Below are 111,997 nucleotides of genomic sequence, written 5' to 3'. Positions count from 1 at the left end.
ATCGACTGCACCGGCCCGATGCTGACCTCGCTGGATCTGATTATCGCCGGCTTCCATGAGCCGGTTTTCGCGCCTCAGGATAAAGAAACCAACACCAGGGCGATGATTGCCACCATTGCCAGCGGCAATGTGCACATTATTAGCCACCCGGGGAACCCAAAGTTCCCGATTGATATTCAGGCGGTCGCTCGGGCGGCAGCGGAGCACCGCGTGGCGCTGGAAATCAACAACTCCTCCTTTGTGCACTCCCGCAAGGGCAGCGAGGCGAACTGTCGCGAAGTGGCTGCCGCCGTGCGCGACGCCGGGGGGATGGTTGCCTTAGGCTCTGACTCGCACACGGCCTTTACGCTGGGTGATTTTGACGAGTGCCTGAAAGTGCTGAAAGACGTGAATTTCCCGGAAGAGAGAGTGCTGAATGTCACGCCACGCCGGATGCTCGATTTCCTGGAATCGCGCGGCGTGCCGCGCATCGAAGAATTTGCTGACCTTTAATTGTGTAATGGAATAAAAAAATGAATGAGTTCTCCATCCTTTGTCGCGTGCTGGGTACGCTGTTTTACCGTCAGCCGCAGGACCCGCTGTTGGTTCCGCTCTTCACGCTGATCCGTGAAGGCAAGCTGGCGCAGAACTGGCCGCTGGAACAGGATGAGCTGCTGGAGCGTCTGCAAAGGAGCTGCGATATGCAGCAGATTTCCGCAGATTACAACGCGCTGTTCGTGGGCGACGAGTGCCGCGTGTCGCCATATCGCTCCGCGTGGCAGGAAGGGGCGACGGAAATTGAAGTCCGCGCTTTCCTGACCGAGCGCGGAATGCCGCTGGCGGACACACCGGCGGATCACATCGGTACGCTGCTTCTCGCGGCGTCCTGGATCGAAGATCAGTCTGCTGAAGACGAAAACGACGCCATCGAAACCCTGTTTGAGACGTATCTCCTGCCGTGGCGCGGCACCTTCCTCGGCAAAGTGGAAGCGCACGCCACCTCTCCGTTCTGGAGAACGCTCGCACCTCTTACCCGTGACGCCATTGCGGCGATGTGGGATGAGCTGCAGGAAGAAGATGAAGAGTGATTTAAGTCACATAATTTCTGCAATGAAATATTTCAACTTGCACATAATGTGCTTCTGATCGCATTTATAAGGCGCGTATCTGCTAAGATGCGCGCCATGAACATACTACTCTGCATTGCAATCACAACGGGCATTCTCTCCGGCATTTGGGGATGGGTGGCGGTGTCTCTCGGACTGCTGAGCTGGGCCGGATTCCTCGGCTGCACGGCCTATTTCGCCTGCCCGCAGGGCGGGTTGAAAGGGCTGTTTATTTCAGCCTGTACGCTGATGAGCGGCGTCGTCTGGGCGCTGGTTATTATTGAGGGCAGCGCGCTGGCTCCTCAGGTTGAGATCCTGAGCTACGTGATGACCGGCGTGGTGGCGTTTTTGATGTGCATCCAGGCTAAACAGATGCTGCTGTCGTTTGTTCCTGGAACCTTCATTGGTGCCTGCGCGACCTTTGCCGGGCAGGCCGACTGGAAGCTGGTCGTGCCGTCGCTGGCGCTGGGATTGCTGTTTGGCTATGCCATGAAGAACAGCGGCCTCTGGCTTGCCGCCCGGCGAGAGCGCGGGCAAAACCCCACGACCGTGAGCGAATAAAAAAAAGGCGAGATATTCATCTCGCCTTTTTTATGCGCCGCGTATCAGGATTCCGGAGGCACCGACATATCGCGGTATTTCACCAGAACCGGATTTTGCAGTTCGGCTTTATTTTGCAGGTCCCACAGGCCGCGGTCGATACCGTCGTTAATCAGGAAAATGACCCCGGTTTCAATCGCTGACATCAGGCACATCATGACCGGCTCGTTAGAGGTGTAGCCAATTTCACCCTCCAGCAGCCGCTGGTAGTCGATGAAGCGGAACACCCCGGCCTGCACCTCATACGACAGGATCGTTTTGCTGGTGTTGACGGAAGAGAGCACTTCACCGGTGCTGACGTTCACCACGCGCAGGTTCACGGCTATCTGATCGAGCTGGTACTGCGTATCCGCGCCGATGCCGAAGTAACGCGCGCCCGCGCCTCCTGATTTCACGTTGCTTTCGTAGCCAATAATCGACCCTTCAATCATCACGTTCGCCGCAGCCAGCGACTGTAGCGGCATGCGGTTGTTCATCGCGACGGTGCCGTTTTCCTGCGCAGCGCGGATGATTTTGCGTTCATTCAGCAGGTTTTGCAGCCCCTGACGTTCCAGCGGGATAAACCAGCGAGAGTCCTTCAGGGCGGTAACCAGCATCGCGGTGGCGCTTTGCGGTACGGCGGTGGAGAAGTTACTTGCCGGGTACGGCTTAAATTGCCCGGTTTCATCCTGAATGTTGTAGACCGAGACAAATATTTTACCCGTCGGCATCGGCAAATGGGTTAAATCGCGATAGCTCTGAGCCCGAGGCATTAATGTCGGTTTTGCAGCTTCTTTAGGTGGAGCAGTTAAACAACCGCTCAATAAGCACACTGCAACAAGTACGAGGAAGCGCTGCATGATCGTTGTCCTTATTTCGTTGTTGTTTAAAAGTCAGTTGAGTTACTTTGCAAACCGGAAACCTGGATAGTCGATGTTTTACCCGTTTTACGGTCGGTAACGTTTAACTGAAGCTGTCCGTCTTTATTGGCGATATCGACAATAAAGTCGTTGGTCACCATACGGCCTGGTTTGCCGGTATTAATATTGGTTAATAAGCCACCTAATATTTGCGACTGAATAGCCTGAGTAAAGTTATCCAGCGCTGACGGCGTGTCGACGGTGAGGTCCTTGTAGCTTGGGTCTTTGTAGGAGTTTTGGGCCTGGGCTTCATTCAGCATGAATGCCCCGTTATTGGGATTACCACCAAAGTTAGGATTACGGAACTGGAAGGTCATATTTCCGGCCCAACTTATTGGCGCAATAAGCATTAATGAAATAACAGCATGTGCAATACGCATGACACAGCCTCCGGATATAGGGTCGCTAGAACTCGTCTTTGGCTAAATCGCTGGTGCTTAATAGCGCTTTATCTATTTGCAGGCGATTTATCGCGTCTTCAGTTTGTGCCAGAGCTAAGGCTACGTTTTTATCGAAGTCTATTTTCGTGGGGAATAAAAACGTTTGATAAATAACGTCCTGATTGGCCGTTATGGTTATCCAACTCCCCCAACGTGCGCTGGGCCGTTCGTTGATTGTTATGTTACCTGGGTAAGTACTTTCCCACTTGTCGCTGAAGGCACGGTAAAAATTGTGGCCGACAGAGGACACCGTATGGTCAGTTAACAATCCGGGAACTTCGACCTCAACGGCCTGCAGGTTCCCGGCAGCAAGCAGAAAGCCCGCTGCGGCAATCCAACTCAACGTGCGTTTCATGTGGTTAACGCCTGAGGTTATCGTTTGCCCATGAAACCGCCTGAGTTCGGTTTTTAACAGCTATCTTCTTGAAAAGATTATAGAGGTGCGTCTTGACCGTATTTTCGCTGATAAATAACGAACGGGCGATTTCAATATTTGAAGCACCGATGCGCAATTTGTTCAGGATCTCTTTCTCGCGATGCGTCAGCAGTGCGGACTCTGAACTGTTGTAGCGGTAATTTCCGGAGTGCGTGATAAGGTAGCTGGCAAGCTTTTGCGAGAAGTAACACTCTCCCCGCAATATACCCTGCAGCCCTTCCACAACGCGGTCTTCTTCTTCAGTGACGTAGAACACGCCATTGATATGCGGCCAGCTTTCAATATCTCTGAATGGATATTCATCCGGCGTATTCAATAACAGCACGCGGATATTATTGTTTTTCCTGCTTAAAGTGTCTTGCCAGTAATGGATAAGCTTTTTATCGGCTTCCATCATATCGAGAAGAATTATGCTGCCAGGTGCAATATCATCAAAAGAACGTTGAATATTATGCAATTTCCCGTTCAGAGATAATGATTGCTTTAAATGTTGTAATAACGCTGTCGCTTGTAAAGAAGGTTTTGTGATCAACAGTAATGTATGACCATGTAAACTATGGACTTCATTAAACATGATGAAACCCCACTTTTTTTATAACACCCGGCAGCTGCCCCTTAATAATATAAGGGGCACCAGAAGTACTGACAGATGTTGCACTGCTGTGTGTAGAATCAGACCATAACCTCCGGGGGGAGGTAAATATAAAACAAATTTCGTACATCTGATTTCAATCTAGCTATTACGAACTTTAAAGCAAGTGTTAATCGTGTAACAAGATGTAAAAATCAATATTAAATTGTGAAAATGAGCGTTTTTAATAGTGCGTTTTTCATAAGAAAGTTGTACAGGGTAATAACCCTGCACAGATTTTAAAAATCATACAAATATTTATAGGGTGATGATTTTTATTGGGATTAAATATTTCGAAACGGTGAGTGCAAGGTATGAGTATCGAAAAAAATCTAAGTCTCGGAATGGGGCGCGTCCCGTCTTAAGAAAACACGCTGCGTGTCACGCCTTGCGTCAACCTCCTCTTTGCCATCCGCGAGCAAGCGCGACGGGACAAGGCTGGACAGGCCCGTCGCTCCCTGTACAACCTGCCGGCAATACATAATTTTAAAAAAACTAAGCTGCGCTGATTCCAGCGTTTTTTTGTATTAATTAATACTTTGAGGTGAAACAGGAAATAAAAATAAGTCTCGCGGGTGAGATATTTAAAATGTTTCGCCGGACATACTCTTCACCGTAACGACGCGTTAACAAGAAATGAACTGCGTTAACGTGAAATTACGTGACGATACGTATATAGCCAGGTCCAGGGTGACAACATGAAAAACACATCGTTATTTATGATGTTTACATTACTGGGTGCGCCTGGGTTTGTAATCGCGGCCGGTCCAGATTTGGCAAATACCGAATATAACCTCGCGGTTAATGAATTAAGTCGTTCCTCATTAAATCAGGCAGCCATTATTGGTCAACAGGGCGCAGGTAATGACGCCCAGGTTCGACAGGGCGGTTCTAAATTACTGTCCGTTGTTTCTCAGGATGGAGGAGGCAACAGAGCGAGAGTTGATCAATCAGGGACTTATAACTTTGCTTATATCGCTCAGAGCGGAAGCGCAAACGATGCGAGTATTACGCAAGGGGCATTTGGTAATACGGCAATGATTATCCAGAAAGGGTCGGGTAATAGGGCAAGTATTACGCAGTACGGTACGCAGAAAACCGCAGTTGTAGTGCAAAAACAGTCGCAAATGGCAATTCGCGTTATTCAACGCTAGTTATTCGCGGCGACTTTAATCAATCCGATGGGGGTTTTACCATGAAATTTATCAAAGTGGCAGCGCTTGCAGCAATCGTCGTTTCTGGTAGTGCTATGGCCGGTCTTATTGATCAAAGTAGTTCTCTGGGTTGGGGTCATGGCGGTCATGACAGCGGTCCAAATTCCACTTTAAGCATTTATCAGTACGGTGGCGGTAACTCCGCGCTTGCATTGCAATCGAATGCGAAAGATTCAACTCTGAGTATTTCCCAGAGCGGTGGCGGTAACGGCGCCGATGTTGGACAAGGCTCCGACGATAGCACAATCACTCTGTCTCAGAATGGTTTCGGCAACAGTGCAACACTTGATCAGTGGAACGGTAAAAACTCCACTATGACCGTTAGCCAGTTCGGTGGTGGCAACGGTGCCGCTGTTGACCAGACTGCGTCCGGGTCTACTGTGACCGTTCAGCAGGTTGGCTTCGGCAACAACGCGACTGCCCATCAGTACTAACGCTGAAATCTGTGCTACAAAAAAACAGGGCATAAGCCCTGTTTTTTTTCGGGGGTTTATCATGAACGCCTTACTCCTTATTGCCGCGCTCTCCAGTCAGATTACCTTTCAAACTATTCAGCAAGGCAATATGACAACCGTTATACCCCAGGTAACCCTGACCGAACCCTGCGAGTGCCAGGTTCAGGTGCTTTCCGTGCGGCAAGGGCAGGGGGGACAAAGCACCTCACGCCAGCGAAATAGCCTCTCTATCCCCGCTAATCAGACGATTGATATCGCAAAACTGCGTTTAACTATTGGCGATGGGGACAATGTGAAAATAACGGTAACGGTTTCTGACGGGAAATCGCTCCATTTATCTCAGCAGTGGTCTCCTCCTGGCGGCGCGATATAAATATTCATGAAATCAATGAATTGAAATAGGTGGCGGGCACTTAAAATTGTAACTATGCTGCTATAAAGAGTGAGTTGATGTTACATGTTCGTTGCTTCGCGCCTTGCCTGTCATTATGGAGCGCTTTTACCCCTCAAGGACGATTTTCATTGAGGAGTACATCTAATGAGCAAATCTGGGATTCAATTCATTATCGGTCTGGGCCTTATCGTTTCTGCTGCATTTACTCCTGCTTTTTCTGCAACCACCGTTGCGGGTGGGGTTATCCATTTTCGCGGTGCGATTGTCTCCGATCCCTGCGATATCTCTGCAAAATCAAACAACCTGGTCATGTCCTGTCCTGAAAACAACCGTATGCAGTCCCGTACCGTAAGTTATTCCGACGCTCTGAATGGCCGCAGCGCTTATCCGCACCTCGCTAACGTCAGCATGAAGTACATCAACCCTGAAAAAACGCTGGCGGTTGTGCAGGTTGATTACCGCTAATCCCGCGTGCTCCCGTCTTACGGCGGGAGCGCTTTTCCCGCAATAGTTTTTTCTCCCCATCCCTCTGCGATACACTTATTAAAAAGGCGGGTAGCAGAGGGTGTTTATGAAACCGCAAATTGAAATTATCCAGGGCGATATCACAACCGTGCACGTTGACGCGATCGTCAACGCAGCGAATTCATCATTAATGGGCGGCGGCGGGGTTGACGGCGCCATCCATCGCGCGGCGGGGCCGGAGCTGCTTGAGGCGTGCAAGGTGGTGCGCCAGCAGCAGGGGGAATGTCCTCCCGGTCACGCGGTGATCACGGTAGCGGGCAATCTCCCTGCCAAAGCGGTGATCCACACCGTCGGGCCGGTCTGGCACGGCGGGGAGCAGCACGAGGCGCGGATCCTGGAAGATGCGTACCGAAACTGCCTGCGCCTGGCGGCGGACAACGGGTATACCACGATGGCGTTTCCGGCAATCAGCACAGGGGTGTACGGCTATCCGAAGGCCGAGGCGGCAGCGATCGCCGTAGATACGGTCTACCGCTACCTCTCATTAAAGCCTCTGCCGGAGAAAGTGATTTTTGTCTGTTTCGATGAAGAAACGGCCGGGCTCTATCGGCAGCGTCTGACCCTGCGCATGAACGAGTTCGACGTCTGAAAACAGCAGCGGCGCACAGGTTGCGCCGCTGAACAGTTATGCCTTCGTCTGTGGCTTACCCGAGAACAGGAAGCGCAGCAGCGGTATCCGCAGGTGAATTTCGTACAGCACGATCGCCAGACCCACCACAAACACCAGCCCGGTGAAGAAGCCCAGGGTGTTCGACGCGATATGCGGAGTGATGTAAGCCCCAAAGAACAGCGTCAGCGGGTGATGCACCAGATAGATAAATAGCGAGGCGTTAACGAAGTAGGTCACGCGGCTGGATTTGAAATTCAGCAGGCGGTGGCCCAGCGCAAACACCACGTTCACCATCCACAGACCCAGCAGCATGGTAATCACGCTTTCGGTTTCGTACATCCACGCGTCGCCGCTGCCGTAGCGCTGGTTAAGCAGGTAAGCAATAAATGCCGCGGCCGCGCCGAGCGTGCACCAGCGGGAAGGGGTAGTGAAGAGATCTTTCAGCTTCGGATAAACGAAGGCCAGCGCCCCGATCATAAAGAAGGGGATGTAGAACAGGGTCTGCATCACCACAAAATTAAACAGCCCGTCGCTCAGTATCGGCGGGTAGACAACAAAGAGCGTGCGGCGGATAGCGGCATACAAAATGCCCAGCGCCAGAAAGAGCAGCGACAGCTTGCCTAAAGTAATGTTGGCGAAGAAGGCGTCGGATTTATGGCTCAGGTGACGGCGCAGGCGGCTAAACAGGAACAGGCTCACCGTCGTCAGCACCACCAGCACCAGCAGGAACCACAGATGGGACACCAGCTCCCACACCAGCGTGTTGTACTTTTCATACAGCGACAGATTCGGCCAGTTCTCCGCTTTTCCTTTTACGTACTGCAGCATGATGAACTGCGGCAGGGTCAGCAGCGGAATGGCCGTCAGCATCGGGATGCCCACGCGCTCGACGCGCACTTTCCACCAGCGTTTAAGCGGGTAGCGCAAAAAAAGCATGTAGGAGAAATAGCCGGAAATGACGAAAAACACCTGCATACGGAAGGCGTGAATAAAGTCATTAAACAGCGTCAGCCACCAGGAGGGCTCAGGGCTATTAACGTGCCAGGTGTGGCTGGAGTAAATCAGTGAAATGTGAAAAGGGATTCCCAATAGCATCAGCCATGCCCGGATCGAGTCGAGGAAATATTCACGTTGTGCGGGTATCGTAGTGCTCATATAACTTTGTGCATTCTCAGACTTTTCGTCTTATCCCTAAGACTCATAATGGTTACATTCGAAGCCAACCCTACACCAAGACCGACACCCTGTCTCCAGGATAAGCACGCAAAGTGAAAAGCGGGTTCTTTCACTTGCTTAATACCTGAGCCAGCGAGCTGAACAAAGCGGTGATTATGTTGTCGGATTGCCTGAGTTTCCATTAAAATGGATCGGATCGATATAAGCACACAAAGGGGGAAGTGCTTACTTATTATGAAACATAAACAACAAATGATGAAAATGCGTTGGTTGGGTGCTGCAGTGTTGTTGTCCCTGTATACCTCATCGGCCTGGTCCTTTACTATCGATGATGTCGCAAAACAGGCGAAATCGATGGCTGGCAAGAGCTACGAAGCGCCGAAAAGTAACCTGCCCTCCGTTTTCCGCGACATGAAATACGCGGACTATCAGCAGATCCAGTTCAATCATGACAAAGCGTACTGGAGCAATATTAAAACCCCATTCAAGCTTGAGTTTTATCATCAGGGTATGTACTTCGATACGCCGGTTGCTATCAACGAAGTGACGGCGAATGCGGTGCGTAAAATTAAGTACAGCCCGGATTACTTCAATTTTGGCGATGTACAGCACGATAAAGACACGGTTAAAGATTTAGGCTTTGCTGGTTTCAAAGTCCTTTACCCGATCAACAGCAAAGACAAAAACGACGAAATCGTCAGCATGCTTGGCGCCAGCTACTTCCGCGTGATCGGGTCGGGCCAGGTTTACGGCCTCTCTGCGCGCGGTCTGGCCATTGATACCGCGCTGCCATCCGGCGAAGAGTTCCCGCGTTTCCGCGAGTTCTGGATTGAACGTCCAAAACCGGCGGACAAACGCCTGACGATTTACGCGCTGCTGGATTCCCCACGTGCGACGGGCGCCTACCGCTTCGTCATCATGCCTGGACGCGACACCGTTGTTGACGTGCAGTCCAAAGTTTACCTGCGCGATAAGGTGGGCAAACTGGGCGTGGCACCGTTGACCAGCATGTTCCTGTTCGGGCCAAACCAGCCGTCACCGGCGACAAACTTCCGTCCGGAACTGCACGATTCCAACGGCCTTTCTATTCATGCCGGGAATGGCGAATGGATCTGGCGTCCGCTGAACAACCCGAAACACCTGGCTGTAAGCAGCTTTGCGATGGAAAACCCGCAGGGCTTCGGCCTGCTGCAGCGTGGCCGCCAGTTCTCTCGCTTTGAGGATCTGGACGACCGCTACGATCTGCGCCCAAGCGCGTGGGTCACGCCAAAAGGCGACTGGGGCAAAGGCAAGGTTGAGCTGGTTGAAATTCCAACCAACGATGAAACCAACGACAACATCGTCGCGTACTGGACGCCGGATCAGCTGCCGGAAGCCGGCAAAGAGATGAACTTCAAGTACACCATCACCTTTAGCCGCGACGAAGACAAACTGCACGCGCCGGATAACGCCTACGTCATGCAGACCCGCCGTTCTACGGGTGACGTGAAGCAGTCCAACCTTATCCGTCAGCCGGACGGCACGCTGGCGTTCGTGGTGGACTTCACCGGTCAGGACATGAAAAAACTGTCCCCGGATACCGCGGTTACCGCACAGGCCAGCATTGGCGATAACGGCGAAATTGTCGAAAACGCCGTGCGCTACAACCCGGTGACCAAAGGGTGGCGTTTAACCCTGCGCGTGAAAGTGAAAGATCCGAAACAGACGACTGAAATGCGCGCTGCGCTGGTCAGTGACGATCAGCCGCTGAGCGAAACCTGGAGCTATCAGCTACCTGCCAATGAATAATACATCTGAATATATCGATGCCATGCCGCTGACGGATATCGAAAAAGCGGCACTGCCAAAGAGCGACATCCGCGCGGTGCAAACCGCGCTGGATGGGGAGCATCGTCATTTTACGCGTGATGATGATACCCCGCTTGGGTCAGTCAAGGCGCGTCTGGAGCGAGCCTGGCCCGACTCCCTGGGGGAAGGTCAGCTGATCAAAGACGATGAAGGGCGCGACCAGCTGCAGGCAATGCCGAAAGCGACGCGTTCCTCGATGTTCCCGGATCCGTGGCGCACCAACCCGGTGGGTCGCTTCTGGGATCGGCTGCGCGGACGCGAAGTGGCGCCACGCTACCTGGCCCGTCTGACGAAAGAGCAGCAGGCGACCGAGCAAAAATGGCGTACCGTCGGGACGATCCGTCGCTATACGCTGCTGCTGCTGACGCTGGCGCAAACCGTAGTGGCAACCTGGTACATGAAGACCATCCTGCCTTATCAGGGCTGGGCGCTGATCAACCCGGCTGATATGGTCGGGCAGGATCTGTGGGTCTCCTTTATGCAGCTGCTGCCGTACATTCTGCAAAGCGGCATCCTGCTTCTGTTCGCCGTGCTTTTCTGCTGGGTCTCGGCCGGTTTCTGGACGGCGCTCATGGGCTTCCTGCAGCTGCTGATGGGGCGTGACAAATACAGCATTTCTGCGTCGACGGTCGGGGATGAACCCCTAAATCCCGAGCACCGTACTGCGCTGATCATGCCGATTTGTAACGAAGACGTTGACCGCGTATTCGCGGGCCTGCGCGCAACCTGGGAGTCCGTTAAGGCGACCGGTAACGCGAAGCATTTTGACGTCTACATCCTCAGCGACAGCTACAACCCGGATATCTGCGTGGCAGAGCAAAAAGCCTGGATGGAGCTGATCGCCGAAGTGCAGGGCGAAGGGCAGATTTTCTATCGCCGCCGCCGCCGTCGCGTGAAGCGCAAGAGCGGTAACATCGATGACTTCTGCCGCCGCTGGGGCAACCAGTACAGCTATATGGTTGTTCTGGACGCCGACTCCGTCATGACCGGCGAGTGTCTGACGGGCCTGGTGCGTCTGATGGAAGCCAACCCGAACGCCGGTATTATTCAGTCTTCCCCGAAAGCGTCCGGTATGGATACGCTGTACGCGCGCTGCCAGCAGTTCGCCACGCGCGTTTACGGGCCGCTGTTTACCGCAGGCCTGCACTTCTGGCAGCTGGGTGAATCCCACTACTGGGGGCACAACGCCATTATCCGCGTTCAGCCGTTCATCGAGCACTGTGCGCTTGCGCCGCTGCCGGGTGAAGGCTCATTCGCGGGGTCCATTCTGTCCCACGACTTCGTGGAAGCCGCGCTGATGCGCCGTGCAGGGTGGGGCGTCTGGATTGCCTACGACCTGCCGGGGTCATACGAAGAGCTGCCGCCGAACCTGCTGGATGAGCTCAAGCGTGACCGCCGCTGGTGTCACGGTAACCTGATGAACTTCCGTCTGTTCCTCGTGAAGGGGATGCACCCGGTTCACCGTGCGGTGTTCCTGACGGGCGTCATGTCATACCTGTCCGCGCCGCTGTGGTTTATGTTCCTGGCCCTGTCGACCGCGCTACAGGTGGTACACGCGCTTACCGAGCCGCAGTACTTCCTGCAGCCGCGCCAGCTGTTCCCGGTGTGGCCACAGTGGCGTCCGGAGCTGGCGATTGCGCTGTTTGCGTCGACCATGGTGCTGCTGTTCCTGCCTAAGCTGCTCAGCATCATTCTGATCTGGTGCAAAGGCTCGAAAGAGTACGGCGGTTTCTGCCGCGTGACCCTTTCACTGCTGCTGGAGGTGCTGTTCTCCGTGCTGCTGGCGCCGGTGCGTATGCTGTTCCACACCGTGTTTGTGGTCAGCGCGTTCCTCGGCTGGGAAGTGGTGTGGAACTCGCCGCAGCGTGACGACGACTCCACGCCGTGGAGCGAAGCCTTCATGCGCCATGGCTCTCAGCTGCTGCTCGGTCTGGTGTGGGCGGCGGGTATGGCGTGGCTGGATCTGCGCTTCCTGTTCTGGCTGGCGCCGATCGTCTTCTCGCTGATCCTGTCGCCGTTTGTGTCCGTGATCTCCAGCCGTTCGACGGTGGGGCTGCGTACCAAGCGCTGGAAGCTGTTCCTGATCCCGGAAGAGTACTCGCCGCCTAAGGTGCTGGTGGATACCGATCGCTTCCTCGAGATGAACCGCAAGCGCTCGCTGGACGATGGCTTCATGCACGCGGTGTTCAACCCGTCCTTCAATGCGCTGGCCACCGCAATGGCAACCGCCCGCCACCGCGCAAGTCAGGTGCTGGAAATTGCCCGCGACCGCCACGTTGAGCAGGCGCTGAACGAAACGCCGGAAAAGCTGAACCGCGACCGTCGTCTGGTGCTGCTAAGCGACCCGGTGACCATGTCCCGACTTCACTACCGCGTGTGGTCTGCACCGGAGAAATACTCTTCGTGGGTGAACTACTATAAAACGCTGAAGCTGAATCCGCTGGCGTTGAAGGCGGAGTAAGCCGTCCGACAAATAAAATACCGGCGATAGCGCCGGTATTTTTTTATCAGAGGTTATTGATGAGAATTATCATTGTGGCGGTGATGGCGTGTCTGCTGAGCGGCTGCGGCAGTATCATCAGCCGCACCATTCCGGGGCAGGGCCACGGTAATCAGTATTACCCGGGCGTCAAATGGGACGTTCGCGATTCCGCATGGCGCTACCTGACGGTGCTCGATTTACCGTTCTCGCTGGTGTTCGACACGCTGCTGCTGCCCATCGACGCGCAGCACGGCCCCTACGAATAACCCTCGGTTACCGCTCGTCCCACTCGTCTGCGGCGGTCTTTCCCTCTTCGGTGTCCAGCGGCGGCTCGAGCTGGAACTCACCTTCATCCCACTCGTGCAGGGTATTTTCCTCCAGCCATTCCTGACGTAGCTCGATTTCGTCATAGTCGCCGTCGAAAACCGCCTGCGCGCCTTCACCGCTCACCACCGGCAAACATTCCCCTTCTTCGCCGTCATCGGCAAAGAATTCGGCCTGCCACATAATGTCGCCGTCCTGCAGAACGTATTTTTGAATATTGAGCTGCTGCACGTCGGCATCCTCTTCCTCTACGCCGGGGTTATCGGCGAGGAACTCTTCCCGAGCGGCATCAATTGCTTCTTCCAGCGTGGCGTACATGGTCATCGTTTGCTCCCTGTTTTCGATAAGGTATTCAGGGAAAGAATAGCTGATTATCCCATTGTGCAAGTATGAATGAGACAAATTGCCGTCACGCATTCGGATTATTCACGAACGTCCCCCACCGTCGCGGCGGCGGGGCGCATCGCCCGGGATAAGCTGAACCAGGAGTAGATGGCGTTAAACAGCACCACGCAGGCCGTTACGATAAACACCGCGCGGAAACCAAAGCTGGCGGACACGCTGGCACCCACCAGCGGCCCGGTGACGTTGCCGATATCGCGGAACGACTGGTTATAGCTAAAAATGCGTCCGGCAATCTGGTTGGTGGAGTTATAGACCAGCAGGGTTTGCACGGCGGGAAGCAGGGCGCCGTCCGCCGCGCCCAGCAGGAAGCGAAGCACGCCGAGCTGCCACGGGGATTGCACCATCGACATCGGGACGAGCAGCAGGACGGAGATCACCAGCGCGCAGATCAAAATCTTCTCCGGGCCAATCCTGTCGCCCAGTTTCCCCAGTCGCGGCGCGCTCAGCAGGGCGGCCACGCCGGGTACGGAGGCGATAAGTCCGCTGATAAAGGCGATATTGTTAACGTTGCCCGCAAGATCGCGCACGTAGAGCGTCAGGATCGGCGCAATTGACCCCGTTGCCACCTGGATAATCATGGTGGTGACGAACAGGCTCAGCACCAGTTTGGGGTTTTTCAGCGACGCCAGCACGTCGCGGGCGTGGAGCATCTCTTTTTTCGCCACCGGGGTGAAGTTTTCCCGAATGCACAGCAGCGTGACGATAAAGCACAGGAACAGAACGCTGGCGGTGATGAAGAACACCGGGCGCAGGCCGTAGCTGTCCGCCATTAATCCTCCCGCAAGCGGCCCCAGCAGCGCGCCGCTGACGGCGCCCGTCGAGAGGGTGCCCAGCGCCCAGCCGCTTTTATGCCGGGGGATCTGCGTGGCGATAAGCGCGTTGGCGTTGGGAACAAAGCCCCCCAGCAGGCCGAGCAGCGCGCGCAGGATCAAAAACTGCCAGACGTTTTGCGCCATCCCCATCAGCACCATGATGATCGACATCCCCAGGGCAGAGCGCAGCAGCATGATTTTTCGCCCCTTGCGATCCGCAAGCCCGCCCCAGAACGGCGACGCAATCGCCGAGAACAGGAAGGTGATGCTGAAGACCAGGCCGGACCACATGTTCAGGGCGCTGTGGCCGGTGACGCCGAGCTGCTCGACGTAGAGCGGGAGGAAGGGCATGACCAGGCTAAAGGCGGCGCCGGTAAGAAAACAGCCGAGCCAGGCGACAGCAAGATTACGTTTCCAGCTTATGGGGGCATCTGAGGGTGACATAACAATCCGCGTAAGAGGCTAAAGGAGGTAATAAGCCTGCTAATTATGCGCCTGGGTTATGATTGCCGCAATGACGGGAGCTTTTAAAGCTAAAAGGCAATGCGGCCCGGGAGGGCCGCAGGGGGATCAGTAGCGGGAAGGTACGCCTTTAGGGCGCGTTTTGAAGCGGCGGTGCAGCCACATGTACTGCTCCGGGGCGAGCATGATGCACTTCTCAACAATGCCGTTCATCCAGCGGGCGGTGGTTTCGGCGTCGTCCAGCGGCGGGTTCATCTCCGGCTCCAGCATGATGAGCTGGTAGCCTGAACCATCTGGCTTGCGGCGCGGCACAAAGGGCACAATGGCCGCTTTGGACATCCGCGCCAGCATCCAGGTCCCGGTCGTCGTCGCGGCTTCATCCACGGCGAAGAAGGGCACAAACACGCTGGCCTGCGGGCCGTAATCGTGATCCGGCGCGTACCAGACCACCTCGCCGGACTTCAGGGCGCGGATCATGCCCTTCAGATCCTTACGGTCAATCATGCTTTTATTGGAGCGCATGCGCCCTTTGGTCTGCACCAGATCGATCACCGGGTTATCGTTCGGACGATATACGCCAATGCCCGGCGCCTGCATCCCGAACATCCGCGCGCCAATTTCCAGCGTCAGGAAGTGAACGCCAATCAGCAGGACGCCGGTTTGATTTTGCTGGAGCGTATTCACCGGCCCCATACCCGTACCGCACACCTCCGTCCAGCGCGCCATGCGCTTATCGGGCCAGAACCACGCCATCCCGGTTTCCATCAGGCCCATACCCACGGACTCGAAGTTTTTCACCACTCTGTCGTGACGCTCTGCGTCGCTCATCTCCGGGAAGCAAAGTTCAAGGTTACGGGAAGCAATCTTTGCGCGGCGCTTCATGAATGCCAGCGCGAGACGACCCAGGCCTTTTCCGAGGCGAAATATTATCGGGTAAGGGAGTTGTACAAGGAGCCACAAAAAGCCAATGCCAAGCCAGGTTAACCAATAACGGGGATGCAAAAGGGCGGCAGTAAATTTTGGTAACTGGGTCATGTCTATCCTGTTTTCTTACGTCCTGAAGGTCTATTGTCTCATTTTTTAAGACATAGCCAAAATGTCTGTCAGCGAAACGCGCAGTAAACCCGCAATTGTTAAGCCGGGTTTAATCAGACCGAATGAAATGTAGCGTAATTTGTGTGGATGTAAATTGTTTATATTTGCTATATGATGCCGACCGATTTTTCATTTACTCAACGATTGCAGGACTTGTACACCATGCCAGTGTTACACAACCTCGTATCGAATGAGATGCTGAAAGCGCGCATGTTGGCTGAAACCGAACCGCGCACGACGATCTCGTTCTACAAATATTTCACCATCGACGATCCGAAAGCTACCCGCGACACACTCTACCAGGCCTTTACTGCGCTGAATGTGTTCGGACGCGTCTATTTAGCACGTGAAGGTATTAACGCCCAGATCAGCATCCCTGAAAGCAAGGTGGACGCCTTCCGCGACTATCTCTACGGGTTTGATCCGGCTCTCGACGGGCTGCGCCTGAACGTGGCGCTGGACGATGACGGTAAATCGTTCTGGGTGCTGCGCATGAAGGTACGCGAGCGCATTGTGGCCGACGGCATTGACGATCCGACCTTCAACGCGGCGGATGTAGGGGAATACCTTAAAGCGGCAGAAGTGAACGCCATGCTGGACGACCCGGACGCGGTGTTCATCGATATGCGTAACCACTACGAATACGAAGTGGGTCATTTCCAGAACGCGATGGAAATCCCGGCGGACACCTTCCGCGAGCAGTTGCCGAAAGCGGTGGAAATGATGCAGGAACATAAGGATAAAAAAATCGTTATGTACTGCACCGGCGGCATTCGCTGTGAAAAAGCCAGCGCGTGGATGAAGCACAACGGCTTCAGTAAAGTGTGGCATATCGAGGGCGGCATCATCGAGTACGCCCGCCGCGCCCGCGAGCAGGGGCTGCCGGTACGCTTTATCGGCAAGAACTTTGTGTTCGACGAGCGCATGGGCGAGCGCATTTCAGACGATGTGATCTCGCAGTGCCACCAGTGCGGCGCGCCGTGCGATACCCACACCAACTGCAAAAACGACGGCTGTCACCTGCTGTTTATCCAGTGTCCGGCGTGCGCCGAGAAGTATCACGGCTGCTGCAGCGAGCTGTGCAGCGAAGAGAGCGTATTGCCTGAAGAAGAGCAGCGCCGCCGTCGCGCCGGTCGTGAAAACGGCAACAAAATCTTTAATAAATCCCGCGGTCGCCTGAATACCAAACTGGGTATTCCTGACCCTGAGTAATACATCGCCCGGCGGGGTTAGCCTCGCCGGGCTGATTATTACGACTTCTGCTGAACGCCTTCCACGGAAATAACCAGCTCGACATCCTGAGAGGCCGGGCCTAAATCGGTGGTGATATTAAAATCTTTCAGATGAATTTTACCCGTCGCTTCGAAGCCTGCGCGTTTACCGCCCCACGGATCGTCACCCTGACCGATTAATTTCGCATCAAGCGTAACCGGTTTAGTCACGCCGTTCAGGGTGAGATTACCGGTAATATCCAGATTGTCTCCGTCCTTTTTCACTTCCGTTGAGGTAAACGTTGCCTGCGGGAATTTCGCCACGTTCAGGAAATCTTTACTGCGCAGATGTTTATCGCGCTCGGCGTGATTAGTATCTACGCTGTTGGTATTAATCGTGACGTTCACTTTATCCGCGGCGGGATTTTTCTCATCAAAGGTGAATGCCCCGTCGAAATCTTTAAAGGTGCCGTAGAGCCAGCTATATCCCAGATGCTGAATACGGAAATTGACGAAGGCGTGCTGACCCTCTTTATCAATTTTATAATCAGCGGCAACCGCAGAGCCGGTAGTGAATAACAGTGAACCTAATGCGATACCAAGCAGGTGTTTCTTCATTTTTATGCTCCAGAGTCAACCGACGAACGACCGAGCATCCGCTTCAGCGTGTCGTCTTTATCAATAAAGTGGTGTTTAAGGGCGGCAAGCCCGTGCAGAACGGAGAAAATCACGACGCTCCAGGCCAGCCACAGGTGTACCACGCCTGCGATATCGGCCTGAGAGCCGGCATCGCTTAGGGTCGCGGGTACCTCGAACAGCCCAAAGACGCTGATGGGTTTTCCGTCCGCCGTGGAAATCAGATACCCGCTGATCAAAATGGCAATCAGCAGGGCGTAGAGCGCAATATGCGCGCTGGTGGCGCTGAGGCGCGTAAATTTACTGTGGCTTTTGGGCGCCGGCGGCGGCGGGGAAATATGCCTCCAGACGATCCGAAATATCAGACCGAGCATGAGCAGAACGCCGATGCTTTTATGCAGCTCAGGTGCCTGGTGATACCAGCCGTCGTAATAGCTGAGCGTCACCATCCACAGCCCGAGGCCAAACATGGCATAGACTGCAAGGGCAAATACCCAGTGAAGCGTTATGGATATTATGCCGTAGCGCGAGGAAGAGTTACGCAATTGCATAAGAGTAACCGTGAATAATTAACCGAGCGGTAAAAATGGCCCGAGCGAAAAAATATTGCAACTGAAATAAATGAATAACGTTTTTTATTTAATTTATTTCAGCGAATTTGAAAGGAAATCGCCGATGTAATTCAGCGTGTTCGAGTAAGTGAATGATTAGCGGAAATAAGCTGGGCGGGAAACATTAAGCTAATATAAATTAATGTCAGTAATTGTCAGCGCCTGTTTTCAATAAAATACAATGTAAATCACGTCGATAATCGCCAGCAGCGCCCATAGCAAAATATAGAGCATCAGATGCTCGCGAATATTATTGATGAGATAGCCGACGATCCTGCGCATAATTCCCCACAAACGTTGTTGATAAAAAAGGCTCCGAGCATGAGGAGCCTGTCGGGTCATTATCCGTTAAAACGCGAGAGCGAGAAGGGGGTCAGATCAAACTGAGGCGGGATCCCCTGGGCAAACTGCGCGGCAATTTCGCCCAGCACGGAGGCAAACTTAAACCCGTGGCCGCTGAGCCCGGTGATGAGCAGCGTATTCGCATGGCCGGGCAGGGTGTCGATAATAAAGTCTTCGTCCGGGGTGTTGTCGTAAGTACAGGCCGCGCCGTACAGCAGCCCGCCAATGCCCGGCAGAATCGTGCGCAGGAAGGTGAACGCCTCTGAGCCATCGTTCGGGTAAGCGCCGAACGGTTTGCGCTCCTCGGGCGAGGCGATAGTCTGCCCGCCGTTGTGTTTGCCGATCTTGAGCGCGTCTTTCTCCGACGGGAAGCCGTAGAACTGATCGCCGTTGGGCAGTTCGCCGGTGAAGGCCGGGAATTTGTTCTGGGTGCTGTATCGACCGTCGGCCTGGAACCAGGAGAAGACCTTGCGCACCGGCTGAACCGGCAGCGCAGGCAGTAATTTTGTCACCCAGGTGCCGGCGGCGATCAGCAGACGCGAGGCTGAAAAATCACCTTCTGAGGTGGTGACGGTAACACCATCGTCGTGATGGGTAATGGCCTCCACCGGGCAGTTGAATAGCTGCGCGCAGCCCGCCCGCTCGGCCAGGTCAACCCAGGTTTTAATCGCGTTTTCACAGTGGAGGACGCCAGAATTGGCTTCGAACAGCCCGATGTAATCGTCCGGCACGCTAATTTCGGGCCAGCGCTGCATGATGGCCGCCGCGTCGAGGCGCTCGACGTCAAGGTTAAACTCCCGCGCGCTGTGCTCAACGGTGGCGAGAAATTCGGAGTGGGCAGGGCCAAGATTCACAATCCCGGTGCGCTCGAAGATGCGTTCTTCGGTGAGCTTAGCCAGCTCGTCCCACAGCGTCTGGGCGCGCAGAACCAGCGGAACATAACGTTCTCCCTCGCCGTAGGCGTGACGAATAAGACGGGTATCTCCGTGATGGCTGCCTTCTGAATGCGGGGGACGATGGGCATCAATCATCAGAACGTTAAGACCTGCCTGCGTCGCATAATAACCGGCGGCAGAGCCAACGGAACCGCTTCCAATAATGATTAAGTCGTATTTCATGAGGATCTCTTAAACCAACGCTTTGTTAGCAGAGTAATTAACATCGAAAGGTTATACAAGGGAGAAATAAATAAGGCACCGCGAAGGTGCCTGTTGAGTGAAAAGTGGGCATAAGGTTAATGCCGTTTATACTCATTTTCCTGGTAGTCGCCAGATTCTATTTTTGCAATTCCTGCTTCTAAAATAGAAATAAACTGACGTGCAACGTCTGTGGTGAGCCACAGCGTCTGTCCAATTTCCGCTTCTTCACGGTTTGGTTGATTTGGGGTCTGGTAGTGCAAACGCAGCATCAGCGCATCGTAGCTATCTACGGTACTGATATCCCAGCCGACAAGCGGGTGGGTCTGGATGACTTCGCTATTCTTTTCCATTATAACCCCCGTAATACGTGTTAGAAGACAACGACTTTGAGGTTCAATGCATGTTTTTCTGAAGCAATTTCAGTATATCAATAAATAAGGGTTGTGAAGGGAAAAATAAAGAGGAAGCAGCACATTTTTCTGCTTTTTAGGATTGTTCGAGTAATAAAACACCAGGTTGTTCACGTTTTTTTAAGAAGAAGCCCAATTAATTTGAACTTAACGAAAAGGCAAAAAAAAAGCCGGGGCGACCCGGCAAAAAAACACAATGAGGGAGCAAGATTTAATCTGTGATGAACCAGTCGTCCGCGCTTTCCCACGTTTCTTGCAGGATTTCGCTGATGCGCTCTTTATCTTCTCTGGCACCGCCAATGACGGACAGATTGTTAGCGGCGGCATAGCGCACCGTTACGGCGCCACCGTTGTCCGGGAAGGTGTTGAGGATACGGCGGGATAACTCACCGGCCAACGCATCAAGCGCGCCGGCAGGCAGAACGGTGGTCCTGGCAATGGTGACTTCAATACGCATAAATGCCCCCTGTGTAATATACTGTTTATTTATACAGGTATATTATGCGTTTGACAACAAGGGGCATTGAATTTTTTAGCGTTTAACCGTCCACTGCACGGTTTCCCCGGCCAGGAACGGGATCAGCGTATCGTCCGTCAGGGCAATAGACTCTTCCACCTGGCTGGTTTTCCGCTCCAGTTCAATGAAGGTTTCATTTACCGGCAGGCCGTAGAAGCGCGGGCCGTTCAGGGAGCAGAAGGCTTCAAAATGCTCCAGCGCGTTCATCTCGTCGAACACGGTCGCGTAGCTGGCAAGCGCCGTCGGGGCGTTAAAGCAGCCTGCGCAGCCGCAGCTTGCCTCTTTACGATGGCGCGCGTGCGGCGCGGAGTCGGTGCCCAGGAAGGCGCGGGTAAAGCCGCTCGCCACCAGCTCGCGCAGCGCCTGCTGGTGAATATTACGCTTGAGGATCGGCAGGCAGTACAGGTGAGGACGCACGCCGCCCACCAGCATGTGGTTGCGGTTAAACATCAGGTGCTGCGGGGTAATGGTGGCGGCGATAAGCTCGTTGCCGTCGCGCACGTATTCGGCGGCGTCTTTGGTGGTGATGTGCTCAAACACCACCTTCAGCGCGGGCAGGCGCTGGCGCAGCGGCTCCATCACAGTTTCGATAAAACGCGCTTCGCGATCGAAAATATCAATCTCGGCGTGGGTTACTTCGCCGTGAACCAGCAGCGGCATCCCCAGCTTCTGCATTCTTTCCAGCACCGGCATGATGGCGTCGATGCTGGTCACGCCGTGGCTCGAGTTGGTGGTGGCGTTAGCAGGGTAGAGTTTGGCGGCGGTGAATACGCCCTCGTTAAACCCGCGCTCAACTTCATTGGGATCGAGCGAGTCGGTTAGGTAGCAGGTCATCAGCGGGGTAAAATCATGCCCGGCCGGAACGGCGTCAAGGATGCGCTGACGATACGCAATGGCGGCATCAGCGGTGGTGACTGGCGGAACCAGGTTAGGCATAACAATCGCGCGGCCGTAAAGTTCGCTGGTATAAGGCACGACGGTTTTCAGCATATCGCCATCGCGCAGATGGATATGCCAGTCGTCAGGGCGGCGGATTTTAAGAACCTGGGGTTGTGCAGTCATGGAAGCTCCGGCTTGTCAGGAATCAGTCATTGGATGGCTGTTTTTGCCGGACACAAATCATAAGCGGAAACGTTTTCGTTTGCACACATTTCCGTAAAAAAAGGCGCCGGAGCGCCTCTGTCATTTTAGTCGGTGAATGGAATAATGATTTCTCCCGGCTTCACCTCGATCCCTTTCGCGTATTTTTTCGCCAGAGACTCGCCTTTGCTCTTGTCTTCGCTCAGGACATACGCCGGCTGCTGGTTAAAGTAGCTGCGCAGGGACTGGTTCAGGTACGGCATCAGGGTTTGCATCACCGGCTTCATTTTGTCCGGCGAAACCTGCGCGTCCACCACTTCCATCTCTTGCAGGAAGATCGCGCCTTTCTCTTTATTAAAGACCGGCAGCGCCTTGAGCTTCAGCTTAATGTTGGCTTTTTGATTGCCAAACAGCGAGGTCATATCCAGGTTTGCGTCCCCGGAGAGGGTGACCTTGTTCGGCTCTTCCCGACCAATCTGGCTGCTCAGATTGCTCAGGACGATATGCGCGTCGGCCAGACCCGGCACGCCAATGTCTTTAGAAAAGTTATTATGCTTTTCCAGCGCCTGATTAATCTCCTGCTCACTGACGGTATATTGCGTAAGCTGGTTACAACCCACCAGCAGGCCGCTCACGATGAGCGCGGCGGCGATGACGATCTTCTTCATGGGGTTCCTCAAAAATATCGGCGCTTCTGTCCTGTTGCGACAGTATGTCAGTGTGAAATGGCGCAGACCAGCAGAAAAAACTGATAATAGCGGCGGGAGAGCGCTCCCGCCGGAGGAAAAGTCAGGCGCCGGGTTCGAGCATCCCGCTGGCGCTGCGCTTCTGGCTAAACTGCCACCACAGCGCGAGGAGCGTAATAAAGCCGACCACGCCGAGCATCATCCACGGCAGCTCGGGCTGATGCAGCGCTTTACCGGCATCGAACAGCCAGCCGCCGCCCGCGTACCCTAACGCGCCGCCGAAGGCCAAACCAAGACGGCTGAACCCCATGTAGCTGCCGCGCGCCCGGGCATCCGCGAGGGAGGCGCTCAGGGTTTCACGGGCAGGCTCGGCGATAATCGAACCGATATAGAAGGTGCAGATCAGCATAAACAGCTGCTGTAGCGTATCCACCAGGCCGATCGGCATCATGCTCAGGGTCATCAGCAGCAGGCCGGCCATTAGCCGGTGCTCCAGGCGAAAACGGCGTTCGCTCCAGCGGGCAATCGGATAGAGCAGCGTTAACGACAGGCAGGCTTCGATGGCGTACATCCACTTCACCGCCGCAGGGGAACCGGCAATATCGTTGACCATGATAGGCAGCATCAGCATCACCTGAACCGCCAGCATGTAATAGCCGGTCAGGGTCAGAACGTAGGTGACAAACCGTTTGTCGTGCACCACTCGCCCAAGCCCTTCACGCACGGGCGCTTTGACCGTCGACAGCTTCCACGCGGGCAGGAACAGGCCGTTAAACAGCGCGCAGAGGATAAACAGCAGCGCACCCGTGGCGCAGACCAGGCGGAAATCATACTGCAGCAGCCAGCTTCCCAGCAGGGCGCCGACCACCGCACCCGCGCTATCCTGCATCATTAATAGGGAGAAGAATCGGCCGCGGTGCTGCGGGCGGATAAGCTTGACCACCAGCGCGGTGCGCGGCGGGTCGAACAGCGTACCGCCGATCCCGGAGAGGAAGCAGGAGAACCACAGCAGCCACGGCTCGTGGGCGATCCCCATCGTCGCGAATCCCGCGGCGCGGAGCAGCATGCCGGTGACAATCATCGGTTTTGCGCCAAAGCGGTCGGCGATGGCGCCGCCGAATACCCCCAACCCCTGCTGCACAAACTGGCGCAGGCCGAGCGCAATACCGACCATTAATGCCGCCCACCCCATTTGATCGACAAAGCGAATCGAGATGAGGGGAAACACGACAAAAAAGCCGAGCACGACCAGCATGTTATCGACTAACAGGAAGTATTTACCCAGGTTCCGGGCCTGCGATACGCGGGACATTTTCCCTCCAGGGAAAATAAGATGGTGAGCACGCTAATATTCTGCGGTGTCGCCACCCGTTTTCCCACCCCGCCAGCGACAATATTTTTTTATCAAAAGGGTGCTTTGATAGAGAGTTCTCATCGAAATATGACAAAAGAGGTGAAAATGGTATGTCACTGTTTTCACAGACGGCAAAGGCGCAGGTATAGTAAAGCTAATGGGTTGAGCAGAAGTGACGGGAAGGAGTGGTATCGATGTTTGGCTATCGCAGTAATGTGCCAAAAGTGCGCCTGACGACGGACAGACTGGTTGTTCGGCTGGTGCACGAGCGTGATGCCTGGCGGCTGGCGGATTATTACGCCGAAAACCGCCAGTTTTTAAAGCCCTGGGAACCCGTTCGGGATGAGAGCCATTGCTATCCGTCAGGCTGGCAGGCGCGGCTCAGCATGATTGCGGAATTTCATAAGCAGGGCAGCGCCTTTTATTTCGCGCTGCTGGATCCGGAAGAGAAAGAGATTATCGGTATCGCCAATTTTTCAAACGTGGTGCGCGGCTCGTTTCACGCCTGCTATCTCGGCTACTCCATCGGTCAGAAGTGGCAGGGGCAGGGGCTGATGTATGAAGCGCTCACCACGGCGATCCGCTATATGCAGCGAACCCAGCACATCCACCGCATTATGGCGAACTACATGCCCCATAATCAGCGCAGCGGCAATTTACTGGCCAAATTAGGGTTCGAGAAAGAGGGATACGCCAAAGATTATCTGCTGATCGATGGTGAATGGCGCGACCACGTGCTGACGGCGTTAACTACCAAAGAGTGGACCGCAGGTCGTTAAGGAGAAAAAAATGAAATATCAGTTAACCGCTACCGAAGCGCGCGTGATTGGCTGCCTGCTGGAAAAACAGGTGACCACTCCGGAACAGTACCCGTTATCCGTTAACGCGGTGACGATGGCCTGCAACCAAAAAACCAACCGCGAGCCGGTGATGAACCTCAGCGAGCACGAGGTGCAGGACGTGCTCGACGAGCTGGTCAAACGCCACTATTTACGCACCGTCAGCGGGTTTGGTAACCGCGTCACCAAGTACGAACAGCGTTTTTGCAACTCCGAGTTCGGCGATTTGAAGCTCAGCTCAGCGGAGGTGGCGGTGATCGCCACGCTGCTGCTGCGCGGGGCGCAAACGCCGGGTGAGCTGCGCTCGCGTGCGTCGCGAATGCACGAGTTCCGCGATATGCAGGAAGTGGAGCAGACGCTGGACGGGCTCGCCGCGCGGGAAGACGGCCCTTACGTATTGCGTCTGGCGCGTGAGCCGGGCAAGCGTGAAAGCCGCTTTATGCACCTGTTCAGCGACGGCAGTGACGCGCTGCCGGCCGGCGCGGACGAACCGGAAAGCGCGGCTGCCGGCGACAGCCTGACGGCGCGCGTAGAGGCGCTGGAGGAAGAAGTTGCCGGGCTGAAGCAGCGTCTGGATGCCTTACTGGCTCATTTGGGGGATTAACCGTGACAACATTACGCGTAGGCGTGGTCGGGCTGGGCGGCATCGCGCAAAAAGCCTGGCTGCCGGTATTAGGCGCAGCGACCGACTGGACGTTGCAGGGGGCGTGGTCGCCCACCCGCGAGAAAGCGCAGCGGATCTGCGACACCTGGCGCATCCCCTATGCCAGCTCGCTACAGGATCTCGCCCGGGAGTGCGACGCGGTGTTTGTGCACACCTCAACCACCACGCACTATCAGGTGGTGAGCGAGCTGCTGAACGCCGGGGTTCACGTTTGCGTTGATAAACCGCTGGCGGAAAACGTTCAGGACGCCGAACGCCTGATTGAGCTGGCCGCCCGTAAAAATCTGGCACTGATGGTGGGCTTTAACCGCCGCTTCGCGCCGCTCTACCAGCAGCTGAAGGCGCAGTCTGGCGGGCTTGCCTCGCTGCGGATGGACAAGCACCGCACCGACAGCATCGGGCCGAACGATTTGCGCTTTACGCTGCTCGACGATTATCTCCACGTGGTGGATACCGCCCTGTGGCTGACCGACGGCAGCGCCCAGCTCAGAAGCGGCACGCTGCTCACCAACGATTGCGGGGAAATGGTCTACGCCGAGCACCACTTCGCCGTCGATCATTTACAGGTGACCACCAGCATGCACCGCCGCGCGGGCAGCCAGCGCGAGTCCGTACAGGCGGTGACCGACGGGGCGCTGTATGACATTACCGACATGCGCGAGTGGCGGGAAGAGAAGGGCAGCGGCGTGGTGACGCTCCCGGCGCCGGGCTGGCAGAGCACGCTCGAGCAGCGCGGTTTTGCGGGCTGCGCGCGGCACTTTATCACCTGCGTGCAAAATCAGACGGTTCCTGAAACCTCCGGCGAGCAGGCGATTCTGGCGCAGCGCATTGTGGAGCGGCTCTGGCGAGAGGCCATGAGCGAATAACGCCCGGTAACATCTGCGGATAGTAATTCGTTGAAATCCGGTTAGACTAAGCGCCGCTTGTTGGCTTTGCCGGGTGGCGCTTATGCCTGCCCGGTCTACAAATCCGTAGGTTGTGGAAATTCACGTTAATGAACTTATTAAAATCGCTGGCGGCAGTCAGCTCGATGACCATGTTTTCTCGCGTGCTGGGCTTTGCGCGCGACGCTATTGTGGCAAGGGTGTTTGGCGCAGGAATGGCAACGGACGCCTTTTTCGTGGCGTTCAAGCTGCCGAACCTGCTGCGTCGTATTTTTGCGGAAGGGGCATTTTCCCAGGCCTTCGTTCCCATCCTGGCGGAGTATAAAAGCAAGCAGGGCGACGATGCGACGCGCGTCTTTGTCTCCTACGTTTCCGGGCTGTTGACCCTCGCGCTGGCGGTGGTGACGGTGGTCGGGATGCTGGCTGCCCCCTGGGTGATTATGGTCACCGCCCCCGGCTTTGCCGATACGGCGGATAAATTTGCTCTGACCTCCCAGCTTCTGCGCATTACCTTTCCCTATATTCTGCTGATCTCGCTGGCCTCGCTGGTGGGGGCGATTCTGAACACCTGGAACCGCTTCTCGGTGCCGGCCTTTGCCCCGACGTTCCTGAACGTCAGCATGATTGGCTTTGCGCTGTTCGCCGCGCCGCACTTCAACCCGCCGGTGCTCGCGCTGGCGTGGGCGGTCACCGTCGGCGGCGTGCTGCAGCTGGCGTACCAACTTCCGCACCTGAAGAAGATCGGGATGCTGGTGCTGCCGCGCATTAACCTGAAGGATGCCGGGGCGATGCGCGTGATCAAGCAGATGGGGCCTGCCATTCTCGGGGTTTCCGTCAGCCAGATCTCGCTGATCATCAACACCATTTTTGCCTCTTTCCTGGTCTCCGGCTCGGTCTCCTGGATGTACTACGCCGACCGCCTGATGGAGTTCCCGTCCGGCGTGCTTGGGGTGGCGCTCGGGACCATTCTGCTGCCGTCCCTGTCGAAAAGCTTTGCCAGCGGTAATCACGACGAATACTGCCGCCTGATGGACTGGGGCCTGCGCCTGTGCTTCCTGCTGGCGCTGCCGAGCGCGGTGGCGCTGGGCATTCTCGCTAAGCCGCTGACGGTGTCTCTGTTCCAGTACGGCAAATTCAGCGCCTTCGATGCGGCCATGACCCAGCGCGCGCTGGTGGCCTACTCCGTGGGCCTGATGGGGCTGATTGTGGTGAAAGTGCTGGCGCCGGGGTTCTACTCCCGCCAGGACATCAAAACCCCGGTGAAGATCGCCATCGTGACGCTGATCATGACCCAGGTGATGAACCTCGCGTTTATCGGCCCGCTGAAGCATGCCGGCCTGTCGCTGTCGATTGGTCTGGCGGCCTGTCTGAACGCCGGGCTGCTCTACTGGCAGCTGCGCAAGCAGGATATCTTCACGCCGCAGCCGGGCTGGACGAGCTTCCTGGTGCGCCTGGTGATTGCGGTGCTGGTGATGTCGGCGGCGCTGCTCGGCATGATGTACGTGATGCCGGAATGGTCGCAGGGCACCATGCCGTTCCGTCTGATGCGCCTGATGGCCGTTGTGCTGGTGGGGATTGTGGCCTACTTCGCGACCCTGGCGGTACTTGGCTTTAAGGTGAAAGAGTTCACCCGCCGGACGGCATAAACGACAAAAGGGGAGTCACCCGACGGTGCTCCCCGCTGCCTGATTTATCGCTTACGCGTTAAATCGAAATCTTTTTCCCGCCGCTGATCCGCGCCGTCGCCGTCTGACCATCCGCGCCGTACAGTCCGGTCTCTTTATGCGGCTTTAACACCTCAAGCGCCTGCTGATTACGCTCGATTTGACCTTCTAACAGCCAGCCGTTGTGCTGGTTGAGATCGCGCAGGTGTCGGGTTTTTTCGGTAATCGTCTGCCAGCGTTCGACAATTTCATCGTTCGCGCTGCGCTTCGGATCTTGTTCATCGCGACGCTGCTGTTCCAGGTAATCCAGCGTCGCCAGTAACGAGCTTTTGTCTTCCGTAATGCGCTGTAGCGCGCTGCCGTTGAGCTGGCCGGAAGAGAGGTGCTGCTGTTCCGCGTCCATCACCGTTTTCAGGTCGTTCAGGACAACCGTCATTTGATCCAGTATTTCTGACAGTCGACTCATACGGTTAGTTACTCTGCAAGAAACTCTGCGCGTCCTGAATCAGCGCATCTGCGATTTTGCTGGTGTCCATTTTCAGCTCGCCGTTACGAATCGCCGTTTTCAGCTGTTCAACACGTTCCATATTGATATCGCTGCTGCCTGGCTGCATCAGCTTGGCCTGGGCATCGCTCAGGGTCACGCTGGTGCTGTTCGCCGTGGTCGGTTTTTCCACACGCGCTTTCTGCGGCGTCGCGTCATTCGTTTCGCGAGGTTGTACAGTGCTAACCGGCTTCAGGGCTGATGTACGATCAATGCTCATAGTGTTGTCCTCATCGAGGGTTCGCGGCGTTTGCGCCTGACTTCATCATTTGTTGAATATTTATCGGCACGCGCCGCGAAATCTTTAAAAAGATTATAGGTTAATCAGAATATTCCCATCAGCACCGACGGTGCCGCTTACCACCTGGCCTGAGGACATCCTGACCCGGGCATTTTGCGCGACGGCGGCGTTGTTCAATGCCTGGCCTTCGCTGTTGACGCTAAACCCGTCGCCGTTAGCAACCACCATCACCCGCTGACCCGCTTTTACCCGCCACGCCTGGCGCAGCATCGAGAGCTGAACCGCCTGGCCCGGCGCGAGATCGCGCAGGCTAACCGCATCCTGGGCCTGATTGATGTCGAGCATGGTGCGCGGCGGAAGCTGATCCAGCCGGCCGCGCTTGAGCGTAACGCTGCTGGACTGCAGCACGCTGCCCCGGGCAATCGGCTGGGCGGCGACAACATAGCTGCCCGTCGCCTGAACGGCAACCTGGAGATAGCGTTTCTCGTTAGCGCAGCGCGCCAGCACGTTCACGTTGCCCCACAGCTTTGCACTGCCGGTGACGCTAAACGAGGGCTGGTCGCAGGAGGGATAAAGATTGGGCGGCGTGCGCACGGTGACGCTAACGTCATCGCTAAAGCCTGCCAGCTGCTGCGCAAAAAACGCCGTGAGTTGTTCCTGCAAGCCTTCCGCCTTCGCCAGAGGGCTCAAAAGCAAGAGGGTTGCCGCCAGGCCACTTTTCAACGTCCGCATCGCACGCTCCACCGTTTTAAGAATTGAAAGGATTCTACCTTCAGTGGTTTTGCATCAACGCAATAAATAGCGACGCATTTTGCGCTTATTCCGTCGATAAGGCAGACGGGTTGAGATTTAAGCTGTGAACTGAAATTTTGCCATCAGCGGAGGAGACATGCTCGATAAACTCGACGCTGCCTTACGTTTTCAGCAGGAAGCGCTCAATCTGCGCGCCCAGCGGCAGGAAGTTCTGGCCGCCAATATCGCTAACGCGGATACCCCCGGGTATCAGGCGCGCGATATTGATTTTTCCAGTGAGCTAAAAAAAGTGATGGAGCGCGGACGTGCCGAAGGGACGGGGGTTGCGCTCGCCATGACATCCTCACGCCATATTCCTGCTCAGGCGATGACGGCGCCATCCACCGATTTACTTTACCGCATCCCTGACCAGCCATCCCTTGACGGAAACACCGTCGACATGGACCGGGAGCGCACGCAGTTTGCCGATAACAGCCTGCAATACCAGACGGGCCTGACCGTGCTCGGCGGACAGATTAAAAGCATGATGAGCGTCCTCCAGGGGGGCAACTAATCCATGGCTTTGCTGAATATTTTTGATATCTCCGGTTCGGCGCTGGCGGCGCAGTCCAAGCGTCTGAACGTGGCGGCCAGTAACCTGGCGAACGCCGACAGCGTGACCGGGCCAGACGGACAGCCCTATCGCGCAAAACAGGTGGTCTTTCAGGTCGACGCTGCGCCGGGCGCGGCGACGGGCGGCGTGAAAGTCGCGGACGTGGTAGAGAGCCAGGCGCCGGACAAGCTGGTCTACGAGCCGGGTAACCCCCTCGCGGACGCCAGCGGCTACGTAAAAATGCCCAACGTGGACGTGGTTGGCGAAATGGTCAACTCCATGTCCGCCTCGCGTAGCTATCAGGCTAACGTCGAAGTGCTTAATACCGTGAAGAGCATGATGCTCAAAACACTCACTCTCGGCCAGTAAAGGAGACACGCATGTCCATCGCCGTCAATGTGAATGATACGACCAACTCGGGCGTGACCAGTACCAGCACAAGCTCCAGCTCCCTGACGGGCAGCAGCGCTTCCGATCTGCAAAGCAGCTTCCTGACGCTGCTGGTGGCTCAGCTGAAAAACCAGGATCCGACCAACCCGATGCAGAACAACGAACTGACCACGCAGCTTGCGCAGATCAGTACCGTTAGCGGCATTGAAAAGCTCAATACCACCCTTGGCTCCGTGTCCGGGCAAATCGACAACAGCCAGTCCTTGCAGGCCGCGAACCTGATTGGTCACGGGGTGATGATCCCGGGCACCACCATTCTGGCCGGTACCAGCACCACCGATGGCACCAGCACCACCTCGACCACGCCGTTTGGCGTTGAGCTGCAGCAGGCTGCCGATAAAGTCACCGCCACCATCAAAGACGCCTCCGGCGTGGTCGTGCGCACGATTGACATCGGCAAGCTGGAAGCGGGCGTTCATACCTTCACCTGGGACGGCAGCCTCACCGACGGCAGCACCGCGCCGAACGGGTCGTATACCGTGTCCATCGCCGCCAGCAACGGCAGCACCCAGCTGGTAGCGCAGCCGCTGCAGTTCGGCCTGGTGCAGGGCGTGATTAAGAGTAGCGACGGCAGCAAACTGGATTTGGGTACAACCGGTACCACCACGCTCGACGAAGTTCGGCAGATTATCTAAGCCTTAATACTTATCAGGAGTAAGTCATGGCCTTTTCTCAAGCGGTCAGCGGCCTGAATGCTGCGGCCACCAACCTGGACGTCATTGGCAACAACATCGCCAACTCCGCGACCTACGGTTTTAAATCCGGTTCTGCTTCTTTCGCAGATATGTTTGCCGGTTCCAAAGTGGGCCTCGGCGTTAAAGTCGCGGGCATCACCCAGGACTTCACCGACGGCACGACCACCAACACCGGTCGCGGCCTGGACGTGGCTATCAGCCAGAACGGTTTCTTCCGCATGGTGGATGCCAACGGTTCCGTGTTTTACAGCCGCAACGGTCAGTTCAAGCTGGACGAAAACCGTAACCTGGTGAACATGCAGGGTCTGCAGCTGACCGGTTACCCGGTTGCGGGTACGCCGCCAACGGTGCAGACCGGCGCAAACCCGCAGGCGATCTCTATCCCGACAACCCTGATGGCGGCGAAATCCACCACCACGGCTTCCCAGCAGATCAACCTGAACTCCACGGACGAAGCGCCGACCACCGCGTTCGATCCGACCAACCCGGACACCTACAACAAGAAAGGGACGGTGACCGTTTTTGACAGCCAGGGTAATGCGCACAACATGAACCTGTTCTACGTCAAAGATGCCTCCCCGGCTAACTCCTGGAAAGTGTACTCCCAGGACGGCAGCGTTGCGGGCAGCACCGCGTCGCTGGCCACCACGCTGACCTTTGACGCTAACGGTATTCTGACCGGCGGCGGCAGCGTAAACATTTCGACTGCGACCATCACCGGCGCAACCCCGGCCACGTTTGCGATGAGCTTTGCTAACTCCATGCAGCAGAACACCGGCGCGAACAACATCGTGGCAACCAACCAGAACGGCTACAAGCCGGGCGACCTGGTGAGCTACCAGATCAACGACGACGGCAGCGTTGTGGGTAACTATTCCAACGAACAAACCCAGGTTCTGGGCCAGATCGTGCTGGCGAACTTCGCCAACAACGAAGGCCTGAAGTCAGAAGGCGATAACGTCTGGTCTGCGACGCAGTCCTCCGGCGTTGCCCTGCTGGGCACGGCGGGCACCGGTAACTTCGGTACGCTGACCAACGGCGCGCTGGAGGCCTCCAACGTTGACCTGAGTAAAGAGCTGGTGAACATGATCGTCGCGCAACGTAACTACCAGTCGAACGCGCAGACCATCAAAACCCAGGATCAGATCCTCAACACGCTGGTTAACCTGCGTTAAGCGGCTGACAGGAACGCGCAATGGATCACGCAATATATACAGCGATGGGCGCGGCAAGCCAGACGCTCAATCAGCAGGCCGTTACCGCCAGCAACCTGGCAAACGCCTCCACGCCGGGCTTTCGTGCGCAGCTGAACGCGCTGCGCGCCGTGCCGGTGGAAGGGCTCTCTTTACCGACGCGCACCCTGGTCACGGCATCGACCCCTGGCGCCGACATGACGCCGGGGCAAATGGATTACACCGCGCGCCCGCTGGACGTTGCGCTGCAGCAGGACGGCTGGCTGGCGGTGCAAACCGCCGACGGCGGCGAGGGGTATACCCGCAACGGTAACATCCAGGTGAGTGCGACCGGGCAACTGACCATTCAGGGTCATCCTGTGATGGGCGAAGCCGGCCCGCTCACCGTGCCGGAAGGCTCTGAGCTGACCATCGCTGCGGACGGTACCATCTCGGCGTTAAACCCGGGTGACCCGGCCAACACCGTTGCGCCCGTTGGACGCCTGAAGCTGGTTAAAGCGGACGGCAAAGAGGTCCAGCGTGGGGATGACGGCATGTTCCGTCTGACCCAGGCTGCACAGGCCACGCGCGGGGCGACCCTGCAGGCTGACCCGACCATCCGCGTGATGTCCGGCGTGCTGGAAGGCAGTAACGTCAAACCGGTTGAAGCCATGACCGATATGATCGCCAGCGCCCGTCGTTTTGAGATGCAGATGAAAGTCATCAGCAGCGTTGACGAGAACGCCAGCAAAGCTAACCAACTTCTGTCTATGAGTTAACAGGACTTCTTATGATCAGTTCTTTATGGATCGCGAAAACGGGCCTGGACGCGCAGCAAACCAATATGGACGTGATTGCCAACAACCTGGCAAACGTCAGCACCAATGGTTTTAAGCGCCAGCGCGCCGTGTTCGAAGATTTGCTTTATCAAACCATTCGCCAGCCGGGCGCTCAGTCTTCTGAGCAAACCACGCTGCCGTCCGGTTTGCAGATTGGTACCGGCGTTCGTCCGGTGGCGACCGAGCGTCTGCACAGCCAGGGCAACCTGTCCCAGACCAACAACAGCAAAGACGTGGCGATCAAGGGCCAGGGCTTCTTCCAGGTGCAGCTGCCTGACGGCACCTCTGCCTATACCCGCGACGGCTCGTTCCAGGTGGATCAAAACGGCCAGCTGGTGACCGCGAGCGGTTACCAGGTTCAGCCTGCTATTACGATCCCGGCGAATGCCCTGAGCATCACCATCGGGCGTGATGGCGTGGTGAGCGTCACCCAGCAGGGACAGGCTGCGCCGGTTCAGGTTGGCCAGCTCAACCTGACCACCTTCATGAACGATACCGGTCTGGAAAGCATTGGTGAGAACCTCTACACCGAAACGCAATCCTCCGGCACGCCGAATGAGAGCACCCCGGGCCTGAACGGTGCCGGTCTGCTGTATCAGGGCTATGTCGAAACCTCGAACGTTAACGTCGCGGAAGAGCTGGTGAATATGATCCAGGTCCAGCGCGCGTATGAAATTAACAGTAAAGCAGTGTCGACGACCGACCAGATGCTGCAAAAACTGACGCAACTCTAAGGGGCAGGCCGGGGCGGTAAACGCCGCGCCGGCTCCCTGTTTTTGAAGATGAAGGCAATGCAAAAACACGCGGCGTTTCGTTATCCGATTATGACTGTCCTGGCGGTTACCCTGAGCGGGTGTGCCTGGATCCCGTCTAAACCATTGGTTGAGGGTGCGACTACCGCCCAACCCGTTCCCGGCCCTGCGCCGGTGGTGAACGGCTCAATTTTCCAGACCGCGCAGCCGATCAACTACGGCTATCAACCGCTGTTTGAAGACCGTCGCCCGCGTAACATCGGCGATACGCTGACCATTGTGCTGCAGGAAAACGTCAGTGCGAGCAAGAGCTCCTCGGCGAACGCCAGCCGCGATGGCAAAACCAATTTTGGCTTCGACACCGTTCCACGCTACCTGCAGGGCCTGTTTGGCAATGCGCGTGCGGATGTGGATGCCTCTGGCGGCAACACCTTTAACGGTAAAGGCGGCGCGAACGCCAGCAACACCTTCAGCGGCACGCTGACGGTGACGGTTGACCAGGTTCTGGTTAACGGCAACTTGCACGTCGTGGGTGAAAAACAGATCGCCATCAACCAGGGCACTGAGTTCATTCGCTTCTCCGGTGTGGTTAACCCTCGCACCATCAGCGGCACCAACACCGTACCGTCCACCCAGGTGGCGGATGCGCGCATCGAGTACGTCGGCAACGGCTACATCAACGAAGCGCAAAATATGGGCTGGCTGCAGCGCTTCTTCCTTAACCTATCGCCGATGTAAGCGAGGTGACCTATGCTTAAATCCCTCTTTGGAATCGCGCTGGCGCTGGTGGCAACCTTTGCCCAGGCCGACCGTATCCGCGATCTCACCAGCGTACAGGGCGTTCGCGAAAACTCGCTGATTGGCTACGGCCTGGTGGTGGGTCTGGATGGTACGGGTGACCAGACCACCCAGACGCCGTTTACCACCCAGAGCCTGAACAACATGCTCTCCCAGCTCGGTATCACCGTGCCGGCGGGCACCAACATGCAGCTGAAAAACGTGGCGGCCGTGATGGTCACCGCCTCCTACCCGGCGTTTGCGCGCCAGGGGCAGACCATCGACGTGGTGGTCTCCTCAATGGGGAACGCCAAGAGCCTGCGCGGCGGTACGCTGCTGATGACGCCGTTAAAGGGCGTCGACAGCCAGGTCTACGCGCTGGCGCAGGGTAACATCCTGGTTGGCGGGGCAGGCGCTTCCGCGGGCGGCAGCAGCGTGCAGGTGAATCAGCTAAACGGCGGGCGCATTACCGGCGGGGCGATCATAGAGCGCGAACTGCCAACCCAGTTCGGCAGCGGTAACACCATCAACCTGCAGCTGAACAACGAAGACTTCACCATGGCGCAGCAAATCGCCGACACCATCAACCGCAGCCGCGGCTACGGCAGCGCGACCGCGCTGGACGCGCGCACCGTGCAAATTCGTACCTCGACGGGCAGCAGCAACCAGGTGCGGATGCTGGCGGACATTCAGAATATGGAAGTGAACGTGCCGCTGCAGGACGCGAAGGTCATTATCAACTCCCGTACCGGCTCGGTGGTGATGAACCGCGAAGTGACGCTGGACAGCTGCGCCGTGGCGCAGGGCAACCTCTCGGTGACGGTGAACCGCTCCGCCAACGTCAGCCAGCCGGACACGCCATTCGGTGGCGGCCAGACGGTGGTGACGCCGCAAACGCAGATCGACCTTCGTCAGAGCGGCGGCTCGCTGCAAAGCGTGCGCTCCAGCGCCAACCTGAACAGCGTGGTGCGGGCCCTGAACGCCCTGGGCGCAACGCCGATGGATCTGATGTCCATCCTGCAATCCATGCAAAGCGCAGGCTGTCTGCGTGCCAAGGTGGAAATTATCTGATGCTGACCGATAGCAAACTGCTGAGCAGCGCGGCCTGGGATGCCCGGTCGCTCAACGAACTGAAAACCCAGGCGGGTAAAGATCCGGGGGGAAATATCCGCCCGGTCGCCCGCCAGGTGGAAGGGATGTTTGTCCAGATGATGCTCAAGAGCATGCGTGAAACCCTGCCGAAGGACGGTATTTTCAGCAGCGACTCCACGCGGCTCTACACCAGCATGTATGACCAGCAGATTGCGCAGCAGATGACCGCCGGGAAAGGCCTGGGTCTGGCCGACATGATTGTTAAACAGACCGAGGCCGCCCAGGGCATTCAGGGGCAGGAAGACCAGCCGCAGCAGGTGCCGATGAAGTTCGACCTGCAAACGGTGACCAGTTATCAAAACCAGGCGCTGACGCAGATGGTGCGCAAGGCGATCCCGAAAGCGACGCCGGCCAGCGACGAGCCGCTCTCCGGCGACAGCAAAGACTTCCTCGCCCAGCTCTCGCTGCCAGCCCGTCTTGCCAGCGAGCAGAGCGGGGTGCCGCACCACCTGATTCTGGCGCAGGCCGCGCTGGAATCCGGCTGGGGCCAGCGTCAGATCCGTAAGGAAAACGGCGAGCCGAGCTTTAACATCTTCGGCGTGAAGGCCAACGCCAGCTGGAAAGGGCCAACTACCGAGATCACCACCACGGAATACGAAAATGGCGCGGCTGTGAAGGTCAAAGCCAAATTCCGTGTCTACAGCTCGTATCTGGAAGCCCTGTCAGACTACGTTGGCCTGCTGAGCCGCAACCCGCGCTACACCGCGGTCACTCAGGCGGCAACGCCAGAGCAGGGGGCGCAGGCGTTGCAGAACGCGGGCTACGCCACCGACCCGAACTATGCGCGCAAGCTCACCAGCATGATCCAGCAGCTGAAATCGATGGGCGAGAAGGTCAGCAAAGCCTATAGCACGGATCTCGAAAATCTGTTCTGAAAGTTCTCAAGTCCCGGTGGAGGCTGCCGATAACCTTCATCAGGACTCGTGTCTGAAAGTGTAAAAGGAACCCCCATGTCCAGTTTGATTAACAGCGCCATGAGTGGCCTCAGTGCTGCACAGGCGGCACTCAATACCGTCAGTAATAATATTTCAAGCTATAACGTGACAGGTTATACCCGCCAGAACACCATTCTGGGGGCGTCTAACAGCACGCTGACAGGCGGTGGCTGGGTTGGCAACGGGGTGTATGTCTCCGGTGTGCAGCGTGAGTATGATGCCTTCATCACCAACCAGCTTCGCGCAGCGGATACCCAGAGCAGCGGCCTGACCACGCGCTATCAGCAGATGTCGAAAATTGACGACGTGCTCTCTGATACCACCAACTCGCTCTCCACCACGCTGCAAAGCTTCTTCACCAGCCTGCAAACGCTGGTCAGCAACGCGGAAGATCCGGCTGCACGCCAGACGGTTCTCGGCAAAGCGGACGGGCTGATTAACCAGTTTAAAGTGACCGATCAGTATCTGCGCGACCAGGATAAGCAGGTCAACACCTCTATCTCCAGCAGCGTCGATCAGATCAACAACTATGCGAAGCAGATTGCCAACCTTAACGATCAGATCTCACGTCTGACCGGCGTTGGCGCGGGTTCATCCCCGAACGAGCTGCTCGATCAGCTCGACCAGCTGGTCAGCGAGCTGAATAAAATTGTGGGCGTGGAAGTGGCCGTGCAGGACAGCGGTACCTACAACGTCTCCTTCGCCAACGGCTACACCCTGGTGCAGGGCAGCACGGCGAACCAGCTGGCGGCGGTGCAGTCGAGCGCCGATCCGTCGCGCGTCACCGTCGCCTTCGTTGATGCCGCCTCGGGCAACGTTGAGATCCCGGAAAAGCAGCTGACCACCGGCTCGCTGGGCGGATTGCTGAACTTCCGCGCTAACGATCTGGACAACGCGCGTAACTCCCTGAACCAGATGGCGCTGGCGTTTGCCGATGCCATGAACAAGCAGCACGAAGCGGGCTTCGACGCTAACGGCGATGCGGGCGGCAAGCTGTTTGACTTCGGCTCTCCGGCGGTGCTGGGCAACACCAAAAACACCGGCACGGCGTCGGCAACGGCCACCGTGACCGACAGCACCGCGGTGCAGGCGACCAACTACAAGGTGGAATACAACGGCACCAACTGGACCGTGACGCGCCTGTCCGACAAAACCAGCTTTACCGCCACGCCGGATGCCAGCGGCAATCTGGCGTTCGACGGTCTGAACGTCAACATCAGCGGGTCTGCGAATAACAAAGACAGCTTCCTGGTCAAGCCGGTGAACGACGTCATTGTTAACATGGATCTGGCGATCTCCGACGAGTCCAAACTGGCGATGGCGTCCGCCAGCGACAGCGGCGACAGCGATAACACCAACGGACAAAAGCTGCTGGATCTGCAAAGCGCGAAGAAGGTAGGCGGTAACAAAACCTTCAACGATGCCTACGCGTCGCTGGTCAGTACCGTGGGGAGCACCACCGCGGCGCTGAAAACCAGCAGCGCGACGCAGACCAACGTGGTGACTCAGCTGACCAAGCAGCAGCAGTCCATCTCCGGGGTGAACCTGGACGAAGAGTACGGCAACCTGCAGCGCTATCAGCAGTATTACCTGGCGAATGCCCAGGTGCTGCAGACCGCCAGTACGCTCTTCGATGCGTTAATCAACATTCGCTAAGGCCGGGGTGAGAAATGCGTATTAGCACTCAAATGATGTACGAGCAGAGCATGCGTGGGGTGACCAGCTCCCAGAGTCTCTGGCTCAGCTATGGCGAGCAGATGTCCACCGGCAAGCGCGTAAACCGCCCGTCGGACGACCCGATCGCCGCGTCACAGGCCGTGGTGCTGTCTCAGGCGCAAACCCAGAACAGCCAGTATGCGCTGGCGCGTTCTTTCGCCACCACCAAGGTCTCTCTGGAAGAGAACGTCCTGACGCAGGTCACGACCGCGATCCAGAGCGCGCAGGAGAAGATAGTCTATGCGGGCAACGGCACGCTGAGCGACAACGACCGCGCGTCGCTGGCAACCGATCTTAAGGGGATTCGCGATCAGCTGATGAACCTGGCAAACAGCACCGACGGTAACGGTCGCTATATTTTTGCCGGTTACAAAACCGAAGCGCCGGCCTTTGATTCCGCTACCGGAACCTATGCGGGCGGCACGACGCCAATCAGCCAGCAGGTAGACTCCGCGCGCTCGATGCAGATCAGCCATACCGGAACCGAAGTGTTCGACAACTTCACCAGCAGCGCCAAGCCCGAGCCGGACGGCAGCGCTCCGGAAACCAACCTGTTCAAAATCCTGGATTCCGCCATTGCCGCGCTGAATACCCCGGTTGAAGACGATCAGACCACGGCGGACGCCATGAGCGCGATCATCGACAAAACCAACCGCGGCCTGAGCAACTCGCTGGATAACGTGCTGACGGTGCGTGCGGATCTGGGCACCAAGCTCAACGAGCTGGACAAGCTGGATTCTCTGGGGGACGACCGCGCGCTGGGGCAGACTCAGCAGATGAGCGACCTGGTGGACGTGGACTGGAACTCGGTGATCTCCTCTTACACCATGCAGCAGGCGGCCCTGCAGGCCTCCTATAAAGCATTCAGCGATTTGCAGGGCATGTCTCTGTTCCAGCTGAACAAGTAACGTCTTGACCTCTTAGAACATGTCTTGAAACTGGGCATGTTTTGACTGCCCAATCCGTGCATGGATTGGGCATTTTTTTTAGAGCGCCTCTGCCCGCAGGGCATTGACCCGGGCGCTCTCCATCCAGCGGATCGCCAGGGCAATCGCACCGCACAGGGTTGCCAGCGCCACCACGCCGGACCAGCCTGCGACGGCGTAAAGAGAACTGCCCGCCACCGACCCCAGCGCCATGCCGATAAACACCACCGTAAACAGCAGGGCGTTCAGGCGACCGCGCGCCTGCGGCTCCAGGCTGTAAACCAGATTCTGGTGCGCCACCAGGCTCGATTGCAGGCCAAGGTCAAACCCGACGGCGGAGAGGGCAATCAGCATCAGCTGGCCGTGAACGCCAAGAGCCGGCATCAGGAACATCAGGGCAAACGACACCGTGACCAGCGCCGCGCCAAGCTGCGTAACCCGGCCCGCGCCCAGCCTGTCCGCCAGTCCGCCCGCCAGCGGCGCGGCTAGCGCACCCGCCGCCCCGGCGATACCAAACCCGCCCGCCACGGCGCTGCCGAGGTGATAGCGCTCGAGCAGCATCACCGCCAGCGTAGACCAGAAGGCGCTAAACGCGATGGAGAGAAAGCCCTGTGCCAGCGCCGCGCGACGCAGGGCAGGGTAGCGACGCCACAGGTGCTCCATCGAGCGCAGCAGCGCCGGGTAGCTCAGGGTTGAGTGCACCGCAAAGCACGGCAGCACCCGCCACATCGCCAAACCCGTGAAGGCGATGCTGACGGCGGCCAGCTGGTACATCACCCGCCAGCCAAAGGCTTCACCCACCACGCCGCTGACGGTGCGCGACAGCAAAATCCCGAGCAGCAGGCCCGTCATCACCGTGCCCACCGTTTTACCCTGCCGGCCTTCGGGCGCCAGAATGGCGGCGGCGGGGACGATATCCTGCGCCATGGTTGCCGCCATCCCGATGAGCAGGCTTGCCAGCAGCAGCGCGTGCAGCTGTCCGGTCAGGCTACAGCCGAGTAAAAAGAGGGCCAGGGCCGCGCTTTTTATCAGGATCAGCGTCCGGCGGTCGTGGCGATCCCCCAGCGGCAGCAGGAACAGAATGCCCAGCGCGTACCCGGCCTGGGTCAGCGTCGGCACAAGCCCCATGCCTTCGATGCTCAGATGAAGATCGGCACCCATCAGCGGCAGCAGGGGCTGCGCGTAGTAAATCGACGCGACGCTAAAACCCGCGCCTATCGCCAGCATCAAAATGACCCAGCGGCTAACGGCATGGGGAGCGGTTGTTGTGTTCATAAGATCTTCCTCACGTTTGTGTGAGTGCATTTTTTACCAGGACGGCTTGCGGCGGTAGACGGCCCGGTGGTAAAACGCTTATACGTTTAACGTATAGCCAGTAAAAATATGAAGCGAACTGAGCGTATAGACAGAGTCGAGCTGATGCGCACCTTTGTGCGCATTGTTGAGGCGGGGTCGCTCTCCGCCGCGGCAAGGCAGCTTGATACCACCCAGGCCACCGTCAGCCGCCGCCTGCAGTCCCTGGAAACGGTGCTCGGCGTGCGGCTGCTGCTGCGCACTACCCACACCACCCGGCTGACGGACGACGGCGAGCGCTGCTATCAGCACGCCCGGCGGGTGATTGACAGCTGGCTGGCGCTGGAGGACGAAGTCGGGCAGACGGAGGACGAACCGGTCGGCGTGCTGCGGGTTCGCGCCCCCCACGCGTTCGGGCAGGAACAGCTTTTAAAGCCGCTCACCCAGTTTTTACAGCGCTACCCGCAGCTTTCCGTGGAGTGGATGCTCAACGACAAGTCGGTGGATTTCCTGAGCGACAACCTCGACTGCGCCATTCGCGTGGGGGCGGAGATCGACCCGGCGACCGTTTCCGTGCTGCTGGCGGAAGTGCCGCGCTGCGTGGTGGCCTCCCCGGCGCTGCTGGCTGACTTTCCGGCGGTCAACGCGCCGGAGGATCTCCCCGCGCTGCCGTGGATTGCCATCAACACCTTTTACCAGCGCCATATCGAGCTGTACAACGGAACATCCTTGCCCGCGCGTGTGGCCATTTCACCGCGCCTGAGCACCGACAGCCTGTACGTGGCGCGCAACACGGCGCTGAGCGGGCTGGGCGTGGCGGTGGTGTCGAGCTGGACGGTAGCCGAGGATATTCAGGCGGGGCGTTTAGTGCATCTGCTGCCAGACTGGCAGCCAGCGGCGCTGCCGGTTCATCTGGTCTATCCCTGGTCGCGGTATTACCCGGCGCGATTAAGACGCTTTCTGGAGATGATGCGTCAGGTGATGCCGGACATCGCCGGAATGCGTAGGCCCGTGAGCGAGAAATAAAAAAGCCGACCCGAGGGTCGGCTTTTATTATGGTGCTGGCTTAGTCAGCGGACTGAGGGCGGGTCGCCGGTGCAGTCGCCTGATGCGTTGCACTGTGACCGCCGGCAGAGCCTTTGCCGTCAAAGTTGAAGGCCGGACGAACCCAGTCGCTGCTGCGCGGCGCTTCCGGAACGTATTCCGGTGCCGGCGCGCGGGTCATTGGCGCGGTCGCAACGTGAGCAGCCTTAGCCGCTTCAACGACAGGTTCCGCTTTCACTTCAGCTTCCGGCGCCTTAACGGCGGCGACGGCTGGAGCAGGTTCAGGTTCCGCTGGGGCTTCAACCGCAACAGGCGCTTCAGTAACAGCCACTTCTTCAACGGCTGCTGGTTCAGCTTCTTCAGCCACCTCTTCGGCTACCGCGGTATCTTCCTCGGCGATAAGCTGCGGCGCGGCGTCAACCGGCGCGGCAATCACTTCAGGATGCGTGGTTTCAACCTCAACCGCCTGGGGAGCGTCTTCAACGGCCTGAGGCTCAACGATCTGCGGTTCAACAACCTGAGCTTCTTCAACCTGAGGCTCTACAACCGCGGCTACTTCGGTAACCACTTCTTCAACGGCGACGACCGGTGCAATCACCTCTTCGGTGACCTGCTGCTCTTCAACAGCCTGCTCCGGACGGGCAACCGGGTAGCGGATCCAGACTTTACCGGATGCCATTTCAGGTGACGCGCACGCCACGGTTAACGGCATTGGTGACTGAGTCGGATAACGCTCGTCACGGTAGCGACGACGGCGCTGGCCGCTGACGCGCAGGTGACGTGGAGAACGACGTGAACGGCGCGGCATGCCTGCGTTGTCACGGTTTTCTGCGTTTTCATCCTGCTCGGCGCTGGTTTCAACGACCGCTGGCAGATCAACTTTCGCCAGTTGGGTGTTTGGTGCGATCTCAGCAACAGGCTCAGCGGCAGCGATGGCGGTCTCTTCGGTCTGCTCTGCGGACGCGAAGCGGACTTTCTGATTCAGCTGACGCTGCTTGCGGCGCGGCATAACCTGAGTGCGTTCTTCCTGCTCGGCGTCCTGCTGTTCTGCAGGGGCTTCGCGGTTCAGGTTTTTCACTTCCTGCTGCGCCTGACGCTTCTCGTCGTTGCGACGACGGTTGCGCTCGCGGCGAGGCTGCTGCTCGTCACGCTGTTTGCTCTTCTCGGACTCATCGCCCGCCGGCTGGCGAATTTCGCGATCTTCAACATTTTGCTGCTGCTTATCACGACGGTTGCGACGGTTGTCTTCGCGCTGCTCACGGCCTTCGTTGTTCTCAGAACGGTTATCGCGACGTTCGTTACGTTCGCTGCGGTCACCACGGTCACCACGGTCACCACGGTCGTTACGATCGCGACGGTTGTTCTGACGCTTGCGACGATCCTGCTGACGCTCCGGCTTCGCCTCTTTCGGTGCTTCTTTCGGCTGTTCCGGCTGCGCTTCTTCCCCTGCGAACATTTTCTTCAGTGCGCCGAAGAAACGGCTCAGAAGACCTGGCTCGGCAGGCTGGGTTTTCGCTGCTTCCACTGCGGGTTTCTGCGCCGCAGGTTTGGCTGCTGGTTTTTCCAGCGCCGCTTCTGGCGGTGCTTCCGGCATGATGAAGGTGGCTAATGCAGGCTGCTCAGGCAGTTTACGCTCGGCAGGCTCTTCATCGGACGGCAGCGCCATCTCTTCTTCATGCAGCTTCGGCAGCAGGTAGCTCAGGGTGGAGGTTTCTTCGCCCTTACGGACGCGCAGCACGTGATAGTGCGGGGTTTCCATCTGATCGTTAGGCACGATAATGCAGCGCACGCCGCCCTGACGCGCTTCAATGGCGCTCACCGCTGCACGTTTTTCGTTCAGAAGGTAAGAGGCAATCGGCACCGGAACGATGGCGTGAACTTCTTTGGTGTTCTCTTTCAGCGCTTCTTCTTCAATCAAACGCAGAATGGACAGAGACAGCGACTCGTTGTCACGAACCGTACCGGTACCGGAACAGCGCGGGCAGACGTGATGGCTGGATTCACCCAGTGACGGGCTCAGACGCTGACGAGACATCTCCAGCAGGCCAAAGCGAGAGATATGGCTGATCTGGATACGCGCTCTGTCCTGACGCACCGCTTCACGCAGACGGTTTTCAACCGCGCGCTGGTGGCGAACAGGCGTCATGTCGATGAAGTCGATAACGATCAGGCCGCCCAGGTCGCGCAGGCGCAGCTGGCGGGCAATCTCATCGGCCGCTTCAAGGTTGGTATTGAAGGCCGTTTCTTCGATATCGCCACCGCGCGTTGCACGTGCGGAGTTGATGTCGATGGCGGTCAGCGCTTCAGTTGTGTCGATAACGATAGAACCGCCGGATGGCAGACGCACTTCACGCTGGAAGGCGGACTCAATCTGGGATTCAATCTGATAGTGGCTGAACAGCGGGATTTCACCGGTGTACAGTTTAATTTTGCTGGTGAAATCTGGACGACCCAGCGCAGCGATGTGCTGGCGAGCCAGCTCAAGCACTTTCGGGTTATCAATCAGAATTTCGCCGATGTCCTGACGCAGGTAATCACGGAAAGCACGCACGATAACGTTACTTTCCTGGTGGATCAGGAACGGAGCAGGGCGGCTTTCAGCAGCTTTCTGGATTGCTTCCCAGTGCTTCAGACGGAAGCTTAAGTCCCACTGCAGCGCTTCGGCAGATTTGCCAACGCCTGCGGTACGAACGATAAGACCCATGCCATCCGGCAGTTCAAGGCTTGCCAGCGCTTCTTTCAGCTCGGTACGGTCGTCGCCTTCGATACGGCGAGAGATACCACCCGCACGCGGGTTGTTTGGCATCAGTACCAGATAGCTACCTGCCAGGCTGATAAAGGTAGTCAGCGCAGCGCCTTTATTGCCGCGTTCTTCTTTATCAATCTGAACAATAACTTCCTGACCTTCGCGCAGAACATCTTTGATGTTAGGACGACCGTGGGAGTTATAGTTGGCAGGGAAATATTCGCGGGCAATTTCTTTAAGAGGAAGGAAACCGTGACGCTCAGCACCGTAATCGACAAATGCAGCTTCAAGGCTTGGTTCAATACGGGTGATTTTACCTTTGTAAATGTTCGCTTTTTTCTGTTCGTGTCCAGGACTTTCGATATCCAGATCGTACAGGCGCTGCCCATCCACAAGGGCGACACGCAACTCTTCTTGCTGAGTTGCGTTGATTAACATTCTTTTCATCGTAACTTACTCGTTATTCTTACATTGACGACAAAGCTGCGGGCAAGGTGACGCTTTCCGGGGTATGAACCGATGGCCTCGTGTCTATTCACGTCGCCAACCTCACGGTTGTCGCTCGCTTAAGAGGCGCAAAGTGTCGGTTGCCTGTATTTCATACGGAAATACAGCGCAATTATCAGGGGAATTGCCTGGGAACACTCTCCAGAAAACAATCCTTATACCGGGAAGTACTGCAACCCGCAGCCCGCTAACTGCCTGAAAGATCATTACGTCTTACGCCATTGCTGCGTGGATGATCGGTCAGACAAAATTGGTCATTCCGTCAGATTACTGGTTAACCAGGATTTAACACGGAAAACGGCCTCATTATTCCACTGCTCGCCGGGTTATAGCAAGATGACTTTTACCAATTATCACCCGGTTACTCACAGTTTCTCCACTTCAACGCAGCGATTGGTTTAATATCCACCAAATCGATTGCGTATGAAGAAAGCGTGCCGGATAAAAGTAAATATAAGCATAGAAAAATGAGTGGCGCTAATGCGTGACGATATTTAGAATCGCCAACCATGAAAACAGAGACTCCAGCCGTAAAAATGGTTGCCATCACCGATGATGAAGCGGGGCAACGTATCGACAACTTTTTGCGTACCCAGCTGAAAGGCGTACCAAAGAGCATGATTTATCGCATCCTGCGCAAAGGCGAGGTGCGGGTTAACAAGAAGCGTGTGAAACCTGAGTACAAACTCGAAGCGGGCGATGAGGTTCGTATTCCGCCCGTGCGCGTTGCTGAGCGCGAAGAAGAGGCGGTTTCACCGAAGCTGCAAAAAGTCGCCGCCCTGAGTGATGTGATTTTATATGAAGACGACCATATCCTGGTGCTGAACAAGCCTTCGGGAACCGCAGTGCACGGCGGGAGCGGGTTGAACTTTGGCGTGATCGAAGGTCTGCGCGCACTGCGCCCGGAAGCGCGTTTCCTCGAACTGGTGCACCGTCTTGACCGCGACACTTCCGGCGTGCTGCTGGTGGCCAAGAAGCGTTCCGCCCTGCGTTCCCTGCACGAGCAGCTGCGTGATAAAGGCATGCAGAAAGATTACCTGGCGCTGGTGCGCGGGCAGTGGCAGTCCCATATAAAAGTGGTGCAGGCGCCGCTGCTGAAAAACATTCTGCAAAGCGGCGAGCGCATTGTGCGCGTCAGCCAGGAAGGTAAACCTTCTGAAACGCGCTTCAAGATTGAAGAGCGCTACGAGTTTGCCACGCTGGTGCGCTGCAGCCCGGTAACGGGACGTACTCACCAGATCCGTGTGCATACCCAGTATGCCGGGCATCCCATCGCCTTTGACGATCGCTACGGCGACCGCGAGTTCGACAAGCAGCTGGCGGGCACGGGGTTATCTCGCCTGTTCCTCCACGCCGCAGCGCTGAAATTTACCCATCCCGGAACGGGTGAGGTGATGCGCGTCGAAGCGCCGCTGGACGACCAGCTCAAGCGCTGCCTGAAGGTTCTGCGCGGCTAAGTATGCCTTCCTCCCTCTCCCGGTGGGAGAGGGCCAGGGTGAGGGCATCACGCCGTCAGCGGATTACACTCTTCGCGTCTTAACATCTGCGACAGCGCAATCAGCGGCAGCCCAACCAGCGTGTTCGGGTCGCGTCCTTCAAGCCTTTCAAACAAGGCAATCCCCAGCCCCTCGCTTTTGAAGCTTCCAGCGCAGTTCAGCGGGCGCTCTTTACGCACGTAATCTACAATCTCCTGTTCGCTCAGGTGGCGGAAATGCACGTCAAAAGGTTCGCATTCGGTTTGCAGATGGCCGGACGCCGAGTTATAGACCGCAAGGCCGGTATAAAAGGTGACGATATTGCCGCGGGCGCGCATCAATTGCGCAATCGCGTTCTCTTCAGTATGCGGCTTGCCGGTAATGACGCCGTCCAGCACGCAAACCTGATCGGAGCCTATAATCAAATGGGCGGGATAACGTGCTGCCAGCGACTGGGCTTTCTCCTGCGCCAGACGCGTCACCAGATGCCGCGGCGACTCGCCCGGCTGCGGGGTTTCGTCAACGGCAGGGGCGGCACATTCAAACGGGATCCCGAGCTTTTCCAGCAGCATTCGGCGGTAGGGTGAAGTGGAACCAAGAACAAGATTTGGCATATTTTTATCACCAGATATAGCGTATCGATGCCAGCCATTTTAAACTACAGGCCGCAATGTGTGCGAATAATTGGCAAAAGGCAGCTCTGGTTGCCTTTTTCTTTGACTCTATGACGTTACAAAGTTAATATGCGCGCCCTATGCAAAAGGTAAAATTACCCCTGACTCTTGATCCGGTTCGTACGGCTCAAAAACGCCTCGATTATGAAGGAATCTATTCTTCCGATCAGGCCGAGCGTATCGCCGAATCCGTAGTCAGTGTGGACAGTGATGTGGAATGCTCCATGTCGTTCGCTATCGATAACCAGCGCCTTGCCGTTATAACCGGTGATGCAAAGGTGACGGTAACGCTCGAGTGTCAGCGTTGCGGGAAACCGTTCACACAGCATGTTCACACAACGTATTGTTTCAGTCCGGTTCGTTCAACCGAACAGGCTGAGGCACTCCCGGAAGCGTATGAGCCGATTGAGGTTAACGAATTCGGTGAAATCGATCTGCTTGCTTTGGTAGAAGATGAAGTGATCCTCTCCTTGCCAGTAGTTCCGGTGCATGATTCTGAACACTGTGAAGTGTCCGAGGCGGACATGGTCTTTGGGGAACTGCCTGATGAAGCGCAAAAACCAAACCCATTTGCCGTATTAGCCAGCTTAAAGCGTAAGTAATTGAGGAGTAAGGTCCATGGCCGTACAACAGAATAAACCAACCCGTTCCAAACGTGGCATGCGTCGTTCCCATGACGCGCTGACTGCAGTTACCAGCCTGTCTGTAGACAAGACTTCTGGTGAGAAACACCTGCGTCACCACATCACTGCTGACGGTTTCTACCGCGGCCGTAAGGTTATCACTAAGTAATCACGCATTCGCGTGATTAGGCTTAGTGAGGAACTTCCCCGTGAAAGCGGGGAATATACCGAACCAGGCTGCGACGATACCTTGACACGTCTAACCCTGGCGTTAGATGTCATGGGGGGAGATTTTGGCCCTTCTGTGACAGTGCCTGCAGCATTGCAGGCACTGAACTCTAATTCGCAACTCACACTTCTTTTAGTCGGCAATCCCGACACAATCACGCCATTACTTGCAAAAGCTGACTTCGAACAACGTTCGCGTCTGCAGATTATTCCTGCGCAGTCAGTTATTGCCAGTGATGCCCGGCCATCGCAGGCTATCCGCAATAGCCGCGGAAGCTCCATGCGCATGGCGCTGGAACTGGTGAAAGAAGGGCGAGCGCAGGCTTGCGTCAGCGCGGGGAATACCGGTGCGCTGATGGGGCTGGCTAAATTACTGCTCAAGCCCCTCGACGGGATTGAGCGTCCTGCGCTGGTGACGGTGTTACCGCATCAGCAAAAAGGAAAGACGGTGGTGCTGGATCTCGGTGCTAACGTGGATTGCGATAGCACAATGCTGGCCCAGTTTGCCGTAATGGGCTCGGTACTGGCAGAAGAAGTTGTTGGGATTAATCATCCCCGCGTTGCGTTACTAAACATTGGTGAAGAAGAGACCAAAGGGCTGGACAATATTCGCGAAGCGGCGGAATTGCTAAAGCAGGTGCCTTCTATCAACTATATTGGTTATCTCGAAGCCAATGAGTTGCTCACCGGTAAAACCGACGTGCTGGTGTGCGACGGGTTTACGGGTAACGTGACCTTAAAGACCATGGAAGGGGTCGTTCGAATGTTCCTTTCGCTGCTGAAATCGCAGGGCGAAGGGAAAAAAAGGTCCTGGTGGCTGATTTTATTAAAGCGTTGGTTACAAAAAAGCCTGACGCGGCGATTCAGTCACCTCAACCCCGACCAGTATAATGGCGCCTGTCTGTTAGGATTGCGCGGTATTGTGATTAAGAGTCACGGTGCGGCCAATCAGCGAGCTTTTACCGTCGCAATTGAACAGGCAGTGCAGGCGGTGCAGCGACAAGTCCCTCAGCGGATTGCCGCTCGCCTGGAATCTGTATTAGCTAAAAGTGACTGAGCGTACATGTATACGAAGATTTTAGGTACCGGCAGCTATCTGCCACAACAGGTGCGAACCAACGCCGATCTGGAAAAAATGGTCGATACGTCTGACGAGTGGATTGTCACCCGCACAGGTATCCGTGAACGTCGTATCGCCGCGCCAGATGAAACCGTGTCCACCATGGGTTACGAAGCCGCGCAGCGTGCTATCGAAATGGCTGGCATCGATAAAGAGCAGATTGGCCTGATCGTCGTGGCAACAACCTCAGCGACTCACGCCTTCCCAAGCGCGGCCTGCCAGGTGCAGAACATGCTGGGCATTAAAGGCTGCCCGGCATTTGACGTTGCCGCTGCCTGCGCTGGTTTTACCTACGCGCTGAGCGTTGCCGATCAGTACGTAAAATCCGGCGCGGTGAAGTATGCGCTGGTGATCGGTGCTGACGTTCTGGCGCGTACCTGCAATCCTGAAGATCGCGGGACCATCATTATTTTCGGCGATGGTGCTGGCGCGGTGCTGCTTGGGCAGTCCGACGAGCCGGGTATCATCTCCACGCATTTACATGCTGACGGCAGCTACGGCGAGCTGTTAACCCTGCCTAACGCGGATCGCGTTAATCCGGACAACTCCATTTACCTGACCATGGCGGGTAATGAAGTGTTCAAGGTGGCGGTAACCGAGCTTGCTCACATTGTTGACGAAACGCTGGAAGCGAACAATCTTGAACGCTCCGCGCTCGACTGGCTGGTGCCGCATCAGGCAAACCTGCGCATTATCAGCGCAACAGCGAAAAAGCTGGGCATGTCGATGGATAACGTTGTGGTGACCCTGGATCGTCACGGCAACACCTCTGCGGCCTCCGTACCTTGCGCATTCGATGAAGCGGTACGCGATGGACGAATCAAACGAGGCCAGTTGGTCTTGCTTGAAGCCTTCGGTGGCGGGTTCACCTGGGGTTCCGCACTGGTCCGTTTCTAGTATAAGGATTAAATGATGACGCAATTTGCTTTTGTGTTCCCGGGACAGGGCTCTCAAACGGTTGGGATGTTGTCTGAAATGGCAGCAGCGTACCCGATTGTTGAAGAGACTTTCCGTGAAGCTTCCGATGCTCTGGGCTATGATCTGTGGGCGCTGACTCAGCAAGGTCCGGCCGAAGAGCTGAACAAAACCTGGCAGACTCAGCCTGCGCTGTTGACTGCATCCGTTGCGCTGTGGCGCGTATGGCAGCAGCAGGGCGGTAAAGCGCCAGCGCTGCTGGCAGGCCACAGCCTGGGCGAATACTCCGCCCTGGTATGTGCGGGTGTGATTGCCTTCGCTGACGCGGTGCGTCTGGTTGAGCTGCGTGGCAAGTTCATGCAGGAAGCGGTGCCAGAAGGAACGGGCGGCATGTCTGCCATTATCGGTCTTGATGATGCCGCGATTGCAAAAGCATGTGAAGAATCAGCAGAAGGGCAGATTGTTTCTCCGGTAAACTTCAACTCGCCGGGCCAGGTGGTTATCGCTGGTCATAAAGAAGCGGTTGAACGTGCGGGTGCAGCCTGTAAAGCTGCGGGTGCAAAACGCGCGCTGCCTCTGCCTGTTAGCGTGCCATCTCACTGTGCCTTGATGAAGCCAGCAGCCGACAAACTGGCGGTTGAGCTGGAAAAAATCACCTTTAACGCACCGACAATTTCCGTTGTGAATAACGTCGATGTGAAATGCGAAACCGCGCCAGAGGCTATTCGCGCTGCGCTGGTTCGTCAGCTCTACAGCCCGGTACAGTGGACCAAAACCGTTGAGTTTATGGCGTCACAGGGCGTTGAGCATCTGTATGAAGTTGGTCCTGGTAAAGTCCTCACCGGTCTGACAAAACGTATTGTTGACACCCTGACCGCATCGGCCATTAACGAGCCGGAAGCGATGTCAGCGGCACTCTCGCAATAAAAGAGGAATACCATGAGTTTTGAAGGAAAAATCGCACTGGTGACCGGCGCAAGCCGCGGTATCGGGCGCGCAATTGCTGAAACACTGGTTGCGCGCGGCGCGAAAGTGATTGGTACAGCAACCAGCGAGAATGGCGCTCAGGCCATCAGCGAATATCTGGGTGCGAACGGTAAAGGTCTGGTTCTGAATGTGACCGAACCTGCATCTATCGAATCTGTTCTGGAAAATATTCGCGCAGAGTTTGGCGAAGTCGATATTCTGGTAAATAATGCCGGGATCACTCGCGACAACCTTCTGATGCGAATGAAAGATGATGAGTGGAACGATATTATCGAAACCAACCTGTCATCTGTATTCCGTCTGTCAAAAGCGGTAATGCGCGCTATGATGAAGAAGCGTCATGGACGTATTATCACTGTTGGTTCTGTGGTTGGTACCATGGGAAATGCTGGTCAGGCTAACTACGCTGCGGCGAAAGCAGGTCTGATCGGTTTCAGTAAGTCGCTGGCGCGCGAAGTTGCGTCCCGCGGTATTACTGTAAACGTTGTTGCTCCGGGCTTTATTGAAACGGACATGACGCGTGCGCTGACTGATGATCAGCGTGCGGGTACGCTGGCTGCAGTTCCTGCGGGCCGCCTCGGCGACCCAAAAGAAATTGCCAGCGCGGTTGCATTTTTAGCCTCTGACGAAGCGGGTTACATCACTGGTGAAACCCTCCACGTCAACGGCGGGATGTATATGGTTTAATCACGATCGAAAATATTTGCGTTATTGGGGGGATTGGCCTCAAAATAACGTAAAATCGTGGTAAGACCTGCCGGGATTTAGTTGCAAATTTTTCAACATTTTATACACTACGAAAACCATCGCGAAAGCGAGTTTTGATAGGAAATTTAAGAGTATGAGCACTATCGAAGAACGCGTTAAGAAAATTATCGGCGAACAGCTGGGCGTTAAGCAGGAAGAAGTTGTGAACTCCGCTTCCTTCGTTGAAGACCTGGGCGCAGATTCTCTTGACACCGTTGAGCTGGTAATGGCTCTGGAAGAAGAGTTTGATACTGAGATTCCGGACGAAGAAGCTGAGAAAATCACCACCGTTCAGGCTGCCATTGATTACATCAACGGTCACCAGGCGTAAGTGAACATCTCCAGGCGGTCATTCGACCGCCTGAGTTTTATCTTTTTTAGTCCCACGAATCCCTTTTTATCCCTCCCTGGAGGACAAACGTGTCTAAGCGTCGTGTAGTTGTGACCGGACTTGGCATGTTGTCTCCTGTCGGCAATACCGTAGAGTCCACCTGGAAAGCTCTCCTTGCCGGTCAGAGCGGCATCAGCCTAATCGACCATTTCGATACTAGCGCCTATGCAACGAAATTTGCTGGCTTAGTAAAGGATTTTAACTGTGAAGAAATCATCTCGCGCAAAGAACAACGCAAGATGGATGCCTTCATTCAATATGGAATTGTCGCTGGCGTTCAGGCCATGCAGGATTCTGGCCTTGTCATTACGGAAGAAAACGCAACCCGTATCGGCGCCGCTATCGGCTCCGGGATTGGCGGTCTTGGCTTAATCGAGGAAAACCATACATCTCTGATGAATGGCGGCCCGCGTAAGATTAGCCCGTTCTTCGTTCCGTCGACGATTGTAAACATGGTGGCAGGTCACCTGACCATTATGTTCGGCCTGCGTGGCCCAAGCATTTCAATCGCAACAGCCTGTACTTCTGGTGTGCATAACATCGGTCAGGCTGCGCGTATTATCGCCTATGGCGATGCGGATGCGATGGTTGCGGGCGGTGCAGAAAAAGCCAGTACGCCTCTGGGTGTAGGTGGTTTTGGTGCAGCGCGTGCATTGTCTACCCGTAACGATAATCCTCAGGCGGCAAGCCGTCCGTGGGATAAAGACCGTGATGGTTTCGTTCTGGGCGACGGTGCGGGAATGATCGTGCTGGAAGAGTACGAACACGCGAAAAAACGCGGCGCGAAAATTTATGCTGAAGTCGTTGGCTTTGGTATGAGCAGCGATGCGTACCACATGACATCACCTCCGGAGAACGGTGCAGGCGCTGCGCTGGCAATGGAAAACGCCATCCGTGACGCGGGTATCACCCCGGCACAAATTGGCTACGTTAACGCGCACGGGACTTCTACCCCTGCGGGCGATAAAGCTGAAGCTCAGGCTGTTAAGTCTATCTTCGGCGAATCTGCCAGCCGCGTAATGGTTAGCTCCACGAAATCCATGACCGGTCACCTGTTGGGTGCCGCAGGTGCTGTAGAGTCTATCTACTCTATCCTTGCGCTGCGCGACCAGGCTGTACCGCCAACCATCAACCTGGATAACCCGGATGAAGGTTGCGATCTGGACTTCGTACCGCACGAAGCACGCCAGGTAAGTGGAATGGAATACACGCTGTGTAACTCCTTCGGCTTTGGTGGCACCAACGGCTCTCTGATCTTCAAAAAGGTCTGATTCCGGCTGCCTGATGGCGATAAAAAAGGTCCGCTTGTCGGGCCTTTTTTATTCAGTTTTATCCCCTTGTCCATTTTGATGTGCATTGCCACACTGTTCGACCACGCGTAAGGAGCCAGCATGTTTCTGATTAATGGTCTTAAGCAGGACGATCTTCCTGCAAGCGACAGGGCGACACAGTTTGGTGATGGCTGTTTCACCACGGCGCGTATCGCTGAGGGTGAAATTTCTTTCCTCGCTGCGCACATTAGCCGGCTACAGCAGGCCTGTGAAAAACTTCTGATCCCGTTCACCGAGTGGGAAACCCTGGCGCATGAGATGGCGCAGCTGGCCGTAGGGCACGCCAGCGGCGTGCTGAAAGTCATCATCAGCCGGGGCAGCGGCGGCCGGGGCTACAGCGGTGCCAGCTGCCGGCACCCTTCGCGTATCCTCTCCGTCTCCGCGTATCCAGCGCACTATGCGCGCTGGCGCCACGACGGGATCGTTCTTGAACTCAGCCCGGTGCGCCTGGGACGTAACCCGATGCTCGCTGGCATTAAACATCTTAACCGTCTTGAGCAGGTCTTGATCCGCACTCATCTTGAGCAGTCAGACGCTGACGAGGCGCTGGTTCTTGACAGCGAAGGGTTCATTACTGAATGCTGTGCGGCTAATTTATTCTGGCGGCAGGGCAGAGAGGTCTTTACGCCGAAGCTCGACCAGGCCGGCGTGAATGGCATTATGCGTCAGTTTTGTTTGCAGCAGCTGGCACGCTCTGATTTTCGCGTTGTCGAAGTTAACGCCGCCGAAGACGCGCTGTTAGCGGCAGAGGAAGTGCTCGTCTGCAATGCGTTGATGCCCGTTGTGCCGGTTCGTGCCTGGGGCCAGCAAACATGGTCATCCCGCGAGCTGTATCAATTTTTAGCCCCGTTATGTGAGCAAACCAGAAAGTCATGAAGAAAATGTTGCGCTTTACCCTCCTGCTGGTCGTCGTGCTGGGCATTGCCGGGGGAGCAGGAATGTGGAAGGTTCGCCAGCTGGCGAACAGCAAGATCCTCATCAAAGAAGAAACGATATTCACGCTGAAAGCGGGAACCGGGCGTCTGGCGCTTGGTGAACAGCTTTACGCCGACAAGGTGATCAACCGCCCGCGCGTTTTCCAGTGGCTGCTGCGCGTTGAGCCGGATCTGTCGCATTTCAAAGCCGGTACGTACCGCTTGATGCCGGGGATGACCGTCAAAGAGATGCTGCAACTGCTGGAAAGCGGGAAAGAAGCGCAGTTCCCGCTGCGGTTTGTGGAAGGGATGCGCCTGAGCGATTACCTCAAGCAGCTGCGCGATGCGCCTTATCTCAAGCACACGCTGAAAGACGACAGCTACCAGACCGTCGCCGAGGTACTGAAGCTTGAACATCCTGAGTGGGTTGAAGGCTGGTTCTGGCCGGACACCTGGATGTATACCGCAGGCACAACCGATGTCGCCATCCTCAAGCGCGCCCACAAGAAGATGGTTGCCGCCGTTGATGCGGCCTGGGAAGGACGCGTGGACGGGCTACCGTATAAAGATCAAAACCAGTTTGTCACCATGGCCTCTATCATCGAGAAAGAGACTGCCGTCGCCGAAGAGCGCGACAAGGTGGCGTCGGTGTTTATCAACCGACTGCGCATTGGCATGCGTCTGCAGACTGACCCGACCGTGATTTACGGGATGGGGGAGAGCTACAGCGGCAAGATTTCGAGAAAAGACCTTGAAACGCCAACGGCGTATAATACCTATGTGATTAGCGGTTTGCCGCCTGGCCCAATTGCCACGCCGGGCAATGCGTCCCTGAAAGCGGCCGCGCATCCGGCTAAAACGCCGTATCTCTATTTTGTGGCTGATGGAAAAGGTGGGCATACCTTTAACACTAACCTTGCCAGCCACAATCGCTCTGTTCAGGCCTATCTGAAGGCACTTAAGGAAAAAAATGCGCAGTAAATACATTGTCATTGAGGGACTGGAAGGCGCGGGCAAAACGACCGCGCGTAATCTGGTGGTGGATACGCTCAAATCGCTTGGCGTGGGTGAGATGGTGTTCACCCGCGAACCGGGCGGTACGCAGCTGGCGGAAAAGCTGAGAAGCCTGGTGCTGGATATCAAATCCGTGGGCGACGAAGTTATCACCGATAAAGCCGAAGTCCTGATGTTTTACGCCGCGCGTGTGCAGCTGGTCGACACGGTGATCAAGCCGGCTTTGGCCGAAGGCAAGTGGGTGATTGGCGATCGTCACGATTTGTCTACCCAGGCTTATCAGGGCGGCGGTCGCGGTATCGATCGGGGAATGTTAGCCACCCTACGCGACGCGGTGCTGGGCGATTTCCGCCCGGATCTGACGCTCTATCTCGACGTGACGCCAGAAGTGGGCCTGAAGCGCGCCCGCGCCCGCGGCGAGCTGGATCGCATTGAGCAGGAGTCGCTGGACTTCTTCAACCGCACGCGCGCGCGCTATCTGGAGCTTGCCGCTCAGGACAGCTCGATTCGTACCATCGATGCCACGCAGCCGCTGGACGAGGTGACGCGCGCCATCCGTGAAACCGTGAACCAGTGGGTTCAGGAGCAACAGGCATGAAATGGTATCCATGGTTGCGCCCGCACTTTGAGCAGCTGATTACCAGCTATCAGGCTGGGCGGGGCCATCATGCGTTACTGATCCAGGCGCTGCCTGGGATGGGTGACGACGCGCTGATTTACGCGCTCACCCGTTTTCTGATGTGCCAGCAGCCGGAAGGGCATAAAAGCTGTGGTAAATGCCGGGGCTGCCAGCTGATGCAGGCGGGCACGCACCCCGACTACTACACGCTGGAGCCGGAGAAGGGCAAAACCACGCTTGGCATTGACGCGGTGCGCGAGGTTAGTGAAAAGCTGTACGAGCACGCGCGCCTGGGTGGGGCGAAAGTGGTCTGGCTGAATGATGCCGCGCTGCTTACCGAAGCGGCGGCTAACGCCCTGCTGAAAACACTGGAAGAGCCGCCGGAAAAAACCTGGTTCTTCCTGTCGTGCCGCGAGCCGGGGCGACTGCTGGCGACGCTGCGCAGCCGCTGTCGTTTACATCACCTTTCCGTTCCTCAGGAATCCTGGTCGTTAAGCTGGCTAGAGCGGGAAGTGACAATGTCACAGGACGCGATGCTGACCGCACTGCGGCTGTGCAGCGGAGCCCCTGCCGCGGCGCTGGCGTTACTCCAGCCCGACAGCTGGTCCCAGCGCGAGGCGCTGTGCAGCGGCGTGGCTTCTGCCCTGGACAGCGGCGACTGGCTGAGCTTACTGGCGGCGCTAAACAGCGACCGTGCTGCCGAGCGCCTGCACTGGCTGGCCTCCATGCTGCTGGACGCGCTGAAGATCCAGCAGGGAGCGACCCTGCTGTCCAACGTGGACGTCTGGGTTCTTATCAATACTCTGGCTAACCGGCTGTCCGGCAACGCGCTGCGCGCTATGCTTCACGACGTGTGCCAGAGCCGTGAACAACTGTTGACGGTAACCGGTCTTAATCGCGAGCTTTTACTTACCGACCAGTTACTGCGTATAGAACATTACCTGCAACCAGGCACCGTGCTGCCTGTTTCCCATCTCTGAGAGAGACATTATGTTTTTAGTCGACTCACACTGCCATCTTGATGGCCTGGATTATCAATCCCTGCATAAAAACGTGGACGACGTGCTGGAAAAAGCCGCCGCCCGCGACGTGAAATTCTGCCTTGCGGTGGCGACTACGCTGCCGGGCTACCGCGCCATGCGCGAGCTGGTAGGCGTTCGCGATAACGTGGTGTTCTCCTGCGGCGTTCACCCGCTGAACCAGGACGAAGCCTACGACGTCGACGATCTGCGCCGTCTGGCGGCAGAAGAGGGCGTCGTGGCGATGGGCGAAACCGGGCTGGACTATTTTTATACCCCCGAAACCAAACCGCGCCAGCAGGCGTCTTTCCGCAACCACATCCGCATCGGACGCGAGCTGAACAAGCCGGTTATCGTGCATACCCGCGACGCGCGCGCCGATACGCTGGCGATCCTCCAGGAAGAAAAGGTGACGGATTGCGGTGGCGTACTACACTGTTTCACTGAAGACAGAGAAACGGCGGGTAAGCTGCTTGATTTAGGGTTTTATATCTCGTTTTCGGGGATCGTGACGTTCCGTAACGCCGAGCAGCTTCGCGATGCGGCGCGCTATGTTCCGCTCGATCGCATTCTGGTGGAAACAGACTCTCCTTATCTGGCACCGGTACCGCACCGCGGTAAAGAGAATCAGCCAGCCATGACGAGAGATGTGGCTGAGTACATGGCCGTCCTTAAAGGTGTCAGCATTGAAGCGCTGGCGCAGGCAACGACGGAAAACTTCGCAAACCTGTTCCACATCGACCCCGCCCGCCTCCAGTCTGTCTGATACACCCGTTTTTTTTAGGCTCGTAATTAATAGGTAAAGCGAGTAAAGTTCACCGCCTCATTTGGGGCGGTGACGGTGCTTTTAGACACATCCAGACATAACTTTTGTAAATATCTGAAAGTTTTTGATTCGTCTTAAGCTGAAACGTGATAGCCGTCAAACAAAGTCTCAGGGATTTATTTTACTCTGTGTAATAAATAAAGGGCGCTTAGATGTCCTGTCCACGGCACGGTACTCCCCCCGGGCCAATGCGTGAAAAGCGTAAAAAAAGCACAAATACTCAGGAGCACTCTCAATTATGTTTAAGAATGCATTTGCTAACCTGCAAAAGGTCGGTAAATCGCTGATGCTGCCAGTATCCGTACTGCCTATCGCAGGTATCCTGCTGGGCGTCGGTTCTGCAAACTTCAGCTGGCTGCCAGCCGTAGTTTCCCACGTGATGGCCGAAGCAGGCGGTTCTGTTTTTGCTAACATGCCGCTGATCTTCGCTATCGGTGTTGCTCTGGGCTTCACCAATAACGACGGTGTATCCGCACTGGCTGCTGTTGTGGCTTACGGCATCATGGTGAAAACCATGGCTGTGGTTGCGCCGCTGGTACTGCATTTACCTGCTGAAGAGATCGCTGCGAAACACCTGGCTGATACCGGTGTTCTGGGCGGTATTATCTCCGGTGCGATTGCAGCGTATATGTTCAACCGCTTCTATCGCATTAAGCTGCCTGAGTATCTGGGCTTCTTCGCGGGCAAGCGCTTTGTTCCGATTATCTCCGGTCTGGCAGCGATTTTCACTGGTGTAATCCTGTCCTTCATCTGGCCACCAATCGGTTCCGCAATCCAGACCTTCTCTCAGTGGGCTGCTTACCAGAACCCGGTTGTGGCGTTCGGTATCTACGGCTTCATCGAGCGTTGCCTGGTGCCATTTGGTCTGCACCACATCTGGAACGTTCCATTCCAGATGCAGATTGGTGAATACACCAACGCCGCAGGTCAGGTGTTCCACGGCGATATCCCACGTTACATGGCGGGTGACCCAACTGCAGGCAAACTGTCTGGCGGCTTCCTGTTCAAAATGTACGGCCTGCCGGCTGCTGCGATTGCAATCTGGCACTCTGCTAAACCAGAGAACCGTGCAAAAGTGGGCGGTATCATGATCTCCGCAGCGCTGACCTCGTTCCTGACCGGTATCACCGAGCCGATCGAGTTCTCCTTCATGTTCGTTGCGCCGATCCTGTACATCATTCACGCTGTACTGGCTGGCCTGGCGTTCCCAATCTGTATCCTGCTGGGTATGCGTGACGGTACGTCCTTCTCCCACGGCCTGATCGACTTTATCGTTCTGTCCGGTAACAGCAGCAAACTGTGGCTGTTCCCAATCGTGGGTGCGTGCTATGCGGTTGTTTACTACACCGTCTTCCGCGTGCTGATCAAAGCACTGGACCTGAAAACCCCGGGTCGTGAAGATGCAACAGAAGACAGCAAAGCAGGCGCGACCAGCGAAATGGCTCCGGCTCTGATCGCAGCGTTCGGCGGTAAAGACAACATCACCAACCTGGACGCGTGTATCACTCGTCTGCGTGTGAGCGTTGCTGATGTGGCGAAAGTTGACCAGCCTGGCCTGAAAAAACTGGGCGCGGCAGGTGTGGTTGTTGCAGGTTCTGGTGTTCAGGCAATCTTCGGTACTAAATCCGATAACCTGAAAACCGAGATGGATGAGTACATCCGCAACAACTAAGACGTGATCGGGGAGACTAAGGCAGCCAAATGGCTGCCTTTTTTATGGGCGCGATTTAGGGTTTAAGGGTAGGGCAGACAAAAAAGGGAGCCATAAGGCTCCCTCAGTTTTAAGGACTGTCTTAGAAGTCGTAGCTTGCGCTCACCGAGACGTTCAGCGGCGCGCCGTAAACCACGTAAGATCCGACGTAGTCGTAGTACTTTTTGTCGAACAGGTTGTTGACGTTCGCCTGCACCGCAAAGTCTTTGGTGACCTGATAGCGGCTGAACAGGTTAACCAGCCCGTAGCTGCCTTGCTCCGCACGGTTACGACCCGCCGGGCCGCCGTCCACGTCGGTCCACACTTTGTTTTGCCAGTTCACGCCGCCGCCGACGGCCAGTTCTGGCAGCATCGGCAGCTGATAGCGGGTAAACAGCTTCATGGTGGTGCGCGGCTGATCGGAACTCACGGCGTTACCGCTCTTGTCTTCGGCGATATAGCGCGTGGCACCGAAGGTGAGCTGCCAGTTGTCCGTCAGTGCGCCGTTCAGCTCAAACTCAACCCCTTTACTCACCACGCCGTCCAGCGACTCGTAGATCGATTCGCCGCTTGGCATATAGGTGTAAGTGTTGCTCGCCACGTTATCCTGCTCGATGCGGAAGATCGCCAGCGAGGTCGTCAGACGGGTGTTAAACCAGTCGGCTTTCACGCCGGCTTCATAGCTTTTCCCCGTGGTGGGATCGAGGTAGCGGCCGCTGGCATCGCGCTTGTCCTGCGGCTGGAAGATGGAGGTGTAGCTGACGTAGGTCGACCAGTCTTCGTTGATGTCGTAAACCAGGCCGGCATACGGCGTCACGTCATCTTTGGTGCTCTCCAGGCGCGTATCCGGGGAGCCGGCCGGGTTGTAGCGGATGTTGTAGTTGGTGTAACGCGCCCCGAGGATCAGGTGCAGCGGATCGGCCAGCGAGAAGCGGGCGGAGCTGTAGGCCGAAGACTGGCGGATATCGTCCTGACTGTAGAGCTTCCACGGCGTCCACTGCGGATCGGCGATATTGCCGTTCCAGTTTTTAAAGTTGCCCACGTCAACCATCCCGTACAGCGCGTCCGGCATGGAGTTGTCGTAGTGGTTGCGCTGGCGGCTGAAGCTGCCGCCAAACATCATCTCGTGCTGACGTCCCAGCAGGTCGAAGCTGCCGCGCAGGAAAGCGTCCACCGCGTCCTGCTTGCGTTCGCCGCGGTTCCAGCCGCCGTAGCCCACCATGCCCGCACCGGTGTCTTTATCCGGATAGCCGGACATGTACATCAGCTTGCTGTCGAAGTTGGTGTCCGCGTGCATTCCGTTGACGTGCGCTTCCCAGCCGTTGTCGAAGCGCTGTGTCAGGTTGGCGAAAACGCGGGTGGTGTCTTTGTCCGAATAGGCCCAGTCCGGCGCAACGGTCTGGCTGCGATCGTAGTGGGTTTTGCTCCCGTCGCTGTACCAGGTGGGCAGGCCGCCCCAGGTCGGGTCTTCGGTTTTGCTCTCCTGATATTCATAGCCCAGCGAGAGGGTGGTGCTGTCGGTCACGTCGGCATCCACCACGCCGTAGAGGAACTTTTTACGGTAGTGATAGTTATCAACGAAGCTGTCGTTGTCCTGATAGCCCGCAATCAGGCGCCCGCGTACCTTGCCGGACTCGACCAGCGGCGCCTGTAAATCCAGCACGTAGCGCTGTTTATCCCAGCTGCCGTAGCTGGCGGAGACATTGCCCTTGAATTCGTTGCTGTCGGCGTGTTTACGCACCATATTCACGTAGGCCGACGGGTTGCCCGTACCGGACATCAGGCCGGTTGCGCCGCGTACCACTTCGATACGGTCGTAAATGGCGGTGTCGGCGGCGGTATCACCGAAGTTCCACACTTCGCTGATGGAGGTGGGCAGGTCATCGAAAGCGTAGTTACTGACGAAAAAGCCGCGGGAGTAAAACACGGTGCGATCGCTGTCCTGCACCTGGGCGGTCACGCCGGTGGTGTTGCTTAACACCTGTCCGATGGACTGCAGGTTCTGGTCGGCCATGCGCTGCTGACTGATTACGCTGACGGACTGCGGAATATCGCGAGGCACCAGCAGTAGCTTGGTGCCGGTGGTGGTGGTTTTAACGCTGTAGTCCTGCTCCTGGCCGATGAGCGGATCCTGGGCGTTATCAAAACCGCCGTCAACGACAACGGTGTCTTCTGCGGCAGTAGAGGCGGCGGCGAAACTTACGGCTGGCGTCAATGCCATAGCAATGCAGGCGGCCAGCAGCGAAGGTGCTGCGGCAGGCTGGCGTTGCCCATCCCTGGTGTGATTAATGAAAGACATCATCAAACCCTTAATGAATGGTGAAAGGTGTGTGCGTCAGTCCCGCTAGCACGGGCAGACGTCGTTTTCTATGTTAAAAATGCGCATGAAAATGCAAATGCGAAATATACGCATTGAGATTATCGCTGTAAACAGATGTGTCGAAGGTAACTGAAATAATGTTTCATAGGATTCTTCTGCAAGAGTGCTCACTCTCCAGCCAGCCGGGGTGCAAACAGGAAAGAAATCGTGGGAGAAGGTTGAAAGGACAGGAGAAAGTCGCTCATACTCTTGAGTTGTGTCACACAGTAATAACGTCGATCTCTGTTATTGGCAGGCACACCACGCCAGATTAAACAAAAAAGGAAAAGGTCATGGCTGAAGAAACGATTTTCAGTAAAATTATCCGTCGCGAAATTCCGTCGGATATCGTGTATCAGGACGAGCTGGTAACGGCCTTCCGGGACATTTCACCTCAGGCACCGACGCACATCCTTATTATCCCGAATATTCTGATCCCGACCGTGAACGACGTGAAAATCGAACACGAAGTGGCATTAGGTCGTATGCTGACTGTGGCGGCAAAAATTGCCGAGCAGGAAGGGATTGCTGAAGACGGCTATCGTCTGATCATGAACTGTAATCGTCATGGCGGTCAGGAAGTTTATCACATTCACATGCATCTGCTGGGTGGCCGCCCGCTGGGCCCGATGCTGGCACATAAAGGTCTTTAATATGCTAAGAGGGCGTTTTGCAGCGCTTGTTATGCTGCTGATCCTCGCAGGGTGCAGTTCCCGTCCTGCGATCCCGGTCAGTGACGAACAGACGCTGGTCATGGAGTCTTCCGTTCTGGCCGCAGGGATTACGGCAGAACCCCCTTCGTTGACGATGAGCGAAATTCAGGCTTCCGCGTCCTCTACGCTATATAACGAAAGACATGAACCGGTGACGGTGCACTACCGTTTCTACTGGTATGACGTAAGAGGTCTTGAAATGCATCCACTGGAAGCGACGCGCACGGTGACCATTCCGGCAAGGGCATCGGTCACGCTCTACGGCAGCGCGAACTACCTGGGTGCACATAAGGTGAGACTTTATCTTTATTTATAGGGGTGAACCTTGATTAAAAATATGAGCCGCTACGCGCTCCTGGGTGCATTTGCACTCATTCTTGCAGGGTGTGTGACGCGCACAGAAGAACCTGCTCCTGTGGATCAGGCCAAACCGGGCACCGAACAGCCGGCACAGCCAACGCCAACGCAGCCCGTGCCGGTTGTGCCGTCCGTACCGTCCATTCCGGAACAGCCTGGCCCTATCGTGCGTCCGGATGCGACCGCGCAGCCTGCGCCGCGCGTTCGCCATTACGACTGGAACGGCGCAATGCAGCCGATGGTGGGCAAAATGCTGCAAGCGCAGGGCGTAACCCCGGGTAGCGTGCTTCTGGTGGACAGCGTCAATAACCGCACCAACGGTTCTCTGAACGCGGGCGAAGCAACGGAAACCCTGCGTAACGCGCTGGCGAACAACGGCAAATTTACGCTGGTTTCCTCCCAGCAGCTGGCCGTTGCCAAACAGCAGCTGGGCTTGTCCCCGCAGGACAGTCTCGGCTCTCGCAGCAAGGCGATGGGTATCGCCCGTAACGTTGGCGCACAGTATGTGCTCTACTCCAACGCCACCGGGAATGTGAACACGCCAGCGCTGCAAATGCAGCTGATGCTGGTTCAGACGGGCGAAATTATCTGGTCAGGTAAAGGTGCCGTTACGCAACAATAACGGTACGCGTGACGACGTTTTGTCACGCTATTTCCCGCAGTATCGCCTCCTCGCGCCGCAGGCCCATTCCGGGCTTGGCGGCGCGAGTTGCATTATCGAGCAGGGTGAGCATCGTCTGGTGCTGCGCCAGAACCATGACCGCTCTGCGCCATCTTCCCACTTCCGTCGACAGTTCCGCGCCCTGACGCGTCTTCCGCATGATATCGTGCCGAAGCCTCGATGCTTTATTCAGGGCTGGATGGCGGTGGAGTATCTTGCGGGCGAGATCAAAACCGGACTGCCGGAGACTTCCTCCCTCGCCGCCATGCTGTATCATCTGCACCGTCAGCGGCGGCTAGGCTGGCGCGTGGCGCTGTTGCCGTTGCTCGACCAGTACTGGCAGCAGGCATCCTCCTCCAGGCGAACGCCGTTCTGGCTCAGGCAGCTTAAGGCGCTGCGCAGCGCCGGTGAGCCGCAGCCGCTGCGGCTGGCGCCGTTGCATATGGACGTTCACGCCGGAAATATCGTTCATACCCCGGCGGGGCCCAGGCTTATCGACTGGGAATATGCCGGAGATGGCGACGTTGCGCTGGAGCTTGCGGCGGTCTGGACGCCGGACGAGACCGCGCGCCAGCGGCTGATTGAGGCTTATGCCCGCACGGCGCAGATGGACTGCGCGATCCTTGCGCGTCAGGTTCGCCGCTGGCGGCCGTGGGTGATGATGCTGATGGCGGGCTGGTTTGAAATGCGCTTGCAGCAGTCGGGCGACAAACAATTTATCGCGCTGGCAGATGACGTCTGGCGCCGGTTACAAACTAAAGGATAAGAGAGGTTCGTGTGGGTCCAGTCATGTTGGATGTCGAAGGTTTTGAGCTGGATGCGGAGGAGCGCGAGATTCTGGCGCACCCGCTGGTGGGCGGCCTGATCCTGTTTACGCGCAACTACCACGATCCTGAGCAGCTGCGCGAGCTGGTTCGCCAGATCCGCGCGGCGTCGCGCAATCACCTGGTGGTGGCGGTCGATCAGGAAGGCGGTCGCGTGCAGCGCTTCCGCGAAGGGTTCACCCGCCTCCCGGCGGCGCAGTCTTTCGCCGCGCTGCTGGGAACGGAAGAGGGCGGCAGGCTTGCCCAGGACGCAGGCTGGCTGATGGCGAGCGAAATGATTGCGATGGATATCGATATCAGCTTTGCGCCGGTGCTGGACGTGGGGCACATCAGCGCCGCCATCGGCGAGCGCTCGTACCACGAAGATCCGCGCATGGCGCTGGCGATGGCGACGCGCTTTATCGACGGTATGCACGATGCGGGGATGAAAACCACCGGCAAACACTTCCCGGGGCACGGGGCGGTCACTGCGGATTCGCATAAAGAGACGCCGCGCGACCCGCGTCCTGAGGCGGAAATCCGCGCCAAAGATATGTCGGTCTTCCGTTCGCTTATCACCGACAACAAGCTCGACGCCATTATGCCCGCGCACGTGATTTACAGCGATGTCGATCCGCGTCCGGCGAGCGGCTCCCCGCACTGGCTTAAAACCGTGCTGCGCCAGGAGCTGGGCTTTAACGGCGTGATCTTCTCGGACGATTTGTCGATGGAAGGGGCGGCGATCATGGGCAGCTATGCCGAGCGCGGACAGGCCTCTCTGGATGCGGGTTGCGATATGATCCTGGTCTGCAATAATCGTAAAGGCGCGGTCAGCGTGCTGGATAACCTGTCGCCGATCAATGCTGAACGTGTTACACAATTGTATCATAAAGGTTCATTTAGCCGTCAGGAGCTGATGGGCTCGGCGCGCTGGAAGACGATCAATGCGGAGCTTGAGGCGCTGAACGAGCGCTGGCAGGCACATAAAGCGGGCCTTTAATCCCTCCCGAAAGGCGTAACCTGGTGAGAAGACGATGATCATCTATTTACACGGTTTTGATTCAAACAGTCCTGGTAATCATGAGAAGGTGCTGCAGCTGCAGTTTATCGATCCGGATGTGCGGCTGATTAGCTACAGCACGCGCCATCCGAAGCATGATATGCAGCATCTGCTGAAAGAAGTGGACAAAATGCTGCAGCTTAACGTCGATGACCGTCCGCTGATTTGTGGCGTGGGTCTGGGTGGATACTGGGCCGAGCGTATTGGATTTTTGTGTGACATTCGCCAGGTGGTGTTCAATCCGAATCTGTTCCCCCATGAAAACATGGAAGGGAAGATTGACCGCCCGGAAGAGTACGCCGATATCGCCACCAAATGCGTGAGCAACTTCCGTGAGAAGAACCGCGACCGCTGCCTGGTGATCCTCTCGCGCAACGATGAAGCCCTGAGCAGCGACCGCGCGGCTGAATTGTTACATCATTACTACGAAATCGTCTGGGACGAAGAGCAGAGCCACAAGTTCAAGAACATCTCTCCTCATCTGCAGCGCATCAAAGCCTTTAAAACGCTGGGCTAAACCGCACCAGCGCACTTCTCTGGCCCGGCGGCGCAAGCTTGCCGGGCTCTCTTTTTGCTAAAATTGGTCAAATAATCATCATCAAAACTTGATGCACATCAATTTTGGTATGACCAATGCGCCTTGCGTGTTATTCTCAATGCACCTGAATGGTTTCAGTGCTGTAACCTGTTGTTAATTAAGGGTTATTTATATAACTTTTAATTAACAATTGGTTAATAATTTGAGGGGGTCACGTTGACTACACCATTGAAAAAGATAGTGATTGTAGGCGGTGGTGCTGGCGGGCTGGAGCTGGCTACGCAGCTGGGTAAGAAGCTGGGTCGCGGCAAAAAAGCGAAAATTACGCTGGTCGATCGTAACCACAGTCACCTGTGGAAGCCGCTGCTGCACGAAGTTGCAACCGGTTCACTGGACGAGGGCGTGGATGCGCTGAGCTATCTGGCTCACGCGCGTAATCACCACTTCCAGTTCCAGCTGGGTTCCGTGGTGGATATCAACCGTGAAAGCAAAACCATTACGCTGGCCGAGCTGCGTGATGAAAAGGGTGAGCTGCTGGTGCCTGAGCGCAAGCTGCCTTACGACACGCTGGTCATGGCGCTGGGCAGCACCTCCAACGACTTCAACACGCCGGGCGTGAAGGAAAACTGCATCTTCCTGGATAACCCGCACCAGGCGCGTCGTTTCCACCAGGAGATGCTGAACCAGTTCCTGAAATACTCCAGCAACCTGGGCGCTAACGGCAAGGTCAACATTGCGATTGTTGGCGGCGGCGCGACGGGCGTTGAGCTGTCTGCGGAGCTGCACAACGCGGTGAAACAGCTGCACAGCTACGGCTACAAAGGGCTGACCAACGACGCGCTGAACGTGACGCTGGTGGAAGCGGGCGAACGCATTCTGCCTGCGCTGCCTCCGCGCATTTCCGGTGCGGCGCACAATGAGTTAACCAAGCTGGGCGTGCGCGTGCTGACCCAGACGATGGTGACCAGCGCCGACGAAGGCGGTCTGCACACGAAAGACGGCGAGTACATCAAGGCGGATCTGATGGTCTGGGCGGCAGGCATCAAGGCGCCAGATTTTATGAAGGATATCGGCGGACTGGAAACCAACCGTATCAATCAGCTGGTGACCGAGCCAACGCTGCAAACCACCCGCGATCCGGAAATCTTCGCCATCGGCGACTGCGCCTCCTGCGCGCGTCCGGAAGGCGGCTTTGTCCCACCGCGCGCTCAGGCTGCGCACCAGATGGCAAGCCTCGTGCTGCACAACATCCTGGCGCAGATGAAGGGCAAGCCAATGAAATCCTACGTCTATAAAGACCACGGTTCACTGGTTTCGCTCTCTAACTACTCCACCGTGGGCAGCCTGATGGGCAACCTGATGCGCGGCTCTATGATGGTAGAAGGGCGCATTGCGCGCTTTGTGTATATCTCGCTGTACCGTATGCACCAGATTGCGCTGCACGGCTACTTCAAAACCGGCCTGATGATGCTGGTGGGCCGAATCAACCGCGTGATCCGTCCTCGCCTCAAGCTGCACTAATCCTCTCATCCCTCCGGGCTTCCGGAGGGATTTTTAGCATATCATGCTGTCAATCCCCCTTCTGGACGCTTAAGAGTTCTCTTAAATACGATATAGCCCCCTTTGACGACATTTTTTTGATCCTTTATCTGATTGGCGAGTCTTCTTCTTCATTGCAAAATTGTTACCAATAGCAACAAAGGAGGAAGTCCCGTGAATAAATCAATGTTGGCGGGTATAGGGATTGGCGTTGCAGCCGCGTTAGGTGTGGCTGCGGTTGCCAGTCTCAACGTACTTGATCGCGGCCCGCAGTATGCGCAGGTTGTTTCAGCAACTCCCATTAAAGAATCCGTCAAAACCCCTCGTCAGGAGTGCCGAAACGTGGCGGTAACCCATCGCCGTCCGGTACAGGACGAAAACCGTATCGCCGGCTCCGTGCTGGGCGCGGTGGCCGGTGGGGTGATTGGTCATCAGTTTGGCGGCGGTCGTGGTAAAGACGTGGCGACGGTGGTCGGTGCGCTGGGCGGCGGTTACGCAGGTAACCAGGTTCAGGGCGCGATGCAGGATAACGACACCTACACCACCACGCAGCAGCGCTGTAAAACCGTTTACGACAAGTCAGAGAAAATGCTCGGCTATGACGTAACGTACAAAATCGGCGATCAGCAGGGCAAAATCCGCATGGATAAAGACCCGGGCACGCAAATTCCGCTGGACAGCAACGGTCAGCTGGTTCTCAACAACAAAGTGTAAAAAAGATGTTCTCTTGATTTAGCTCCTCACGCGCTCAGGCTGAGGAGCTTTTTTTTGCGCTTAGAATGTCAGCGCGTAGTTCAGGCCGAAAGTACGCCCGCGCCCCTTGTACTCATACAGCGCGGCGTTGCCGTAGGTTGGGCTGTAGAGCAGCGGCGCGCGCTGGCCCCAGACGGTGGTGTACTGTTTATCCAGCAGGTTCTCGATGCTAAACGACAGCTTGCCCAGCGGCAGCTGATAGCTGCTGAGGAAATCCACCGTGTTGTAGCCGTCAATCCTGTTGCCCGCCGCGTCGCTTAGATCGAAGGTTTGCTGCGTCTGGACGCGCAGCGACCACGGCTCCGGCGCCCAGCCCACGTAAGCGGTGGCTTTAGACGGCGAGGCCTGCGTTACGTCCCATTTCTCCCACGAGCCGTTGGTCTTAATTTCCGATTTCAGGACGTTAACGTTCCCCCCGAGGCTCCAGTCGCTTTCAGGGATAAAGTAATCCACCGCGCCTTCCACGCCGTAAATGCGGCGCTCCTGCGGGTTCACGTCGATGGTCATGTCGCTGCGGTTGATGTCGATAGACTTATCCGACATCGAGTAGTAGGCCGCAATCTGGGTGCGCAGGCTGTTGCCGGTGTAGCGCCAGCCCAGCTCGTAAGAATCTACCTTGATCCCTTCCAGCTTCGCATCGTTCGGGTTGACGCTTTTGATCAGCGCCAGATGGCCCTGCGAATCGGCGGCGCGGTAAGAGCCGTTGCCGTAATACTTGCCCGGATCCGGCAGCTCGACGCCCTGCGAGAAGTTGAACCACATCTGCTGACGCTCGGTAATGTGCGCGAGGATCCCGGCGTTGAACAGCACGTTGTCATAATCCGTTTTGCCGCCCGGGATCGCATCCGCCGAGGTGGCTTTACCGTTGGCGATGGCCTGCTGCTGGGCATAGCCCACAAAGTCATCCACGCGGTTTTCAGTCCACTGGTAGCGAACGCCGCCGCTCAGGGTGAAGACGTCGTTGATGTCGTAGCTGTTTTGCAGGAACGGCGCGACGTTGGTGATGCTGTAGCCCGGATAGCGCCCGGTGCTGTAGATGGCGTGGTTATTCATCCCGCCGGACGGCACCGAGTTCGCCAGGTCGAAGAACATCTGGTTAGAGTCGAAGGTTTCGTGGTCGGCATCCAGGCCCCAGGTTACCTGCCAGCCGTCCAGCGGCGAGCTGTTAAGCGTCAGCTTGGCGCCGTACTGATCGGTGTTCTGCTCGGAGGCGGCAAAGCTGGTGACGTTTTTGTTTTTATCCACCGTCGGGAACGGGTAGAAGCGCAGGGATTCGTCGCGATAGTAAATTTGCCCGACCAGCTCCTGTCCCCAGAAGTCCGAATCGGAATATTGCAGGCTGATGAGGTGGCGTTCGGTGCCGGGAATACGGTCAGAGCTGAACCCGCTGCGGGTGCGGGCGGTGCCGCTGCCAGTGACCGCGCTCATGTTTTTATCGAGATACAGCCCGTAATCGTCGTCGCCCTGGCTTTTGTAATACTGGGTCACGACCTGCAGCTGGCGCGTGTCGTCGATCTCAATGGTGCCGGTGCCCATCACGTCCAGGCGGTCGGAATGCTGCAGGCCCGTCTGGGTATTGTCGAAGGTGAGGGCGTCGCCGTTGCCGTCGTACCAGCCGCCGAAGCGCTGATAGGCCACGGAAAGGCGGCCGGAGGCATGTTCGTTCCCGCCGCTGACCGCGGTCGCCACGCGCTCGTCGCGATCGTCACTGTTGTTAAAGCCGGTTTTGCCGCCCAGCTCCAGGTCAACCTGGGTTTCGGGCTGGCCCTTTTTGGTCACGATGTTGATCAGGCCGCCGGTACTGCCGCCGCCGTAGAGCGCCGTCGAGCCGGAAATGACTTCGATGTGTTCGATGTTAAACGGGTCAATGGCGTCAAGCTGGCGGCTGTCGGTGCGCGAGGAGTTCAGGCGCACCCCGTCAATCAACACCACGATCGCGCGCCCGCGCATGTTCATCCCATAGTTGGTTCGCCCCTGGCTGCTGACGTCCATCCCCGGAATGAGCTGTCCGAGAATGTCCTTGAACTCTTTGCCGCCCTGAACCTGCTGTTCGATCTCCTGGCCTTCAATAATCCAGGTGGTTTGCGCCATTTCCGCCACGGTGCGATGGCTGCGGTTAGCGCTGACAACGAGGTTTTCTTCATTGGTTTGTTCGGCATAAAGCGGCATCGCGATCGCGAGCAGCACAGGGTTGAGCACCCAGAGGCTCTTCTTCATCATCATTCCTTATTGAGCGTTGGCTCTTTTTATTGGCAGGCTGGTAAAAAGCTAAAAAAATTAAATGCGAATAATGAAGATAATAAATCTCATTATCAACCTCATAAATTTGAGGGGGTTAACGAGCATTTAGAAGAGGGGGAGAAAAGCATAAGGGGCGGCGCACCGCCCCTGGGGATCAGAGTTTCAGCAGTTCAGGCCACAGGCGCAGCGTGGTGTGCGTGATGCCCTGCAGTTTTTCCAGGCTCGCCCCTTCGCGGGCGCTGATCGACATCCCCTGCAGGATGCAGCTCAGGTATTGCGACAGCGCCTGCGGATGGCACCCGGCAGGCAGCTCGCCGCGGCGCTGGCGCTCGGTCAGAAAGGCGCAAAGCGTCTCTTCCTGCATCGCATGACGCGATTTGACAGTGTTGGCGATCTCTTTCGACGAGGCCGCGAGGGTGGCGGAGGTGTTAATCATAAAACAGCCCGCCGGGGTGTCTTTGCTGGTAAAGCAGGTGGCGACGGCGGTGAAATAGTCCTCCAGCGCCTGCTCCACCGTTTTTTCTTCACAGAAAAGCTGGGCTTCGTGCTTCGCCGCGAAGCGCGAGATGTATCTGTCCAGCACCGCTCTGAACAGCCCCTCTTTGTTGGTGAACTCTGCGTACAGCGTAGGTGCTTTTGCCCCTGTCGCCTCCACTAAATCGGAGAGCGAGGTGGCTTCGTACCCGTGCTGCCAGAAGAGCGTCATGGCCTTATCGAGCGCCGCTTCCCTGTCGAACACTTTTGGTCGGCCACGGCTTTTCTTTGCGCAACTCGTGACATCGGTTGTCATTTGCCGTTGGTCCTCAGTTGGTTTGTTGAACGATCATTATAAAAATTATAGTGAGCCACGACCAGCGCTGATTGCGCAAAAATAAATTATTCATATGGGTATGAAATTTAAGGGAAATAAAAATAATTTAACGACCGTTATAAAATTAGGTTGACGCGTGACCTGGATCACACTTATGATTTACCTATCGATCGTTAAGTAAATGACTAACGACCCCTAATTCATCTGCCTAAAGGTAAAAATCATGAAAAACGTAAAAACCCTGATCGCTGCCGCTGTACTGAGCTCACTCTCTTTCGCAAGCTTCGCTGCTGTTGAAGTGCAATCCACTCCGGCTGACCAGCATAAGGTCGGTACTATCTCTGCAACCGCTGGCACCAACCTGGGCTCACTGGAAGACCAGCTGGCGCAAAAAGCTGACGAGATGGGCGCGAAATCTTTCCGCATCACCTCTGTGACCGGTCCTAACACCCTCCACGGGACTGCGGTCATCTACAAATAAGCCCTGCATAAACCCTCATTTATGTATGCCACTGCAATAAAAAACGCCCCGCATCGCTGCGGGGCGTTTTCTTTTGTGCGGCGCTACAGCGTCTGCTGCGCCACGTCCTGATGGCGGGTGACGTCAATCGGCATTCCCGACCGCGCCTCCATGGCCCGCTCCATCACCAGCCCATCCGTACCCACGTTCGTTTTAAAGCTCACCATCTCCGCGTTCAGGTTAATCGGCAACGTCTGCGGATCGTCGCCAATGTTCTTCGACAGCGGCTGGTGAATTTCCACCAGGCGTATGCCGCCCGGCTCTACGGACGCCTTGATCGGCGTATTGATGATGTTCACTTTGGTGCCCGGGGTAATCACGCTGTACAGCGTTTTGATGTCGTCATCGCGCAGGCGAATACAGCCTGAGCTGACGCGCATCCCGATACCAAAATCGGCGTTGGTTCCGTGCAGTAAATACACGCCACCGTAGGCGGCAAGGCGGATCGCGTGATGCCCCATCGGGTTATCCGGCCCTGCGGGCACCACCGCCGGCAGCTCAATACCCTGCGCTTTGTAGCGCGCGCGAATATTGGCCGTTGGCGTCCAGGTCGGGTTGGCGCGCTTGTCCGACACGGTCGTGACCATCGTCGGCGTCAGCGTATCGCCCCCCAGCTGGCCGATGCCGATCGGGTAGACGGTTACTTCGTTTTTGCCCGGCGGGTAGTAGTAAAGGCGCAGCTCGGCGAGGTTAATCACAATCCCTTCCCGCGGCGCATCCGGCAGCAGGGTTTGCAGCGGAATCGTCAACACGCTGCCCGCACGGGGAACGTAAGGATCTACCCCGGGGTTGGCCTGCAGGAGCGCCAGGAAACCGACGTTATATTTTTTGGCGATCGCTTCCAGCGACCCCCCGTTATTTTCCACAACGTGAAAGCGGTTTTCCCCCACCAGGCGGCTGCCAGAAGGGGGGAGAGGCCAGGTATTAGCCCGCGCCGGAAGCGCGATGGCCACCGCTGCCGCGAGGGCAAACAGGGTTATCCAGCGGGTAAAACGCGAAGAGGTCATCATCACTATAATCCATATAAATGATAAGGTTATTGTTATTCAAAGAGTTAATGATAATTATGGCTAATGGATGTGTCGGGAAATCCAGGGGGTTTGCAAAGAGTTTGTAAATTGTCCCCGGCAGCCGCCGCCGCCGGGGAGGGGCAGGTTACGCGACCGCGTTTTCTTCCAGCTGGCGCATAAAGTTACGCACCCAGTCCATGCGCGTTTTGCGCTCGGTCAGCTCCTGGGTGAACTTCAGGCGCGTCGGCCCGTCCAGGCGGAAGTGCTGAGGCTGCTTTTGCAGCAGGCCAATCAGCCACATCGGGTTAACGTGGTTCTTCTCGGCGAACTCAATCATGCCGCCTTTTTCATTGCCTTCCAGCTTGCGGATCCCCAGCTTCTGCGCCTGCTGGCGCAGCCGGGCGATATCGAGCAGGTTGCGCGCCGCGTCCGGCAGCAGGCCAAAGCGGTCAATCAGCTCCACCTTGATCTCCTCCAGCTCGTTTTCGTTTTTCGCGCTGGCAATGCGCTTGTAGAACGACAGGCGCGTATTCACGTCCGGAATAAAATCGTCCGGCAGCAGGGACGGCATCCGCAGCTCCACCTCGGTCTGCTGGCTGGTTAAATCCTCAAGAGACGGCTCGCGCCCGGCCTTCAGCGCATCCACGGCGTTTTCCAGCAGCTCCATGTACAGCGAGAAGCCGATGGTCTCCATCGAGCCGCTCTGGTCTTCACCGAGCAGCTCCCCGGCGCCGCGGATCTCGAGATCGTGCGTCGCCAGCGCAAAGCCCGCGCCGAGATCTTCCAGCGAAGCAATCGCCTCCAGACGCTTTTGCGCGTCGGTGGTCATCGCCTTCGGATGCGGCGTCAGCAGCCAGGCGTAGGCCTGGTGGTGTGAACGCCCGACGCGCCCGCGAAGCTGGTGCAGCTGCGCCAGGCCGAAGTGGTCCGCGCGCTCAATGATGATGGTGTTCGCCGTTGGAATGTCGATCCCGGTTTCTATGATGGTGGTACACACCAGCACGTTGAAGCGCTGGTGGTGGAAATCATTCATCACCCGCTCCAGCTCGCGCTCGCGCATCTGCCCGTGGCCGATGGCGATCCGCGCTTCCGGCACCAGCTCCGCCAGCCTGTCCGCCGCCTTCTGGATGTTTTCGACGTCGTTATAGAGATAGTAAACCTGCCCGCCGCGCAGCACTTCGCGCAGGATGGCCTCGCGCACCACCAGGTTGTCGTACTCGCGCACGAAGGTTTTCACCGCCAGACGGCGCGCCGGCGGCGTGGCGATGATCGACAGGTCGCGCATTCCGCTCATCGCCATGTTCAGGGTGCGCGGAATTGGCGTGGCGGTTAAGGTCAGGATATCGACATCGGAACGCATCGCTTTGATGCGCTCTTTATGGCGCACCCCGAAGCGGTGCTCCTCATCGACAATCAGCAGCCCCAGATCTTTCCACTTCACGTCGCTTTGCAGCAGCTTGTGCGTGCCGATCAGAATATCGATCTTGCCCTCGCTGGCCTGCTCCAGAATTTGCGTCTGCTCTTTGGCGCTGCGAAAACGCGAGAGCATCTCAACGCGCACCGGCCAGTTGGCGAAGCGGTCGCGGAAGTTGTCGTAGTGCTGCTGGGCGAGAAGGGTGGTCGGCACCAGTACCGCCACCTGCTTGTTGTTCTCCACCGCGAGAAACGCGGCGCGCATCGCCACTTCGGTTTTACCGAAGCCAACGTCACCGCACACCAGCCTGTCCATCGCCAGCGGCTGGCACATGTCGCTCAATACCGCGTTGATGGCCTGGGCCTGATCCGGGGTGGTTTCAAACGGGAAGCTGTCGCAGAACAGCTGGTACTGCTCTTTATCATGCTTGAACGCGTAGCCCGTTTTCGCCGCGCGCTGGGCGTAGATATCCAGCAGCTCGGCGGCGACGTCGCGCACTTTTTCCGCCGCTTTCTGCCGCGCGCGCGACCAGGCGTCGCTGCCCAGCTTGTGCAGCGGCGCGTTCTCTTCGGCACCCCCGGCGTAGCGGCTGATCAGATGCAGCGACGACACCGGCACGTAAAGTTTGGCGTCGTTGGCGTAGGTCAGGATCAGGTATTCGCCCTTGATGCCGCCCGCCTCCAGGGTCGTCATTCCCTGATAGCGCCCGACGCCGTGCTCCAGGTGAACGATCGGCTGCCCGGGGTGCAGTTCGGCCAGGTTGCGGATCAGCGTATCCGGGTTGATGGTGCGACGGCTGTCCTGACGACGGCGCGCCACGCGCTCGCCGAGCAGGTCGCTTTCGCAGATCAGCGCCAGATGGTTAAGGGTATCGATAAAGCCGTGTTCGGCCGCTCCAATCATCAGGTAGCGACCGTTTCCGCTGGCTTCGCTCAGGCGCAAAATGCGTTTTGGCGCCACCTTAATACGGCCGAGCAGCTCGCCTAAGGCCTCGCGGCGGCCTTCGCTTTCCACGGAGAAAATCACCGGCCCGGTGAAGGATTCCAGGAACTTGCGCAGGTTATCCAGCGGCGTTTTTTGCTGCGCCTGTACGGACAGGTCGGGCAGCTTCTGGAAAGCAAGGTTGGTGTTGGCGGCCTTATCGGCCAGGGTATCGGTTTTGAGCTGCACGCGCGGCCAGCGCTTGAGCTCGCTGTTTAGCTCGTCGGTGCGCAGCCACAGCTGCTCAGGCGGTAGCAGCGGGCGCATCGGATCCACGCCGCGGTTCTCAAAGCGCGCGCGGGTTTCGCTTTCAAAGCGGCTGGCGCTGGCGTCGATGTCCCCAGTATTCACAATCAGGGTGTTCGCCGGGAAGTAGCTGAACAGCGCGGGCAGCGGCTCGTTAAAGAACAGCGGCTGCCAGTACTCGATCCCCGTCGGCAGCGTCCCTTTGCTGACCTGCTGGTAGATATGCTCGGCGTCGCGCTTCACGTCGAACCGGTCGCGCCACTGGCTGCGGAACAGCTCAATGGCGGTTTTGTCCGTCGGGAACTCATGGGCGGGCAGCAGGTTGATGGATTCAACCTCTTCCAGCGTGCGCTGGGTATCGGCATCGAACACGCGCAGGCTGTCGATTTCATCATCGAAGAAGTCCAGGCGGTAAGGCTGGTGGCTGCCCATCGGATAGAGATCGAGCAGGGCGCCGCGGGTGGCGTATTCGCCGTGCTCCATGACCTGATCCACGTGGCGATAGCCGGCGCTGTCAAGCTGGGCGCGCAGGGCATCGCGGGATAACCGCTGCCCTTTTTTCATCACCAGCGCGTGTCCGTGCAGGTAGCTGTGCGGGCAGACGCGCTGCATTAACGTATTGACCGGAACAATCAATACGCCGCGCTGCATGGACGGCAGCTGGTACAGGGTAGAGAGGCGCGAGGAGATGATCTCCTGATGCGGCGAGAAGCTGTCGTAGGGGAGCGTTTCCCAGTCGGCCAGGCTGAACACCAGGCTGTCGGTAAACTGGCGAACCTCGTCGTGCAGGCGTAGGGCGTTTTGCATATCCTGGGTTACCAGCACCACCGGGCCAGGGTGTCGCTCTGCGATTTCGGCCACCAGCGTGGCGCACGCCGCGCCCGTGAGTTCACCCAGCTGGCGTTGGTCGCCCGCTTTGTTGGGCAAGGAATAACGGTATTGTTCAGGCATGGCTATGTCAGAGTCTCTTATAGGTATACCCAGTATTGGGGCATATCACTGATACGCAATGTCTTTATTATCCTCGATCGTTTTGTATAAGCAAACCGGAACCGCACGGGGAGTAAACTCGCCCCGGGAAGGGCGAGCCTGAGATTAGCGTGCAGCCTGGGTCAGAGGAAGACGGGCAGGCGGGGTGAAGAAAACGTCGCCGAACAGCGCGGTGGAGATCTTGCGCACGCCAAGCCCGAACAGCGTGCAGAGCAGCAGGCTGGCAAACGGGTAGACGAGGATCAGGGTCAGCTCCGCCCAGACCGGCCAGTACGCGGCATTCATTTCGCCGATCAGGAACAGGCTAAATGCCTCAATGAGAATGCGGTGGGTGGTGTAAATGGCGATGGTATTTGAGCCAATAACATTCAGCAGATTGCTGGGTCGCACGGTGTAGCGCTGCTCAATGCTGTAGAAGAGCTTCATGATCAGCAGAATCGACAGCAGGGAGAGCAGCAGCGGAACGTTGGCAAACCACAGCATTACCGAGACCGCGCCAAAGGCGGCAATCGCCAGCCAGTAGCGGCGCAGCGCCATTCCTTTCATCCATTCCATCAGCTGTGCGCCGTACCAGGCGCCGAGGCTGTAGTAAATCACGTTGCGCACCACGCTGTTCATACCCCACCACGGCAGCGGCAGGAAGTTGATGGCAACGCTCGCCAGCGCCAGCAGCACCAGTACGGGGAGCTTCCAGCGGCTTAGCAGTTTGCACAGGGTGAAGTACACCACCAGCGCGTACAGATACCACAGGCTGGTGCTGGCGGTGAGCATCCCCAGAATAAAGTGCGGGATCGAATCGGCATACGCCGCGTTCGAGGAGGTCGCGACCTCACGGTCGGGCGCCAGCCAGTCGTTCAGGTGGCTCAGCGCCTGCCATTGCAGAACGCCCCACAGCGCCAGCACCCACACGATGCTCCAGATCCGTTTGTCGACGCTGGTGCGCCAGTCCACTTCATCAATGTAGCGGCGGATCAAATAGCCCGAGATAAAGAAAAACACCGGCATCCGGAACGGCGCGAGGTAGAGATTAAAGTAGACCCAGCATTTGGCGAGGAGGCCAGACAGCGGGTGCTGAAGCCCGCTGAGGTGCGGATAAAAGGTGATCACCGAGTGGTAAATCACCACCAGGCAGATGCACAACCCTTTTATCTGATTAATCCATAATGCTTTTTGTTTCATCGGGAAACGATACCTGTTTTGCCATAAACGAACGCATAATCCTGCGCGATGGGGCGGGGGATGTAATCGGTAAGAGTCTGTATCAGGACGATTTTCAGAAAAGGTGGAGGCCTCGCTGGGGAAGTTCAGAGAGTAGCATCATGATTTATCTGAATTTTTCGGAAAAATGATTACCAAAGCTTACGGTTTCAGTCATTTACGCTTAGCGGATTCGCTTATATACTCGTGGGTCTGCTATCAGCAAACAGACGGATTTCATGTACCAACCTGTCGCACTCTTCATAGGCTTACGTTACATGCGTGGGCGCGCCGCGGACCGCTTCGGTCGCTTTGTCTCCTGGCTTTCCACTATTGGCATTACGCTTGGCGTGATGGCGCTGGTGACGGTTCTTTCCGTAATGAATGGCTTCGAGCGCGAGCTGCAAAACAATATTCTGGGGCTGATGCCGCAGGCCGTTCTCTCCTCGTCCAACGGTTCCGTTAACCCGCAACAGCTGCCGGAAAGCGCGGCGAAGTTACAGGGTGTCACACGCGTTGCGCCGTTAACCACGGGTGATGTGGTGCTGCAAAGCGCCCGCAGCGTGGCGGTGGGCGTGATGCTGGGGATTGACCCGGCGCAGAACGATCCGCTGACCCCGTATCTGGTCAACGTCAAACAGAGCGATCTGGCTCCCGGGCAATACAACGTGATCCTCGGCGAGCAGCTTGCCGGGCAGCTTGGCGTCAACCGTGGCGATCAGCTGCGCGTGATGGTGCCGTCTGCCAGCCAGTTTACGCCAATGGGCCGCCTGCCAAGCCAGCGTCTGTTCAACGTGATTGGCACCTTTGCCGCCAACAGCGAAGTGGATGGCTACCAGATGCTGGTGAACATTCAGGACGCCTCGCGCCTGATGCGCTACCCGGCGGGCAATATCACCGGCTGGCGTCTGTGGCTTAACGAGCCGCTGAAGGTCGACACCCTCAGCCAGCAAACGCTGCCGGAAGGCACTAAATGGCAGGACTGGCGCGACCGTAAGGGCGAACTGTTCCAGGCCGTGCGCATGGAAAAGAACATGATGGGGCTGCTGCTCAGCCTGATCGTCGCCGTTGCCGCCTTTAACATCATTACCTCCCTTGGGCTGATGGTGATGGAAAAGCAGGGCGAGGTCGCCATTCTCCAGACCCAGGGGCTGACGCCGCGCCAGATCATGGCGGTGTTTATGGTTCAGGGGGCCAGCGCCGGGATTATCGGTGCGCTGCTGGGCGCCGTGCTGGGGGCGCTGCTTGCCAGCCAGCTGAACAATTTAATGCCAATTATCGGCGCCCTGCTTGATGGCGCGGCGCTGCCGGTCGCCATTGAGCCGCTGCAGGTCATTAGCATTGCGCTGGCTGCGATGGCCATTGCGCTGCTCTCTACGCTTTATCCTTCATGGCGCGCTGCCGCCACTCAACCCGCTGAGGCTTTACGTTATGAATAAGATCCTGTTGCAATGCGACAACCTGTCCAAACGCTATCAGGAAGGCAATGTGCAGACCGACGTGCTGCACAATGTGAGTTTTAGCGTGGGCGAAGGCGAAATGATGGCAATCCTCGGCAGCTCCGGCTCCGGGAAAAGCACCTTGCTGCACCTGCTGGGCGGGCTGGATACGCCAACGGAAGGGGACGTGATCTTCTCCGGACAGCCAATGAGCAAAATGTCCTCCGCGGCGAAGGCCGAGCTGCGTAACCGCGAGCTGGGCTTTATCTATCAGTTCCACCACCTGCTGCCGGACTTCACGGCGCTGGAAAACGTGGCGATGCCGCTGCTGATTGGCAAAAAGAAACCGGCTGAAATTAACGCCCGCGCCAGCGCGATGCTCAACGCCGTGGGGCTGGGGCACCGCGGGAATCACCGTCCGTCTGAACTTTCCGGCGGCGAGCGTCAGCGCGTGGCGATTGCCCGTGCGCTGGTCAATAACCCGCGTCTGGTGCTGGCGGATGAACCGACCGGTAACCTCGACGCGCGCAACGCCGACAGCATTTTCGAGCTTCTGGGCGAGCTTAACGCGTCGCAGGGCACCGCATTTCTGGTGGTGACGCACGATCTGAAACTGGCGAAACGCATGGGGCGTCAGCTTGAAATGCGTGACGGTCATCTGAACGCCGAACTGACGCTGATGGGAGCGGAGTAATGGATTCACCGTTATCGTTACTCATCGGATTACGCTTTAGCCGCGGCCGCCGTCGCGGCGGTATGGTATCGCTGATCTCGGTCATTTCCACCGTGGGGATCGCCCTGGGCGTGGCGGTACTGATCGTAGGCTTAAGCGCCATGAACGGCTTCGAGCGCGAGTTGAACAACCGTATTCTGGCGGTGGTGCCGCACGGCGAAATCGAGCCGGTGAACCAGCCGTGGACGAACTGGAGCGACGCGCTTAACAAGGTTGAAAAAGTGCCAGGCATCGTGGCCGCCGCGCCTTACATCAACTTTACCGGGCTGGTGGAGAGCGGGGTGAACCTGCGCGCCATTCAGGTGAAAGGGGTCAACCCGCAGCAGGAAGCGCGCCTGAGCGCCCTGCCGAAGTACGTGCAGAACGGCGCGTGGGACAGCTTTAAGCCCGGCGAGCAGCAGATCATCATCGGTAAAGGCGTGGCCGACGCGCTGAAGGTGAAGCAGGGCGACTGGGTGTCGATCATGATCCCGAACGCCAGCGCCGATCACAAATTACAGCAGCCGAAGCGCGTGCGCCTGCACGTGACGGGTATTCTTCAGCTGAGCGGCCAGCTCGACCACAGCTTTGCGATGGTGCCGATGGAAGATGCGCGTCAGTATCTGGACATGGGCGACAGCGTGACGGGCATTGCCATCAAGGTGAACGACGTCTTTAACGCCAACAAGCTGGTGCGCGATGCGGGCGGCGTGACCAACAGCTATGTCTACATCAAGAGCTGGATCGGCACGTACGGCTATATGTATCGCGACATCCAGATGATCCGCGCCATTATGTATCTGGCGATGGTGCTGGTGATCGGCGTGGCCTGCTTTAACATCGTCTCTACCCTGGTGATGGCGGTGAAAGACAAGAGCGGCGACATCGCTGTGCTGCGCACCCTCGGGGCGAAAGACGGTCTTATTCGCGCCATCTTCGTCTGGTATGGATTACTGGCCGGGCTGTTCGGCAGCCTGTGCGGCGTGGTGATAGGCGTGGTGGTTTCTTTGCAGCTGACGCCGATTATCAACGTGATTGAAAAGCTTATTGGTCACCAGTTCCTGTCCGGTGATATCTATTTTATCGACTTCCTGCCGTCTGAACTGCACTGGCTGGACGTTGTTTACGTGCTGGTTACAGCACTTTTACTGAGTCTGCTGGCAAGCTGGTATCCGGCGCGTCGCGCTAGCCGAATTGATCCGGCGAGGGTATTAAGTGGCCAGTAATTACGTCATGATTTAGCGGCTTTCGGGCCGCCAAATCAGAAAGAGGAATGCGTTATGTATTATGGATTTGATATTGGCGGCACCAAAATTGCGCTGGGCGTATTTGATGAAAACCTCAAACTACAGTGGGAAACCCGCGTTCCCACCCCGCGCGAAAGCTACGACGAATTCTTAACCGCCATTGCGGCGCTGGTGGCGCAAGCCGACGCGCGCTTTGGCGTGAAAGGCACGGTGGGGATCGGCATCCCCGGGATGCCCGAAACCGACGACGGCACCCTGTACGCCGCCAACGTGCCTGCCGCCAGCGGCAAACCGCTGCGTGCCGACCTGTCCCGACTTCTTGAACGCGACGTGCGTTTAGACAACGATGCCAACTGCTTTGCCCTTTCCGAAGCCTGGGACGACGAGTTCCGCCAGTATCCGCTGGTGATGGGGCTGATCCTCGGCACGGGCGTCGGCGGCGGCATTGTGGTCAACGGCAAGCCCGTTACCGGACGCAGCTACATCACCGGGGAGTTTGGTCACATCCGTCTGCCAGTGGATGCCCTGGACGTGGTGGGGCGTGATTTTCCCCTGACGCGCTGCGGCTGCGGTCAGCACGGCTGCATCGAAAACTATCTCTCTGGCCGCGGGTTTGCGTGGCTATATGAACACTTCTATCATCAGAAACTTGAGGCCCCGCAGATCATTACCCTGTGGGAGCAGGGCGATAAGCAGGCGCGCGAGCACGTTGAGCGTTACCTGGATTTGCTGGCGGTGTGTCTGGGGAATATCCTGACCATTGTCGACCCGGATCTTCTGGTGATTGGGGGCGGGTTATCAAACTTTACTGCGATTACGGAACAGCTGTCCGGGCGTTTGCCCCGACATTTATTGCCGGTCGCCCGCGTGCCGCGTATTGAACGTGCGCGACACGGGGATGCAGGAGGAATGCGCGGAGCCGCCTTCCTTCATCTCACCGATTAGTCTACGAGGTCACTATGCTGTCGCGTCGGTTAGGTCGACTCAGCCGTTTTCGTAAAAATAAACGCCGTCTGCGTGAGCGCTTGCGCCAGCGGATCTTTTTCAGAGACAGGATGATGCCAGAAGCGATGGATAAACCCAGAGTGGTGGTACTGACCGGGGCGGGGATCTCCGCCGAGTCCGGCATTCGCACGTTTCGTGCGGCTGACGGGCTGTGGGAGGAGCATCGGGTCGAAGATGTGGCGACGCCGGAAGGCTTCGCCCGGGACCCGGATCTCGTGCAGGAATTTTACAACGCGCGTCGTCGCCAGCTTCAGCAGGCCGAAGTTGCGCCCAATGCGGCGCATCTGGCGCTGGCGAGGCTGGAAGAGGCGCTGGGAGATCGTTTCCTGCTGGTCACCCAGAACATCGACAATCTGCACGAACGCGCCGGAAACCGCAATATCATTCACATGCACGGCGAGCTGTTAAAGGTGCGCTGCGCGTGGAGCGGTCAGGTGCTGGACTGGACCGACGATGTGCAGCCGGACGACCGCTGCCACTGCTGCCAGTTCCCGTCACGCCTGCGCCCGCACGTGGTGTGGTTCGGTGAAATGCCGCTCGGCATGGACGAGATCTACAGCGCGCTGGCGATGGCGGACGTGTTTATCGCCATTGGCACGTCGGGGCACGTCTATCCTGCGGCGGGGTTTGTACACGAAGCACGGCTGCACGGCGCGCACACGGTGGAGCTGAATCTGGAGCCGAGCCAGGTCGGAAGCGAGTTCGAAGAGAAGCATTACGGGCTGGCGAGCGAAGTGGTGCCGGAGTTCGTGGATAAGCTCTTGAAGGGGCTATGAATTCGTTCGTTATGTAGGCCGGGCAAACGCAGTGCCGCCCGGCGTTTTTGCCCGGTGGCGCTGCGCTTACCGGGCCTACATGTGCGCGGTGTGGAATTAACGACCCGCCTTTAACTTCTGATAATACTCTTCATACAGGCGGCTCGCGTCGCCGACGTCGTTCTGCCACTCGCCTTTATTGATGGTTTCCGCATCGGGATAGAGCGACTTATCGTTGGCCACTTCCGGGCTTAACAGCTTACGCGCCGCCAGGTTTGGCGTCGGATAACCGATGGTTTCAGCCACCTGTTTAGCCACGTCCGGGCGCAGCAGGAAGTTAATCAGCTTCAGCGCGCCGTCAACGTTTTTGGCGTTAGCCGGAATCGACAGGCTGTCCATCCAGAAGATCCCGCCTTCTTTCGGCCAGACCACTTCAAGCGGCGTACCGGCCTGACGCGCAACCCACGCCGAGCCGTTCCAGACCATGCCCAGATTCACTTCCCCTTCCATGTACGGGTTCGCCGGGTTATCCGAGTTGAAGGCCGCCACGTTCGGCATCAGCTTTTTCAGCTCGTTATAGGCGGCTTCAATCTCTTTCGGATCGGTCGAGTTGCCGGAGTAACCCAGCTTGCGCAGCGCCATCTGGAACACTTCGCGCGCGTCGTCGGTCAGCAGCAGGCTGCCTTTGTACTCCGGCTTCCACAGATCCGCCCAGCTGGTCACGGTTTTCGGGTCAATCGCGTCGCTGTTAACCCCAATCGCGGTCGCACCCCAGATGTACGGAATGGAGTAGTCGTTGTTCGGATCGAAAGGTTTGTTGAGCATCTGCGGATCGAGGTTTGAAAAATGAGTGAGCTTCGTTTTGTCGATCTTCTGGATCATGCCCTCTTTGCGCATTTTATCGACGAAATAGGTCGATGGCACCACCAGATCGTAGGCGCCGTCTTTGTAGGTTTTGAGCTTGGCGTACATGGTTTCATTCGATTCATAGGTCGAATAAATCACCTTGATGCCGGTCTCTTTGGTGAACTGCTCCAGCAGGCCAGGCGGCACATACTCCGTCCAGTTGTAGAAATAGAGCGTCTTGCTGTCGTCAGCGTGGGCGGCACCCATTCCGAGCACCAGTGCCGCAGCGGCGAGCATTTTTTTCATTTCATTGTCCCCTGAGATTTTGTTTTATCACGAGCAATAATCTGGCTGGCGATCACCAGAACCAGCGAGAGCACCAACAGAATGGTCGCCAGCGCGTTCACCTCCGGTGACACACCGACTTTCACCATCGAATAGATTTTCAGCGGCAGAATTTCATAGCTCGGCCCGGTCACGAAGGAGGACACCACAACGTCGTCCATCGACAGGGTAAAGCTCAACAGCCACCCGGCCGCCACGGCGGGCATCGCCAGCGGCAGGATGATTTTGCGCAGGATGGTCATCTCGCTGGCACCCAGATCCTTCGCCGCCTCCAGCATCCGCACGTCAAACCCTTTCAGGCGCGAGTACACGGTCACCACCACAAACGGCAGGCAGAAGGTGATGTGGGAGAACAGCAGCGACCAGAACCCAAGCTGCACGCCCAGCAGCATAAACAGCACCAGCAGGGAAATCGCCATCACGATGTCCGGCGACATCATCACCACAAACAGCATTCCGCTGACGAAGGGCTTGCCGCGAAAACGGTAGCGGTAGAGCGCCACGGCGGTCAGCGAGCCAATCAGCGTGGCAAAGGTCGCCGAGAAAATTGCCATCGTCAGCGAGTGCTGCGCCGCCTGGAGCAGGCTGTCGTTGTTCATCAGCAGGCTGTACCACTTTGTCGTAAACCCTTGCCAGCTGATGCCAAAGCGCGAGCTGTTAAACGAGTTCACGATCAAAATGATAATCGGAATATAGAGCCAGGCGTAAATGGCGGTCATAAAACCGCCGCGAAGCAGTCGACCGATCATTCGAGTTCCACCTTTTTATTCAGCAGACGCGATGCGCGCCAGTAGACCAGCAGCATCAGCCCCATCACCACCGTCAGCGTAATGCTGGTGGCCGAGCCGAACGGCCAGTCGCGGATGTTCAGGAACTGGCTCTTGATGACGTTACCAATCAGCAGGTTTTTCGCCCCGCCCATCAGGTCAGACACGTAGAACAGCCCCATTGCCGGGAGCATCACCAGCAGACAGCCGGCGATAATGCCCGGCATCGTCAGCGGAATAATGATGCGGATGAAGGTTTGTAGCCTGCTGGCGCCGAGGTCTTTAGCCGCTTCGAGCAGAGGTTTATCGAGCTTCTCGATGCTGGAGTAGAGCGGCATCACCATGAACGGCAGCAGGATATAGACCAGACCAATAATGACCGCACTGGGGGTAAACATGATGCGCATCGGCGTGTCGATAATGCCCAGCCACAGCAAAAACTCGTTCAGATAGCCCTTGGTGCTGAGGAAAATCTTCAGCCCGTAGATGCGTATCAGCGAGTTGGTCCAGAAGGGAACAATCAGCAGGAACAGCAGCAGAGGGCGCACCTTCCGCGGCAGACGGGCCAGAAACCACGCAAAGGGATAGCCCAGCACCAGGCAGGCGACGGTGGCGATCAGCGCCATGTTCAGCGAGTGCAGCAGCACGTCGAAATAGAGCGGATCGAGCAGGCGCGCGTAGTTGTCCAGCGTAAAGACCAGCTTCACGAAGTTTGCGTCGTCGCGGGTCAGGAAGCTGGTCGCGACGATCATCAGGTTGGGTAAAAAGACAAACAACACAAGCCAACCGACGATCGTGGCAATCACCACCTTCTGGAATTTACTTGTGTTCTTCATCAGCCAGCACAACCTCCCAGCTTTCTACCCAGTTGATAACCATTTTCTGGTCGAGGGAGTGGTCGAAGTCCGGATCGTCCTCGTTAAAGAACTCGCTGACCATCACCATCTTGCCGTTTTCCAGCTCAACCACGGATTCCAGGGTCATCCCTTTATAGTTGCGCTCGCGGATATAGCCGATAAGGCCTTCAACCTCGTCCTGGCCGTGGATCTCATCCACGCGCAGGTCTTCCGGACGCAGCAGGACGTTCAGCTTTTGCCCCTTTTCCACGGCGAAGCTGACGTAAATATTGCATTCGCGGCCTTCGACGCTGGCGCGAACGCGCTGGTCGTCCAGACGCTCAATCACCGTGGCATTGAAGATGTTGATCTCGCCGATAAAGCTCGCAACAAACAGGTTTTTTGGCTCTTCGTAGATTTCGCGCGGGGTGCCGTCCTGCTCGATTTTGCCGTCACGCATCACCACGATGCGGTCGGACATGGTGAGCGCTTCTTCCTGATCGTGGGTAACGAACACGAAGGTGATGCCCAGCTTGCGCTGCAGCGCCTTCAGCTCGTTTTGCATCTGCTTGCGCAGCTTGTAATCCAGCGCCGAGAGGGATTCGTCCAGCAGGAGAAGGCGTGGTTTATTCACCACCGCGCGGGCAATGGCAACGCGCTGCTGCTGACCGCCGGAAAGCTGATGCGGTTTGCGCTGGGCAAATTCTTCCAGCTGCACCATCTTCAGGGCTTCCGTCACGCGGGGTGGGATCTCGCTGGCCGGCGTTTTTTGCATCCGCAGGCCAAACGCCACGTTCTCAAACACGGTCATGTGCGGGAAGAGGGCGTAGCTCTGAAAGACGGTATTAACGTGACGTTCTTCGGCGGGAACCTGGGTGATATCCTGGTTCTCAAGATGGATGTGGCCGTTATCGACGTTTTCCAGCCCGGCGATAAGGCGCAGTACGGTTGTCTTGCCGCAGCCTGAAGGGCCAAGCAGCGTGAGAAACTCACCGTCATTGATGGTCAGGTTGAGATCGGAAATGACCTCTTTGCCATCAAAGCTTTTACGAATTCGTTCCAGTTGCACCAGCGGTGAAAGGGAACGGGGTTGTGTATTCAATTTTTGCGCTGTCCCGTATAGACGCTTCGACTGGCTTACCGAAGCGGGGTTTGTGTGTAACCACCTTGGTGACTCGTAATGAGGGCGGACATTCTACGGCAAACCTACAGAATCGCCAATCCTTGTCACTGATACATAAGCTACATTTATTAACGGGCGACGACATAAACGTAAAATATTCTCGTTTGCGGGATAAAAGTGACCTGACGCAATATTTGCGTTTTGATGCTTATTGATAATGTTGTCACAAAAAGTGAGGGTGACTGCATGGATAAATTACTTGAGCGTTTTTTACAGTACGTATCGCTGGATACCCAATCTAAACCGGGTGTGCGACAGGTGCCAAGCACCGAAGGCCAGTGGAAGCTATTAAACCTGCTGAAAGCGCAACTCGAGGAGTTGGGGCTGGTCAACGTCACGCTAAGCGAGAAAGGCACTGTGATGGGAACGCTGCCTGCGAATGTCGAGGGCGATATTCCGGCGATTGGCTTTATTTCCCATGTCGATACCTCACCGGATTTTAGCGGTAAGCATGTTACTCCCCAGATTGTCGAAAACTACCGCGGCGGCGATATTGCGCTCGGCATTGGCGATGAAGTGCTGTCGCCGGTGATGTTCCCGGTGCTGCATCAGCTGCTGGGGCAGACGCTGATCACCACCGACGGCAGAACCCTGCTCGGCGCCGACGATAAGGCCGGCATCGCGGAGATCATGACCGCGCTGGCGGTGCTGAAAGGTAAAAATATCCCGCATGGCGATATCCGCGTGGCCTTTACGCCAGACGAAGAGGTGGGCAAGGGCGCGAAGCATTTCGACGTTGCAGCCTTTGACGCGCAGTGGGCGTACACCGTTGACGGCGGCGGCGTGGGCGAGCTGGAGTATGAAAACTTCAACGCCGCGTCGGTGACCATCAAAATTGTCGGTAACAACGTGCATCCCGGCTCGGCAAAAGGGGTAATGGTAAACGCGCTGTCGCTGGCAGCCCGCATTCACGCGGAAGTGCCTGCTGAAGAGAGCCCGGAGCAGACGGACGGCTACGAAGGCTTTTACCATCTGACCAGCATTAAAGGTACGGTCGACAGCGCGCAGATGCACTACATCGTTCGCGATTTTGACCGTAAAGCCTTTGAGGCGCGCAAACGTAAGATGATGGAGATCGCCAAGAAGGTCGGCAAAGGGCTGCACCCGGACTGTTACATCGAGCTCATTATCGAAGACAGCTATTACAATATGCGCGAGAAGGTGATGGAGCATCCGCACATTCTCGATATCGCCCAGCAGGCGATGCGCGATTGCGATATCGAACCCCAGCTCAAACCGATCCGCGGCGGCACCGACGGCTCGCAGCTCTCCTTTATGGGACTGCCGTGCCCGAACCTGTTTACCGGTGGCTACAACTACCACGGCAAGCATGAGTTCGTGACCCTCGAAGGGATGGAAAAAGCGGTGAAGGTGATTGTACGGATCGCGGAGCTGACGGCGAAGCGGTAGGGGTTTTAAGCCGGGTGGCGGCTGCGCCTTACCCGGCCTACATATGTGTTTTGTAGGCCCGGTAAGCGAAGCGCCACCGGGCATCTGTTTACAACTCAGTCCTCAAAGAACCAGTACCCGCTGTTCACCAGCGCGGCCAGCATGGCGAGGAAGGACGGATCTTCCAGCGCGTCGCCAAAAATATCGGCGGTCAGCACCATATGTCCGGCAATCGCGTTGAGCGCCGGGCGGTGCGGAGAGTCGAGCTTCTCGCCGTTGACGAACACGTCTTCGCCAATGCGCAACACCCTTAACCCGCCAAGACGAACCAGCTTATCGCCCTGCTGCAGCGCGTCGTAAATCTCGTCGGCCTGATACGGCGGCTCCGGTGGCGCAACGTCCAGCTCGTGACGGGACTGGCTGACAAACTCGCCGAACCACTGTTTGAAATGTTCAGGTTCGTTGATCAGATCCAGCATCATCCCGCGCAGCTTGTCCAGCTCCTGCGGCAGAATGTCGGCAGGGTGTTCGCGCGCCGGAACGTCCGGGTCGCTGTAGCGGTGGCTGCCCAGCTCGCGCTGGAGAACGTAGTCGGCAAAACCGCTGATCATCTCGCGCCCGCTTGGCGCACGGAACCCCACGGAGTAGTTCAGGGAGTTCTCCAGCGAATAGCCTTCGTGCGGGAATCCAGGCGGAATATAGAGAATGTCGCCCGGCTCCAGCTCTTCGTCGATGATCCCTTCAAAAGGATCGACCTGGAGCAGATCGGGATGCGGACAGTGCTGCTTCATCGGCACTTTCTCACCCACGCGCCAGCGGCGGCGGCCCGTGCCCTGAATGATAAACACGTCGTATTGATCCAGGTGCGGGCCAACGCCGCCACCCGGAACCGAGAAGGAGATCATCAGGTCGTCCATGCGCCAGTCGGGCAGGGCGCGGAACGGATGCATCAGCGCGGCGGTAGGCTCGTGCCAGTTATTCACCGCCTGCACCAGTAAAGACCAGTTGTTTTCACCCAGGTGATCGTAGCTTTCGAAGGGGCCGTGGCTGACCTGCCATTTACCGTCCTGATGGCTTACCAGGCGGCTATCGACTTCGCTTTCCATGGCCAGACCGGCCAGTTCGTCAGGGGAGATAGGGTCGACAAAATTCGCAATCCCGCGTTTGAGAACGACCGGGCGCTTTTGCCAGTAACGTTCAATAAATTCGGGCCAGTTAAGTGTTAAGTGATATTCCATTTTTTATATTCCGCAGGCTCTTACTGAAACGGATTATAACGGAAGCAGCAGAGCCTGGGGGCGAGTTCCTCGCATTTTTCACATAACGGATCAACTATCGTTCAATGTGGGCTGCTGACGGCCGAAAATCGCCTCCATTCGCGCGCCGCCGAGTAAACTCTCGCCGGTTTCAATCTTGCCGTCGTACTGATCGACAATTTCCAGCGCCACGGACAGACCCACGCCCTGGCCGGGCCTCAGCGTGTCGGCGCGCTGGCCGCGGTCGAACACCACATCGCGTTTGTTGCGCGGGATGCCGGGGCCATCATCTTCGACGATGATGTGCAGCTCGTTTTCCGTCAGGCGCGCGGAGACTTCCACGAACTCCAGACAGTATTTACAGGCGTTGTCGAGCAGGTTGCCCATCACTTCCATAAAGTCATTTTTCTCGCCGACAAAGCTGATTTCCGGCGAGATATCGAGGCTGATATTGACCCCTTTGCGCTGATAGACCTTGTTCAGCGCGGAGGTGAGGTTATCCAGCAGCGGCGCAACCGGGTGCAGTTCACGGCTGAGCAGCGCGCTGCCGGAACGCATACTGGCGCGATGCAGGTAATAGCCGATCTGCTGCGAGATGCGGCTGATTTGCTCCAGCATGACCGGCTCCGCGTCATCCACGCTGAGCTTCGAGCTGCGCATGGAGCGCAGGGTGCTTTGCATCACGGCGAGCGGCGTTTTCAGGCTGTGGGTCAGGTCGGTCAGGGTGGTGCGGTATTTATCGTAACGCTCGCGCTCGCTTTTCAGCAGGCGGTTGAGGTTTCGCACCAGGCTCGTCAGCTCGCGGGTGGTTTCCGGATTAAGCTTCTCGCGGTGATGCTCCTCCAGCTCGCGCACCTCTTTTGCCAGCGACTCGATAGGGCGCAGGCTCCACCAGGCGGCAATCCACAGCAGCGGGATCACCAGCAGCAGGTTGGCGGCAAGAACGTAAACGAACCAGCTCCAGACCATATAGGAGCTTTTTAGCTCAACGGGGATGGTGTCGATCACCACAATGGTGAGCTGCGGCATTCGCGTCGTCGCGGGGTAGAGGTTGATGGCGACGGAGTGCGTCATCTCCGTTTCGTTATCATCCTCGCGGATCTCGTTCAGCTTTTGCTGCAGGGGAAGATCGTTGCGGATCAATGCGCTGGAGTCGTTAAGGTCGGCCTCTATCTCATGGAACCCGTTGGTTTTCAGCCACTCCGGACGAATCCGTTTTACCAGCCAGGGCACGTCGCGCTGCGCCCAGAGCAGGCGGCCTTTCTCGTCGTAGATCATCGCCATTGTCGGGCTTTGCTGGTTGAGATTTTCAGGCATGTCGACGGTGATGTGGTTATCTTCCCACTTGGCCAGGGTGTAAAACAGGTTACTTTCGCCGCGCAGCAGGCGGAAGGTGGTTTTATCAAAACTGACGCTATAGCCGACCAGCGCGACCATACCGTAAGAGAGGGAAAGCACCAGCACGACGGCAGCCGTGGCCAGCAGAAAACGCACCCGCAGGGAGAGGGGCAAAATGTGACGCAGCAGGCTTTTCATTTAGCGTAATTCGAACAGGTAGCCCTGGCCGCGCACGGTGGTGATCACGTCCTGCGGATACTGTGCCTGAATTTTTTTACGCAAGCGTCCCATCAGGACGTCAATGGTGTGGCTCTCGCGCAGCTCGGCATCCGGATAAAGCTGGAGCATGAGCGAATCTTTGCTCACCACTTTGCCGCTGTTGCGGATCAGCGTTTCCATGATGGTGTATTCAAACGCGGTGAGTTTGATCACCTCGTCGTTGATGGAGAATTCACGGCGGGAGAGATCGACCTGGAAAGGCGGAATGGAGATAACCTGCGAAGCCAGCCCGCTGTTGCGGCGCAGCAGCGCCTGCATTCGCGCGGCGACTTCTTCGATATGGAACGGCTTGGTGACGTAGTCGTCGGCGCCCGCGCTGAGCACTTCGACTTTATCCTGCCAGCCTTCGCGAGCGGTTAACACCAGCACCGGGAGCGACACGTCGTGGCTGCGCCAGCGGCGGATCAGCGACAGACCGTCTTCGTCCGGCAGCCCTAAATCGACGATGGCGATGTCAGGCAGGTGCTCATTGAGATAATAATCGGCTTCTTTTGCATCTTCGGCATCGTCCACCTGATGACCCATCTCCTGAAGCTGTACTTTCAGGTGATGACGTAGCAATGCGTTATCCTCAACAACCAATACGCGCATCATCTTCTCTCCCAGAATTAATAATATGAATAGTTTAACGCCGATTATGTTGCTGTGGGGATAAACATTTATTAAACCGGGGAAAAGCAGCCCCCTTTCCGGGCGGAAAGGGGGGAGGGGATTACTTCAGCTCGTCAACCATGGTGATGGCGCGGCCAATGTAGTTCGCCGGGGTCATCGCTTTCAGACGCGTTTTTTCGTCTTCCGGCAGCTCAAGGCTATCGATGAACTGCTTCATGCCTTCGGCGTCAACGCGCTTACCGCGGGTCAGCTCTTTCAGCTTCTCGTATGGCTTTTCGATGCCGTAGCGGCGCATTACCGTCTGAATAGGCTCCGCCAGCACTTCCCAGTTGTGATCCAGCTCGTCCAGCAGACGGTCGCGGTTCACTTCCAGCTTGCTCACGCCTTTCAGGGTGGACTGGTAGGCGATCAGCGCGTAGCCGATACCCACGCCCAGGTTACGCAGCACGGTGGAGTCGGTCAGGTCACGCTGCCAGCGGGAAACCGGCAGTTTGCTCGCCATGTGCTGCAGCACGGCGTTCGCCAGGCCCAGGTTGCCTTCGGAGTTTTCGAAGTCAATCGGGTTCACTTTGTGCGGCATGGTAGAGGAGCCGATTTCGCCAGCGATGGTTTTCTGCTTGAAGTGGTTCAGCGCGATGTAGCCCCACACGTCGCGATCGAAGTCGATCAGAATGGTGTTAAAGCGGGCGATGCAGTCAAACAGCTCGGCGATGTAGTCGTGCGGCTCAATCTGGGTGGTGTACGGGTTCCACTGAATGCCCAGAGAGGTCACGAACTCTTCGCTGAACTGGTGCCAGTCCACTTCCGGGTAAGCGGCGATGTGGGCGTTGTAGTTACCGACCGCGCCGTTGATTTTACCCAGGATCTCCACCTGCTCCAGCTGGCGGAACTGGCGCTCCATGCGGTAGGCCACGTTCGCCATCTCTTTACCCATGGTCGACGGGGTCGCAGGCTGGCCGTGGGTACGGGAAAGCAGCGGGATATCGCGATATTCCACGGACAACGCTTTCACCGCATCAATGATTTTGCGCCAGTATGGCAGCACCACGTCTTTGCGCGCGGTAGAGAGCATCAGCGCGTGAGAGAGGTTGTTGATATCTTCGGACGTACAGGCGAAGTGAATGAATTCAGAGACCGCATGGAGAGCAGGCACGGCGGCCACTTTCTCTTTCAGGAAGTATTCGACTGCTTTCACATCGTGGTTGGTGGTGCGCTCGATGGTTTTAATACGCGCAGCATCTTCTTCGTTGAAGTCCGCAACGATTTTATCAAGGTAATCGTTTGCCTGGGCGTCAAAAGCAGGAACTTCCTTGATTGCTGCCTGAGTGGCCAGCTTTTGCAGCCAGCGCACTTCAACCTGTACACGAAACTTCAGCAGACCGTATTCGCTGAAGATCTCGCGCAGCGCGCTGACTTTATCGCCGTAGCGTCCGTCGACAGGGGATACGGCGGTCAGTGAGGATAATTCCATAATTCGCAACTCCGGGAGGTTAACAATGAGCAAGAATTTGTTTTGCCTGAGTCGTCAGGCGATTACGAGAAAACATTAACTGCAGGCGGCCACCGCCGACCTGATGCCACAGCACGGCGGCGCGAATGCCGGCCAGCAGCGAGGCGCGAACCTTCGCCTGAACCTGTGGACTTTGCAGCACGGCAGGGGAACCGGTCACCTGAATGCGCGGCCCCAGAGGGCTAATGACGTCAACGTAAATGCCCGCCATGGCGCTGAGCAGGGTTTCGGACTGCAGATCGAAGTGGTCAAGCTGGCGCTGCAAACCGGCGATGCGATCGCCCAGCGTATCCAGCGCGCCCTTCGCGCCGCTCAGCTTACGCTCCAGCACCATCAGGCTAAGTGTATAGCGGGTCAGCTCCGCGTTTAACCCCTGACGACTGCTGGCGTTGAGCACGCCGAGCAAGGTTTCAAGACCGAGGCGAAGATTGGTTTCACTGCCGCCAAAAACGCCCAGCGTCGAGCCGGGGTTAAGGTCGATAACGCTGTTCAGCGAAACGTGCAGGGCGTCAGCGTCGCAATGACCCTGATGCGCAAGCTGCTGCACCAGACGGGCTGACTGGCAAATTCCCGCCAGCGCCAGGGTGATGTCGTAATAATTCTTCGCCACACGTTCTCCTTTATGTGTGCAATCGTTTTAAACAGCAGGCAGCGGCAGGCGCTGTTCAATAATCCCGCCGCCGAGGCAAATTTCACCGTGGTAGAACACGGCAGACTGGCCCGGCGTAACGGCAGCAACGGGCTCGTCGAAACGCACGTCGATGCGCTCGTCGTCAATCGCGGTAATGGTGCAGGGGATATCGGTCTGGCGATAGCGCGTTTTCACGGTGCAGCGCAGCGTGCCTTTCACAGGCTCGCGGTCAACCCAGTGCAGCTGCTGGGCTATCAGGCCAACGGACATCAGACGCGGGTGGTCGTGACCCTGAGCGACAACCAGAATGTTGTTCTCAACGTCTTTGTCGACCACGTACCACGGATCTTCGCTGCCCTCTTTGGTGCCGCCGATCCCCAGGCCTTTACGCTGGCCGAGAGTGTGGTACATCAGCCCCTGGTGCTGGCCGATTTCATCGCCGTCAACGGTGACAATTTTGCCCGGCTGGGCAGGCAGGTAGCGACCGAGGAACTCGCGGAATTTGCGCTCGCCGATAAAGCAGATCCCGGTGGAGTCTTTTTTCTTAGCGGTGATGAGATCCAGATCTTCAGCGATTTTACGCACTTCCGGCTTTTCCAGCTCGCCGACCGGGAACAGGCTTTGGGCAATCTGTTCGTGGCTCAGGGTGTACAGGAAGTAGCTCTGATCTTTGTTGCTGTCCAGACCGCGCAGCAGCTGGCTTTTGCCGTTCACGTCTGCGCGACGCACGTAGTGGCCGGTCGCAATAAAATCTGCGCCCAGGTCTTCCGCGGCGAATTCAAGGAAAGCTTTAAATTTGATCTCTTTGTTGCACAGAATATCCGGGTTCGGCGTGCGTCCTGCTTTGTACTCTTCGAGGAAGAGTTCAAACACGTTGTCCCAGTATTCTGCGGCAAAGTTAACGGTGTGCAGTTCGATGCCGAGCTTATCGCACACGGCCTGCGCATCGGCGAGATCCGCAGCGGCAGTGCAGTATTCCTCGCCATCGTCTTCCTCCCAGTTCTTCATGAACAGGCCCTCCACCTTATAGCCCTGTTGCTGCAACAGGTAGGCGGAAACGGAGGAATCGACACCGCCGGACATGCCGACGATCACTTTTTTCTGGCTATTATCTGACATGGAATACTCACGACATTGAACTTCAAGGCGGCGTATTCTATCACGCGCCCCCACCATTGGCACCCTCTGTAAACGGCCAGTTAAATTCCGCGACGATCTCAAGCGGCAGGCGCTGCCCGGTCTGATAGCAGCGAATGCTTTCGGCAACCAGCGGCGAGCGCAGGTTTGGCGCGTTCAGGATCTCGTCGGCGCTGACCCACAGGCAGCGATCGATGTCGTCATCGTGTGGCTCGGTGGCGCACATTTCGCTAAGTTCGATGGCGAATAAGAAGCGCAGAAACGGCGTGCGGTCAGGGGCGATCCACTGGTGCAGACGAACAAAATGCTGCGGGTCGGCGCGGATCCCGGTCTCTTCATACAGCTCGCGGCGCGCGGCTTCTACCAGGGTTTCATCGGCTTCAAGATGCCCGGCAGGCTGGTTCCACAGCGCTTTACCGTTGATGGTCTCTTCCACGACCAGGAATTTACCCTGCGCGTGAACCACGCAGGCGACCGTCACATGAGGTTTAAACATGGGTTCTCCTTAAGGGGCGACGTCCCGCCATTCGCCGTTTGCCAGCGACTCCAGCGTGTAATCGCCCATTGCATAGCGAATCAGGCGCAGCGTCGGGTAGCCAATATGCGCCGTCATGCGACGCACCTGGCGGTTTCGGCCTTCATACAGGGTGATTTTAAGCCAGCTTGTGGGAATCGACTTGCGCTCGCGAATCGGCGGGTTGCGCGGCCACAGCCACTCCGGCTCGCTGACGCGCTCCACGCCCGCGGGCAGGGTGGGGCCATCGTTCAGGGTGACGCCCGTTCGCAGAAGGGCAAGCTTCTCGTCGTCCGGTTCACCTTCCACCTGCACGAAGTAAATTTTGCCGGTGCGTTTGCCGGGCTGGGTCAGACGCGCCTGGAGCACGCCGTCGTTGGTCAGCACCAGCAGGCCTTCGCTGTCCCTGTCCAGACGTCCCGCGGCGTACACGCCCTGTACAGGGATAAAATCTTTGAGGGTGCTGCGCCCGGCTTCGTCGGTAAACTGCGGCAAAACATCGTAGGGTTTATTAAACAAAATGACCCGCTTTGGCTGGCTTTCTTGCGGTCTTTTGGCGGCTTGTCGCGAGCTGAATCGCTCAACCCGGTGATTTCTAAAAGAAGTTTTCTTCATGGTGTTTTCAGACATTATTAATTGCCGCATTATAGCCTAATAACGAAGACCTTTCATGGAGCCGGACATTGAGGTACTATCGAAAGGCTCATTACAATTTATTAACATAAGATCAGTAACAACCAGAAGCGCTCGAAGGAGAGGTTAATGGAAAGCAAAGTAGTTGTTCCGGCGGAAGGTAAAAAGATCACCCTGCAAAACGGCAAGATTAACGTTCCTCACAACCCGATTATCCCGTTCATTGAAGGCGACGGTATCGGCGTAGACGTTACCCCGGCAATGCTTAAAGTGGTTGATGCCGCTGTTGAGAAAGCCTACAAGGGCGAGCGTAAAATTTCCTGGATGGAAATTTACACCGGTGAAAAATCAACTCAAGTTTATGGCCAGGACGTCTGGCTGCCAGCCGAAACGCTGGACCTGATCCGCGACTATCGCGTTGCTATTAAAGGCCCACTGACCACGCCAGTTGGCGGCGGTATCCGTTCCCTGAACGTTGCTCTGCGTCAGGAGCTGGATCTGTACGTGTGTCTGCGTCCGGTACGTTACTACCAGGGCACCCCAAGCCCGGTTAAACACCCTGAACTGACCGACATGGTTATCTTCCGCGAAAACTCCGAAGACATCTACGCGGGTATCGAGTGGAAAGCTGACTCCGCTGACGCAGAAAAAGTGATTAAATTCCTGCGCGAAGAGATGGGCGTGAAGAAAATTCGCTTCCCTGAACACTGCGGTATCGGCATCAAGCCATGTTCCGAAGAAGGGACCAAGCGTCTGGTGCGTGCGGCGATTGAATATGCTATCACCAACGATCGCGACTCTGTGACCCTGGTTCACAAAGGCAACATCATGAAGTTCACCGAAGGCGCGTTCAAAGACTGGGGCTACCAGCTGGCGACCGAAGAGTTCGGCGGTGAACTGATTGACGGCGGCCCGTGGCAGAAAATTAAGAACCCGAACACCGGCAAAGAAATCATCATCAAAGACGTGATCGCCGATGCGTTCCTGCAGCAGATCCTGCTGCGTCCGGCCGAGTACGACGTGATCGCCTGTATGAACCTGAACGGCGACTACATCTCTGATGCGCTGGCTGCACAGGTTGGCGGTATCGGTATCGCACCGGGTGCGAACATCGGTGACGAGTGTGCCCTGTTCGAAGCGACCCACGGTACTGCACCTAAGTACGCGGGCCAGGACAAAGTTAACCCGGGCTCTATCATCCTGTCCGCAGAGATGATGCTGCGCCACATGGAATGGTTCGAAGCCGCAGACCTGATCGTTAAAGGTATGGAAGGCGCGATCAACGCGAAAACCGTAACTTACGATTTCGAACGTCTGATGGACGGCGCTAAGCTGCTGAAATGTTCAGAGTTTGGCGACGCGATCATCGCGAACATGTAATCCACTCGCGGGATTAAACGACAACGGGAGCCGACAGGTTCCCGTTTTTTTTGTTTCTGGCATCTGTTTTCTGTCATACGTGAGCATTTCCCCTTAAGATGCGCAGTGAAAACCGACCAAAGGCAAGACGGAGCCAACCATGAACCACGATATCCCACTGAAATATTACGACATCGTCGATGAATACGCGTCGGAAACGGCCGAGCCGGTGAGCGAGCCGGAGCGTGACCCGCTGGCGTACTACTTCCAGCTGCTGCTTACCCGTTTATCCAACAACGAAGAAATCAGCGAAGAAGCGCAAAAAGAGATGGCAGACGAAGCAGGGATTAAGGCGCAGCGCATTGATGACGTCGCCAATTTCCTGAATCAATGGGGCAACGAGTAAGCTTATATGCCTTCGCCGGGACCTTTGCTCTTGCCGCCCGGCAATACCGCTGAGTCGTTTAGCATCGCTTCCAGCTCGCTGCGGCTCAGCGATTTTGAAAAGTACCAGCCCTGAATCAGCGAGTGGGGGTAGCGGGCGGAAATAAAGGCGTACTGCTCTTCATTTTCTACGCCCTCAAACACCAGCGTTTTATTCAGCTTCAGAAGCGCATCGCAGAAGATCACAAAGATCTCTTTTTTATAGCTCTCGCTAATACCGTCCACCAGCGACTTGTCGACTTTAATTTCATCGTAATCAAGGTTTGCCAGCCGCGCGACGTTGGAATTCTGTACGCCAAAATCGTCAATCGATATTTTCACGCCGATCGCTTTCAGCGCTTTGCAAAATTCCCCGAGCGTACCGTCGTGGGCAACGGCTTTTTCTGAAAGCTCAATTTTTATCAGCGATAGGGGAATGTTGTTAAGCAGGCACTCCCGGCGCAATATTTTGCTGAAGTTCCCGCCTTCGATTTCAACCCGCCCCACGTTTAACGAGACGATCAGCTGGTACTTAATGGCGAGGTCGGCGATTTCAGCGAGGGATTTTCTGATGATGTTCGTGTAGTGCCGTTCATAATAGCCAAACTTCTCAATTAAGGGGATGAACAGCTCGGGGGAAATATCCACGTAGCGCTGGTCATGCCAGCGTGAAAGCACCTCGACGCCCACGATTTTCCTGTCGGCAGGACGCACAATCGGCTGGTAGTGAACGCCAATCATGTCGGCCTTTACCGCTTTGATGAGGGTTTTTTCCAGTGAGAAGCGGTCTTCATAAAGCCGGAAGAAGAACAGCGACAGTGAGATCCAGATGAAATAGAACACCGCCGTCAACAGAATAAAGATGAACAGGGACAGGGAGGCCAGCCCGGCATCGTTGTGCTTAACCAGCACGCATAAATCCCACCGCGAGCTGCACTGGGTGATGGTCATCGTGAAAAGCGTTGAGCGCATCCAGCTTCGTTTTTCTGACTCCGGATTAACGGTGAAAAAGGTTCTGCCGAAGTCTTTAGTGGTTGAGCTTAATGCGTAGCTGGCGGTGACGGGAGTGAATTTGTCGTAGGCATAACGGGAGGTGAAGATAATTACGTTGTTAAGTATCGCCGCATTGCCGATAAAAAAATCTTTCTGGTGGAACTGGGCAAGGATAAAGCCGCTGGGGGTTTTGTGTAATTCGCCGGGAAGGGGAACGGGGTTGGCCATCCTTCCCCAGTCTGCGGTGCAGACGACTTTATCATCCTGAATAAAGCCGACATCGCCGAAATAGGGACTTTGCAGCTTTAGTCTTCGGTATTCATTGAGGCTGGCATCGTCACATCCCCGCGTGGTCACCCGCTTTAAGGCGCTCGCGACATTATGGGACAGGCCTTCAGAGTATTGCAGCAGCGTATTTGAAATCTCAAGCTGCTTATTTTTCTGCTGCTCGAGGATAATGGCGTTGACGGCATAAAAAGAGAGAAGAACCAGCAGCGTTGAAATGACAAATACGGCAATGTGCTTTCTCATTATCCTGCAACCCTTCAGCTCCCTGGTTTTCCAAATCTTAACACAGGGCGTTAAACTCACAAGACTGCTAAAAGCGGCACGTAGCGTTATTTATCCCTGAACGCCCTGAGGCCAAATATCGTCTAGCTAAGGTTTTTCTTATTCGCGAGCGGGGAATGGGAAGGGATGCCGGCAGGGCAAAAAAAAGCCCACTATAAAGTGGGCAAGAAATACTGGAAGCAATGTGAGCAATGTCGTACTGAATACCTGAGTGTTTTGCTCAACTATTCAGTGTTGAGAAAGATAATCTTTCTCAACAAAAGATGCAACCCCACGTTTAGTGTGGAACGCCATTTTTTTTCGGTTCAGAAAATACTCAATCGGACAGTGTGATGCCTATCACAAATTTCCTTTCTCAAATCCTGTGCTATCCTTTTCTGTGTCGTTGATTTAATGACAAAAACCATACGGAGAGGAAAGTTATGGGGATCATATCCTGGATTATCTTTGGGCTGATTGCGGGGATTCTGGCGAAGTGGATTATGCCAGGTAAAGATGGCGGTGGCTTTATCGTTACCGTAATCCTGGGGATCATTGGTGCGGTTGTCGGCGGCTGGATCAGCACCCTGTTCGGTTTCGGCAAAGTCGATGGCTTCAATTTCGGCAGCTTTGCCGTTGCGGTTATCGGCGCCCTGGTGGTTCTGTTTATCTACAGAAAAATCAAAAGCTAAACCTGATAAGCGTAAAAAAAAGGCTGCCTGACGGCGGCCTTTTTACGTTGGGTCATTACCACCAGCCAAGCTGCGATCCGGCAACGGCCACAACGGCAACAATCAACATAATGATGGTCGTTTTTCTCATTTATGCCCCCGGCGCAGCGTAACCGCCCACGAAAAACCATGCTAAAAATACCACTGCCGTTATAAAAATAACGACCGGGAAGAGGATTCCAATTCTCATGCCATCACCTGTCTCAATGTATTTCACGCCCTAAGTGTACGGACTTAATCTATGGTGAGAAAGCGCGTTTTGCTTTTTCCCTTTTTATCCTGATACATCGCCACATCCGCAGCGCGCAGCGCGCTGTCGGCGTCCGTGGTGGTTGGGTCAACTTCTACCACGCCCAGGCTGGCGCCAGGATAGAAAATACGCACATTGCCGAGCCAGTATTCACCGGCAATGATGGCGCCAATGCGGGTTTTAAGCAGGTTTATTTGCGCGTTTTCGCTCTCGTCCTCGCCCTTGCTCAGACAGGCAACCAGGAACTCATCGCCCCCCAGACGCCCGATAATGTCGTCCTGGCTCAGCTCGTGAGTCAGCCTTTTGCCCACTTCGATCAGGAATTCATCCCCCGCCTCGTGACCATACTGGTCGTTGATGAGCTTAAAGTCGTCCAGGTCGATAAAGGCGATGATGGCGTTGCGGTTGAGGTGCCGCGCCAGCGAAAACAGGGTGGTGAGGTTCTCAAAGATAGCCCGGCGGTTGGGCAAGCCGGTGAGGGCGTCCGTGTAGGAGTGGGCGATAAGCGCGGCGTTGGCCTCGCGAAGCTGCGCAAGCAGAGACTCTTTCTGGATGTACTGCGCAATCAGCCCGGCAAACAGCCTCAGCACCTGCTCGCCGCGCGGGCTAAGCTGCTTTTGCTGGGTGCTGGTGGCGCACAGCGTGCCGTAGAGCGAGCCGTCGGACAGATGGATCGGAATGCTCATATAGGTGGTGATGCCGAGCGCTTTCGCGGCGTCGCAGTCCGCCCAGCGTCCGGCCACGTCGTTGCTGAAAAACGTGTCGCTATCTATCGCGCGCTTGCACAGCGTATCGCCCCAGGGAACGATGAGCCCTTCTGGGATCTGCATTTGCTTGCTGTTGCGGGCGTAGAGGATGTGCTGCAATCGCGCATTGATATCGACTTTCGTCAGGTAGGTCGACTCCATGTCGGTCACGATTTCGAGCATTTCCAGGAGCTGACGAACCAGGCTTTCAAGGGATTGCTCAGTGGCGAGAGTTTCTGAAACTCGGGCAAGAATAATATCCGACATGACGTAGGTGGACTCCCATACAGAAGGCGTCGGCGTCTGCATGTTATGCTGAAATTTTCGGCTGCGGCCATAGTAAAACAGGAATATACAAAATTAAATATATTATGGAGGGCGGCGGGGGGCAAAAAAAAGCCCCGTTGTTGAGACCGGGGCAAAACATCTTGATTACGGAATGATGTTCTCTGGTCATATCGAGAACCCGCACACTATAAAACTGAAAAGTGCAGGTTTAATGGAGAAATCATGGAGAAAGCGCAGCCGGACGATTATTCTTAGGGCGAATAACCCTGAAAAAGGACAGAAAATGAAATACTTATTCCTGCTATTTGCACTGCCGCTCGCTGCCTGTTCTACCCCAAAACCCCCGGCGCCGGACGCGCCAAAGCCGCCGCACGTCGGCATGGCCAACCCGGCATCGGTGTACTGCCTGCAAAAAGGCGGCGAGCAAATTCCGGTGCAAAGCCCGCAGGGCGTGCGTACCGAGTGCAAATTACCGGGCGGTGAAGTGATTGATGAGTGGGATCTGTACCGTCGCGATCGTCCGCAACCCGCTAAGTGACAGCCGTACCCTGACTGCTATATACTTCTCTTTAGGAATATTCTTAACCCCCAATATCCACCGCGAGAGAAGTATGTTTCAGCTAAAACCGGGCAGCCTGGCCATTATTATTGGCGCTCGTACGACGGCGGGTCGTCGCAATATCGGTAAATCAGTCGAACTGTTTGGCCTTTGCCAGCCAGGGTTACGCTTTGTGAACCCGGTTAATGGCGTCATGACGCAACTCCCGACCACGGCAGACCGCGCCCTTTGGCTGGTCACCGGCGATGTCTATGCCTTTGACAATCAGCACGGCTTCGCTTTTGTTCGCCCTGAACATCTGATGCCGCTGCAGCCTGACGACGCCCCGCAGATGCTGGACGAGCTGGCGCTTAGCTAGTTTTCAGATGGCGCAGCCAGTCGGCTAACACCCGCGCGTGATTCTGCTGCGTATCCTTTGCGCCGTAGAGCAGGGTGACGGTCTGTGTTTTTGCCAGCGCGGCAAGACGCTGGCCCTCATCCAGATGCTGCGCAAGCTCCTCGCGGTACGCCTCGCTGAACGCGGCAAAATCGAGGGTTTCGCCGTGAAAGGCTTTGCGAAGCGCGCTCGACGGCGTGAGCGCTTTGCACCACTCATCGTAGGCGAGATCGGTTTTTTTAATGCCGCGCGGCCAAAGCTTATCGACCAGCACCCGATAGCCGTCGTCAGAGCTTGCCTGCTCGTAAACGCGTTTGCACTGAATCATGATTGCTCTCCGTGATGTATCGTCCTGGACACTATAGCACCCGCGCCTGCCCAGCCAATTTTAAGGTATTGTGATACCAGTAAAAGATCGGTAACCTGAGGTTCCTTATGTTACCCCATAACACACTGGCATAAGGACCTTTCATGGAACACTCCCCGGTTAAGACCACGCTGCGCATCGCCCTGGTTGGCGATTATAACCCCGACGTTATTGCACATCAGGCGATCCCGCTGGCGATTGATGACGCTGCCGCCGTACTTGAACTCAACGCTGACTATGACTGGCTCGCCACAACGGACTTAACCAGCCCGGAAGATCTGGTAGGTTACGACGCCATCTGGCTGGTTCCGGCAAGCCCGTATAAAAACACCGAGGCGGCGTTTATCGCGGCGCGCTACGCGCGTGAAAACAGCGTGCCGTTTCTCGGCACCTGCGGCGGGTTCCAGCACGCGCTGATTGAATACGCCCGCAATGTGCTGGGCTGGGCCGATGCCGCACACGCCGAAACCGACGCCGAGGGCAGAATGGTGATTGCGCCGTTGACCTGCTCGCTGGTGGAGAAAACCGATGCCATCGAACTGCGCAACAATACGCTGATCGCCAAAGCCTACGGCAGAGCGGAAATTGAAGAGGGGTATCACTGCAATTACGGCGTTTCCCCTGAGTTTGCACGTGAACTGGAAAGCGGCGACATGCGCGTCACCGGCTGGGACGGGCAGGGGGAAATCCGCGCGGCGGAGCTGATTACCCATCCCTTCTTCGTTATTACGCTGTTCCAGCACGAGCGTGCGGCGCTCCAGGGGCGTCCTGTGGTGCTGGTGCAGGCCATGCTTCGCGCAGCGCGCGGATAAAAAAAGGCAGACCTTCTGGTTTGCCCGTTGATTAACGGGTCGCGATCTCCCGGTCGCGCCCGGCAAGCATCCCGCACACGGCCATCACGACGGACGCCAGCGCGCAGGCCATCAGCGGGATCCGCCAGTCGCCCGCCGAATCGTGAATTTTCCCCATCAGCGGCGGCCCGCAGGCTGCCAGCAGATAGCCAATCGATTGTGCCATGCCCGACAGCGCCGCCGCCTGGTGCGCCGAGCTGGCGCGCAGGCCGATAAACGTCAGGCCCAAAATCATGGTCGCCCCGGAGCCAAAGCCGAAGATCAGCGTCCAGACCACCGCCAGGTCGGGCGCAAACCAGTAGCCCGCGGCGCTGACGGCGCACATCAGCGCCACGCATCCGGCGATCCCCCGCTGATCCTTAAGACGATGCAGGATCAGCGGCACCGCCAGCCCCGGTATCGCGGTGGCGAGCTGCAGCAGGCCGTGCATCGATCCCGCCTGGGTTTCGCTGTAGCCGTGGCTCAGCAAAATCGCCGGCAGCCAGCCGATAATCACATAGTAAATCAGTGAGTTAATGCCGAGGAACAGCGTCACCTGCCAGGCCAGCGCCGAGCGCCAGATGGCGCGGTTGTGCAGCGCCCCGGCACCCGTTACCGTGGCCACCGGCGTGCGTCGCCACTGGGGCAGCCAGAGCAGCAGCGCCACCAGCGGGAAGAACATCAGCATCAGCAGCGCGCCGTGCCAGCCCGCGCTTCCCAGCGCCAGGGGCACAATCAGCGCCGAGCCAAGCGCCGCCGACGCGCCCATCGTCAGGGAATAGGCCCCGGTCATTTTGGCGACCTGGCCCGGAAAATCGCGTTTGATCAGCCCCGGCAGCAGCACGTTTCCGAGCGCAATGCCGCAACCAATAATCGCGGTGCCGATAAACAGCAGCGCCGCGGAGGGCAGAGAGCGCACGCCGATGCCGATGCAGATCAGCAGCAGGGCGATAAACAGGCTGCGCTCCATGCCGATACGCCGGGCGACGCCCGCCGCCAGCGGGGAGATCAGCGCAAAGGCCAGCAGCGGCAGGGTGGTGAGCAGCCCGGTCTGGGCAGTGCTCAGCCCGTAATCATGGCGAATGGTGTCAAGCAGCGGCGCGGCGCCGGTGAAGGTGACGCGAAGCGTGGTGGCAATCATCAGGATGCCCGCAATCAGCAGCGCGCCCTGTTTCCCTGAAGGACGAGTGTCAGTAGTCATTATTTTCTCGAACGTTAAAGCGAGGCCACACGATACCGATTTTTACGCCGGTTGAAATCAGGCTAAAATGACAGTTTATCGCTAATATCGGACAAATTAATGATCGGTCTGGGACTTGAGGGCTACGATCCGGATAGCCAGCACGACGCCGCGGTGGCGTTTCGCATCCGCGTGGTGGCAGAAGAGCAGCACATCCCCCTGCATCAGCACCGCAAGGGGCAGCTGATCCTCGCGCTCGGCGGCGCGATTACCTGCGAGGTGGAGAATGCCATGCTGATGGTGCCGCCGCAGTACGCGGTCTGGATCCCCGGTGGAGTGCCGCACAGCAACAAAGCCACCCCCAGCGCCCAGCTCTGCTTTCTGTTTATCGAGCCCGGCGCCGTCCCGCTGCCCGACCGCTGCTGCACCCTGAAAATCTCGCCGCTGGTGCGCGAGCTGATCCTGACGCTGGCCGCCCGCACGCGGGAAGAACTCCGCCAGCCCGCCACGTCGCGCCTGACTGCCGTGCTGTTTGATGAGCTGCTCCAGCAGCCGCAGGAGCATCTTCAGCTGCCCGTGTCGCCGCATCCGAAAATTCGCCTGATGAGTGAAAGGATGGCCGAGGAGCCCGCCGAATGGCAAACCCTGGCGCAGTGGGCGCGCCACTTTGCCATGAGCGAGCGCAACCTGGCGCGGCTGGTAGTGAAGGAGACCGGGCTGAGCTTTCGCCGCTGGCGCCACCAGCTGCAGCTTATCGTGGCGCTACAGCTGCTGATAAGCGGCAAATCCGTGCAGCAGGTGGCGCAGTTGCTCGGCTACGACTCCACCACCGCCTTTATTACCATGTTCCGAAAAGGGCTAGGCCAGACGCCCGCCCGGTATGTGGCCAATCTCGCTACGACTTCCCGATAAACAGGGAAACCAGGCCGGCGGCAATCAGCGGGCCAACCGGAACGCCGCGGAACAGGGCCACGCCGAGCACCGTGCCCACCAGCAGGCCGGCCACCAGCGACGGCTGCGAGCTCATCAGCGTGACGCCGCGCCCGCCGAGCCAGGAGACAAACACCCCCACCGCAATCGCCACCAGCGATTTCCAGTTCACGAAGGAGTGCAGCAGCGTTGAGGCGGGCAGGGTGCCGCTGGCGATAGGGGCCATCACGCCGATGGTCAGAATGATTATCCCGATGGTGAGCCCCTGTTTTTCGATCCACGGAAAGAAGGTGTTGAGCGGGGTCACGCGCACGATGATCAGGACCAGAATCGAGATCGCAACGGTGGTGTTATGACTGATAAAGCCCAGCGCGGCCAGAGCCAGAAGTATAAGCAGAGTAGGGTCTAACATGAGGTGATCCTTGCCAAAAATAGTAAGCCTGCTTACTGTACGCGCAAACGCGAAAGCAAACAGGCCTGGATCAAAAAAATCCTCTACTTTTGGGCGCTTGCCTGATAAAGGCTCACCAGATCTCGCACCAGCGGGCTGCTGTCGCGGATAAATACCGGAATCGTCTCCAGCGCGGCCTGCACCCTGACAGTCTCGCCGCCCGCGTAGCGTTCGCCGTTGAGGTCAACCCAGCTATTTCCCGCCGGGAGCCAGACGTCGCGCTCGCGCTGCCCCGCCTGCATCACCGGGGCCACCAGCAGGTCTTCGCCAAACAGATACTGATCCTCCGTTTCCCAGCTCTGCGGCTCCTGCGGATAGTGCCAGAACAGCGGGCGCATCAGCGGATCGCCGTGCCGGTGGGCGTTCTCATACAGCGCATCAATGTACGGACGCAGCGCTTCGCGCACGGAAAGCCAGCGCTGCATGATGGCAAAGTTTTCTTCGCCGTAGCTCCAGAGCTCGTTAGGGGAACCGCTGTTGCATTGGGGGATCCCGTCGCGGTAGCGTTCCGGCGGCTGGATCTGCGGCTCGCGGTAGCCGTGCATGCGCAGAACCGGGGTAAAGACCGCCCACTGGAACCAGCGGATCAGCAGTTCGTGGAAGGCCGGGTCGTTGACGTTCCCGCCCTGGAAGCCGCCGATATCGGTGGTCCACCACGGGATGCCCGCTAGACCCATGTTCAGCCCGGCGGCGAGCTGATTGCGGAACGCATGGAAGGAGGAGTGAACGTCCCCCGACCACGCCAGCACGCCGTAGCGCTGGCTGCCGGCCCAGGCGCAGCGCACCAGATTCACAATCTCGGTTTCACCGTTTGCCTGCAGCCCGTCGTAAAAGCCCTGGGCGAAATCTCGCGGGTAGCGGTTGCCCACCTCCAGCACCGGGCCGGCATAGTAGCGGTAGTTATCAAAATCGTAGGCCCGGTACTCCGGCTCCGCCTCGTCGAGCCAGAACAGCTTAATGCCCGCGTCGTAGTAATTTTTCTTCACCGTGTCCCAGACGAACGCGCGCGCCTGCGGGTGCGTGGCGTCGAAGAAGGTGGTATTGCCCATGAAATCGAGGTTCACCTGCACGCCGCGCTCGCTGCTGACCAGCCAGCCTTTGGCCTTCATCAGCGGATAGAGCGGGCTGCGCGCTTCCACCGTCGGCCAGACGGAGACCATCAGCGCAATGCCCATCTCGCGCAGTTCATCGACCATGGCTTTGGGATCGGGCCAGTCGAGGGGGTCAAAGCACCAGGTGCCCTGATTCGGCCAGTGGAAGAAATCGATGACCATCACCGACAGCGGCAGGCTGCGGCGGCGGTATTCCCGGGCCACGTCGAGCACCTCCTGCTGGGTGCGGTAGCGCAGTTTGCACTGCCACAGCCCGCTGATAAACGACGGCGCCTGGGGCGGCGTGCCGGTAGCCTTCGCGTACTGGCGGGTAATCTCCGTCACGCTATCGGCGGCGGTTATCCAGTAGTCCATCTCCCCGGTGACGCGCGCGCGCCACTCGGTCTGGTTTTTAGCAAAGCTCGCCTCGCCAATCGCCGGGTTGTTCCACAGCAGCCCGTAGCCGAGGCTGGACTGCATAAAGGGCACGCTGGCCTGGGAGTTGCGCTGCGCCAGCTCGAGGGTACAGCCCTTAAGATCCAGCCACGGCTGCTGATACTGGCCCATGCCGTAGATGCGCTCCTCCGCGCGGGACTCAAAGCGAACCGTTAGCTGATACTTGCCCCCCGCCAGCGGCTTGAATTCACGCCCGTCGAGCTTGAGGGCGCTGACGTATTTATCCTGGCTCTTTTCGCTGGCGCCGATGCCCACCGTGGAGCGCTGGCGCCACAGCTCTTCCAGCAGCAGTTCGCCGCGCTGATTATAAAACGCCAGCTGGCCCTTAAGGTTCAGCACCGCCGTAATTGCGCCGTTGCGCAGGGTCAGGCTTTCGGCCTCGGCGATAATCTCTGCGGCGCAGGGCGCGGCGGGCAGCAGGGCGTGGTCTTCGTCACCGAAGGCCGGGGAGCAGGTCGCTCTGACGCGAAGGCTATTTTCTCCCCAGGGTTCGATGCGCAGGATCTGACGTTCGAAACGCCATTCAATGCTGTTGGAATGTTGAATCAGCTCACTCATGGGTAGCGCGTCCTTTTAAGCAGTGTGTTTGGCAAGTTGGATAGATTGCATGGTGCTGTCGTCAAGCTTGTACCAGCGCAGCGTGGCGAAGGCGCAGAGCGAGAGCACGCCCGGCACGACGGTAAAGAGGGCGATGATGCAGTACATGGCCGTTGTGGTCTGCTCCGGGGCGTTAGCCACGTAGCCGCTAAAGCCCAGCGTCCAGCCGACAATCGCGCCGCTGATGGCCATCCCCAGCTTCAGCACCGCCAGGAAGGTGGAGAAAATCACGCCGTCCATGCGCTTGCCCTGTTTGAATTCACCGTAGTCGGCGACGTCCGCCATCATCACCCACATCAGGGTGGTGGTGGTCTGGTAGAGCGTGGACACGATAAAGGTGAGCGGCACCAGCACCAGCACCCATTTCGGCGCAAAGAACAGGGCGATACTGAGCACGCCCGCCAGCACCGAGCAATAGCCAAACATTTGTACTTTGCTGTATTTATGGGTCAGCCGTTTCGCCAGCGCGCTGCCGGCGGCTTTACCCAGAATATGCGCCCCCAGCATCCACATAAAATAGCTGGCGCTGCCGAGATAATAGGTGACGAAATACATCATGGCGCCAAGACGAATAACCCCAAAGCCAATGTTGGTTAATACCAGCACGGCAACGACCCGCCACTGATCGTTACGCAATAAATCACGCAGTTCAGCGAGATAATTATTATGGGTGGCAGGGGCATTAATGCGCTCGCGGGTATTCGCGAAGCAGATCCAGAACATAATTACCGCCACGGTGGCCATAATCGCCATCGCCCAGCGGTAGCCCACTAATTTATCGTCCCCGCCTAAAAACTCCGCCAGCGGCATCATAAAGAATGTCGACAGCGCGCCGCCCAGCGTAGCGAGGAAAAAGCGGTAGGATTGCAGGGAAATACGCGCATCGTTATCGGGGGTAATAACCGCGCCCATCGAGCAGTAGGGAATATTAATGGCGGTGTACATCAGCATCATCAGGGTATAGCTGACGGTGGCGAAGATCATTTTTCCGTGCAGGTCGAGGGATTCCGGCACCGCGTAGGTGAGCAGGCAGCTTGCGCCAAACGGCAGCGCCAGCCACAGCATCCACGGCCTGAATTTGCCCCAGCGGGTGCGGGTGCGGTCGGCGATGTAGCCCATTGCCGGGTCGATAATGGCATCCGCCGTGCGCGCCAGCAGGAACATCGTCCCGACAAAGGCCGCAGGCAATCCCACCACGTCGGTGTAATAAAACGTCAGAAAAATAATGACGTTATCCAGCCCTATATGGCTGGCCATATCACCGAGTCCATAACTTATTTTTTCTTTGCGGGTAATTATATCGGTCATGGTTATCACCTGGCCCGTGTAGGTTTATTTTGCGTAGGTTGTGATAAACATGTTGGTTCACATTAGAAACGTTAACAATTGCGAGATTTGCTATCGGAATTATGGAAACTCTTTTTCGTGATACCGGTAACAAATTACGGTGAACGCTATTTTTGTTTCACGAATCGTTTCAGCGAGGCGTCATTTTTCCTTCCGTAAGATGTCATTTTCCTGTCATTTTTCGGGGATACAAAAGAGAAAAGTCCCCGTCTGGAGATGAAAATGAACGATCCGGCCTTTGTAGACATGCTTTATATTTCAGGTTCATTTTTTATCATTGCCGCGTTGCTGGTGGCGTCGGTACTTTTCCTCGAGCGCCATGGTTAAAAACCGCCCCCGACGTAACCGTATTTACTTTGCTTTTCAAGCCTCTTTTTCACTTCATATTCTCTTCGCGCGTCGTTGTCCCGCCGCGTGCGCCCGTGCAAAATTTTTAGCCTTAACCTGTGCCTGTCGATGCGTCTTCGGCGGCATGTAACGCAAATTTCCGGGCACACGAATGGAAAACACCCTCTTTACGCCTCACCCGCTGGTTTTATCGCTGCTGGTGGCGTTGTCCTGCTCTGCGATGGCGGCAGAAAATCATCCCGCGGTGCAGCCAAACGATGGCGATGTGATCACCGTAACCGCGCCGGTTCTCTCCCCGCTTGAGGTGGTGACGTCGCCGAAAACCCCGCGCCAGCCGGTGCCCGCCAGCGACGGCTCTGACTACCTGAAAACCATCCCCGGCTTTAGCCAGATCCGCAACGGCGGCAGCAACGGCGATCCTGTTTTTCGCGGCATGTTCGGCTCTCGTCTGCGCCTGTTAACCAACGACAGCGAAATGCTCGGCGCGTGCCCGGCGCGTATGGATGCCCCAAGCTCCTACATTTCGCCGGAAAGCTACGATCTGCTCACCGTGACCAAAGGGCCGGAAACCGTCCTGTGGGGGCCGGGCAACTCTGCCGGTACGGTGCGCTTCGATCGCGAACCGCCGCGCTTTGACAAAGCCGGGATCAAAGGTAACGCCAGTTTCCTCGCGGCCTCGAACGACCGCTTCGACGAGAACGCTGACGTCAGCTTTGGTAATGAAGACGGCTACGTTCGCCTGAACGGCAATAAGTCAAAATCCGGCGATTACAAAGACGGCAACGGCGACCGCCTGGCCTCGAAGTGGGACAAGTGGAACACCGATATGGCGATCGGCTGGACGCCGGATGCCGATACGCTGCTTGAGCTGACGGCCGGGCAGGGCAACGGCGACGCCAGCTACGCCGGGCGCGGCATGGACGGCTCCCAGTTCAAACGCGAAAGCCTGGGGCTGCGCTTAAAGAAAGAGAATATCGGCGAAGTGTTTGATTCGCTGGATATGAGCGTCTATTACAACTACGCCAATCACATCATGGACAACTACTCCATGCGTTCGCCGGGAACGATGTCTTCGGGCATGTCGATGGGCGCGATGGATATGTCGATGCCGATGGACAAGCAGGTAGATCGCCGCACCGTCGGCGGCAGAATGATGGGCACCTGGCTGTGGTCGGATTTCCAGCTGCAGGGCGGGGTCGATATGCAGACCAATACCCACCGCAGCAACGAAGACGATGAAGGTCAGGGCTGGCAGGAAGACGCGCGCTTCCACGACTACGGTACCTTCGGCGAACTGACCTGGAACGCCACCGATCTGAGCAAAGTGATTGGCGGCGCGCGCCTCGACAAGGTTGAGGTAGACAACTACACCGACGTGGGCAGCGACAGCCGGAGCGATACGCTGCCGGCGGGCTTCCTGCGCGTTGAGCACAACCTTGAGTCTGCCCCTGCGATGGTTTACGCCGGGCTGGGCTCTACGGAGCGTTTCCCCGACTACTGGGAGCTCTTCTCCCCGACCTACGGGCCAGACGGCACCGCCGACGTGTTCGATAACCTGAAGCCAGAGAAGACCACCCAGCTGGATATCGGCGCACAGTACAAGGGCGAGCGCACGACCGGATGGATCTCGGCGTACGTCGGGCGCATCAACGACTACATCCTGTTCCTGTACGATCCGGACGACAGCCACGTCAGCCAGGCGGACAACGTCGATGCCACCATCATGGGCGGTGAAATGGGCGCGTCCTATCAGCTGAGCGAGCAGTGGAAAACGGACGCCACCCTGAACTATTCATGGGGTGAAAACACCGACGACCATCAGCCGCTGCCGCAGATGCCGCCGCTGGAGGCGCGGCTCGGGC

General features: G+C 57.0%; 117 protein-coding genes (2 of these 117 only partly in view). 67 read left to right on the top strand and 50 right to left on the bottom strand.

Going from position 1 to position 111,997, the window contains the following annotated elements; translation table 11 throughout:
• The 3 genes from AB6V08_RS03445 to AB6V08_RS03435 all read left to right on the top strand — a co-directional run.
• Nucleotides 1-492, top strand: partial view of a phosphatase gene (locus tag AB6V08_RS03445; RefSeq protein WP_368541354.1) — the 3' portion only. 246 nt of this gene lie to the left of the window's left edge; 492 of the gene's 738 nt are visible here — the last part of the coding sequence; its start codon lies beyond the left edge, outside the window; its stop codon occupies nt 490-492.
• A gap of 20 nt (nt 493-512) precedes the next feature.
• Nucleotides 513-1,067, top strand: a complete 555-nt coding sequence (locus tag AB6V08_RS03440) for a molecular chaperone (RefSeq protein ID WP_368541353.1) — start codon at nt 513-515, stop codon at nt 1,065-1,067.
• Nucleotides 1,068-1,163: 96 nt separating this feature from the next.
• The gene (locus AB6V08_RS03435; RefSeq protein ID WP_368541351.1) at nt 1,164-1,646 is read left to right on the top strand and encodes a DUF1097 domain-containing protein; all 483 of its coding nucleotides are present in this window, start codon (nt 1,164-1,166) and stop codon (nt 1,644-1,646) included.
• Between the two features lie 44 nt (nt 1,647-1,690).
• On the opposite strand, the gene csgG is transcribed toward AB6V08_RS03435, so the two are convergent.
• The 4 genes from csgG to csgD are packed head-to-tail and all read right to left on the bottom strand — an operon-like array spanning nt 1,691 to nt 4,034.
• Complete coding sequence (gene csgG / locus AB6V08_RS03430) at nt 1,691-2,524, bottom strand: curli production assembly/transport protein CsgG (RefSeq protein ID WP_368541350.1); 834 nt, start codon at nt 2,522-2,524, stop codon at nt 1,691-1,693.
• 26 nt (nt 2,525-2,550) lie between these two features.
• Complete coding sequence (gene csgF, locus AB6V08_RS03425; RefSeq protein WP_368541348.1) at nt 2,551-2,964, bottom strand: curli production assembly/transport protein CsgF; 414 nt, start codon at nt 2,962-2,964, stop codon at nt 2,551-2,553.
• Nucleotides 2,965-2,989: 25 nt separating this feature from the next.
• A complete protein-coding gene (csgE, locus tag AB6V08_RS03420; protein ID WP_368541346.1) occupies nt 2,990-3,379 on the bottom strand; it encodes a curli production assembly/transport protein CsgE in 390 nt (129 codons plus the stop codon).
• Nucleotides 3,380-3,383: 4 nt separating this feature from the next.
• Nucleotides 3,384-4,034, bottom strand: coding sequence for a biofilm master transcriptional regulator CsgD (gene csgD, locus AB6V08_RS03415; RefSeq protein WP_368541345.1), 651 nt, complete (start codon nt 4,032-4,034; stop codon nt 3,384-3,386).
• Nucleotides 4,035-4,789: 755 nt separating this feature from the next.
• Here csgD and csgB point away from each other — a divergent pair.
• The 5 genes from csgB (at nt 4,790) to ymdB (ending at nt 7,268) form a co-directional block, all read left to right on the top strand.
• Nucleotides 4,790-5,245, top strand: a complete 456-nt coding sequence (gene csgB / locus AB6V08_RS03410) for a curli minor subunit CsgB (protein WP_368541344.1) — start codon at nt 4,790-4,792, stop codon at nt 5,243-5,245.
• A gap of 41 nt (nt 5,246-5,286) precedes the next feature.
• Nucleotides 5,287-5,739, top strand: coding sequence for a curli major subunit CsgA (csgA, locus tag AB6V08_RS03405; protein ID WP_368541343.1), 453 nt, complete (start codon nt 5,287-5,289; stop codon nt 5,737-5,739).
• Nucleotides 5,740-5,800: 61 nt separating this feature from the next.
• Nucleotides 5,801-6,133, top strand: coding sequence for a curli assembly chaperone CsgC (gene csgC / locus AB6V08_RS03400; protein WP_368541341.1), 333 nt, complete (start codon nt 5,801-5,803; stop codon nt 6,131-6,133).
• Nucleotides 6,134-6,298: 165 nt separating this feature from the next.
• On the top strand, nt 6,299-6,619 hold the full coding sequence (locus AB6V08_RS03395; protein WP_368541339.1) for a type 1 fimbrial protein: 321 nt from the start codon (nt 6,299-6,301) through the stop codon (nt 6,617-6,619).
• A 106-nt stretch (nt 6,620-6,725) separates the two neighbouring features.
• Entirely contained in the window at nt 6,726-7,268 is a 543-nt protein-coding gene (ymdB, locus tag AB6V08_RS03390) for an O-acetyl-ADP-ribose deacetylase (protein ID WP_368541338.1), read from the top strand.
• 36 nt (nt 7,269-7,304) lie between these two features.
• Here ymdB and mdoC read toward each other — a convergent pair whose 3' ends face one another.
• Nucleotides 7,305-8,444, bottom strand: a complete 1,140-nt coding sequence (mdoC, locus tag AB6V08_RS03385; RefSeq protein WP_368541336.1) for a glucans biosynthesis protein MdoC — start codon at nt 8,442-8,444, stop codon at nt 7,305-7,307.
• A gap of 273 nt (nt 8,445-8,717) precedes the next feature.
• Here mdoC and mdoG point away from each other — a divergent pair, with 273 nt between their 5' ends.
• Genes mdoG through AB6V08_RS03370 form a run of 3 tightly spaced genes read left to right on the top strand, consistent with a single transcriptional unit; the run spans nt 8,718 to nt 13,061 of the window.
• On the top strand, nt 8,718-10,253 hold the full coding sequence (mdoG, locus tag AB6V08_RS03380; protein ID WP_368541334.1) for a glucans biosynthesis protein MdoG: 1,536 nt from the start codon (nt 8,718-8,720) through the stop codon (nt 10,251-10,253).
• A complete protein-coding gene (gene mdoH, locus AB6V08_RS03375) occupies nt 10,246-12,774 on the top strand; it encodes a glucans biosynthesis glucosyltransferase MdoH (RefSeq protein WP_368541332.1) in 2,529 nt (842 codons plus the stop codon). Before mdoG ends, mdoH begins: the two co-directional genes overlap by 8 nt.
• 59 nt (nt 12,775-12,833) lie before the next feature.
• A complete protein-coding gene (locus AB6V08_RS03370) occupies nt 12,834-13,061 on the top strand; it encodes a YceK/YidQ family lipoprotein (protein ID WP_368541331.1) in 228 nt (75 codons plus the stop codon).
• A 7-nt stretch (nt 13,062-13,068) separates the two neighbouring features.
• On the opposite strand, the gene AB6V08_RS03365 is transcribed toward AB6V08_RS03370, so the two are convergent.
• From AB6V08_RS03365 to AB6V08_RS03355, 3 genes are all read right to left on the bottom strand, one after another.
• The gene (locus AB6V08_RS03365; RefSeq protein ID WP_368541330.1) at nt 13,069-13,443 is read right to left on the bottom strand and encodes a MysB family protein; all 375 of its coding nucleotides are present in this window, start codon (nt 13,441-13,443) and stop codon (nt 13,069-13,071) included.
• 98 nt (nt 13,444-13,541) lie between these two features.
• Nucleotides 13,542-14,780, bottom strand: coding sequence for a multidrug efflux MFS transporter MdtG (gene mdtG, locus AB6V08_RS03360; RefSeq protein ID WP_368541329.1), 1,239 nt, complete (start codon nt 14,778-14,780; stop codon nt 13,542-13,544).
• 126 nt (nt 14,781-14,906) lie between these two features.
• Nucleotides 14,907-15,833: a Kdo(2)-lipid IV(A) acyltransferase gene (locus AB6V08_RS03355; RefSeq protein ID WP_368541328.1), complete on the bottom strand. Its 927-nt coding sequence runs from the start codon at nt 15,831-15,833 to the stop codon at nt 14,907-14,909.
• Between the two features lie 222 nt (nt 15,834-16,055).
• On the opposite strand from AB6V08_RS03355, the gene trhO reads away from it, so the two are divergent.
• Nucleotides 16,056-17,105, top strand: a complete 1,050-nt coding sequence (trhO, locus tag AB6V08_RS03350) for an oxygen-dependent tRNA uridine(34) hydroxylase TrhO (RefSeq protein ID WP_368541327.1) — start codon at nt 16,056-16,058, stop codon at nt 17,103-17,105.
• A gap of 38 nt (nt 17,106-17,143) precedes the next feature.
• Here trhO and AB6V08_RS03345 read toward each other — a convergent pair whose 3' ends face one another.
• The 9 genes from AB6V08_RS03345 to mdtH all read right to left on the bottom strand — a co-directional run bounded on the left by AB6V08_RS03345 (nt 17,144) and on the right by mdtH (nt 23,837).
• Nucleotides 17,144-17,722 carry a YceI family protein gene (locus AB6V08_RS03345; RefSeq protein ID WP_368541326.1) on the bottom strand — a complete coding sequence of 193 codons (579 nt, stop codon included), beginning with the start codon at nt 17,720-17,722 and terminating at the stop codon, nt 17,144-17,146.
• Nucleotides 17,723-17,724: 2 nt separating this feature from the next.
• Nucleotides 17,725-18,291, bottom strand: a complete 567-nt coding sequence (locus tag AB6V08_RS03340) for a cytochrome b (RefSeq protein ID WP_368541325.1) — start codon at nt 18,289-18,291, stop codon at nt 17,725-17,727.
• Nucleotides 18,292-18,519: 228 nt separating this feature from the next.
• Complete coding sequence (locus tag AB6V08_RS03335) at nt 18,520-18,633, bottom strand: YceO family protein (RefSeq protein ID WP_368541324.1); 114 nt, start codon at nt 18,631-18,633, stop codon at nt 18,520-18,522.
• 59 nt (nt 18,634-18,692) lie between these two features.
• Nucleotides 18,693-19,811 (bottom strand): N-methyl-L-tryptophan oxidase, encoded by a 1,119-nt coding sequence (gene solA, locus AB6V08_RS03330; protein WP_368541323.1) that lies wholly within the window; start codon nt 19,809-19,811, stop codon nt 18,693-18,695.
• Between the two features lie 116 nt (nt 19,812-19,927).
• Nucleotides 19,928-20,182, bottom strand: coding sequence for a biofilm formation regulator BssS (gene bssS / locus AB6V08_RS03325; RefSeq protein ID WP_166716960.1), 255 nt, complete (start codon nt 20,180-20,182; stop codon nt 19,928-19,930).
• 271 nt (nt 20,183-20,453) lie between these two features.
• On the bottom strand, nt 20,454-20,699 hold the full coding sequence (gene dinI, locus AB6V08_RS03320) for a DNA damage-inducible protein I (protein ID WP_368541321.1): 246 nt from the start codon (nt 20,697-20,699) through the stop codon (nt 20,454-20,456).
• A gap of 75 nt (nt 20,700-20,774) precedes the next feature.
• Entirely contained in the window at nt 20,775-21,821 is a 1,047-nt protein-coding gene (gene pyrC / locus AB6V08_RS03315) for a dihydroorotase (RefSeq protein WP_368541319.1), read from the bottom strand.
• Nucleotides 21,822-21,946: 125 nt separating this feature from the next.
• Nucleotides 21,947-22,507, bottom strand: coding sequence for a lipoprotein (locus AB6V08_RS03310; protein WP_368541318.1), 561 nt, complete (start codon nt 22,505-22,507; stop codon nt 21,947-21,949).
• 121 nt (nt 22,508-22,628) lie between these two features.
• Nucleotides 22,629-23,837: a multidrug efflux MFS transporter MdtH gene (gene mdtH, locus AB6V08_RS03305; protein WP_368541317.1), complete on the bottom strand. Its 1,209-nt coding sequence runs from the start codon at nt 23,835-23,837 to the stop codon at nt 22,629-22,631.
• Nucleotides 23,838-24,073: 236 nt separating this feature from the next.
• Here mdtH and rimJ point away from each other — a divergent pair, with 236 nt between their 5' ends.
• The 4 genes from rimJ (at nt 24,074) to murJ (ending at nt 27,912) form a co-directional block, all read left to right on the top strand.
• Nucleotides 24,074-24,658 (top strand): ribosomal protein S5-alanine N-acetyltransferase, encoded by a 585-nt coding sequence (gene rimJ, locus AB6V08_RS03300; protein WP_368541315.1) that lies wholly within the window; start codon nt 24,074-24,076, stop codon nt 24,656-24,658.
• A gap of 10 nt (nt 24,659-24,668) precedes the next feature.
• On the top strand, nt 24,669-25,322 hold the full coding sequence (locus AB6V08_RS03295) for a YceH family protein (RefSeq protein WP_368541313.1): 654 nt from the start codon (nt 24,669-24,671) through the stop codon (nt 25,320-25,322).
• 2 nt (nt 25,323-25,324) lie between these two features.
• Nucleotides 25,325-26,248: a Gfo/Idh/MocA family protein gene (locus tag AB6V08_RS03290; protein WP_368541311.1), complete on the top strand. Its 924-nt coding sequence runs from the start codon at nt 25,325-25,327 to the stop codon at nt 26,246-26,248.
• Nucleotides 26,249-26,376: 128 nt separating this feature from the next.
• Nucleotides 26,377-27,912, top strand: coding sequence for a murein biosynthesis integral membrane protein MurJ (gene murJ, locus AB6V08_RS03285; RefSeq protein WP_368541310.1), 1,536 nt, complete (start codon nt 26,377-26,379; stop codon nt 27,910-27,912).
• A 58-nt stretch (nt 27,913-27,970) separates the two neighbouring features.
• Here the strand turns inward: murJ and flgN are convergent, their stop codons facing one another.
• From flgN to flgA, 3 genes are all read right to left on the bottom strand, one after another.
• A complete protein-coding gene (gene flgN / locus AB6V08_RS03280; protein ID WP_368541309.1) occupies nt 27,971-28,396 on the bottom strand; it encodes a flagella biosynthesis chaperone FlgN in 426 nt (141 codons plus the stop codon).
• Between the two features lie 4 nt (nt 28,397-28,400).
• Nucleotides 28,401-28,694: a flagellar biosynthesis anti-sigma factor FlgM gene (gene flgM / locus AB6V08_RS03275; RefSeq protein ID WP_368541308.1), complete on the bottom strand. Its 294-nt coding sequence runs from the start codon at nt 28,692-28,694 to the stop codon at nt 28,401-28,403.
• A 93-nt stretch (nt 28,695-28,787) separates the two neighbouring features.
• A complete protein-coding gene (gene flgA / locus AB6V08_RS03270; RefSeq protein ID WP_368541306.1) occupies nt 28,788-29,447 on the bottom strand; it encodes a flagellar basal body P-ring formation chaperone FlgA in 660 nt (219 codons plus the stop codon).
• Nucleotides 29,448-29,604: 157 nt separating this feature from the next.
• Here flgA and flgB point away from each other — a divergent pair, with 157 nt between their 5' ends.
• The 11 genes from flgB to flgL all read left to right on the top strand — a co-directional run bounded on the left by flgB (nt 29,605) and on the right by flgL (nt 39,456).
• On the top strand, nt 29,605-30,021 hold the full coding sequence (gene flgB, locus AB6V08_RS03265; protein WP_234673533.1) for a flagellar basal body rod protein FlgB: 417 nt from the start codon (nt 29,605-29,607) through the stop codon (nt 30,019-30,021).
• A 3-nt stretch (nt 30,022-30,024) separates the two neighbouring features.
• A complete protein-coding gene (flgC, locus tag AB6V08_RS03260) occupies nt 30,025-30,429 on the top strand; it encodes a flagellar basal body rod protein FlgC (RefSeq protein WP_368541304.1) in 405 nt (134 codons plus the stop codon).
• A gap of 11 nt (nt 30,430-30,440) precedes the next feature.
• Nucleotides 30,441-31,145: a flagellar hook assembly protein FlgD gene (flgD, locus tag AB6V08_RS03255; RefSeq protein WP_368541303.1), complete on the top strand. Its 705-nt coding sequence runs from the start codon at nt 30,441-30,443 to the stop codon at nt 31,143-31,145.
• A gap of 26 nt (nt 31,146-31,171) precedes the next feature.
• The gene (gene flgE, locus AB6V08_RS03250; protein WP_368541302.1) at nt 31,172-32,380 is read left to right on the top strand and encodes a flagellar hook protein FlgE; all 1,209 of its coding nucleotides are present in this window, start codon (nt 31,172-31,174) and stop codon (nt 32,378-32,380) included.
• 20 nt (nt 32,381-32,400) lie between these two features.
• Complete coding sequence (locus AB6V08_RS03245) at nt 32,401-33,156, top strand: flagellar basal body rod protein FlgF (protein WP_368541301.1); 756 nt, start codon at nt 32,401-32,403, stop codon at nt 33,154-33,156.
• 11 nt (nt 33,157-33,167) lie between these two features.
• A complete protein-coding gene (gene flgG, locus AB6V08_RS03240; protein ID WP_368541300.1) occupies nt 33,168-33,950 on the top strand; it encodes a flagellar basal-body rod protein FlgG in 783 nt (260 codons plus the stop codon).
• A 57-nt stretch (nt 33,951-34,007) separates the two neighbouring features.
• Entirely contained in the window at nt 34,008-34,706 is a 699-nt protein-coding gene (gene flgH, locus AB6V08_RS03235; RefSeq protein WP_368541297.1) for a flagellar basal body L-ring protein FlgH, read from the top strand.
• A 12-nt stretch (nt 34,707-34,718) separates the two neighbouring features.
• On the top strand, nt 34,719-35,816 hold the full coding sequence (locus AB6V08_RS03230; RefSeq protein WP_368541296.1) for a flagellar basal body P-ring protein FlgI: 1,098 nt from the start codon (nt 34,719-34,721) through the stop codon (nt 35,814-35,816).
• Complete coding sequence (flgJ, locus tag AB6V08_RS03225) at nt 35,816-36,772, top strand: flagellar assembly peptidoglycan hydrolase FlgJ (protein WP_368541295.1); 957 nt, start codon at nt 35,816-35,818, stop codon at nt 36,770-36,772. The genes AB6V08_RS03230 and flgJ overlap by 1 nt, the downstream gene beginning before the upstream one ends.
• Before the next feature lie 75 nt (nt 36,773-36,847).
• Nucleotides 36,848-38,488 carry a flagellar hook-associated protein FlgK gene (flgK, locus tag AB6V08_RS03220; RefSeq protein WP_368541293.1) on the top strand — a complete coding sequence of 547 codons (1,641 nt, stop codon included), beginning with the start codon at nt 36,848-36,850 and terminating at the stop codon, nt 38,486-38,488.
• 14 nt (nt 38,489-38,502) lie between these two features.
• Nucleotides 38,503-39,456 carry a flagellar hook-associated protein FlgL gene (gene flgL / locus AB6V08_RS03215; RefSeq protein ID WP_368541292.1) on the top strand — a complete coding sequence of 318 codons (954 nt, stop codon included), beginning with the start codon at nt 38,503-38,505 and terminating at the stop codon, nt 39,454-39,456.
• A 78-nt stretch (nt 39,457-39,534) separates the two neighbouring features.
• Here flgL and AB6V08_RS03210 read toward each other — a convergent pair whose 3' ends face one another.
• The gene (locus AB6V08_RS03210) at nt 39,535-40,749 is read right to left on the bottom strand and encodes an MFS transporter (RefSeq protein WP_368541291.1); all 1,215 of its coding nucleotides are present in this window, start codon (nt 40,747-40,749) and stop codon (nt 39,535-39,537) included.
• A 108-nt stretch (nt 40,750-40,857) separates the two neighbouring features.
• Between AB6V08_RS03210 and AB6V08_RS03205 the strand changes: the two genes are divergently transcribed.
• Entirely contained in the window at nt 40,858-41,793 is a 936-nt protein-coding gene (locus AB6V08_RS03205) for a LysR family transcriptional regulator (RefSeq protein ID WP_368541290.1), read from the top strand.
• A 40-nt stretch (nt 41,794-41,833) separates the two neighbouring features.
• On the opposite strand, the gene rne is transcribed toward AB6V08_RS03205, so the two are convergent.
• Entirely contained in the window at nt 41,834-45,004 is a 3,171-nt protein-coding gene (rne, locus tag AB6V08_RS03200; RefSeq protein ID WP_368541288.1) for a ribonuclease E, read from the bottom strand.
• A gap of 569 nt (nt 45,005-45,573) precedes the next feature.
• On the opposite strand from rne, the gene rluC reads away from it, so the two are divergent.
• Nucleotides 45,574-46,521 (top strand): 23S rRNA pseudouridine(955/2504/2580) synthase RluC, encoded by a 948-nt coding sequence (gene rluC, locus AB6V08_RS03195; RefSeq protein WP_368541287.1) that lies wholly within the window; start codon nt 45,574-45,576, stop codon nt 46,519-46,521.
• A gap of 47 nt (nt 46,522-46,568) precedes the next feature.
• Here rluC and AB6V08_RS03190 read toward each other — a convergent pair whose 3' ends face one another.
• Nucleotides 46,569-47,153, bottom strand: a complete 585-nt coding sequence (locus AB6V08_RS03190; protein WP_368541286.1) for a nucleoside triphosphate pyrophosphatase — start codon at nt 47,151-47,153, stop codon at nt 46,569-46,571.
• A gap of 140 nt (nt 47,154-47,293) precedes the next feature.
• Here AB6V08_RS03190 and yceD point away from each other — a divergent pair, with 140 nt between their 5' ends.
• From yceD to ptsG, 14 genes are all read left to right on the top strand, one after another.
• Nucleotides 47,294-47,815 carry a 23S rRNA accumulation protein YceD gene (yceD, locus tag AB6V08_RS03185; protein ID WP_368541285.1) on the top strand — a complete coding sequence of 174 codons (522 nt, stop codon included), beginning with the start codon at nt 47,294-47,296 and terminating at the stop codon, nt 47,813-47,815.
• 16 nt (nt 47,816-47,831) lie between these two features.
• Entirely contained in the window at nt 47,832-48,005 is a 174-nt protein-coding gene (rpmF, locus tag AB6V08_RS03180; RefSeq protein WP_003857964.1) for a 50S ribosomal protein L32, read from the top strand.
• A gap of 81 nt (nt 48,006-48,086) precedes the next feature.
• Nucleotides 48,087-49,121 (top strand): phosphate acyltransferase PlsX, encoded by a 1,035-nt coding sequence (gene plsX, locus AB6V08_RS03175; RefSeq protein WP_368541284.1) that lies wholly within the window; start codon nt 48,087-48,089, stop codon nt 49,119-49,121.
• Between the two features lie 6 nt (nt 49,122-49,127).
• Nucleotides 49,128-50,081, top strand: coding sequence for a beta-ketoacyl-ACP synthase III (locus AB6V08_RS03170; RefSeq protein ID WP_368541283.1), 954 nt, complete (start codon nt 49,128-49,130; stop codon nt 50,079-50,081).
• A gap of 15 nt (nt 50,082-50,096) precedes the next feature.
• The gene (gene fabD, locus AB6V08_RS03165; protein WP_368541282.1) at nt 50,097-51,026 is read left to right on the top strand and encodes an ACP S-malonyltransferase; all 930 of its coding nucleotides are present in this window, start codon (nt 50,097-50,099) and stop codon (nt 51,024-51,026) included.
• A 12-nt stretch (nt 51,027-51,038) separates the two neighbouring features.
• On the top strand, nt 51,039-51,773 hold the full coding sequence (gene fabG / locus AB6V08_RS03160) for a 3-oxoacyl-ACP reductase FabG (RefSeq protein ID WP_010429699.1): 735 nt from the start codon (nt 51,039-51,041) through the stop codon (nt 51,771-51,773).
• Nucleotides 51,774-51,927: 154 nt separating this feature from the next.
• Nucleotides 51,928-52,164: an acyl carrier protein gene (gene acpP, locus AB6V08_RS03155; RefSeq protein ID WP_003857954.1), complete on the top strand. Its 237-nt coding sequence runs from the start codon at nt 51,928-51,930 to the stop codon at nt 52,162-52,164.
• 89 nt (nt 52,165-52,253) lie between these two features.
• Nucleotides 52,254-53,495: a beta-ketoacyl-ACP synthase II gene (gene fabF, locus AB6V08_RS03150; RefSeq protein ID WP_368541280.1), complete on the top strand. Its 1,242-nt coding sequence runs from the start codon at nt 52,254-52,256 to the stop codon at nt 53,493-53,495.
• 120 nt (nt 53,496-53,615) lie between these two features.
• Nucleotides 53,616-54,431: an aminodeoxychorismate lyase gene (gene pabC, locus AB6V08_RS03145; RefSeq protein ID WP_368541278.1), complete on the top strand. Its 816-nt coding sequence runs from the start codon at nt 53,616-53,618 to the stop codon at nt 54,429-54,431.
• Nucleotides 54,428-55,450: a cell division protein YceG gene (gene yceG / locus AB6V08_RS03140; protein WP_368541276.1), complete on the top strand. Its 1,023-nt coding sequence runs from the start codon at nt 54,428-54,430 to the stop codon at nt 55,448-55,450. Before pabC ends, yceG begins: the two co-directional genes overlap by 4 nt.
• Nucleotides 55,440-56,081, top strand: coding sequence for a dTMP kinase (gene tmk / locus AB6V08_RS03135; protein ID WP_368541275.1), 642 nt, complete (start codon nt 55,440-55,442; stop codon nt 56,079-56,081). Before yceG ends, tmk begins: the two co-directional genes overlap by 11 nt.
• Complete coding sequence (holB, locus tag AB6V08_RS03130; RefSeq protein WP_368541274.1) at nt 56,078-57,082, top strand: DNA polymerase III subunit delta'; 1,005 nt, start codon at nt 56,078-56,080, stop codon at nt 57,080-57,082. The genes tmk and holB overlap by 4 nt, the downstream gene beginning before the upstream one ends.
• Nucleotides 57,083-57,092: 10 nt before the next feature.
• Nucleotides 57,093-57,887 (top strand): metal-dependent hydrolase, encoded by a 795-nt coding sequence (locus tag AB6V08_RS03125; protein WP_368541272.1) that lies wholly within the window; start codon nt 57,093-57,095, stop codon nt 57,885-57,887.
• Nucleotides 57,888-58,185: 298 nt separating this feature from the next.
• The gene (gene ptsG / locus AB6V08_RS03120) at nt 58,186-59,619 is read left to right on the top strand and encodes a PTS glucose transporter subunit IIBC (protein ID WP_368541271.1); all 1,434 of its coding nucleotides are present in this window, start codon (nt 58,186-58,188) and stop codon (nt 59,617-59,619) included.
• 121 nt (nt 59,620-59,740) lie between these two features.
• On the opposite strand, the gene fhuE is transcribed toward ptsG, so the two are convergent.
• On the bottom strand, nt 59,741-61,936 hold the full coding sequence (gene fhuE, locus AB6V08_RS03115; protein WP_368541270.1) for a ferric-rhodotorulic acid/ferric-coprogen receptor FhuE: 2,196 nt from the start codon (nt 61,934-61,936) through the stop codon (nt 59,741-59,743).
• 353 nt (nt 61,937-62,289) lie between these two features.
• Between fhuE and hinT the strand changes: the two genes are divergently transcribed.
• The 8 genes from hinT to AB6V08_RS03075 all read left to right on the top strand — a co-directional run bounded on the left by hinT (nt 62,290) and on the right by AB6V08_RS03075 (nt 68,381).
• Nucleotides 62,290-62,649 (top strand): purine nucleoside phosphoramidase, encoded by a 360-nt coding sequence (hinT, locus tag AB6V08_RS03110; RefSeq protein WP_332983844.1) that lies wholly within the window; start codon nt 62,290-62,292, stop codon nt 62,647-62,649.
• Nucleotide 62,650: 1 nt separating this feature from the next.
• Nucleotides 62,651-63,025, top strand: a complete 375-nt coding sequence (locus AB6V08_RS03105; protein ID WP_368541268.1) for a YcfL family protein — start codon at nt 62,651-62,653, stop codon at nt 63,023-63,025.
• A 9-nt stretch (nt 63,026-63,034) separates the two neighbouring features.
• Nucleotides 63,035-63,688 (top strand): penicillin-binding protein activator LpoB, encoded by a 654-nt coding sequence (gene lpoB, locus AB6V08_RS03100; RefSeq protein WP_368541267.1) that lies wholly within the window; start codon nt 63,035-63,037, stop codon nt 63,686-63,688.
• On the top strand, nt 63,669-64,493 hold the full coding sequence (gene thiK, locus AB6V08_RS03095) for a thiamine kinase (protein ID WP_368541266.1): 825 nt from the start codon (nt 63,669-63,671) through the stop codon (nt 64,491-64,493). The genes lpoB and thiK overlap by 20 nt, the downstream gene beginning before the upstream one ends.
• An 11-nt stretch (nt 64,494-64,504) precedes the next feature.
• Nucleotides 64,505-65,530 carry a beta-N-acetylhexosaminidase gene (gene nagZ / locus AB6V08_RS03090; protein ID WP_368541264.1) on the top strand — a complete coding sequence of 342 codons (1,026 nt, stop codon included), beginning with the start codon at nt 64,505-64,507 and terminating at the stop codon, nt 65,528-65,530.
• A 34-nt stretch (nt 65,531-65,564) separates the two neighbouring features.
• Nucleotides 65,565-66,107: an alpha/beta hydrolase YcfP gene (gene ycfP / locus AB6V08_RS03085; protein ID WP_368541263.1), complete on the top strand. Its 543-nt coding sequence runs from the start codon at nt 65,565-65,567 to the stop codon at nt 66,105-66,107.
• 237 nt (nt 66,108-66,344) lie between these two features.
• Nucleotides 66,345-67,649, top strand: coding sequence for an NAD(P)/FAD-dependent oxidoreductase (locus tag AB6V08_RS03080; RefSeq protein ID WP_368541261.1), 1,305 nt, complete (start codon nt 66,345-66,347; stop codon nt 67,647-67,649).
• Nucleotides 67,650-67,841: 192 nt separating this feature from the next.
• Nucleotides 67,842-68,381 carry a glycine zipper 2TM domain-containing protein gene (locus tag AB6V08_RS03075; protein ID WP_368541260.1) on the top strand — a complete coding sequence of 180 codons (540 nt, stop codon included), beginning with the start codon at nt 67,842-67,844 and terminating at the stop codon, nt 68,379-68,381.
• A gap of 60 nt (nt 68,382-68,441) precedes the next feature.
• Here the strand turns inward: AB6V08_RS03075 and AB6V08_RS03070 are convergent, their stop codons facing one another.
• Both AB6V08_RS03070 and AB6V08_RS03065 read right to left on the bottom strand, forming a co-directional pair.
• The gene (locus AB6V08_RS03070) at nt 68,442-70,637 is read right to left on the bottom strand and encodes a TonB-dependent siderophore receptor (protein ID WP_368541259.1); all 2,196 of its coding nucleotides are present in this window, start codon (nt 70,635-70,637) and stop codon (nt 68,442-68,444) included.
• Between the two features lie 178 nt (nt 70,638-70,815).
• Nucleotides 70,816-71,451, bottom strand: coding sequence for a TetR/AcrR family transcriptional regulator (locus AB6V08_RS03065; protein ID WP_368541258.1), 636 nt, complete (start codon nt 71,449-71,451; stop codon nt 70,816-70,818).
• A 244-nt stretch (nt 71,452-71,695) separates the two neighbouring features.
• Here AB6V08_RS03065 and bhsA point away from each other — a divergent pair, with 244 nt between their 5' ends.
• Nucleotides 71,696-71,953, top strand: coding sequence for a multiple stress resistance protein BhsA (gene bhsA, locus AB6V08_RS03060; RefSeq protein ID WP_368541257.1), 258 nt, complete (start codon nt 71,696-71,698; stop codon nt 71,951-71,953).
• An 83-nt stretch (nt 71,954-72,036) separates the two neighbouring features.
• On the opposite strand, the gene ldtC is transcribed toward bhsA, so the two are convergent.
• From ldtC to AB6V08_RS03045, 3 genes are all read right to left on the bottom strand, one after another.
• Nucleotides 72,037-73,002: a L,D-transpeptidase LdtC gene (ldtC, locus tag AB6V08_RS03055; RefSeq protein WP_368541256.1), complete on the bottom strand. Its 966-nt coding sequence runs from the start codon at nt 73,000-73,002 to the stop codon at nt 72,037-72,039.
• A 145-nt stretch (nt 73,003-73,147) separates the two neighbouring features.
• On the bottom strand, nt 73,148-76,594 hold the full coding sequence (mfd, locus tag AB6V08_RS03050) for a transcription-repair coupling factor (protein WP_368541255.1): 3,447 nt from the start codon (nt 76,592-76,594) through the stop codon (nt 73,148-73,150).
• A 144-nt stretch (nt 76,595-76,738) separates the two neighbouring features.
• Complete coding sequence (locus AB6V08_RS03045; protein ID WP_368541254.1) at nt 76,739-77,812, bottom strand: acyltransferase family protein; 1,074 nt, start codon at nt 77,810-77,812, stop codon at nt 76,739-76,741.
• Nucleotides 77,813-78,069: 257 nt separating this feature from the next.
• On the opposite strand from AB6V08_RS03045, the gene lolC reads away from it, so the two are divergent.
• The 5 genes from lolC to cobB are packed head-to-tail and all read left to right on the top strand — an operon-like array spanning nt 78,070 to nt 83,009.
• Nucleotides 78,070-79,269, top strand: a complete 1,200-nt coding sequence (lolC, locus tag AB6V08_RS03040; protein WP_368541252.1) for a lipoprotein-releasing ABC transporter permease subunit LolC — start codon at nt 78,070-78,072, stop codon at nt 79,267-79,269.
• A complete protein-coding gene (gene lolD, locus AB6V08_RS03035; RefSeq protein ID WP_368541251.1) occupies nt 79,262-79,963 on the top strand; it encodes a lipoprotein-releasing ABC transporter ATP-binding protein LolD in 702 nt (233 codons plus the stop codon). Before lolC ends, lolD begins: the two co-directional genes overlap by 8 nt.
• Nucleotides 79,963-81,207 (top strand): lipoprotein-releasing ABC transporter permease subunit LolE, encoded by a 1,245-nt coding sequence (gene lolE / locus AB6V08_RS03030; protein WP_368541250.1) that lies wholly within the window; start codon nt 79,963-79,965, stop codon nt 81,205-81,207. Before lolD ends, lolE begins: the two co-directional genes overlap by 1 nt.
• A 54-nt stretch (nt 81,208-81,261) precedes the next feature.
• On the top strand, nt 81,262-82,173 hold the full coding sequence (nagK, locus tag AB6V08_RS03025) for an N-acetylglucosamine kinase (protein ID WP_368541249.1): 912 nt from the start codon (nt 81,262-81,264) through the stop codon (nt 82,171-82,173).
• A 14-nt stretch (nt 82,174-82,187) separates the two neighbouring features.
• Nucleotides 82,188-83,009, top strand: coding sequence for a Sir2 family NAD+-dependent deacetylase (cobB, locus tag AB6V08_RS03020; protein WP_368541248.1), 822 nt, complete (start codon nt 82,188-82,190; stop codon nt 83,007-83,009).
• Nucleotides 83,010-83,105: 96 nt separating this feature from the next.
• Here cobB and potD read toward each other — a convergent pair whose 3' ends face one another.
• From potD to potA, 4 genes are read right to left on the bottom strand one after another with little or no spacing between them, the layout of a single operon-like run.
• The gene (potD, locus tag AB6V08_RS03015) at nt 83,106-84,140 is read right to left on the bottom strand and encodes a spermidine/putrescine ABC transporter substrate-binding protein PotD (RefSeq protein WP_368541246.1); all 1,035 of its coding nucleotides are present in this window, start codon (nt 84,138-84,140) and stop codon (nt 83,106-83,108) included.
• Entirely contained in the window at nt 84,137-84,928 is a 792-nt protein-coding gene (potC, locus tag AB6V08_RS03010) for a spermidine/putrescine ABC transporter permease PotC (protein ID WP_368541244.1), read from the bottom strand. Before potC ends, potD begins: the two co-directional genes overlap by 4 nt.
• Nucleotides 84,925-85,782 (bottom strand): spermidine/putrescine ABC transporter permease PotB, encoded by an 858-nt coding sequence (potB, locus tag AB6V08_RS03005; protein ID WP_368541243.1) that lies wholly within the window; start codon nt 85,780-85,782, stop codon nt 84,925-84,927. The genes potC and potB overlap by 4 nt, the downstream gene beginning before the upstream one ends.
• On the bottom strand, nt 85,766-86,884 hold the full coding sequence (potA, locus tag AB6V08_RS03000; RefSeq protein WP_368541241.1) for a spermidine/putrescine ABC transporter ATP-binding protein PotA: 1,119 nt from the start codon (nt 86,882-86,884) through the stop codon (nt 85,766-85,768). Before potA ends, potB begins: the two co-directional genes overlap by 17 nt.
• 267 nt (nt 86,885-87,151) lie before the next feature.
• On the opposite strand from potA, the gene pepT reads away from it, so the two are divergent.
• A complete protein-coding gene (gene pepT, locus AB6V08_RS02995; protein WP_368541240.1) occupies nt 87,152-88,375 on the top strand; it encodes a peptidase T in 1,224 nt (407 codons plus the stop codon).
• A 95-nt stretch (nt 88,376-88,470) separates the two neighbouring features.
• Here pepT and AB6V08_RS02990 read toward each other — a convergent pair whose 3' ends face one another.
• The 8 genes from AB6V08_RS02990 to rluE all read right to left on the bottom strand — a co-directional run bounded on the left by AB6V08_RS02990 (nt 88,471) and on the right by rluE (nt 96,276).
• Nucleotides 88,471-89,592 carry a ribosomal protein uL16 3-hydroxylase gene (locus AB6V08_RS02990; protein WP_368541238.1) on the bottom strand — a complete coding sequence of 374 codons (1,122 nt, stop codon included), beginning with the start codon at nt 89,590-89,592 and terminating at the stop codon, nt 88,471-88,473.
• Between the two features lie 90 nt (nt 89,593-89,682).
• Nucleotides 89,683-91,146 carry a two-component system sensor histidine kinase PhoQ gene (gene phoQ / locus AB6V08_RS02985; protein WP_368541236.1) on the bottom strand — a complete coding sequence of 488 codons (1,464 nt, stop codon included), beginning with the start codon at nt 91,144-91,146 and terminating at the stop codon, nt 89,683-89,685.
• A complete protein-coding gene (gene phoP / locus AB6V08_RS02980) occupies nt 91,147-91,818 on the bottom strand; it encodes a two-component system response regulator PhoP (protein WP_152084494.1) in 672 nt (223 codons plus the stop codon).
• Nucleotides 91,819-91,939: 121 nt separating this feature from the next.
• Nucleotides 91,940-93,310: an adenylosuccinate lyase gene (purB, locus tag AB6V08_RS02975; protein WP_368541235.1), complete on the bottom strand. Its 1,371-nt coding sequence runs from the start codon at nt 93,308-93,310 to the stop codon at nt 91,940-91,942.
• Nucleotides 93,311-93,329: 19 nt separating this feature from the next.
• On the bottom strand, nt 93,330-93,959 hold the full coding sequence (gene hflD / locus AB6V08_RS02970; protein ID WP_368541234.1) for a high frequency lysogenization protein HflD: 630 nt from the start codon (nt 93,957-93,959) through the stop codon (nt 93,330-93,332).
• A gap of 27 nt (nt 93,960-93,986) precedes the next feature.
• Nucleotides 93,987-95,099 carry a tRNA 2-thiouridine(34) synthase MnmA gene (gene mnmA / locus AB6V08_RS02965; RefSeq protein WP_368541233.1) on the bottom strand — a complete coding sequence of 371 codons (1,113 nt, stop codon included), beginning with the start codon at nt 95,097-95,099 and terminating at the stop codon, nt 93,987-93,989.
• A gap of 40 nt (nt 95,100-95,139) precedes the next feature.
• Nucleotides 95,140-95,613, bottom strand: a complete 474-nt coding sequence (locus AB6V08_RS02960; RefSeq protein ID WP_368541231.1) for an NUDIX hydrolase — start codon at nt 95,611-95,613, stop codon at nt 95,140-95,142.
• A 9-nt stretch (nt 95,614-95,622) separates the two neighbouring features.
• Nucleotides 95,623-96,276: a 23S rRNA pseudouridine(2457) synthase RluE gene (gene rluE / locus AB6V08_RS02955; protein ID WP_368541229.1), complete on the bottom strand. Its 654-nt coding sequence runs from the start codon at nt 96,274-96,276 to the stop codon at nt 95,623-95,625.
• A gap of 117 nt (nt 96,277-96,393) precedes the next feature.
• On the opposite strand from rluE, the gene icd reads away from it, so the two are divergent.
• Entirely contained in the window at nt 96,394-97,644 is a 1,251-nt protein-coding gene (icd, locus tag AB6V08_RS02950; protein ID WP_368541227.1) for an NADP-dependent isocitrate dehydrogenase, read from the top strand.
• Between the two features lie 139 nt (nt 97,645-97,783).
• Nucleotides 97,784-98,029 (top strand): YmjA family protein, encoded by a 246-nt coding sequence (locus AB6V08_RS02945; protein ID WP_368541226.1) that lies wholly within the window; start codon nt 97,784-97,786, stop codon nt 98,027-98,029.
• 2 nt (nt 98,030-98,031) lie between these two features.
• On the opposite strand, the gene AB6V08_RS02940 is transcribed toward AB6V08_RS02945, so the two are convergent.
• Nucleotides 98,032-99,570 (bottom strand): EAL domain-containing protein, encoded by a 1,539-nt coding sequence (locus tag AB6V08_RS02940; protein ID WP_368541225.1) that lies wholly within the window; start codon nt 99,568-99,570, stop codon nt 98,032-98,034.
• 461 nt (nt 99,571-100,031) lie between these two features.
• Between AB6V08_RS02940 and AB6V08_RS02935 the strand changes: the two genes are divergently transcribed.
• Nucleotides 100,032-100,280, top strand: coding sequence for a GlsB/YeaQ/YmgE family stress response membrane protein (locus AB6V08_RS02935; protein WP_368541224.1), 249 nt, complete (start codon nt 100,032-100,034; stop codon nt 100,278-100,280).
• A gap of 55 nt (nt 100,281-100,335) precedes the next feature.
• Here the strand turns inward: AB6V08_RS02935 and yoaJ are convergent, their stop codons facing one another.
• From yoaJ to AB6V08_RS02920, 3 genes are read right to left on the bottom strand one after another with little or no spacing between them, the layout of a single operon-like run.
• Nucleotides 100,336-100,410: a protein YoaJ gene (gene yoaJ / locus AB6V08_RS02930; RefSeq protein ID WP_072039564.1), complete on the bottom strand. Its 75-nt coding sequence runs from the start codon at nt 100,408-100,410 to the stop codon at nt 100,336-100,338.
• Nucleotides 100,411-100,509, bottom strand: a complete 99-nt coding sequence (locus tag AB6V08_RS02925) for a YoaK family small membrane protein (RefSeq protein WP_014883431.1) — start codon at nt 100,507-100,509, stop codon at nt 100,411-100,413. It abuts the gene before it with no gap.
• Nucleotides 100,510-100,553: 44 nt separating this feature from the next.
• Complete coding sequence (locus tag AB6V08_RS02920; RefSeq protein WP_368541364.1) at nt 100,554-101,582, bottom strand: sensor domain-containing diguanylate cyclase; 1,029 nt, start codon at nt 101,580-101,582, stop codon at nt 100,554-100,556.
• 304 nt (nt 101,583-101,886) lie between these two features.
• On the opposite strand from AB6V08_RS02920, the gene AB6V08_RS02915 reads away from it, so the two are divergent.
• Both AB6V08_RS02915 and AB6V08_RS02910 read left to right on the top strand, forming a co-directional pair.
• On the top strand, nt 101,887-102,141 hold the full coding sequence (locus tag AB6V08_RS02915) for a DUF333 domain-containing protein (RefSeq protein WP_368541223.1): 255 nt from the start codon (nt 101,887-101,889) through the stop codon (nt 102,139-102,141).
• 73 nt (nt 102,142-102,214) lie between these two features.
• Nucleotides 102,215-102,520 (top strand): hypothetical protein, encoded by a 306-nt coding sequence (locus AB6V08_RS02910; protein ID WP_368541222.1) that lies wholly within the window; start codon nt 102,215-102,217, stop codon nt 102,518-102,520.
• Here the strand turns inward: AB6V08_RS02910 and AB6V08_RS02905 are convergent.
• On the bottom strand, nt 102,513-102,866 hold the full coding sequence (locus AB6V08_RS02905; RefSeq protein ID WP_368541221.1) for a DUF488 domain-containing protein: 354 nt from the start codon (nt 102,864-102,866) through the stop codon (nt 102,513-102,515). The genes AB6V08_RS02910 and AB6V08_RS02905 overlap by 8 nt on opposite strands.
• Before the next feature lie 143 nt (nt 102,867-103,009).
• Here AB6V08_RS02905 and AB6V08_RS02900 point away from each other — a divergent pair, with 143 nt between their 5' ends.
• Nucleotides 103,010-103,717 (top strand): CTP synthase C-terminal region-related (seleno)protein, encoded by a 708-nt coding sequence (locus tag AB6V08_RS02900; RefSeq protein ID WP_368541219.1) that lies wholly within the window; start codon nt 103,010-103,012, stop codon nt 103,715-103,717.
• Nucleotides 103,718-103,748: 31 nt separating this feature from the next.
• Here AB6V08_RS02900 and AB6V08_RS02895 read toward each other — a convergent pair whose 3' ends face one another.
• Nucleotides 103,749-104,936: a CynX/NimT family MFS transporter gene (locus tag AB6V08_RS02895; RefSeq protein ID WP_368541218.1), complete on the bottom strand. Its 1,188-nt coding sequence runs from the start codon at nt 104,934-104,936 to the stop codon at nt 103,749-103,751.
• 99 nt (nt 104,937-105,035) lie between these two features.
• On the opposite strand from AB6V08_RS02895, the gene AB6V08_RS02890 reads away from it, so the two are divergent.
• Nucleotides 105,036-105,827 (top strand): helix-turn-helix transcriptional regulator, encoded by a 792-nt coding sequence (locus AB6V08_RS02890; protein ID WP_368541217.1) that lies wholly within the window; start codon nt 105,036-105,038, stop codon nt 105,825-105,827.
• On the opposite strand, the gene AB6V08_RS02885 is transcribed toward AB6V08_RS02890, so the two are convergent.
• The 3 genes from AB6V08_RS02885 to AB6V08_RS02875 all read right to left on the bottom strand — a co-directional run bounded on the left by AB6V08_RS02885 (nt 105,811) and on the right by AB6V08_RS02875 (nt 109,748).
• Complete coding sequence (locus AB6V08_RS02885; protein ID WP_063449023.1) at nt 105,811-106,257, bottom strand: DUF441 domain-containing protein; 447 nt, start codon at nt 106,255-106,257, stop codon at nt 105,811-105,813. The two genes, AB6V08_RS02890 and AB6V08_RS02885, sit on opposite strands and share 17 nt — an antisense overlap.
• Before the next feature lie 83 nt (nt 106,258-106,340).
• On the bottom strand, nt 106,341-108,401 hold the full coding sequence (locus AB6V08_RS02880; protein WP_368541215.1) for a glycoside hydrolase family 31 protein: 2,061 nt from the start codon (nt 108,399-108,401) through the stop codon (nt 106,341-106,343).
• Between the two features lie 15 nt (nt 108,402-108,416).
• Complete coding sequence (locus tag AB6V08_RS02875) at nt 108,417-109,748, bottom strand: glycoside-pentoside-hexuronide (GPH):cation symporter (protein ID WP_368541214.1); 1,332 nt, start codon at nt 109,746-109,748, stop codon at nt 108,417-108,419.
• Nucleotides 109,749-110,009: 261 nt separating this feature from the next.
• On the opposite strand from AB6V08_RS02875, the gene yoaI reads away from it, so the two are divergent.
• Together yoaI and AB6V08_RS02865 are read left to right on the top strand one after the other, a co-directional pair.
• The gene (gene yoaI / locus AB6V08_RS02870; protein WP_368541213.1) at nt 110,010-110,114 is read left to right on the top strand and encodes a small membrane protein YoaI; all 105 of its coding nucleotides are present in this window, start codon (nt 110,010-110,012) and stop codon (nt 110,112-110,114) included.
• Nucleotides 110,115-110,286: 172 nt separating this feature from the next.
• On the top strand, nt 110,287-111,997 hold the 5' portion of the coding sequence (locus AB6V08_RS02865; RefSeq protein ID WP_368541212.1) for a TonB-dependent copper receptor. It continues 317 nt past the right edge of the window; the window shows 1,711 of its 2,028 coding nt (coding positions 1-1,711); its start codon is at nt 110,287-110,289; its stop codon lies beyond the right edge, outside the window.

Origin of the sequence: Enterobacter soli (genome assembly GCF_964208575.1) — a bacterium.
GTDB lineage: Bacteria > Pseudomonadota > Gammaproteobacteria > Enterobacterales > Enterobacteriaceae > Enterobacter > Enterobacter soli_A.
This window is presented reverse-complemented; position numbering and strand designations above follow the sequence as displayed.

Bases quoted from the DNA above. Each gene is read 5' to 3' on its own strand.
- AB6V08_RS03440 (WP_368541353.1), top strand. From the start codon at position 513: ATGAATGAGTTCTCCATCCTTTGTCGCGTGCTGGGTACGCTGTTTTAC.
- AB6V08_RS03435 (WP_368541351.1), top strand. From the start codon at position 1,164: ATGAACATACTACTCTGCATTGCAATCACAACGGGCATTCTCTCCGGC.
- csgG (WP_368541350.1), bottom strand. From the start codon at position 2,524: ATGCAGCGCTTCCTCGTACTTGTTGCAGTGTGCTTATTGAGCGGTTGT.
- csgF (WP_368541348.1), bottom strand. From the start codon at position 2,964: ATGCGTATTGCACATGCTGTTATTTCATTAATGCTTATTGCGCCAATA.
- csgE (WP_368541346.1), bottom strand. From the start codon at position 3,379: ATGAAACGCACGTTGAGTTGGATTGCCGCAGCGGGCTTTCTGCTTGCT.
- csgD (WP_368541345.1), bottom strand. From the start codon at position 4,034: ATGTTTAATGAAGTCCATAGTTTACATGGTCATACATTACTGTTGATC.
- csgB (WP_368541344.1), top strand. From the start codon at position 4,790: ATGAAAAACACATCGTTATTTATGATGTTTACATTACTGGGTGCGCCT.
- csgA (WP_368541343.1), top strand. From the start codon at position 5,287: ATGAAATTTATCAAAGTGGCAGCGCTTGCAGCAATCGTCGTTTCTGGT.
- csgC (WP_368541341.1), top strand. From the start codon at position 5,801: ATGAACGCCTTACTCCTTATTGCCGCGCTCTCCAGTCAGATTACCTTT.
- AB6V08_RS03395 (WP_368541339.1), top strand. From the start codon at position 6,299: ATGAGCAAATCTGGGATTCAATTCATTATCGGTCTGGGCCTTATCGTT.
- ymdB (WP_368541338.1), top strand. From the start codon at position 6,726: ATGAAACCGCAAATTGAAATTATCCAGGGCGATATCACAACCGTGCAC.
- mdoC (WP_368541336.1), bottom strand. From the start codon at position 8,444: ATGAGCACTACGATACCCGCACAACGTGAATATTTCCTCGACTCGATC.
- mdoG (WP_368541334.1), top strand. From the start codon at position 8,718: ATGATGAAAATGCGTTGGTTGGGTGCTGCAGTGTTGTTGTCCCTGTAT.
- mdoH (WP_368541332.1), top strand. From the start codon at position 10,246: ATGAATAATACATCTGAATATATCGATGCCATGCCGCTGACGGATATC.
- AB6V08_RS03370 (WP_368541331.1), top strand. From the start codon at position 12,834: ATGAGAATTATCATTGTGGCGGTGATGGCGTGTCTGCTGAGCGGCTGC.
- AB6V08_RS03365 (WP_368541330.1), bottom strand. From the start codon at position 13,443: ATGACCATGTACGCCACGCTGGAAGAAGCAATTGATGCCGCTCGGGAA.
- mdtG (WP_368541329.1), bottom strand. From the start codon at position 14,780: ATGTCACCCTCAGATGCCCCCATAAGCTGGAAACGTAATCTTGCTGTC.
- AB6V08_RS03355 (WP_368541328.1), bottom strand. From the start codon at position 15,833: ATGACCCAGTTACCAAAATTTACTGCCGCCCTTTTGCATCCCCGTTAT.
- trhO (WP_368541327.1), top strand. From the start codon at position 16,056: ATGCCAGTGTTACACAACCTCGTATCGAATGAGATGCTGAAAGCGCGC.
- AB6V08_RS03345 (WP_368541326.1), bottom strand. From the start codon at position 17,722: ATGAAGAAACACCTGCTTGGTATCGCATTAGGTTCACTGTTATTCACT.
- AB6V08_RS03340 (WP_368541325.1), bottom strand. From the start codon at position 18,291: ATGCAATTGCGTAACTCTTCCTCGCGCTACGGCATAATATCCATAACG.
- AB6V08_RS03335 (WP_368541324.1), bottom strand. From the start codon at position 18,633: ATGCGCAGGATCGTCGGCTATCTCATCAATAATATTCGCGAGCATCTG.
- solA (WP_368541323.1), bottom strand. From the start codon at position 19,811: ATGAAATACGACTTAATCATTATTGGAAGCGGTTCCGTTGGCTCTGCC.
- bssS (WP_166716960.1), bottom strand. From the start codon at position 20,182: ATGGAAAAGAATAGCGAAGTCATCCAGACCCACCCGCTTGTCGGCTGG.
- dinI (WP_368541321.1), bottom strand. From the start codon at position 20,699: ATGCGTATTGAAGTCACCATTGCCAGGACCACCGTTCTGCCTGCCGGC.
- pyrC (WP_368541319.1), bottom strand. From the start codon at position 21,821: ATGACTGCACAACCCCAGGTTCTTAAAATCCGCCGCCCTGACGACTGG.
- AB6V08_RS03310 (WP_368541318.1), bottom strand. From the start codon at position 22,507: ATGAAGAAGATCGTCATCGCCGCCGCGCTCATCGTGAGCGGCCTGCTG.
- mdtH (WP_368541317.1), bottom strand. From the start codon at position 23,837: ATGTCCCGCGTATCGCAGGCCCGGAACCTGGGTAAATACTTCCTGTTA.
- rimJ (WP_368541315.1), top strand. From the start codon at position 24,074: ATGTTTGGCTATCGCAGTAATGTGCCAAAAGTGCGCCTGACGACGGAC.
- AB6V08_RS03295 (WP_368541313.1), top strand. From the start codon at position 24,669: ATGAAATATCAGTTAACCGCTACCGAAGCGCGCGTGATTGGCTGCCTG.
- murJ (WP_368541310.1), top strand. From the start codon at position 26,377: ATGAACTTATTAAAATCGCTGGCGGCAGTCAGCTCGATGACCATGTTT.
- flgN (WP_368541309.1), bottom strand. From the start codon at position 28,396: ATGAGTCGACTGTCAGAAATACTGGATCAAATGACGGTTGTCCTGAAC.
- flgM (WP_368541308.1), bottom strand. From the start codon at position 28,694: ATGAGCATTGATCGTACATCAGCCCTGAAGCCGGTTAGCACTGTACAA.
- flgA (WP_368541306.1), bottom strand. From the start codon at position 29,447: ATGCGGACGTTGAAAAGTGGCCTGGCGGCAACCCTCTTGCTTTTGAGC.
- flgB (WP_234673533.1), top strand. From the start codon at position 29,605: ATGCTCGATAAACTCGACGCTGCCTTACGTTTTCAGCAGGAAGCGCTC.
- flgC (WP_368541304.1), top strand. From the start codon at position 30,025: ATGGCTTTGCTGAATATTTTTGATATCTCCGGTTCGGCGCTGGCGGCG.
- flgD (WP_368541303.1), top strand. From the start codon at position 30,441: ATGTCCATCGCCGTCAATGTGAATGATACGACCAACTCGGGCGTGACC.
- flgE (WP_368541302.1), top strand. From the start codon at position 31,172: ATGGCCTTTTCTCAAGCGGTCAGCGGCCTGAATGCTGCGGCCACCAAC.
- AB6V08_RS03245 (WP_368541301.1), top strand. From the start codon at position 32,401: ATGGATCACGCAATATATACAGCGATGGGCGCGGCAAGCCAGACGCTC.
- flgG (WP_368541300.1), top strand. From the start codon at position 33,168: ATGATCAGTTCTTTATGGATCGCGAAAACGGGCCTGGACGCGCAGCAA.
- flgH (WP_368541297.1), top strand. From the start codon at position 34,008: ATGCAAAAACACGCGGCGTTTCGTTATCCGATTATGACTGTCCTGGCG.
- AB6V08_RS03230 (WP_368541296.1), top strand. From the start codon at position 34,719: ATGCTTAAATCCCTCTTTGGAATCGCGCTGGCGCTGGTGGCAACCTTT.
- flgJ (WP_368541295.1), top strand. From the start codon at position 35,816: ATGCTGACCGATAGCAAACTGCTGAGCAGCGCGGCCTGGGATGCCCGG.
- flgK (WP_368541293.1), top strand. From the start codon at position 36,848: ATGTCCAGTTTGATTAACAGCGCCATGAGTGGCCTCAGTGCTGCACAG.
- flgL (WP_368541292.1), top strand. From the start codon at position 38,503: ATGCGTATTAGCACTCAAATGATGTACGAGCAGAGCATGCGTGGGGTG.
- AB6V08_RS03210 (WP_368541291.1), bottom strand. From the start codon at position 40,749: ATGAACACAACAACCGCTCCCCATGCCGTTAGCCGCTGGGTCATTTTG.
- AB6V08_RS03205 (WP_368541290.1), top strand. From the start codon at position 40,858: ATGAAGCGAACTGAGCGTATAGACAGAGTCGAGCTGATGCGCACCTTT.
- rne (WP_368541288.1), bottom strand. From the start codon at position 45,004: ATGAAAAGAATGTTAATCAACGCAACTCAGCAAGAAGAGTTGCGTGTC.
- rluC (WP_368541287.1), top strand. From the start codon at position 45,574: ATGAAAACAGAGACTCCAGCCGTAAAAATGGTTGCCATCACCGATGAT.
- AB6V08_RS03190 (WP_368541286.1), bottom strand. From the start codon at position 47,153: ATGCCAAATCTTGTTCTTGGTTCCACTTCACCCTACCGCCGAATGCTG.
- yceD (WP_368541285.1), top strand. From the start codon at position 47,294: ATGCAAAAGGTAAAATTACCCCTGACTCTTGATCCGGTTCGTACGGCT.
- rpmF (WP_003857964.1), top strand. From the start codon at position 47,832: ATGGCCGTACAACAGAATAAACCAACCCGTTCCAAACGTGGCATGCGT.
- AB6V08_RS03170 (WP_368541283.1), top strand. From the start codon at position 49,128: ATGTATACGAAGATTTTAGGTACCGGCAGCTATCTGCCACAACAGGTG.
- fabD (WP_368541282.1), top strand. From the start codon at position 50,097: ATGACGCAATTTGCTTTTGTGTTCCCGGGACAGGGCTCTCAAACGGTT.
- fabG (WP_010429699.1), top strand. From the start codon at position 51,039: ATGAGTTTTGAAGGAAAAATCGCACTGGTGACCGGCGCAAGCCGCGGT.
- acpP (WP_003857954.1), top strand. From the start codon at position 51,928: ATGAGCACTATCGAAGAACGCGTTAAGAAAATTATCGGCGAACAGCTG.
- pabC (WP_368541278.1), top strand. From the start codon at position 53,616: ATGTTTCTGATTAATGGTCTTAAGCAGGACGATCTTCCTGCAAGCGAC.
- yceG (WP_368541276.1), top strand. From the start codon at position 54,428: ATGAAGAAAATGTTGCGCTTTACCCTCCTGCTGGTCGTCGTGCTGGGC.
- tmk (WP_368541275.1), top strand. From the start codon at position 55,440: ATGCGCAGTAAATACATTGTCATTGAGGGACTGGAAGGCGCGGGCAAA.
- holB (WP_368541274.1), top strand. From the start codon at position 56,078: ATGAAATGGTATCCATGGTTGCGCCCGCACTTTGAGCAGCTGATTACC.
- AB6V08_RS03125 (WP_368541272.1), top strand. From the start codon at position 57,093: ATGTTTTTAGTCGACTCACACTGCCATCTTGATGGCCTGGATTATCAA.
- ptsG (WP_368541271.1), top strand. From the start codon at position 58,186: ATGTTTAAGAATGCATTTGCTAACCTGCAAAAGGTCGGTAAATCGCTG.
- fhuE (WP_368541270.1), bottom strand. From the start codon at position 61,936: ATGTCTTTCATTAATCACACCAGGGATGGGCAACGCCAGCCTGCCGCA.
- hinT (WP_332983844.1), top strand. From the start codon at position 62,290: ATGGCTGAAGAAACGATTTTCAGTAAAATTATCCGTCGCGAAATTCCG.
- AB6V08_RS03105 (WP_368541268.1), top strand. From the start codon at position 62,651: ATGCTAAGAGGGCGTTTTGCAGCGCTTGTTATGCTGCTGATCCTCGCA.
- ycfP (WP_368541263.1), top strand. From the start codon at position 65,565: ATGATCATCTATTTACACGGTTTTGATTCAAACAGTCCTGGTAATCAT.
- AB6V08_RS03070 (WP_368541259.1), bottom strand. From the start codon at position 70,637: ATGAAGAAGAGCCTCTGGGTGCTCAACCCTGTGCTGCTCGCGATCGCG.
- AB6V08_RS03065 (WP_368541258.1), bottom strand. From the start codon at position 71,451: ATGACAACCGATGTCACGAGTTGCGCAAAGAAAAGCCGTGGCCGACCA.
- bhsA (WP_368541257.1), top strand. From the start codon at position 71,696: ATGAAAAACGTAAAAACCCTGATCGCTGCCGCTGTACTGAGCTCACTC.
- ldtC (WP_368541256.1), bottom strand. From the start codon at position 73,002: ATGATGACCTCTTCGCGTTTTACCCGCTGGATAACCCTGTTTGCCCTC.
- mfd (WP_368541255.1), bottom strand. From the start codon at position 76,594: ATGCCTGAACAATACCGTTATTCCTTGCCCAACAAAGCGGGCGACCAA.
- AB6V08_RS03045 (WP_368541254.1), bottom strand. From the start codon at position 77,812: ATGAAACAAAAAGCATTATGGATTAATCAGATAAAAGGGTTGTGCATC.
- lolC (WP_368541252.1), top strand. From the start codon at position 78,070: ATGTACCAACCTGTCGCACTCTTCATAGGCTTACGTTACATGCGTGGG.
- lolD (WP_368541251.1), top strand. From the start codon at position 79,262: ATGAATAAGATCCTGTTGCAATGCGACAACCTGTCCAAACGCTATCAG.
- lolE (WP_368541250.1), top strand. From the start codon at position 79,963: ATGGATTCACCGTTATCGTTACTCATCGGATTACGCTTTAGCCGCGGC.
- nagK (WP_368541249.1), top strand. From the start codon at position 81,262: ATGTATTATGGATTTGATATTGGCGGCACCAAAATTGCGCTGGGCGTA.
- cobB (WP_368541248.1), top strand. From the start codon at position 82,188: ATGCTGTCGCGTCGGTTAGGTCGACTCAGCCGTTTTCGTAAAAATAAA.
- potD (WP_368541246.1), bottom strand. From the start codon at position 84,140: ATGAAAAAAATGCTCGCCGCTGCGGCACTGGTGCTCGGAATGGGTGCC.
- potC (WP_368541244.1), bottom strand. From the start codon at position 84,928: ATGATCGGTCGACTGCTTCGCGGCGGTTTTATGACCGCCATTTACGCC.
- potB (WP_368541243.1), bottom strand. From the start codon at position 85,782: ATGAAGAACACAAGTAAATTCCAGAAGGTGGTGATTGCCACGATCGTC.
- pepT (WP_368541240.1), top strand. From the start codon at position 87,152: ATGGATAAATTACTTGAGCGTTTTTTACAGTACGTATCGCTGGATACC.
- AB6V08_RS02990 (WP_368541238.1), bottom strand. From the start codon at position 89,592: ATGGAATATCACTTAACACTTAACTGGCCCGAATTTATTGAACGTTAC.
- phoQ (WP_368541236.1), bottom strand. From the start codon at position 91,146: ATGAAAAGCCTGCTGCGTCACATTTTGCCCCTCTCCCTGCGGGTGCGT.
- phoP (WP_152084494.1), bottom strand. From the start codon at position 91,818: ATGCGCGTATTGGTTGTTGAGGATAACGCATTGCTACGTCATCACCTG.
- purB (WP_368541235.1), bottom strand. From the start codon at position 93,310: ATGGAATTATCCTCACTGACCGCCGTATCCCCTGTCGACGGACGCTAC.
- mnmA (WP_368541233.1), bottom strand. From the start codon at position 95,099: ATGTCAGATAATAGCCAGAAAAAAGTGATCGTCGGCATGTCCGGCGGT.
- AB6V08_RS02960 (WP_368541231.1), bottom strand. From the start codon at position 95,613: ATGTTTAAACCTCATGTGACGGTCGCCTGCGTGGTTCACGCGCAGGGT.
- rluE (WP_368541229.1), bottom strand. From the start codon at position 96,276: ATGCGGCAATTAATAATGTCTGAAAACACCATGAAGAAAACTTCTTTT.
- icd (WP_368541227.1), top strand. From the start codon at position 96,394: ATGGAAAGCAAAGTAGTTGTTCCGGCGGAAGGTAAAAAGATCACCCTG.
- AB6V08_RS02945 (WP_368541226.1), top strand. From the start codon at position 97,784: ATGAACCACGATATCCCACTGAAATATTACGACATCGTCGATGAATAC.
- AB6V08_RS02940 (WP_368541225.1), bottom strand. From the start codon at position 99,570: ATGAGAAAGCACATTGCCGTATTTGTCATTTCAACGCTGCTGGTTCTT.
- AB6V08_RS02935 (WP_368541224.1), top strand. From the start codon at position 100,032: ATGGGGATCATATCCTGGATTATCTTTGGGCTGATTGCGGGGATTCTG.
- AB6V08_RS02925 (WP_014883431.1), bottom strand. From the start codon at position 100,509: ATGAGAATTGGAATCCTCTTCCCGGTCGTTATTTTTATAACGGCAGTG.
- AB6V08_RS02920 (WP_368541364.1), bottom strand. From the start codon at position 101,582: ATGTCGGATATTATTCTTGCCCGAGTTTCAGAAACTCTCGCCACTGAG.
- AB6V08_RS02915 (WP_368541223.1), top strand. From the start codon at position 101,887: ATGAAATACTTATTCCTGCTATTTGCACTGCCGCTCGCTGCCTGTTCT.
- AB6V08_RS02910 (WP_368541222.1), top strand. From the start codon at position 102,215: ATGTTTCAGCTAAAACCGGGCAGCCTGGCCATTATTATTGGCGCTCGT.
- AB6V08_RS02905 (WP_368541221.1), bottom strand. From the start codon at position 102,866: ATGATTCAGTGCAAACGCGTTTACGAGCAGGCAAGCTCTGACGACGGC.
- AB6V08_RS02900 (WP_368541219.1), top strand. From the start codon at position 103,010: ATGGAACACTCCCCGGTTAAGACCACGCTGCGCATCGCCCTGGTTGGC.
- AB6V08_RS02895 (WP_368541218.1), bottom strand. From the start codon at position 104,936: ATGACTACTGACACTCGTCCTTCAGGGAAACAGGGCGCGCTGCTGATT.
- AB6V08_RS02890 (WP_368541217.1), top strand. From the start codon at position 105,036: ATGATCGGTCTGGGACTTGAGGGCTACGATCCGGATAGCCAGCACGAC.
- AB6V08_RS02885 (WP_063449023.1), bottom strand. From the start codon at position 106,257: ATGTTAGACCCTACTCTGCTTATACTTCTGGCTCTGGCCGCGCTGGGC.
- AB6V08_RS02880 (WP_368541215.1), bottom strand. From the start codon at position 108,401: ATGAGTGAGCTGATTCAACATTCCAACAGCATTGAATGGCGTTTCGAA.
- AB6V08_RS02875 (WP_368541214.1), bottom strand. From the start codon at position 109,748: ATGACCGATATAATTACCCGCAAAGAAAAAATAAGTTATGGACTCGGT.
- yoaI (WP_368541213.1), top strand. From the start codon at position 110,010: ATGAACGATCCGGCCTTTGTAGACATGCTTTATATTTCAGGTTCATTT.